The organism is Streptomyces parvulus (assembly GCF_014648855.1).
GTDB lineage: Bacteria > Actinomycetota > Actinomycetes > Streptomycetales > Streptomycetaceae > Streptomyces > Streptomyces parvulus.
This window is the reverse complement of the sequence record NZ_BMRX01000019.1, coordinates 1-109,342: the sequence shown is the minus strand read 5'-3', so window position 1 is coordinate 109,342 and position 109,342 is coordinate 1. Positions and strand designations below refer to the sequence as shown.

At 73.8% G+C, this 109,342-nt stretch carries 109 protein-coding genes; 52 read left to right on the top strand and 57 right to left on the bottom strand.

Translation table 11 applies throughout. The features are described from left to right. Window positions 1-66: 66 nt before the first annotated feature. Window positions 67-681 carry a LysE/ArgO family amino acid transporter gene (locus tag IE108_RS30955; RefSeq protein ID WP_064726268.1) on the bottom strand — a complete coding sequence of 205 codons (615 nt, stop codon included), beginning with the start codon at window positions 679-681 and terminating at the stop codon, window positions 67-69. Between the two features lie 69 nt (window positions 682-750). Here IE108_RS30955 and IE108_RS30950 point away from each other — a divergent pair, with 69 nt between their 5' ends. The 3 genes from IE108_RS30950 (at window position 751) to IE108_RS30940 (ending at window position 2,390) form a co-directional block, all read left to right on the top strand. Further along, window positions 751-1,656 (top strand): LysR family transcriptional regulator ArgP, encoded by a 906-nt coding sequence (locus IE108_RS30950; RefSeq protein WP_064731615.1) that lies wholly within the window; start codon window positions 751-753, stop codon window positions 1,654-1,656. 129 nt (window positions 1,657-1,785) lie between these two features. Then, entirely contained in the window at window positions 1,786-2,040 is a 255-nt protein-coding gene (locus tag IE108_RS30945; protein ID WP_064726269.1) for a WhiB family transcriptional regulator, read from the top strand. Continuing rightward, complete coding sequence (locus tag IE108_RS30940) at window positions 2,037-2,390, top strand: DUF488 domain-containing protein (RefSeq protein ID WP_064726270.1); 354 nt, start codon at window positions 2,037-2,039, stop codon at window positions 2,388-2,390. The genes IE108_RS30945 and IE108_RS30940 overlap by 4 nt, the downstream gene beginning before the upstream one ends. A 39-nt stretch (window positions 2,391-2,429) precedes the next feature. On the opposite strand, the gene IE108_RS30935 is transcribed toward IE108_RS30940, so the two are convergent. Together IE108_RS30935 and IE108_RS30930 are read right to left on the bottom strand one after the other, a co-directional pair. Further along, complete coding sequence (locus IE108_RS30935) at window positions 2,430-4,103, bottom strand: FAD-binding dehydrogenase (RefSeq protein ID WP_064726271.1); 1,674 nt, start codon at window positions 4,101-4,103, stop codon at window positions 2,430-2,432. Between the two features lie 34 nt (window positions 4,104-4,137). Beyond that, on the bottom strand, window positions 4,138-4,761 hold the full coding sequence (locus IE108_RS30930) for a TetR/AcrR family transcriptional regulator (RefSeq protein WP_064726272.1): 624 nt from the start codon (window positions 4,759-4,761) through the stop codon (window positions 4,138-4,140). Window positions 4,762-4,871: 110 nt separating this feature from the next. Here IE108_RS30930 and IE108_RS30925 point away from each other — a divergent pair, with 110 nt between their 5' ends. The 3 genes from IE108_RS30925 to IE108_RS30915 all read left to right on the top strand — a co-directional run bounded on the left by IE108_RS30925 (window position 4,872) and on the right by IE108_RS30915 (window position 7,565). Next, entirely contained in the window at window positions 4,872-5,501 is a 630-nt protein-coding gene (locus IE108_RS30925; protein ID WP_064726273.1) for an alpha-ketoglutarate-dependent dioxygenase AlkB, read from the top strand. Between the two features lie 75 nt (window positions 5,502-5,576). Beyond that, on the top strand, window positions 5,577-6,323 hold the full coding sequence (locus IE108_RS30920) for an MBL fold metallo-hydrolase (RefSeq protein WP_064726274.1): 747 nt from the start codon (window positions 5,577-5,579) through the stop codon (window positions 6,321-6,323). Window positions 6,324-6,332: 9 nt separating this feature from the next. Next, window positions 6,333-7,565 carry a DUF4032 domain-containing protein gene (locus tag IE108_RS30915; protein WP_064726275.1) on the top strand — a complete coding sequence of 411 codons (1,233 nt, stop codon included), beginning with the start codon at window positions 6,333-6,335 and terminating at the stop codon, window positions 7,563-7,565. A gap of 30 nt (window positions 7,566-7,595) precedes the next feature. Here IE108_RS30915 and IE108_RS30910 read toward each other — a convergent pair whose 3' ends face one another. Further along, entirely contained in the window at window positions 7,596-8,462 is an 867-nt protein-coding gene (locus IE108_RS30910) for a universal stress protein (protein WP_064726276.1), read from the bottom strand. Window positions 8,463-8,522: 60 nt separating this feature from the next. Between IE108_RS30910 and IE108_RS30905 the strand changes: the two genes are divergently transcribed. The 11 genes from IE108_RS30905 (at window position 8,523) to IE108_RS30855 (ending at window position 22,222) form a co-directional block, all read left to right on the top strand. Beyond that, window positions 8,523-8,891, top strand: coding sequence for a VOC family protein (locus IE108_RS30905; protein WP_064726277.1), 369 nt, complete (start codon window positions 8,523-8,525; stop codon window positions 8,889-8,891). A 94-nt stretch (window positions 8,892-8,985) separates the two neighbouring features. Continuing rightward, window positions 8,986-10,662, top strand: coding sequence for an NAD(P)/FAD-dependent oxidoreductase (locus tag IE108_RS30900; protein WP_064726278.1), 1,677 nt, complete (start codon window positions 8,986-8,988; stop codon window positions 10,660-10,662). Then, on the top strand, window positions 10,659-12,149 hold the full coding sequence (locus tag IE108_RS30895) for an ATP-binding protein (protein ID WP_064726279.1): 1,491 nt from the start codon (window positions 10,659-10,661) through the stop codon (window positions 12,147-12,149). The genes IE108_RS30900 and IE108_RS30895 overlap by 4 nt, the downstream gene beginning before the upstream one ends. Beyond that, window positions 12,146-12,499: a UBP-type zinc finger domain-containing protein gene (locus IE108_RS30890; RefSeq protein ID WP_064726280.1), complete on the top strand. Its 354-nt coding sequence runs from the start codon at window positions 12,146-12,148 to the stop codon at window positions 12,497-12,499. Before IE108_RS30895 ends, IE108_RS30890 begins: the two co-directional genes overlap by 4 nt. A gap of 52 nt (window positions 12,500-12,551) precedes the next feature. Further along, window positions 12,552-15,527, top strand: a complete 2,976-nt coding sequence (locus IE108_RS30885) for a helix-turn-helix transcriptional regulator (protein WP_064726281.1) — start codon at window positions 12,552-12,554, stop codon at window positions 15,525-15,527. Between the two features lie 120 nt (window positions 15,528-15,647). After that, window positions 15,648-16,949, top strand: coding sequence for a CAP domain-containing protein (locus IE108_RS30880; protein WP_064726282.1), 1,302 nt, complete (start codon window positions 15,648-15,650; stop codon window positions 16,947-16,949). Between the two features lie 64 nt (window positions 16,950-17,013). Then, window positions 17,014-17,691: an AIM24 family protein gene (locus IE108_RS30875; protein ID WP_064726283.1), complete on the top strand. Its 678-nt coding sequence runs from the start codon at window positions 17,014-17,016 to the stop codon at window positions 17,689-17,691. A 120-nt stretch (window positions 17,692-17,811) separates the two neighbouring features. After that, entirely contained in the window at window positions 17,812-18,771 is a 960-nt protein-coding gene (locus tag IE108_RS30870) for a threonine/serine dehydratase family protein (protein WP_064726284.1), read from the top strand. A gap of 295 nt (window positions 18,772-19,066) precedes the next feature. Continuing rightward, the gene (locus tag IE108_RS30865; protein ID WP_064726285.1) at window positions 19,067-20,662 is read left to right on the top strand and encodes a serine/threonine protein kinase; all 1,596 of its coding nucleotides are present in this window, start codon (window positions 19,067-19,069) and stop codon (window positions 20,660-20,662) included. A gap of 58 nt (window positions 20,663-20,720) precedes the next feature. Further along, window positions 20,721-21,698, top strand: a complete 978-nt coding sequence (locus IE108_RS30860) for an LLM class F420-dependent oxidoreductase (RefSeq protein WP_064726286.1) — start codon at window positions 20,721-20,723, stop codon at window positions 21,696-21,698. A 98-nt stretch (window positions 21,699-21,796) separates the two neighbouring features. Continuing rightward, window positions 21,797-22,222 carry an SsgA family sporulation/cell division regulator gene (locus tag IE108_RS30855; RefSeq protein WP_064726287.1) on the top strand — a complete coding sequence of 142 codons (426 nt, stop codon included), beginning with the start codon at window positions 21,797-21,799 and terminating at the stop codon, window positions 22,220-22,222. Window positions 22,223-22,229: 7 nt separating this feature from the next. Here IE108_RS30855 and IE108_RS30850 read toward each other — a convergent pair whose 3' ends face one another. Next, window positions 22,230-22,733: a DUF6328 family protein gene (locus tag IE108_RS30850; RefSeq protein WP_064726288.1), complete on the bottom strand. Its 504-nt coding sequence runs from the start codon at window positions 22,731-22,733 to the stop codon at window positions 22,230-22,232. A 162-nt stretch (window positions 22,734-22,895) separates the two neighbouring features. Here IE108_RS30850 and IE108_RS30845 point away from each other — a divergent pair, with 162 nt between their 5' ends. Next, on the top strand, window positions 22,896-23,237 hold the full coding sequence (locus tag IE108_RS30845) for a hypothetical protein (protein WP_064726289.1): 342 nt from the start codon (window positions 22,896-22,898) through the stop codon (window positions 23,235-23,237). A 16-nt stretch (window positions 23,238-23,253) separates the two neighbouring features. Here IE108_RS30845 and IE108_RS30840 read toward each other — a convergent pair whose 3' ends face one another. The 5 genes from IE108_RS30840 to IE108_RS30820 form a co-directional block, all read right to left on the bottom strand. Then, the gene (locus IE108_RS30840) at window positions 23,254-24,237 is read right to left on the bottom strand and encodes an aldo/keto reductase (RefSeq protein ID WP_064726290.1); all 984 of its coding nucleotides are present in this window, start codon (window positions 24,235-24,237) and stop codon (window positions 23,254-23,256) included. Window positions 24,238-24,241: 4 nt separating this feature from the next. Further along, window positions 24,242-25,471, bottom strand: a complete 1,230-nt coding sequence (locus IE108_RS30835; protein ID WP_064726291.1) for an FAD-dependent monooxygenase — start codon at window positions 25,469-25,471, stop codon at window positions 24,242-24,244. A 93-nt stretch (window positions 25,472-25,564) separates the two neighbouring features. Beyond that, window positions 25,565-26,272 carry a ribonuclease H family protein gene (locus tag IE108_RS30830; RefSeq protein WP_064726292.1) on the bottom strand — a complete coding sequence of 236 codons (708 nt, stop codon included), beginning with the start codon at window positions 26,270-26,272 and terminating at the stop codon, window positions 25,565-25,567. Between the two features lie 30 nt (window positions 26,273-26,302). Further along, complete coding sequence (locus tag IE108_RS30825) at window positions 26,303-27,100, bottom strand: VOC family protein (RefSeq protein WP_064726293.1); 798 nt, start codon at window positions 27,098-27,100, stop codon at window positions 26,303-26,305. A 102-nt stretch (window positions 27,101-27,202) separates the two neighbouring features. Further along, window positions 27,203-27,685, bottom strand: a complete 483-nt coding sequence (locus IE108_RS30820) for a VOC family protein (RefSeq protein ID WP_064726294.1) — start codon at window positions 27,683-27,685, stop codon at window positions 27,203-27,205. Window positions 27,686-27,901: 216 nt separating this feature from the next. On the opposite strand from IE108_RS30820, the gene IE108_RS30815 reads away from it, so the two are divergent. Both IE108_RS30815 and IE108_RS30810 read left to right on the top strand, forming a co-directional pair. Further along, a complete protein-coding gene (locus IE108_RS30815; RefSeq protein WP_064726295.1) occupies window positions 27,902-28,555 on the top strand; it encodes an ATP-dependent Clp protease proteolytic subunit in 654 nt (217 codons plus the stop codon). Between the two features lies 1 nt (window position 28,556). Beyond that, complete coding sequence (locus tag IE108_RS30810) at window positions 28,557-29,159, top strand: ClpP family protease (RefSeq protein WP_064726296.1); 603 nt, start codon at window positions 28,557-28,559, stop codon at window positions 29,157-29,159. 46 nt (window positions 29,160-29,205) lie between these two features. Here the strand turns inward: IE108_RS30810 and IE108_RS30805 are convergent, their stop codons facing one another. After that, window positions 29,206-29,634: a helix-turn-helix domain-containing protein gene (locus tag IE108_RS30805; RefSeq protein ID WP_064726297.1), complete on the bottom strand. Its 429-nt coding sequence runs from the start codon at window positions 29,632-29,634 to the stop codon at window positions 29,206-29,208. A 246-nt stretch (window positions 29,635-29,880) separates the two neighbouring features. On the opposite strand from IE108_RS30805, the gene IE108_RS30800 reads away from it, so the two are divergent. Then, on the top strand, window positions 29,881-30,768 hold the full coding sequence (locus IE108_RS30800) for an RNA polymerase sigma factor SigF (protein ID WP_064726298.1): 888 nt from the start codon (window positions 29,881-29,883) through the stop codon (window positions 30,766-30,768). A 57-nt stretch (window positions 30,769-30,825) separates the two neighbouring features. Here the strand turns inward: IE108_RS30800 and IE108_RS30795 are convergent, their stop codons facing one another. Continuing rightward, complete coding sequence (locus IE108_RS30795) at window positions 30,826-31,281, bottom strand: ATP-binding protein (RefSeq protein WP_064726299.1); 456 nt, start codon at window positions 31,279-31,281, stop codon at window positions 30,826-30,828. A 144-nt stretch (window positions 31,282-31,425) separates the two neighbouring features. Between IE108_RS30795 and IE108_RS30790 the strand changes: the two genes are divergently transcribed. From IE108_RS30790 to IE108_RS30780, 3 genes are all read left to right on the top strand, one after another. Next, window positions 31,426-32,010: a PRC-barrel domain-containing protein gene (locus IE108_RS30790; RefSeq protein WP_064726300.1), complete on the top strand. Its 585-nt coding sequence runs from the start codon at window positions 31,426-31,428 to the stop codon at window positions 32,008-32,010. Next, window positions 32,007-32,426, top strand: a complete 420-nt coding sequence (locus tag IE108_RS30785) for a PRC-barrel domain-containing protein (RefSeq protein WP_064731616.1) — start codon at window positions 32,007-32,009, stop codon at window positions 32,424-32,426. Before IE108_RS30790 ends, IE108_RS30785 begins: the two co-directional genes overlap by 4 nt. 108 nt (window positions 32,427-32,534) lie before the next feature. Then, window positions 32,535-33,836 (top strand): streptophobe family protein, encoded by a 1,302-nt coding sequence (locus tag IE108_RS30780; protein ID WP_229852537.1) that lies wholly within the window; start codon window positions 32,535-32,537, stop codon window positions 33,834-33,836. Here the strand turns inward: IE108_RS30780 and IE108_RS30775 are convergent. Then, window positions 33,833-34,243: a hypothetical protein gene (locus tag IE108_RS30775; RefSeq protein ID WP_064726301.1), complete on the bottom strand. Its 411-nt coding sequence runs from the start codon at window positions 34,241-34,243 to the stop codon at window positions 33,833-33,835. The genes IE108_RS30780 and IE108_RS30775 overlap by 4 nt on opposite strands. A gap of 374 nt (window positions 34,244-34,617) precedes the next feature. On the opposite strand from IE108_RS30775, the gene IE108_RS30770 reads away from it, so the two are divergent. After that, complete coding sequence (locus IE108_RS30770) at window positions 34,618-35,004, top strand: nuclear transport factor 2 family protein (protein WP_064726302.1); 387 nt, start codon at window positions 34,618-34,620, stop codon at window positions 35,002-35,004. A gap of 86 nt (window positions 35,005-35,090) precedes the next feature. On the opposite strand, the gene mgrA is transcribed toward IE108_RS30770, so the two are convergent. Beyond that, on the bottom strand, window positions 35,091-36,083 hold the full coding sequence (gene mgrA / locus IE108_RS30765; RefSeq protein ID WP_064726303.1) for an L-glyceraldehyde 3-phosphate reductase: 993 nt from the start codon (window positions 36,081-36,083) through the stop codon (window positions 35,091-35,093). Between the two features lie 138 nt (window positions 36,084-36,221). Here mgrA and IE108_RS30760 point away from each other — a divergent pair, with 138 nt between their 5' ends. Beyond that, window positions 36,222-37,106 (top strand): LysR family transcriptional regulator, encoded by an 885-nt coding sequence (locus IE108_RS30760; protein WP_064726304.1) that lies wholly within the window; start codon window positions 36,222-36,224, stop codon window positions 37,104-37,106. A gap of 25 nt (window positions 37,107-37,131) precedes the next feature. Beyond that, window positions 37,132-37,647, top strand: coding sequence for a mycothiol transferase (locus tag IE108_RS30755; protein WP_064726305.1), 516 nt, complete (start codon window positions 37,132-37,134; stop codon window positions 37,645-37,647). Here IE108_RS30755 and IE108_RS30750 read toward each other — a convergent pair. From IE108_RS30750 to IE108_RS30740, 3 genes are all read right to left on the bottom strand, one after another. Further along, the gene (locus IE108_RS30750; protein WP_064726306.1) at window positions 37,629-38,708 is read right to left on the bottom strand and encodes an adenosine deaminase; all 1,080 of its coding nucleotides are present in this window, start codon (window positions 38,706-38,708) and stop codon (window positions 37,629-37,631) included. The two genes, IE108_RS30755 and IE108_RS30750, sit on opposite strands and share 19 nt — an antisense overlap. 43 nt (window positions 38,709-38,751) lie before the next feature. Further along, the gene (locus IE108_RS30745) at window positions 38,752-39,144 is read right to left on the bottom strand and encodes a VOC family protein (RefSeq protein WP_064726307.1); all 393 of its coding nucleotides are present in this window, start codon (window positions 39,142-39,144) and stop codon (window positions 38,752-38,754) included. 115 nt (window positions 39,145-39,259) lie between these two features. Beyond that, the gene (locus IE108_RS30740) at window positions 39,260-40,150 is read right to left on the bottom strand and encodes a glycoside hydrolase family 19 protein (protein WP_064726308.1); all 891 of its coding nucleotides are present in this window, start codon (window positions 40,148-40,150) and stop codon (window positions 39,260-39,262) included. Window positions 40,151-40,407: 257 nt separating this feature from the next. Here IE108_RS30740 and IE108_RS30735 point away from each other — a divergent pair, with 257 nt between their 5' ends. Further along, entirely contained in the window at window positions 40,408-41,463 is a 1,056-nt protein-coding gene (locus tag IE108_RS30735) for an acyl-CoA dehydrogenase family protein (protein ID WP_064726309.1), read from the top strand. On the opposite strand, the gene IE108_RS30730 is transcribed toward IE108_RS30735, so the two are convergent. Both IE108_RS30730 and ssuE read right to left on the bottom strand, forming a co-directional pair. Continuing rightward, a complete protein-coding gene (locus tag IE108_RS30730; RefSeq protein ID WP_064726310.1) occupies window positions 41,460-42,608 on the bottom strand; it encodes an LLM class flavin-dependent oxidoreductase in 1,149 nt (382 codons plus the stop codon). The two genes, IE108_RS30735 and IE108_RS30730, sit on opposite strands and share 4 nt — an antisense overlap. A 153-nt stretch (window positions 42,609-42,761) precedes the next feature. After that, window positions 42,762-43,340, bottom strand: coding sequence for an NADPH-dependent FMN reductase (ssuE, locus tag IE108_RS30725; RefSeq protein ID WP_064726311.1), 579 nt, complete (start codon window positions 43,338-43,340; stop codon window positions 42,762-42,764). A gap of 506 nt (window positions 43,341-43,846) precedes the next feature. Here ssuE and IE108_RS30720 point away from each other — a divergent pair. Both IE108_RS30720 and IE108_RS30715 read left to right on the top strand, forming a co-directional pair. Further along, a complete protein-coding gene (locus tag IE108_RS30720; RefSeq protein WP_064726312.1) occupies window positions 43,847-44,287 on the top strand; it encodes an SPW repeat protein in 441 nt (146 codons plus the stop codon). 169 nt (window positions 44,288-44,456) lie between these two features. Continuing rightward, complete coding sequence (locus IE108_RS30715; RefSeq protein ID WP_064731618.1) at window positions 44,457-44,726, top strand: GlsB/YeaQ/YmgE family stress response membrane protein; 270 nt, start codon at window positions 44,457-44,459, stop codon at window positions 44,724-44,726. An 11-nt stretch (window positions 44,727-44,737) separates the two neighbouring features. On the opposite strand, the gene IE108_RS30710 is transcribed toward IE108_RS30715, so the two are convergent. Beyond that, the gene (locus tag IE108_RS30710; protein WP_064726313.1) at window positions 44,738-45,697 is read right to left on the bottom strand and encodes an SDR family oxidoreductase; all 960 of its coding nucleotides are present in this window, start codon (window positions 45,695-45,697) and stop codon (window positions 44,738-44,740) included. 142 nt (window positions 45,698-45,839) lie between these two features. Here IE108_RS30710 and IE108_RS30705 point away from each other — a divergent pair, with 142 nt between their 5' ends. After that, a complete protein-coding gene (locus tag IE108_RS30705) occupies window positions 45,840-46,325 on the top strand; it encodes a nucleoside deaminase (protein WP_064726314.1) in 486 nt (161 codons plus the stop codon). A gap of 100 nt (window positions 46,326-46,425) precedes the next feature. Here the strand turns inward: IE108_RS30705 and IE108_RS30700 are convergent, their stop codons facing one another. Beyond that, window positions 46,426-47,133, bottom strand: a complete 708-nt coding sequence (locus IE108_RS30700) for a chaplin (protein WP_107420055.1) — start codon at window positions 47,131-47,133, stop codon at window positions 46,426-46,428. Window positions 47,134-47,383: 250 nt separating this feature from the next. Between IE108_RS30700 and IE108_RS30695 the strand changes: the two genes are divergently transcribed. The 4 genes from IE108_RS30695 to IE108_RS30680 all read left to right on the top strand — a co-directional run bounded on the left by IE108_RS30695 (window position 47,384) and on the right by IE108_RS30680 (window position 52,918). Further along, window positions 47,384-48,994 (top strand): alpha/beta hydrolase, encoded by a 1,611-nt coding sequence (locus IE108_RS30695; protein WP_064726316.1) that lies wholly within the window; start codon window positions 47,384-47,386, stop codon window positions 48,992-48,994. Between the two features lie 79 nt (window positions 48,995-49,073). Then, window positions 49,074-50,168 (top strand): baeRF3 domain-containing protein, encoded by a 1,095-nt coding sequence (locus IE108_RS30690; RefSeq protein WP_064726317.1) that lies wholly within the window; start codon window positions 49,074-49,076, stop codon window positions 50,166-50,168. Between the two features lie 121 nt (window positions 50,169-50,289). After that, a complete protein-coding gene (locus IE108_RS30685) occupies window positions 50,290-51,318 on the top strand; it encodes a Gfo/Idh/MocA family protein (RefSeq protein WP_064731619.1) in 1,029 nt (342 codons plus the stop codon). Window positions 51,319-51,589: 271 nt separating this feature from the next. Beyond that, entirely contained in the window at window positions 51,590-52,918 is a 1,329-nt protein-coding gene (locus IE108_RS30680) for a SpoIIE family protein phosphatase (protein WP_064726318.1), read from the top strand. 15 nt (window positions 52,919-52,933) lie between these two features. On the opposite strand, the gene IE108_RS30675 is transcribed toward IE108_RS30680, so the two are convergent. Then, window positions 52,934-54,445 carry a DNA-binding protein NsdB gene (locus IE108_RS30675; RefSeq protein WP_064726319.1) on the bottom strand — a complete coding sequence of 504 codons (1,512 nt, stop codon included), beginning with the start codon at window positions 54,443-54,445 and terminating at the stop codon, window positions 52,934-52,936. 289 nt (window positions 54,446-54,734) lie between these two features. On the opposite strand from IE108_RS30675, the gene IE108_RS30670 reads away from it, so the two are divergent. Continuing rightward, window positions 54,735-55,880: an aminoglycoside phosphotransferase family protein gene (locus IE108_RS30670; RefSeq protein WP_064726320.1), complete on the top strand. Its 1,146-nt coding sequence runs from the start codon at window positions 54,735-54,737 to the stop codon at window positions 55,878-55,880. A gap of 262 nt (window positions 55,881-56,142) precedes the next feature. After that, on the top strand, window positions 56,143-58,077 hold the full coding sequence (locus IE108_RS30665) for an N-acetylmuramoyl-L-alanine amidase (RefSeq protein ID WP_229852535.1): 1,935 nt from the start codon (window positions 56,143-56,145) through the stop codon (window positions 58,075-58,077). Window positions 58,078-58,086: 9 nt separating this feature from the next. Here the strand turns inward: IE108_RS30665 and IE108_RS30660 are convergent, their stop codons facing one another. From IE108_RS30660 to IE108_RS30640, 5 genes are all read right to left on the bottom strand, one after another. After that, a complete protein-coding gene (locus IE108_RS30660) occupies window positions 58,087-58,584 on the bottom strand; it encodes a hypothetical protein (protein ID WP_064726322.1) in 498 nt (165 codons plus the stop codon). Between the two features lie 47 nt (window positions 58,585-58,631). After that, window positions 58,632-59,234 (bottom strand): CGNR zinc finger domain-containing protein, encoded by a 603-nt coding sequence (locus tag IE108_RS30655; protein ID WP_064726323.1) that lies wholly within the window; start codon window positions 59,232-59,234, stop codon window positions 58,632-58,634. A gap of 68 nt (window positions 59,235-59,302) precedes the next feature. Further along, window positions 59,303-60,205: a universal stress protein gene (locus IE108_RS30650; protein ID WP_064726324.1), complete on the bottom strand. Its 903-nt coding sequence runs from the start codon at window positions 60,203-60,205 to the stop codon at window positions 59,303-59,305. Window positions 60,206-60,293: 88 nt separating this feature from the next. Further along, a complete protein-coding gene (locus IE108_RS30645) occupies window positions 60,294-60,536 on the bottom strand; it encodes a DUF397 domain-containing protein (RefSeq protein WP_064726325.1) in 243 nt (80 codons plus the stop codon). Between the two features lie 115 nt (window positions 60,537-60,651). After that, window positions 60,652-62,151 carry an acyl-CoA synthetase gene (locus tag IE108_RS30640; protein WP_064726326.1) on the bottom strand — a complete coding sequence of 500 codons (1,500 nt, stop codon included), beginning with the start codon at window positions 62,149-62,151 and terminating at the stop codon, window positions 60,652-60,654. Between the two features lie 163 nt (window positions 62,152-62,314). Between IE108_RS30640 and IE108_RS30635 the strand changes: the two genes are divergently transcribed. Then, complete coding sequence (locus tag IE108_RS30635; RefSeq protein WP_064726327.1) at window positions 62,315-64,090, top strand: serine hydrolase domain-containing protein; 1,776 nt, start codon at window positions 62,315-62,317, stop codon at window positions 64,088-64,090. 58 nt (window positions 64,091-64,148) lie between these two features. On the opposite strand, the gene IE108_RS30630 is transcribed toward IE108_RS30635, so the two are convergent. Beyond that, window positions 64,149-65,723: a phytoene desaturase family protein gene (locus tag IE108_RS30630; RefSeq protein WP_107420057.1), complete on the bottom strand. Its 1,575-nt coding sequence runs from the start codon at window positions 65,721-65,723 to the stop codon at window positions 64,149-64,151. Between the two features lie 43 nt (window positions 65,724-65,766). Next, entirely contained in the window at window positions 65,767-66,795 is a 1,029-nt protein-coding gene (locus IE108_RS30625) for an Lrp/AsnC family transcriptional regulator (RefSeq protein ID WP_064726329.1), read from the bottom strand. A 156-nt stretch (window positions 66,796-66,951) separates the two neighbouring features. Between IE108_RS30625 and IE108_RS30620 the strand changes: the two genes are divergently transcribed. Both IE108_RS30620 and IE108_RS30615 read left to right on the top strand, forming a co-directional pair. Further along, a complete protein-coding gene (locus IE108_RS30620; protein WP_064726330.1) occupies window positions 66,952-68,391 on the top strand; it encodes an MFS transporter in 1,440 nt (479 codons plus the stop codon). A 34-nt stretch (window positions 68,392-68,425) separates the two neighbouring features. Further along, a complete protein-coding gene (locus IE108_RS30615; protein WP_064726331.1) occupies window positions 68,426-69,601 on the top strand; it encodes an amidohydrolase in 1,176 nt (391 codons plus the stop codon). Window positions 69,602-69,658: 57 nt separating this feature from the next. On the opposite strand, the gene IE108_RS30610 is transcribed toward IE108_RS30615, so the two are convergent. After that, window positions 69,659-70,519 (bottom strand): oxygenase MpaB family protein, encoded by an 861-nt coding sequence (locus IE108_RS30610; protein WP_189397802.1) that lies wholly within the window; start codon window positions 70,517-70,519, stop codon window positions 69,659-69,661. A 55-nt stretch (window positions 70,520-70,574) separates the two neighbouring features. Next, window positions 70,575-70,952, bottom strand: a complete 378-nt coding sequence (locus IE108_RS30605; RefSeq protein ID WP_064726333.1) for a four-helix bundle copper-binding protein — start codon at window positions 70,950-70,952, stop codon at window positions 70,575-70,577. A gap of 123 nt (window positions 70,953-71,075) precedes the next feature. Here IE108_RS30605 and IE108_RS30600 point away from each other — a divergent pair, with 123 nt between their 5' ends. Further along, on the top strand, window positions 71,076-71,435 hold the full coding sequence (locus tag IE108_RS30600) for a DUF6479 family protein (protein ID WP_064726334.1): 360 nt from the start codon (window positions 71,076-71,078) through the stop codon (window positions 71,433-71,435). Window positions 71,436-71,437: 2 nt separating this feature from the next. On the opposite strand, the gene IE108_RS30595 is transcribed toward IE108_RS30600, so the two are convergent. From IE108_RS30595 to IE108_RS30585, 3 genes are read right to left on the bottom strand one after another with little or no spacing between them, the layout of a single operon-like run. Further along, entirely contained in the window at window positions 71,438-72,187 is a 750-nt protein-coding gene (locus tag IE108_RS30595; RefSeq protein WP_064726335.1) for a hypothetical protein, read from the bottom strand. Next, a complete protein-coding gene (locus IE108_RS30590; RefSeq protein ID WP_064726336.1) occupies window positions 72,184-73,695 on the bottom strand; it encodes an ATP-binding protein in 1,512 nt (503 codons plus the stop codon). Before IE108_RS30590 ends, IE108_RS30595 begins: the two co-directional genes overlap by 4 nt. A gap of 4 nt (window positions 73,696-73,699) precedes the next feature. Beyond that, window positions 73,700-74,389: a response regulator gene (locus IE108_RS30585; RefSeq protein WP_064726337.1), complete on the bottom strand. Its 690-nt coding sequence runs from the start codon at window positions 74,387-74,389 to the stop codon at window positions 73,700-73,702. A 113-nt stretch (window positions 74,390-74,502) separates the two neighbouring features. Between IE108_RS30585 and IE108_RS30580 the strand changes: the two genes are divergently transcribed. Then, complete coding sequence (locus tag IE108_RS30580) at window positions 74,503-75,417, top strand: DUF3152 domain-containing protein (protein ID WP_079163801.1); 915 nt, start codon at window positions 74,503-74,505, stop codon at window positions 75,415-75,417. A gap of 24 nt (window positions 75,418-75,441) precedes the next feature. Here IE108_RS30580 and IE108_RS30575 read toward each other — a convergent pair whose 3' ends face one another. The 6 genes from IE108_RS30575 to IE108_RS30550 all read right to left on the bottom strand — a co-directional run bounded on the left by IE108_RS30575 (window position 75,442) and on the right by IE108_RS30550 (window position 80,716). Next, entirely contained in the window at window positions 75,442-75,651 is a 210-nt protein-coding gene (locus IE108_RS30575) for a hypothetical protein (RefSeq protein ID WP_064726338.1), read from the bottom strand. A gap of 63 nt (window positions 75,652-75,714) precedes the next feature. Continuing rightward, the gene (locus tag IE108_RS30570; protein WP_064726339.1) at window positions 75,715-76,728 is read right to left on the bottom strand and encodes a TerC family protein; all 1,014 of its coding nucleotides are present in this window, start codon (window positions 76,726-76,728) and stop codon (window positions 75,715-75,717) included. A gap of 28 nt (window positions 76,729-76,756) precedes the next feature. Then, window positions 76,757-77,803 (bottom strand): SPFH domain-containing protein, encoded by a 1,047-nt coding sequence (locus tag IE108_RS30565; protein ID WP_064726340.1) that lies wholly within the window; start codon window positions 77,801-77,803, stop codon window positions 76,757-76,759. 2 nt (window positions 77,804-77,805) lie between these two features. After that, window positions 77,806-78,237 (bottom strand): NfeD family protein, encoded by a 432-nt coding sequence (locus IE108_RS30560; protein WP_064726341.1) that lies wholly within the window; start codon window positions 78,235-78,237, stop codon window positions 77,806-77,808. A gap of 132 nt (window positions 78,238-78,369) precedes the next feature. Next, window positions 78,370-79,506: a winged helix DNA-binding domain-containing protein gene (locus IE108_RS30555; RefSeq protein ID WP_064726342.1), complete on the bottom strand. Its 1,137-nt coding sequence runs from the start codon at window positions 79,504-79,506 to the stop codon at window positions 78,370-78,372. Between the two features lie 70 nt (window positions 79,507-79,576). Beyond that, window positions 79,577-80,716 (bottom strand): FAD-dependent oxidoreductase, encoded by a 1,140-nt coding sequence (locus IE108_RS30550; RefSeq protein ID WP_064726343.1) that lies wholly within the window; start codon window positions 80,714-80,716, stop codon window positions 79,577-79,579. A gap of 165 nt (window positions 80,717-80,881) precedes the next feature. On the opposite strand from IE108_RS30550, the gene IE108_RS30545 reads away from it, so the two are divergent. Continuing rightward, window positions 80,882-81,610 (top strand): TetR/AcrR family transcriptional regulator, encoded by a 729-nt coding sequence (locus tag IE108_RS30545; protein ID WP_064726344.1) that lies wholly within the window; start codon window positions 80,882-80,884, stop codon window positions 81,608-81,610. After that, entirely contained in the window at window positions 81,607-82,461 is an 855-nt protein-coding gene (locus IE108_RS30540) for an alpha/beta fold hydrolase (protein ID WP_064726345.1), read from the top strand. Before IE108_RS30545 ends, IE108_RS30540 begins: the two co-directional genes overlap by 4 nt. On the opposite strand, the gene IE108_RS30535 is transcribed toward IE108_RS30540, so the two are convergent. From IE108_RS30535 to IE108_RS30525, 3 genes are all read right to left on the bottom strand, one after another. Next, complete coding sequence (locus IE108_RS30535) at window positions 82,458-83,036, bottom strand: dihydrofolate reductase family protein (protein ID WP_064726346.1); 579 nt, start codon at window positions 83,034-83,036, stop codon at window positions 82,458-82,460. The two genes, IE108_RS30540 and IE108_RS30535, sit on opposite strands and share 4 nt — an antisense overlap. 95 nt (window positions 83,037-83,131) lie before the next feature. Further along, window positions 83,132-83,563, bottom strand: a complete 432-nt coding sequence (locus tag IE108_RS30530) for a cupin domain-containing protein (protein ID WP_064726347.1) — start codon at window positions 83,561-83,563, stop codon at window positions 83,132-83,134. Beyond that, on the bottom strand, window positions 83,560-85,047 hold the full coding sequence (locus IE108_RS30525) for an MFS transporter (protein ID WP_079163402.1): 1,488 nt from the start codon (window positions 85,045-85,047) through the stop codon (window positions 83,560-83,562). Before IE108_RS30525 ends, IE108_RS30530 begins: the two co-directional genes overlap by 4 nt. Window positions 85,048-85,115: 68 nt before the next feature. On the opposite strand from IE108_RS30525, the gene IE108_RS30520 reads away from it, so the two are divergent. Then, window positions 85,116-85,784, top strand: coding sequence for a TetR/AcrR family transcriptional regulator (locus IE108_RS30520; protein ID WP_064726348.1), 669 nt, complete (start codon window positions 85,116-85,118; stop codon window positions 85,782-85,784). 211 nt (window positions 85,785-85,995) lie between these two features. Then, a complete protein-coding gene (locus IE108_RS30515) occupies window positions 85,996-86,496 on the top strand; it encodes a GNAT family N-acetyltransferase (protein ID WP_064726349.1) in 501 nt (166 codons plus the stop codon). A gap of 63 nt (window positions 86,497-86,559) precedes the next feature. On the opposite strand, the gene IE108_RS30510 is transcribed toward IE108_RS30515, so the two are convergent. Further along, window positions 86,560-87,489, bottom strand: coding sequence for a Vgb family protein (locus IE108_RS30510; RefSeq protein WP_064726350.1), 930 nt, complete (start codon window positions 87,487-87,489; stop codon window positions 86,560-86,562). Window positions 87,490-87,695: 206 nt separating this feature from the next. Between IE108_RS30510 and IE108_RS30505 the strand changes: the two genes are divergently transcribed. Both IE108_RS30505 and IE108_RS30500 read left to right on the top strand, forming a co-directional pair. Continuing rightward, the gene (locus IE108_RS30505; protein ID WP_064726351.1) at window positions 87,696-88,913 is read left to right on the top strand and encodes a phospholipase D-like domain-containing protein; all 1,218 of its coding nucleotides are present in this window, start codon (window positions 87,696-87,698) and stop codon (window positions 88,911-88,913) included. 92 nt (window positions 88,914-89,005) lie between these two features. Continuing rightward, the gene (locus IE108_RS30500; protein WP_064726352.1) at window positions 89,006-90,172 is read left to right on the top strand and encodes a PP2C family protein-serine/threonine phosphatase; all 1,167 of its coding nucleotides are present in this window, start codon (window positions 89,006-89,008) and stop codon (window positions 90,170-90,172) included. Between the two features lie 38 nt (window positions 90,173-90,210). On the opposite strand, the gene IE108_RS30495 is transcribed toward IE108_RS30500, so the two are convergent. From IE108_RS30495 to IE108_RS30485, 3 genes are read right to left on the bottom strand one after another with little or no spacing between them, the layout of a single operon-like run. After that, entirely contained in the window at window positions 90,211-90,609 is a 399-nt protein-coding gene (locus IE108_RS30495) for an STAS domain-containing protein (RefSeq protein ID WP_189397801.1), read from the bottom strand. Window positions 90,610-90,613: 4 nt separating this feature from the next. Continuing rightward, window positions 90,614-91,741 carry a cobalamin B12-binding domain-containing protein gene (locus IE108_RS30490; RefSeq protein ID WP_189397800.1) on the bottom strand — a complete coding sequence of 376 codons (1,128 nt, stop codon included), beginning with the start codon at window positions 91,739-91,741 and terminating at the stop codon, window positions 90,614-90,616. Further along, window positions 91,738-93,351: a PP2C family protein-serine/threonine phosphatase gene (locus IE108_RS30485; protein WP_079163405.1), complete on the bottom strand. Its 1,614-nt coding sequence runs from the start codon at window positions 93,349-93,351 to the stop codon at window positions 91,738-91,740. Before IE108_RS30485 ends, IE108_RS30490 begins: the two co-directional genes overlap by 4 nt. 172 nt (window positions 93,352-93,523) lie before the next feature. On the opposite strand from IE108_RS30485, the gene IE108_RS30480 reads away from it, so the two are divergent. Both IE108_RS30480 and IE108_RS30475 read left to right on the top strand, forming a co-directional pair. After that, the gene (locus IE108_RS30480; RefSeq protein WP_064726353.1) at window positions 93,524-93,898 is read left to right on the top strand and encodes an STAS domain-containing protein; all 375 of its coding nucleotides are present in this window, start codon (window positions 93,524-93,526) and stop codon (window positions 93,896-93,898) included. Between the two features lie 70 nt (window positions 93,899-93,968). After that, entirely contained in the window at window positions 93,969-94,358 is a 390-nt protein-coding gene (locus IE108_RS30475) for an ATP-binding protein (RefSeq protein ID WP_064726354.1), read from the top strand. Between the two features lie 110 nt (window positions 94,359-94,468). Here the strand turns inward: IE108_RS30475 and IE108_RS30470 are convergent, their stop codons facing one another. The 4 genes from IE108_RS30470 to IE108_RS30455 all read right to left on the bottom strand — a co-directional run bounded on the left by IE108_RS30470 (window position 94,469) and on the right by IE108_RS30455 (window position 99,223). Continuing rightward, window positions 94,469-95,026, bottom strand: a complete 558-nt coding sequence (locus tag IE108_RS30470; RefSeq protein ID WP_064726355.1) for a dihydrofolate reductase family protein — start codon at window positions 95,024-95,026, stop codon at window positions 94,469-94,471. A 97-nt stretch (window positions 95,027-95,123) separates the two neighbouring features. After that, window positions 95,124-97,394 (bottom strand): excinuclease ABC subunit UvrA, encoded by a 2,271-nt coding sequence (locus tag IE108_RS30465; protein WP_064726356.1) that lies wholly within the window; start codon window positions 97,392-97,394, stop codon window positions 95,124-95,126. An 88-nt stretch (window positions 97,395-97,482) separates the two neighbouring features. Beyond that, on the bottom strand, window positions 97,483-98,250 hold the full coding sequence (locus IE108_RS30460) for an ABC transporter permease (protein WP_064726357.1): 768 nt from the start codon (window positions 98,248-98,250) through the stop codon (window positions 97,483-97,485). Next, a complete protein-coding gene (locus tag IE108_RS30455) occupies window positions 98,240-99,223 on the bottom strand; it encodes an ATP-binding cassette domain-containing protein (protein ID WP_064726358.1) in 984 nt (327 codons plus the stop codon). The genes IE108_RS30460 and IE108_RS30455 overlap by 11 nt, the downstream gene beginning before the upstream one ends. A gap of 491 nt (window positions 99,224-99,714) precedes the next feature. Between IE108_RS30455 and IE108_RS30450 the strand changes: the two genes are divergently transcribed. Next, a complete protein-coding gene (locus IE108_RS30450) occupies window positions 99,715-100,557 on the top strand; it encodes a TetR/AcrR family transcriptional regulator (RefSeq protein WP_064726359.1) in 843 nt (280 codons plus the stop codon). Between the two features lie 224 nt (window positions 100,558-100,781). Then, window positions 100,782-101,429: an LmbU family transcriptional regulator gene (locus tag IE108_RS30445; protein ID WP_269465970.1), complete on the top strand. Its 648-nt coding sequence runs from the start codon at window positions 100,782-100,784 to the stop codon at window positions 101,427-101,429. 138 nt (window positions 101,430-101,567) lie between these two features. Here the strand turns inward: IE108_RS30445 and acmL are convergent, their stop codons facing one another. The 6 genes from acmL to IE108_RS30415 form a co-directional block, all read right to left on the bottom strand. After that, window positions 101,568-102,608 (bottom strand): 3-hydroxy-D-kynurenine methyltransferase AcmL, encoded by a 1,041-nt coding sequence (gene acmL, locus IE108_RS30440; protein ID WP_064726360.1) that lies wholly within the window; start codon window positions 102,606-102,608, stop codon window positions 101,568-101,570. A gap of 55 nt (window positions 102,609-102,663) precedes the next feature. Then, window positions 102,664-103,926, bottom strand: a complete 1,263-nt coding sequence (locus tag IE108_RS30435; RefSeq protein WP_064726361.1) for a kynureninase — start codon at window positions 103,924-103,926, stop codon at window positions 102,664-102,666. A 71-nt stretch (window positions 103,927-103,997) separates the two neighbouring features. Continuing rightward, entirely contained in the window at window positions 103,998-104,840 is an 843-nt protein-coding gene (locus IE108_RS30430) for a tryptophan 2,3-dioxygenase (RefSeq protein ID WP_079163406.1), read from the bottom strand. After that, window positions 104,837-105,730: an alpha/beta hydrolase gene (locus IE108_RS30425; RefSeq protein ID WP_064726362.1), complete on the bottom strand. Its 894-nt coding sequence runs from the start codon at window positions 105,728-105,730 to the stop codon at window positions 104,837-104,839. Before IE108_RS30425 ends, IE108_RS30430 begins: the two co-directional genes overlap by 4 nt. A 4-nt stretch (window positions 105,731-105,734) precedes the next feature. After that, the gene (locus tag IE108_RS30420) at window positions 105,735-106,367 is read right to left on the bottom strand and encodes a DUF6875 domain-containing protein (RefSeq protein ID WP_064726363.1); all 633 of its coding nucleotides are present in this window, start codon (window positions 106,365-106,367) and stop codon (window positions 105,735-105,737) included. A gap of 71 nt (window positions 106,368-106,438) precedes the next feature. Continuing rightward, window positions 106,439-109,342, bottom strand: a 2,904-nt coding sequence (locus tag IE108_RS30415) for a thioesterase domain-containing protein (RefSeq protein WP_189397798.1), incomplete at its 5' end; no start/stop codon positions are given.

The following is a 109,342-nucleotide window of genomic DNA, read 5'->3' as shown; positions in this document are numbered from 1 at the left end:
TTCCTACATGCTCGATACATCTTTCGGCTGCGGGGATCAGTGTCGCAGCTCCGTTCGAGCGGGCGGTCACGCGCCGGCGACGAGGCTCACCCCGAGAGCGATCATGGTGGCGGCGACCAGTCCGTCGAGCACCCGCCAGGCCGCGGGCCGGGCCAGGAATCGGCCCAGGTGGCGGGCGCCGAAGCCCAGCACGGCGAACCAGACCAGGCTGGCCGCCGCGGCGCCCAGGCCGAAGGTCCAGCGCAGCGGCCCCCGGTCCGCGGCGACCGAACCGAGCAGGAACACGGTGTCCAGGTAGACGTGCGGGTTGAGCCAGGTCAGCGCCAGGCAGGTGAGCACGGCCCGGCGGCGTGAGCCCGCGCCGTCGCCCTCCGCCCGCAGCGCGCCCTCGGGGCGGAAGACGCGCCGGGCGGCCAGGGCGCCGTAGCAGAGCAGGAAGGCGCCGCCGATCCAGCCGACCACGGTCAGCGCGTCCGGCCAGGCCACCACCACGGCGCCGACCCCGCCGACGCCCAGGGCGATGAGCAGGGCGTCGGAGAGGGCGCAGATGCCGACCACGGCGAGGACGGCGTCGCGGCGGATGCCCTGGCGCAGGACGAAGGCGTTCTGCGCGCCGATGGCGACGATGAGCGAGAGCCCGGTGCCGAAACCGGCGGCCGCGGCGGTGAGGGCGTTGGTCATGCTCCCGACGCTAAGCGGACGATCACCGCAGGTACAGCTAAAGATTCTTACGTATCCTTAGCGCTCGTGATGACGGAGGACGCGGCGGACCTGCCGCTGGACCAGGTGCGCACCCTGCTGGCCGTGGTGGACGAGGGCACCTTCGACGCGGCGGCCGCCGCGCTGCACGTGACGCCGTCGGCGGTCAGCCAGCGGGTGAAGGCCCTGGAGCAGCGCACGGGCCGGGTGCTGCTGCTGCGCACCAAACCGGTGCGCCCCACGGAGTCCGGCGCGGTTCTGGTGCGCCTCGCCCGCCAGGTGGCCCGGCTGCAGCGGGACGCGCACGCCGAGCTGGGCCTGAGCGGGGCGGCCGGCGAGCCCACCCGGATCTCGGTCGCCGTCAACGCCGACTCGCTCGCGACCTGGTTCCTCGGCGCGCTCACGGAGCTGCCCGCAGGGCCCGGGCTCTGTTTCGAGCTGCGCCGCGAGGACGAGGCCCACACGGCCGCGCTGCTGCGGGAGGGCGTGGTGATGGCCGCGGTGACGTCCTCGCCGGAGCCGGTGCCGGGCTGCGCGGTCCGGTTCCTGGGGCGGATGCGCTATCAGCCGTGCGCCGCCCCCGACTTCGCCGCACGGCATCTGGCCGGGCCGCTGCGGGAGGCGCTGGGCGCGGCTCCCGTCGTGGTCTTCGACCGGCGGGACGACTTCCAGGACGCGTTCGCGCGGCGGCTCGGGCGCGGCGGTGCGAGCACCGCGCGGCACTACGTGCCCACCTCGGAGGGGTTCGTGGAGGCCGTCGCCGCGGGCCTCGGCTGGGGCATGGTGCCGGAGCCGCAGGCGCGGCCGCTGCTGCGCGCGGGGCGACTTGTCGACTTCGCGCCGGACCTGTCGGTGGACGTTCCGCTCCACTGGCAGCAGTGGAAACTCGACTCTCCCGCGCTGGCCACGGTGGCCGAAGCTGTCCTGGCCGCGGCCCGGCGGGAGCTGTCGCGCTAGGCATCCGGCGCCGGTCGTTCGCAGTCGGCCGGTTTCGGCCCGCCGTCGACCGGTCACCCGCATCGGAGCAACTTTTGCACGAAGGCCAACGCACGAAGGCGCGAACGCAACCGATCGCAGGTGACTTTGATGGACGACTGGCGAGAACACGCCGCGTGCCGCACGGAGGACCCCGACCTGTTCTTCCCGATCGGCACCACCGGCCCGGCCGCTCTGCAGACCGAGCAGGCGAAGGCGGTCTGCCGGGGCTGCCCGGTCCAGGAGCAGTGTCTGCGATGGGCGCTCGACACCGGGCAGTCCATCGGCGTGTGGGGCGGGACCAGTGAGCTGGAACGCCGTGCGCTCAAGCGGCGCGAGGCGGTGCGCAGAAGGTCGAGCGCGTGAGCGTACGGGTACGCCGCGTCTACGAGCCTCCCGAGGCCGGCGACGGTGTCCGGGTCCTGGTGGACCGGCTCTGGCCGCGCGGCCTGTCGAAGGACGCGGCGCGGGTCGACGAGTGGCCCAAGGGGCTCACCCCGTCGACCGGACTGCGCCGCTGGTACCACGCGGGTGAGGGCTCCTTCGCGGAGTTCACCGAGCGCTACGAGGCGGAGCTGGCCGCCCCCGAGGAGACGGAACTCCTCGACCACGTGCGGGAGCTGGCGGCCGCCGGGGACGTGACGCTGCTGACGGCGTCGAAGTCGCCCGGGGAGAGCCACGCCGCGGTGCTGCAGCGCCTTCTCGGCGGAAGCTGAGGAGGCGCTGCGGCGCGTGCGGGGCGCCTCAGCGCCTCCTCAGGCGGTCCGCCGGGCGGCGTCGCGGCCCGCGGCGCGGCCGGAGAAGAGGCAGCCGCCCAGGAAGGTGCCCTCCAGGGCGTTGTACCCGTGCACCCCTCCCCCGCCGAACCCCGCCACCTCGCCGGCCCCGTACAGGCCCTCGACGGGGGTGCCGTCGGCGGCCAGGGCGCGTGAGTCGAGGTCGGTCTGGATGCCGCCCAGGGTCTTGCGGGTGAGGATGTGCAGCTTGACGCCGATCAGCGGACCCGCGGCGGGGTCGAGGATCCGGTGCGGCGCGGCGACCCGGCCGAGGCGGTCCCCGATGTAGCGGCGGGCGTTGCGGATGCCCTGGACCTGGGCGTCCTTGGCGTACGGGTTGGCCAGCTGGAGGTCGCGGGCCTCGATCTGCCGCCGGATCAGGGCCGCGTCCAGGAGCGGCTTCTCGGTGAGCCCGTTCATCCGCTCGACCAGCTGCTCCAGGTTGGGCGCGGTCACGAAGTCGGCGCCCTTGCGCAGGAAGGCGTCCACCGGGGCCGGGGCGCCCTTGCCGAGGACGCGTTCGCGCAAGAAGCCGGCCCGGTCCTTGGCGGTGATGTCGGGATTCTGCTCGGAGCCGGAGAGGGCGAACTCCTTCTCGATGATCTTCTGGGTGAGGATGAACCAGGAGTGGTCGTGCTCGGCGAGGCCGTCCGCGGTGCGCAGGTGCCGGAGGGTGCCGAGGGTGTCGTAGCCCGGCAGGCACGGCTCGGGCAGCCGGCGGCCCAGGGCGTCGAACCACAGGGACGAGGGGCCGGGCAGGATGCGGATGCCGTGGCCGGGCCAGATCGGGTCCCAGTTGCGCAGGCCCTCGGTGTAGTGCCACATCCGGTCGCGGTTGACGAGGCGGGCGCCCGCGTCGGCGCTGATGCCGAGCATCCGGCCGTCGACGTAGGCGGGGACGCCGGTGACCATCTCGGCGGGCGGCGTGCCGAGCCGGTCGGGCCAGTGGCTGCGGACGATGTCGTGGTCGCCGCCGATGCCGCCGGAGGTGACGATCACGGCCTGGGCGGTGAGTTCGAACTCGCCGGCCGCCTCGCGGCTGGAGGCGACTCCGCGGGGCGAGTCGTCCTCGGCGAGGACCGTGCCGCGCACGCCGCGCGCGGTGCCGTCCTCGACGATCAGGTGGTCGACGCGGTGGCGGTGGTGGAAGGTGAGCAGTCCGTCCCGCGCGGCCTGTTGTGCGTACCGCACGAAGGGCTCGACCACGCCCGTGCCGGTGCCCCAGGCGATGTGGAAGCGGGGCACCGAGTTGCCGTGCCCGCCGGCCCTCAGGTCGCCGCGCTCGGCCCAGCCGACGGTGGGCAGGAAGCTGATCCCGTGCCCGGCGAGCCAGGACCGCTTCTCCCCCGCCGCCCACTCCACGTAGGCCCGGGCCCAGCGCACCGCCCAGGAGTCCTCGTCCTCGGTCCGGTCGAACCCGGCGCTGCCCTGCCAGTCGTTCCAGGCCAGGTCGAGGGAGTCCTTGACGCCGAGGCGGCGCTGCTCGGGCGTGTCGACGAGGAAGAGGCCCCCGAAGGACCAGAAGGCCTGGCCGCCGAGGTTGGCCGCGTTCTCCTGGTCGAGCAGGGCGACCCTCCGGCCCCGGCTGGTCAGCTCGTGGGCCGCGACCAGGCCCGCGAGGCCCGCTCCGACGACAATGACGTCGGCATCCATGGCGATCGTCCCTTCCTTGTCCGTGGTGGCTCTGTCATGGGCGCGCGCCGCCGTCGGTCAGCAGCGCGGTGAGGAGCTGTCCCAGCCAGGCCCGGGCGTGCTCGACGTCCCGGTCCAGGAGGAGCTGGGTGGTGACGCCGTCGTACGCGGCGACCACGGCGTGCGCGGCGCCCTCGGTGTCGCCCAGCACGGCGGGCAGGGCGGTGTGTCCGCGGGCCCGGGCGAGCCGGTCGGCGATCGCCCGCCTGAGGCGCGCCCGGTGTTCCAGCAGGACCCCGGCGACCTCGGGGTCGCGGGCGGCGTGCACCAGGAAGTCCGTCTTGACCAGCAGCCAGTCCCCGTCCAGCAGCAGCACCTCGGTGACCCGTGCCACGGCGGCCGGCACGTCCAGGCCGGGGCCGTCGGAGGCGAGCGCGGTGGACACCTGCTCGGCGATCAGCTCGGCGCGCTGCCGGTAGAGGGCGAAGAACAGCTCGTCCAGGCTGTCGAAGTTCGAGTAGAAGGCGCCCCGGCTGTATCCGGCCGCCTCGCAGACCTCCTCGATCGACACCCGGCCGAACCCCTTGGCGGCGAACACCGCGAACGCCGCGTCCAGGAGGTTGGCGCGGGTACGCACGCGACGCCTGGTCACCCGCCCGGTGGTCGCCTTCACCGCCATGCCCGGCTCCCTCGCTCCGTTGGATGCGCGAATGTATCGGATACATCAGCGTATCGAAAGTGCCCTGACATCTTTAGAACGCATTTTCGATTGAGGAGTACGCTGGTCCCATGACCACGCACCTCCAGGGCTCGCTCTTCGACCAGGCCGACGAGGTCCGGCTCGGCCCGCTCGGCGGGCTGCGCCGCACCCACCTGGGCTCGGGAGCCTGGATCGACCTGCTGCCGGGCTGGCTGCACGGCGCCGACGCGCTGTTCGAGCGGCTGGCCGCCGACGTCCCGTGGCGTGCGGAGCGGCGCGCCATGTACGAGCGGGTGGTCGACGTCCCCCGGCTGCTCGCCTTCTACGGCGCCGGGGACCCGCTGCCGGACCCGCTGCTGGCCGAGGCGCGCGACGCCCTGTCCGCGCACTACGCCGACGAGCTGGGCGAGCCGTTCACGACGGCCGGGCTGTGCCACTACCGCGACGGCCGGGACAGCGTCGCCTGGCACGGCGACCGGATCGGGCGCGGCGCGCGCCGGGACACGATGGTCGCCATCCTCTCGGTCGGCGCCCCCCGCGACCTGCTGCTGCGCCCGGCCGGCGGAGGCGGGGAGACCGTGCGCCGGCCGCTCGGCCACGGCGACCTGATCGTGATGGGCGGCTCCTGCCAGCGCACCTGGGAGCACTGCGTCCCGAAGAGCACCCGTGCCGCCGGGCCGCGGATCAGCGTCCAGTTCCGGCCGCACGGCGTGCGCTGAGGGGCGGGCCGCCCTCCGCGCACCGGATCTGCTTGGCTGGGGCCGGCACGGCGGAAACGGAACGCGGGAGACCTCATGGGCGCGGACGTACGGCAAGTGGCGGACGGCACCTACCTGGTGCACGGCTCGCACACCAACTGGGTGATCCTCGCCGACGGCGACGCGGTGACGCTCGTCGACACCGGCTACCCCGGCGACCGGCGACAGCTCCTCGACTCCCTCGCCGCCGTCGGGAGTTCACCGGAGGCCGTCGCCGCCGTACTGATCACCCACGCGCACAACGACCACCTGGGCTCCGCCGAGTACCTGCGCGCCGCCCACGGCACCCCGGTCCTGCTGCACGAGGCCGAAGTGCCGCACGCGCGCCGGGACTTCCTCCAGCAGGTGTCGGTGGGCACGATCCTGCGCAACGCCTGGCGGCCGGGCGTGCTGCCCTGGACGGTGCACGTGCTGCGCTCCGGCGGCACCGAGCAGCACCCGGTGGCCGCGCCCGCGCCCTTCCCGGCGCCGGGCGCCCTCGACCTGCCCGGGCGCCCGGTGCCGGTGCACACGCCGGGGCACACCGACGGGCACTGCGTCTTCCACCTGCCCGGCGCCGGGGTGGTGATCTCGGGGGACGCGCTGGTGAGCGGACACGCGATCTCCCGGATCGACGGACCGCAGCTATTGCCCGACCTGTTCCACCACGACCGCGCCCGCGCGGTCGACTCGCTCGACGTCATCGCCGGGCTGGACGGCGACCTGCTGCTGCCCGGGCACGGCCCCCTGCACCGCGGGCCGGTGAAGGACGCCGCGGAACGGGCCCGGGAACGGGCGTTCTAGAGTCGGGGCATGGCCTTGCAGATCAGCGCCACCAATCCGGAGCACCCCGCGCTCCTGCTCGAACTGCCCTGGCAGCTGCCGCTGGAGCAGTGGCCCGAGGAGTATCTCGTGCCCCTGCCGCGCGGCATCTCCCGGCACGTCGTGCGCTACGCGCGCGCCGGCGAGGAGGTCATCGCCGTCAAGGAGCTGGCCGAGCGGCCCGCGCTGCGCGAGTACCAGCTGCTGCGCGACCTGGACCGGCTCGCCATCCCCGCGGTGGACGCGCTGGCCGTGGTAACCGGCCGCACCGGCACGGCCGGCGAGGAGCTGGAGCCGGTGCTCGTCACCCGGCACCTCGGCGGCTCCCTGCCGTACCGGTCGATGTTCGAGACGACCCTGCGGCCGGCGACCATGCACCGGCTGATGGACGCCCTGGCCGTGCTCCTGGTGCGCCTGCACCTGGCGGGCTTCGCCTGGGGCGACTGCTCGCTGTCCAACACCCTCTTCCGGCGCGACGCGGGCGCCTACGCCGCCTACCTGGTCGACGCCGAGACCGGCGACCTGCACCCGCGGCTCAGCCCCGGGCAGCGCGACTACGACCTGGAGCTGGCGCGGGTCAACATCAGCGGCGAACTCCTGGACCTGGAGGCCTCGGGGGCGCTGCACCCCTCCGTGGACCCCATCGACTTCGGCACCGAGATCTGCGCCCGCTACCGGACGCTGTGGGAGGAGCTGACCCGCACCTCCGTGTATCCGGCGGGCAAGTACCACTACATCGAACGCCGCATCCGGCGCCTGAACGACCTCGGCTTCGACGTGGCCGAGATGCAGATAGAGCACGCCTCCACCGGCGACACGGTCACCTTCGTGCCCAAGGTCGTCGACGCCGGCCACCACCAGCGCCAGCTGCTGCGGCTGACCGGTCTGGACGCCGAGGAGAACCAGGCCAGGCGCCTGCTGAACGACCTGGAGAGCTGGATGGCCACCCAGGAGGACTACGCCCCGGGCGACCCCCTAGGCGCCCGGCCGGAGGTCCTCGCGCACCGCTGGGTGCGCGAGGTGTTCCGGCCCACCGTGCGGGCCGTGCCGCCGGAGCTGCGGGGCTCGATGGACCCGGCGGAGATCTACCACGAGCTGCTGGAGCACCGCTGGTACCTGTCCGAGCGGGCCCAGCACGAGATCGGCCTGGACACGGTCGTCGAGGACTACATCCTCAACATCCTGCCCAGGGCCCGCGAGACCCTCCAGCCCACGTCGGACTGACACCCCGGGCCGTGCGGCCCGCGCGCCGGCTCACGTGTGCGGGACCACCGCCACCGGGCAGTCCGCGTGGTGCAGCACGCCGTGCGCCACCGACCCGATCCGGCCGCCCACGGCGCCGCGGCGGGCGCGGCGGCCGACCACCATCAACCGGGCGTTCGCGGACACCGACAGGAGCACCTGGCCCGCGCTGCCCATCTCCACGTGCTCGACCACCGGGACGTCCGGGAAGCGCTCGCGCCAGGGACCGAGGGCCTCGCCGAGCGCCTTGCGCTCGTACTGCTCCAGACCGCCGGCCTCGTCGGCGAGCGCCATCGAGCCGGGGCTGTAGGTGAACACGGTCGGCAGGGTCCAGGCCCGTACGGCGCGCACGGTGGCGCCGCGCGCGGCGGCCGCCTCGAAGGCGTACCCGATCACGTCGGCGCTGTCCTCGGGCTCGCCCTGCTGGCCCACGACGACCTCGCCGCCGGTCCCGCCCGCCGTCTTCTCACCGGCCCGCACGAGGACGACCGGCCGGGTGGCCTCGGCGATCACCTGCCGGCCGACGGAGCCCAGCAGGAACCCGACGATCGCGCCGTGCCCGCGCGAGCCCAGCACCAGGGTCGTGGAGTCGGCCGCGGCGGCGAGCAGCACGGCGACGGGGTCGTCGGCCTCGCGGACCTCCGTGGACACGGTCAGCTCCGGGTGCCGTCCGGTGACGGTGCGCACCGGTTCGGCGACCGCGTCCCGCACCCAGCGCTCCTGCGCGTCCCGGTCCCCCTCGCCGCCCGTGTCGCGCGGCTGCCAGGCGTGCACGACGTGCAGCGGCGCTCCGGTGCGGACCGCCTCCCCCGCGGCCCAGTCCAGTGCCGCCAGGCTCTCCTGCGAGCCGTCCACGCCGGCCGTGATCGGGCGCGTCATACGGGTCCCTCCCTGTGTCGCGGTGACGTCCATGGGGCCAGTCTTCCCTACGCTGTCCGCATGCCATTGGAGTGGGAGCAGGTAGTGGTCGACGCGGCCGACCCCGCGGCCCTGGGGCGCTGGTGGGCGCGGGCGCTGGACTGGGTGGTGGTGGACGGCTCCGCCGAGGAGTACGAGATCCGTCCGGAGCCGGACCGGCTGCCCGGGCTGCTCTTCGTCCGGGTGCCGGAGGGAAAGGCCGGGAAGAACCGGCTGCACCTGGACTTCCGGCCCGTGGACCGGGCGGCCGAGGTCGCCCGGCTGCTGGAGCAGGGGGCGCGCCGCGCCGACGTGGGCCAGGGCACCGACGTGCCGTGGGTGGTCCTGGCCGACCCCGAGGGCAACGAGTTCTGCGTGCTGGGCCCCCGGGGCGGGCCTCCCGCTGCCTGAGCGAGGTCCGGCGATCGAACATACGATGGGCTTCAGGCCGGTGCGGTGACGGGGACGCCGGGCCGTGAACCCGGCCGCTCGACGTGGGGGACGCATGGCACAGGACGACGGGGCGACGCGGACCGTCATCATGACCGTGGACGACGACCCGGGGGTCTCCCGGGCCGTCGCCCGTGACCTGCGGCGGCGCTACGGCGCGACGTACCGCATCGTGCGCGCGGAGTCCGGCGAGTCGGCACTCGACGCGCTGCGCGAGCTGAAACTGCGCGGCGACCTGGTGGCGGTGCTCCTGGCCGACTACCGGATGCCGCAGATGAACGGCATCGAGTTCCTGGAACGGGCGATGGACGTGTATCCGGGTGCCCGGCGGGTGCTGCTGACGGCCTACGCGGACACCGGCGCGGCGATCGACGCCATCAACGTGGTCGACCTGGACCACTACCTGCTCAAGCCCTGGGACCCGCCCGAGGAGAAGCTCTATCCGGTCGTCGACGACCTGCTCCAGGCGTGGCGCGCCGGCGACCACCGGCCGGTGCCCAGCACCAAGGTCGTCGGGCACCGCTGGTCGGCGCGGTCCTCGGAGGTCCGCGAGTTCCTGGCCCGCAACCAGGTGCCGTACCGCTGGTACTCCTCCGACACGCCGGAGGGGCAGCGGCTGCTGTCGGCCGCGGGGCAGGACGGGCAGCGGCTGCCGGTGGTGGTCACACCGGACGGGACACCGCTGGTGGAGCCGGAGGCGCCCGACCTCGCGGCGCACGTGGGCCTGGCGACGACGCCGACCTCGGACTTCTACGACCTGGTGGTGATCGGCGGCGGCCCGGCCGGGCTCGGCGCCGCCGTGTACGGCGCCTCCGAGGGGCTGCGCACGGTGCTGGTGGAGAGGTCGGCGACCGGCGGCCAGGCCGGGCAGAGCTCACGCATCGAGAACTACCTGGGCTTCCCCGACGGCGTCTCGGGCGGACAGCTCACCGAGCGGGCGAGGCGGCAGGCGGCGAAGTTCGGCGCCGAGATCCTCACCGCGCGGGAGGTGACCGGGCTGGAGGCCAACGGCGCGGCGCGGGTCGTCCGCTTCTCCGACGGCTCCGCGGTCGCCGCGCACAGCGTGATCCTGGCGACCGGCGTGTCCTACCGGCAGCTCGCCGCGCCGGGCGCGGACGACCTGACCGGCTGCGGGGTGTTCTACGGTTCGGCGCTGACCGAGGCCGCCTCCTGCCAGGGCCACGACGTGTACATCGTCGGCGGCGCCAACTCGGCGGGCCAGGCGGCGATGTACCTCGCGCGGGGCGCCAAGTCGGTGACGCTGCTGGTGCGCGGCGCCTCCCTGGCGGCGTCGATGTCGCACTACCTGGTCCAGCAGATCGAGGAGACGCCCAACATCCACGTCCGCTGCCACACCGTGGTCGAGAGCGCCCACGGCGACGGCAGGCTGGAGCGGCTGACGCTGCGCGACGCGGGGGCCGGCGACACCGAACAGGTCGACGCGCAGTGGCTGTTCGTGTTCATCGGCGCGGCTCCGCTGACCGGCTGGCTGGACGGCACGGTGCTGCGGGACGAGCGCGGGTTCATCCTCGCCGGTCCCGATCTCACCGTGGACGGGCGGGCGCCGGCCGAGTGGGACCTGGACCGTCCGCCCTACCACCTGGAGACCAGCGTCCCGGGCGTGTTCGTGGCGGGCGACGCCCGCGCCGAGTCCGCGAAACGGGTCGCGTCCGCCGTCGGAGAGGGAGCCATGGCCGTGATGCTCGTCCACCGCTACCTGGAGCAGTCGTGAGCGGGCGGCCGGCGCCGTGCGCCCCCGAGGAGATCGGGAAGCTGTTCCTGTTCGAGAAGCTGTCCCCCGAGCAGCTGGGCCGGCTGTGCGCGGAGGGACGCGTCGAGGTCTTCGAGCCCGGCCCGGTGTACACCGAGGGCGAGGACGCGACCTGCTTCTACGTGATGCTCGAGGGCACCGTCGTCCTCTCCCGCCGGGTCGGCGTCGACGACGTGGAGACCAACCGCACCTCGCAGCGCGGCGTGTACGCGGGCGCGATGCAGGCGTACGTGGGTGACCGGCTGCCGCAGGTCTACAACAACTCCATGCGGGTCACCGAGCCGACGCGGTTCTTCGTGCTGCCCGCCGAGACGTTCGCGGCCGTCATGCGGGAGTGGTTCCCGATGGCGGTGCATCTGCTGGAGGGGCTCTTCTTCGGCTCCAAGAGCACCCAGCGCGCGGTCGGGCAGCGCGAGCGGCTGCTGGCGCTGGGCTCGCTGTCGGCGGGTCTCACGCACGAGCTGAACAACCCGGCGGCGGCCGCGGTGCGGGCGACGGCGACGCTGCGGGAGCGGGTGGCGAAGATGCGGCACAAGCTGGCCGTGATCGCCGAGGGCCCGTTCTCCCGCGACGCGCTGGCCGGGCTCATCGAGATCCAGGAGCGGACCGCCGAGCAGGTCGCGAAGGCACCCGCCCTCAGCCCGCTGGAGGCCTCCGACCGGGAGGACGCCCTCACCGACTGGCTGGAGGACCGCGGCATCGACCACGGCTGGCAGCTCGCACCGACCTTCGTGCAGGCCGGGCTGGACACCGACTGGCTGGAGCAGGTCGCGGCCGCCGTCGACGAGGAGATCCTGCCGGGAGCGGTCGGCTGGCTGAACTACACGGTCGAGACCGAGCTGTTGATGAACGAGATCGCGGACTCCACGGCCCGCGTCTCCCACCTCGTCGATGCCGCCAAGCAGTACGCGCAGCTGGACCGGGCGCCGTACCGCACCGTCGACGTCCACGAACTCCTCGACAGCACCCTGCTGATGCTGTCGGGCAAGATCGGCCCGCGGATCGAGGTCGTCAAGGAGTACGACCGCACGGTGCCGAAGGTCCCGGCGTACCCGGCGGAGCTGAACCAGGTGTGGACCAACCTGATCGACAACGCGGTCGCCGCGGTGAACGCCGCGGGCGGCGACGGCACCCTGACGGTGCGCACCGCGCTCCACGACGACCGGCTGCTCGTGGAGTTCCGCGACACCGGCACCGGGATCGACCCGGAGATCCGCGAGCGCATCTTCGACCCGTTCTTCACCACCAAGCCGGTGGGCGAGGGAACCGGGCTGGGCCTGGACATCTCCTGGCGGATCGTGGTCAACAAGCACCACGGCACCCTCCAGGTGGAGTCCGAGCCGGGCGACACCCGGTTCCAGGTGCTCCTGCCGCTCACCGCCGACGAACCCGAACCCACCGACGAACCCGATCCCGCCGAGCAGACGGCACGAGAGGAGACGCCATGACCGGCGACACCGGAATCGACCCGACCGCCCCGCCGAGCGGCAGCGGCTGCGCCGAGTGCGACGCGGCCGGCGGCTGGTGGTTCCACCTGCGGCGTTGCGCGACCTGCGGCCACGTCGGCTGCTGCGACAGCTCTCCGGGGCAGCACGCCACCGGGCACTACACCTCCACCGGGCACCCGCTGGTGCAGAGCTTCGAGCCCGGCGAGGAGTGGTACTGGGACTACGCGGCCAACGAGCTGTACGAGTCCGGTCCGGCCCTCGCGCCGCCGACCGGCCACCCCGCGGACCAGCCCGCACCCGGCCCGGCCGGCCGGGTCCCCGCCGACTGGGCCGGCGCGCTGAGGCGCTGACCGCCGAAAGGCACCGCGCGAGCGGGAGGCGCTGTCGGACCCGCGTGTCAGGATGGGCGGCGTGCCGCAGACCTCACTCACCAGCCCTCTCGTCGGCCGCGAGGACGAACTCGCGCGTCTCACCGGCGTCCTGGAGCGCGCCCGCGCCGGGGAGGCCCGCGCGGTGCTCGTCGCCGGGGACGCCGGGGTCGGCAAGACCCGGACGCTGGACGAGGTCGCGGCCCGAGCCGCCGGGGCCGGGACCACGGTGCTCACCGGGCACTGCGTGGACCTGGGCGACGTGGGTCTGCCCTATCTGCCGTTCACCGAGATCCTCGGCGCGCTGGCGGCCGACGAGCGGTTCGCCGGGGTGCTGGCCGCCCACCCGGTGGCCGACCGGCTGCTCGGCGGCGGCCCCGAGGACGGGGGCGGGGCGGACCGGTCGCGGCTGCGGCTGTTCGAGGGCGTGGCCGCGCTGCTCACCGAACTCGCGGAGGTCGCGCCCCTGCTGCTGGTCCTGGAGGACCTGCACTGGGCCGACCAGTCCTCCCGCGACCTGCTGAGGTTCCTGCTCAGCCGGGGCGTGCTGCAGCGTCCCGCCGGCGGCGCCCGGGGCCACCGGCTCGCGGTGCTCGCCTCCTACCGGGCGGACGACCTGCACCGCCGCCATCCGCTGCGCCCGCTGCTGGCCGAGCTGGTGCGGCTGCCCGCCGTGGAGCGGCTGGAGCTGCGTCCCCTGCCGGACGCCGACGTCGCCCAGCTGGTCCGTGCGCTGCGGGACCGGCCGCTGCCGGACACCACCGTGCACCGGATCGTCGAACGGGCCGAGGGCAACGCGTTCTACGCGGAGGAACTGGTGGCGGCCACGGACGCGCCCGCGGGAGGCGTGCCCAGCGGCCTGGCCGACGTGCTGCTCATCCGCTTCGAGCAGTTGTCCGAGACCGCGCAGCAGGTGCTGCGGACCGCCGCCGTCGCCGGGCGGCGGGTGGGGCACGGCCTGCTGCGGGACGCCGTCGGGCTGCCCGAGGAGGAGCTGGAGGCGGCGCTGCGCGAGGCCGTGGAGCGGCAGTTGCTCGTCTCCGCCGACGGCGGCACCTACTCGTTCAGGCACGCCCTCGCCCGGGAGGCGGTCTACGCCGACCTGCTCCCCGGCGAACGGGCCCGGCTGCACGGCGGGTTCGCCCGGCTGCTCGCGGGCCCCGGCCGCAGGTCGGACAGCGCCGCCGAACGCGCCCACCACTACCGCGAGAGCCACGACCTGCCGGAGGCGCTGGCCGCCTCGCTGGAGGCCGCGGACCACGCCCAGCGCGTCGGCGCGCCCGCCGAGGAACTGCGGCACGTGGAGACCGCCCTGGACCTGTGGTCGGCGGTGGACCCGGCCGCGCGTCCCGCCGGGCCCGACGCCGTGACGCTGACGCTGCGCGCCTCGGCGGCCGCCGTGCACGCCGGGGAGCTGCACCGGGCGGTGTCCCTGACCCGCTCGGCGCTGGCGGGACTCGGCCAGGACGCCGACCTGGAGCTGGCCGCCCGGGTGCGCTACACACTCGCCGGGAACCTGCTCAGTGTCGACAACCAGTCCGCGGCGTACGCGCACAGCAGCGAGGCGCTCGGCCTGATCCCCGCCGATCCGCCGTCGGCGACCTGGCTGTGGGCCGCGGCCACGCATGTGACGGCGGCCCGCCAGGTCGGGGAGAACGGCTCGGCGCGGGAGGTGGGGCGCCGGGCCCTCGCGGTGGCGGAGGAGCTGGGCGTCACCGACGCCCGCGCCGACCTTCTGATCTCCCTCACCAGCCTGGAGGGCGCCAACCGCGCGACCCCGCAGGGCCGCGAGCGGCTCTTCGAGGCGCGGGAGCTGGCGCGGCGGGCGGGCAACGCGCCGGTGGAGCTGCGCGCCCTGTTCAACCTGGCCATCGGCAGCTTCGAGTCCGGCGACCCGGAGGAGTGCCTGACCTGGGCGTCGGAAGGCCTGGACCGGGCCCGCCGCGCCGGGCTGCTGTCCTCGCCGTATCCGCGGGAGATGCGGTACCTGCGGCTCCTGGTGCGGTACACGCTGGGACAGTGGGACGAGTGCGTGCGGGAGTCCGAGGAGGACGGCGGACCGCTGCCCGCCTCGGGCGGCCACGCCCTCGGTCCCGGGCTGTACGTGGCCCTGGCACGCGGCGACGAGGCGGCCGCCGACCGGGCGCGGGCGCTGCTGGAGGGGCCGTTCGACTGGATGGCCAGGCTGGTCGGGGGCATCGTGCTGACCGACGCCGCCGCCCTGCGCGGGGACGCGGAGGGCGCGGTGCGGTCGATGCGGTCCACCGTCGAGGCGCTCACCGACGACGTGGGCACGCCTCCCCTGGCCACCGTCAGGCTCGCCGCGCTCGCCCTGTCGGCGGTCGCGGACACTGTGGTGGAGCTGCGCAGGGCCGGCGACGAGACCTGCGCCGCCCGGTGGGCCGGGACCGCGGCGACGCTGGTGGAGCAGGCCCGGTCGTCGGCCGGGTACGGGGAGGACGGGACGGCGCCCCAGGGCCCCGAGGGCCAGGCCTGGCTGGCCCGGGCGGAGGCGGAGTGGGGACGCACGACGGGTTCCGGGCCGGATCCGGGAGCCTGGGAGAAGGCGGTGGCGGCCTTCACCTTCGGCGACGTCTACGAACGGGCGCGGTGCCGGCTGCGGTGGGCGGAGGCCCTGCTGGCGGCCGACCGCCGCGCGGAGGCGGCCGCCGAGGCGGAGGCGGTGCGCCGGGACGCCGACCGGCTCGGCGCCCGGTTGCTGCGCGAGCGCCTGGACGACCTCGTGCGGCGCGGCCGTCTCACCGACCCTGCGCCCGGCGGCGGGGAGGGGGCCGCGCTGCTCACCGCCCGGGAGCGGGACGTGCTGCGGCTGCTCGCCCTGGGGCACAGCAACCGCCGTATCGGGGAGGAGTTGTTCATCAGCGCCAAGACCGCGAGCGTCCACGTCTCCAACATCCTCGGCAAGCTGCACGCGGCCAGCCGCACCGAGGCCGTCGCCGTCGCGTACCGGCAGGGACTGGTCGCCGCGGAGCCGGCCCCGTCGGACTGAGACACGGGCGCGGACGACGGGAACCAGGGCCGCCCGGCGCACGTTGACCCGGCACCGAAACCCGTACGCGAGGCCCCACCCGCACACCCGGAGCGCGAACACACGACACAGGGCGGCACGATGAGCGAGTTGGTCCCCGGGGGCAACGTCCCCCTGCCCGGCGGCCCCGTGACGGTTCGGGTGCCCGGCGCCTTCGACGTGTCGGCGCTCGTCACGGACGACGGAGGAAAGGTCGGCGGGGACGGGGACTTCGTCTTCTACAACCAGCCGCGGGCCCCCGGCGCCCGGCTCGCCGACGGCACGCTCACCGTCGATCCCGCCCGGCTGCGGCCCGGCGCGACCCGGGTGACGGTGGTGGTCAGCCCGTCCGACCCCGAAACCGCGCTCGGCGCGCTCCCCGCCCCCGTCCTGCACGTCACCGACGCCGCCGGCCGCACCCTGGCCCGGTTCACCCCCGCGCGCCCCGGCTCCGAGACGGTGCTGCTGCTGGCGGAGCTGTACCGGCGCGGGGCGGGCTGGAAGCTGCGCGCCCTCGGCCAGGGGTACGCCGACGGACTCGCCGGGCTGGCCCGGGACTTCGGGGTGGACGTGCTCGACGACGCCGCCCCGCCCACCGCGCCGGGCCCGCCGACCGTGCCCGACGCGGACGCGGACGGCTTCCTCGGCCTGGTCAACGCCGCCCGGACGGCGGCCGGTTCACCCCCCATCACGGCGGACGCCCGGTTGCACGCCGCGGCCGGGGCGCACGCCGCCGCCATGGCCGCCGCGGGCACGCTGAGCATCGAGACCCGGGACGGCGTCTCGGTCCACCAGCGCGCCGTCTCGGCCGGGTTCGCCTACCTCACCGTCGGCGAGCACCTGGTCTCCGGACCGCGCACGCCCGCCGAGTTCGTCGCGTACTGCCAGGGCACCGAGCGCACCCGGCGCACCCTGCACGACACGGCCTTCACGCACGCCGGCTGGGGTCATGCCACCGGCGGCCGCGCGGGCGAGACGTACTGGACGGTGCTGTGGGCCGTGCCGCTCACCCCGAAGGGCCTGGACCGCGTCACGGCCGAGGTCGTCCGCCTGACCAACCGGGAGCGGGCCGGAGCGGGGCTGCGTCAGCTGGCCGCCGACACCGCCCTGACCCGGGCCGCGCAGGCGCACAGCGCGGACATGGTGGCCCGGGACTTCTACGCGCACACCGATCCGGACGGCGGAAAGCCCTGGGACCGGGCCGCCGCCGCGGGGGCCGCCCGGCGCACGGTCGGCGAGAACATAGCCTGCGGCCAGCGCTCCGCGGCCGACGTGGTCGAGGGCTGGATGAACAGCCCGGGGCACCGCGCCAACATCCTCAAGGCCGAGTTCACGCACATCGGCGTCGGTCTGGCCGGCGGCGGACGGGCCGGCACCTACTGGACGCAGCTCTTCGGCGGCTGACCGCCGGAAGGCGGACCCGCGCCCGATCTTGGCGGAACGGCACTCTCCGGGCCAGGATGCCGGTATGAAGGGTGACCTCTTTTCCAGTGAGCACATGGTGCTGCCCGCGAGCGCGCCGGGCATGACCGTCGAGAACTCCAAGTGCATCCGCTACGCGGTGAACGGCGAGATGCTGGCCCGGCAGGGCGCGATGATCGCCTACCGCGGCGGTCTCCAGTTCGAACGCAAGGGCCAGGGCGTGGGCGGCATGCTCAAGCGTGCCGTCACCGGCGAGGGGCTGCCGCTGATGGCGGTGCGCGGACAGGGTGAGGCCTGGTTCGCGCACGAGGCGCAGAACTGCTTCATCGTGGAGGTCGAGCCCGGCGACGAGTTCACCGTGAACGGCCGCAACGTCCTGTGCTTCGACGCCTCGCTGTCGTACCGCATCTCCACCGTGAAGGGCTCCGGCATCGCGGGCGGCGGGCTGTTCAACAGCGTCTTCACCGGGCACGGCAGGCTGGGGCTGGTCTGCGAGGGCAGCCCGCTGGTCATCCCGGTCTCCCCGCAGGAGCCGGTCTACGTCGACACGGACGCGATCGTCGGCTGGTCGGCGGGGCTGCAGACCTCCCTGCACCGTTCGCAGTCCATGGGCTCGATGCTGCGCGGCGGTTCCGGCGAGGCCGTGCAACTGCTGCTCCAGGGCGAGGGCTTCGTCGTGGTCCGGCCGAGCGAGGCGACGCCCCAGAAGGCGCAGCAGCACTGAGGCGGCCCGCTCGGACGGGCGGCGCCGTCGTGCCCGTGGCAAGCGGTTGACCTCGGACGCGTCGCGCGAAAGGGTGCGACGAGGAGTGGATCACCACCCCGCGCCGGAAGGATGACTGCCTTGATCGGGATCAACGAGATCGAAGCCGCGGCCGAGCGGATCGCCGGACACGTCGTACGCACTCCGACCGTGCCCAGTCCCGGGCTGTCCGCACTGCTCGGGGTCCCGGTCACCGCGAAGCTGGAGCTGCTCCAGCGCACCGGCTCGTTCAAGGCGCGCGGCGCGACGGCGAAGCTGCTGTCGCTGACCGAGGCCGAGCGCGCCGCGGGCGTCGTCGCGGTCAGCGGCGGCAACCACGGCATCGCCGTCGCGGTGATGGCGGCCGCGCTGGACGTGAAGGCGACGGTGGTGATGCCGCGCACGGCACCGGCCCGTTCCGTCGAGATCGCCGAGGAGGCGGGCGCGCTGGTGCGGCTCACCGACGGCATGGACAGCGCCTTCGCGCTCGTGACGCGGCTGCGGGAGGAGGGGCTGACCCTGGTGCACCCCTTCGACGACCCGGTGGTGATCGCGGGGCAGGGCACGGTGGGGCTGGAGTTCGACCGGGACGCCGGGGAGCTGACCGACGTGCTGGTGAGCATCGGGGGCGGCGGGCTGATCGCGGGTGTGGCCGCGGCGCTGCGGGCGCGGCGGCCGGACCTGCGGGTGTGGGGTGTGGAGACCGAGGGGGCCGAGGCGATGTCCCGCGCGCTGGCGGCGGGCGGGCCGGTGCCGGTGAGCCTGTCGTCGGTGGTCACCACGCTGAGCGCGCCGGCGGTCTCGCAGGTGACGTACGAGCATGTGTCGGCGCTGGTCACCGAGGTGCTCGTGGTGCCGGACCGGGAGGCCGTCGAGGGGTCGCTGGCGCTCGCCGAGCACGCGAAGGTGTGGACCGAGCCCGCCGCCGGCTGTCTGCTGCCGGCCGCCCGCCGGGTGCTGGAGCGGGTGGGTGACGGCGCCCGGCTCGGTCTGGTGGTCTGCGGCGGGAATTCGACGACCGCCGACATGGCCGCCTGGGCGGACCGCTTCGGCCTGCGCTGACACCGCCTTTCCGGGACCGCACTCCGAATTACCGGCGGTTACCCCGAGGTGGGGCCGGAATTGCGGCGGGGTGCGGTCCGCAGCGGAATTGCGCACCGCACCCCCGCGCGACGACCACCCAGTTCAGGGCTGGTACGGACCACGCGGCCGCATTTCCCGCCTTCTCGCTCGCGCAGACGTTCGGCGCCTTTTGAAGAAGGGTCAGAAAAGGCGTCGGATCGCGCATTCGTTGAACGCGTCCGGGCCGGTTCACCGTATCCCTGTTCAAGCTGAGAGCCAGCGGTGCGAACGAGGGATGGCCATGGGCTGGGCGCAGGTCTCCACACACGAGTTGGTCGCCGGACGGTACCGCCTGCTGGAGGTCGTCCAGCGGGAGGTGAACCGCGTCTGCTGGTCCGGGGAGGACACCGGGACCGGCCGTCCGTGCCTGGTCACGCGGACCGCGCTCCCGCAGGACGAGACGGGGGGCTCGGGCCCGCGGATCACGGGGCGGGTGTTGCGCACCTGCGAGAGCATGGAGTCGCTGTGCCCCGGGCGGATCGCGCCGGTGGTCGACGCGGTCGTCGCGGACGGCGCCCTGTGGACGGTGACCGAATGGGTCGGCGGAGTGCCGCTCGGCGATCTCCTGGAGCGGCAGGGCACGTTCAACTACGTGCGCGCGGCCCGCGTCGGCCTGGAGCTGCTGACCGTGCTGGACGCGGCGCACGGCGAGGGGATCACCCACGGCGAGCTGAGCCCCGGCCAGGTGCTGATGCGCGAGGACGGCTCGGTCGTCGTCACCGGCTTCGGGCTGGCCGGCGCCACCCTCGCCCCGCGGCTCACCGCTCCCTCGTACGCCTCGCCCGAGCAGGCCCGCGACGAGCGGATCGGCCCCGCCGCCGACCTGTGGACGCTGGGCGCCGTCCTCTACACGATGGTCGAGGGACGGCCGCCCTTCCGTGACCGGGGCCGGCCGGAGGCGACGCTGAGGGGCGTGGACCGGCTGCCGCTGCGCACCCCGGTGCGCACCGGCCCGCTCACCCAGGCCGTGCTGGGGCTGCTGCGCAAGGACTCCCGCGAGAGGCTGACCCGGCCGGTGGTCCGCGAGGCGCTCACCCGGGTGCTCACGGAGGACCCGGACACGGCGGTGCACGAGCTCCCGCGCCCCCGGCTGCGCGGGATGTACGCCGCCGCGCGGGACGCGGGCCGCGGACGGGGCGGGCGCCGCACGGTCGCCGGGACCGCCCTCGCGCTCGCCACGGTCACGGTGGCCGTCGTCGCCGTCACCCACGGACTGCCCGGCACGGACGACGGCTCCGCCACCGACGCGGGGCCGCGCCCGTCCGCCCCCACCGCTCCCACGGCCCCCTCCCCCGGGGAACCGGCGCCTTCCGCGCCCCCGACGAGCGCGAGTCCGTCGCCGTCGCGACCGGACGGGGACGCCCTGCCTGCCGGGTTCCGCCGCTACACGGCGCCGGAGGGCTTCTCCGTGGCGCTGCCGGGGAACTGGCGGCGCCTGGACACCTCGCGGGTGCCGGACGGCGCCTACCGCGTCGTCTTCGGCGCGTCCGGCGACCCGCGCACCCTCGCGGTCACCTACAGCGAGCGGGCGGGCGCGGACCCGGTGGCGGTGTGGCGCGACGACGTCGAGCCGGAGCTGGAGCGCTCGGGGGGCTACCGGCGGATCGGCGAGATCCGGGCGACGACGTACCGGGGCCGGGAGGCCGCCGACATGCAGTGGGTGGCCCACGACGACGGCGACCGGGTGCGCACCTTCGGCCGCGGCTTCCTGCTCGGCGGGGGACGCAGCTTCTCACTGCGCTGGACGACCCCGGCCGCCGACTGGGACGACGGCGGGAACGAGCGGACTCTCGCGGCCTTCCTCCAGAGCTTCCGGGAGACGGCGGCCTGACCGCTTCCCTCCCGTTTCCGCCGGTTTCCCGTCGGCCGGGGCGGGGGACCCGGCGGCCATGGCACGTATCGGATACACGATGATGACCGAGCAGGCCGGCCCGCGTGAACTCGTCGGCCACGTAGTGCGGGCGGAGGAGGCCGGGTTCGACTTCTCGGTGACCTCGGACCACTACTTCCCGTGGCTGCGCTCGCAGGGCCACTCCCCGTACGCGTGGAGCGTGCTCGGCGCCGCGGCGCAGGCGACCTCCCGCATCCCGCTGATGACGTACGTGACGTGCCCGACCTTCCGGTACCACCCGGCCGTGGTGGCGCAGAAGGCGGCGACGATGCAGCTGCTGTCGGAGGGCCGGTTCCGGCTGGGACTCGGCTCGGGCGAGAACCTCAACGAGCACGTGGTGGGCGGCGGCTGGCCCTCGGTGGACGTCCGGCACGAGATGCTCCGGGAGGCCCTGGAGATCATCCGCGCGCTGTTCGAGGGCGGCCACGTGAACCACCGCGGCACCCACTTCGACGTGGAGTCGGCGCGGCTGTGGGACCTGCCCGAGAGCGCTCCGCCGATCGGTGTCGCCGTCTCCGGCGAACGCTCCTGCCGGCTGGCGGGCGAGTTCGCCGACCTGGTGATCGCCACCGAGCCGAAGGCGGACCTGCTGGACGCCTTCGACCGGCACGGCGGCACGGGCAAGCCGCGCGTGGGGCAGCTGCCGGTCTGCTACGACCCCGACAAGAACGCGGCGATCGCCCGGGCCCACGACCAGTTCCGCTGGTTCGGCAGCGGCTGGAAGGTCAACTCGGAGCTGCCCCATCCGGACTCCTTCGACGCGGCCACCCAGTTCGTCACCCGTGACGACGTCGCCGCGTCGATCCCCTGCGGCGACGATCCGGACGCCTTCGTGGCCGCCGTGCGACCGTACGTGGAGGCCGGGTTCACCGAGGTCGCCCTGGTGCAGATCGGCGGCGACACCCAGCACGCCTTCCTGGACTGGTCGGAGAAGACGCTGCTGCCCGCGCTGCGCGAGGCGCTGGGGAGCGACTGAGCGGCGGGGACACCCGGACGAATCACCCGGGTGTCCGGGCATCTTGCCGGTGGGCGGGGTACTAGAGGGCTCTACGTCCGTCCCGCTGGAGGCCACTCGTGAACACCGCCGTGCACAGGACCCTGGTCGTCCAGCTCCGGACGGGCGACACCGACCGCTTCCCCGTCCTCGCCCACTTCGGCTACGACGCGGACGATCCCTTCGCCATCACCGTGGTGTTCAGCCACGACGGCCGGGTCCTCGCCCGCTGGACGCTGGACCGGCAGATGGTCGGCGAGGGGCTCACCCGGCCGGTCGGCGTCGGCGATGTGCGCCTGCGGCCCCAGTCGCGGGGTGTGTGGGACGAGCTCCGCGTGGAACTGCTCGGTGACGACCGCCCCGACGGGGGCCGCCACCGGGCCGTGGTGTTCGTCTGGGCCGCGGCCGTCCAGGCGTTCCTGCGCGAGACCTACGCCGTGGTGCGGCCGGGCCGGGAGGGGGTGTGCGTGGACGACTTCCTCGCGGAGCTGACCGCCGAGGGCTGACCCGGCCTCAGCGGGCTGAATGGCGGCGCCGGGTCCACATCGGGATCCCGAACCAGCACACCAGGTACCAGAGGACCACGCCGGTCACGACGTAGGGCACGACGCCGTTGTGGGTGGCGACGCGCAGGATCAGCAGGAGTGAGCAGGCCATGGTGGCGAGCAGCAGCACCAGGCCGAGCACGGTCAGCCGCGACGCCCACCGGACCGCCTGGGGCTTGACCTGCCGCCCCGAGACGAGGCGGTGCAGGGAGACCGGACCGATCAGGGCGCCGGTGGTCACGGCGCCGAGGACCACCGTCACCAGGTAGATCCGCTGGTCGGTGGTCGACAGTTCCTCGTACTTGGACTGGAACACGACGGTGAGCAGGAAGCCGAACAGGATCTGCACGCCCATCTGCGCGACGCGGACCTCCTGGATGAGCTCCGTCCACATCCGGTCGGCGCGCTCCTCCTCGGTCTCGTCGCGGCCTCTGCGCCTGTTCCCGTTCTCCGCCGTCCCCGAGTCAGTCACGGTTCCTCCCGACAGCCGTCGACCATCTGTTCCTCATGGGCATGTCTGTTCCCGCGATCGCCGCGCTCAGGCGCCGGACCGGGAGGAGGACGCCCGGTTTGAGGGAACGGGTGACGGTTACACGGGCCGGACCCACCGGCACGCAGGGAGGAAGTGCGAAGGATGTCCGACACTCAGCTCACCGTGACGCTCAGCGGCGGCGGCCTCGACGACGCGCGGGCGGTCGTGCGCGCGCTGGAGGACGTCTTCGGCGCACCTGACGGGCGCCCGGCCGACGAGGGGGCGACGGTGCGCACCGCGACCTTCGACTCCCCGCCCGCACCCGCTCCGGGATCGGGCCGGTCCGGCGCGTCCCTGTCCGCCCCGGTGACGGTCACCGTCCAGGGCACGCCGCAGGCGGTCGAGGCGGCGAGCACCACGCTGTCGCGGGCGTTCAGCACCCGCGACGAGGGCGCGGCCTCCGGCGACCAGGAACGCGAACGGCAGCTGCTCCTGGTCCCGTGAGGCCGCGGCCCGCCGTCTACCAGCGGCCCTCGACCTGGTCCTTGATCCGGCGGTCGTAGAGATCGCGGACCGCGGCGAGGGTCTGCCCGGACAGCTCCGGCAGCCGGGCGGCGTCGGTGTTGGCGCGTGCCTGCTGGGGCGACCTGGCCCCGGGGATCACCGTGGTCACGCCGGGCTGCTGGACGATCCAGCGCAGCGCCAGCTGGGCCGGGGTGTATCCCTCCGGAGCGAGGGCGGCGAACTCGGCGGCGGCCTCCACACCGGTGGCGAAGTCGACGCCGGCGAAGGTCTCGCCCTGGTCGAAGGCCTCGCCGTGCCGGTTGAAGTTCCGGTGGTCGTTGGCGGCGAAGACGGTGTCGCGGGTGTACTTGCCGGACAGCAGGCCCGAGGCGAGGGGCACCCGCGCGATGATGCCGACGCCGGCCTCGCGGGCGGCGGGCAGGACCTCGTACAGGGGTTTCATCCGGAACGGGTTGAGGATGATCTGCACGCTCGCCACGCCGGGCCGCGCGATCGCGGTGAGCGCCTCGGCGCAGGTCTCCACGCTGACGCCGTACGCGGCGACGCGCTCCTCCTCGACCAGGGTGTCCAGGGCGTCGAAGACCTCGTCGCTGGAGTAGACGGGCGTGGGCGGGCAGTGCAGCTGGACCAGGTCCACGACGTCGACGCCGAGGTTGCGGCGCGACCGGTCGTTCCACTCGCGGAAGTTGTCGAGGACGTAGTTCTGCGGGATCTGCTCGACCCGGCGGCCCATCTTGGTGGCGACCAGCACGTGCAGATCGGGCCGGCCGCGCAGGAACGTGGCGATGGTCTCCTCGCTGCGGCCGTCGCCGTAGACGTCGGCGGTGTCGAAGAAGGTGACCCCCGACTCGGCCGCCGCCTCCAGGACCGTGAGGGCTTCCTTGTCGTCGACGTCCCCCCAGTCGGCGCCCAGTTGCCAGGTGCCGAGGCCGATGACCGACGCGTGCTGATCCGACCTGTCGAAAGTGCGCTCGTCCATGGCGTCAGTCTGTCATCCGCCGGGCGCCCGCGGCTCTGCGGGCCTGCGCGGTCCGCGCCAGCCGAGGCCCCAGCCAGCGCTTGAACCGGCGCAGCGTCTCCAGGCGCCCCGCAGCCCGGTCGAGCCGGTAGTAGAGGCCGGGCGGGACGTACGGCAGCAGGGGCGAGTGGCGCTGTCCGAGCAGGGCGAACATCCGCTCCGGGGCGAGCCGGATGTAGCGGGGCAGGTTCTCGTACCACTGGGCGCTGTGGCGGGCGGCACTCTGCACCGGCAGCAGGGCGGCCCGGCGTTCGCGCTCGTAGTGGGCGAGGGCGTCGGGGAGCCGGGCGTGGTCGCCGAGGGCGCCGGCGAGGCACATGGCGTCCTCCAGGGCGAGCGTGGTGCCGGCGCCGATGGAGTAGTGGGTGGTGTGGGCGGCGTCGCCGAGCAGGACGAGGTTGCCCCGGGACCAGGTGCGGTTGGTGAGGGTGCGGAAGGCGGGCCAGGTGGCGCCGGCCCGGCCGCCGGAGCGTGCGGTGAGCGGATGTCCGTCCAGGACGTCGGCGAAGAGCTTCTCCAGCAGGACCAGCGCCTCGCCCTCGTCGGCCCGGTCCAGGCCCAGCCCGGTCCAGGTCTCGGGCCCGCACTCGACGACGCAGGTGCTGCCGCCGGGACCGAACCCGTATCCGTACGCCCAGATCCAGCCGTGGTCGGTCTCGGTGAAGGCGAAGGTGAAGGCGTCGAAGACCTTGCTGGTGCCGAGCCAGACGTAGCGGTTGCGGCCGGTGGTGGTCTCGGTGCCGAAGTGTGCGGCGTGCCGGGTGCGCAGTGCGCTGCCGACGCCGTCGGCGGCGACGACGAGGTCTGCGTCGGGCGGGTTCTCCCCGGTGATCCCGTGGTCGAACTCCAGGCGCACGCCGAGCGAGCGGGCCCGGGCGGCGAGGATCTCCAGGAGCCGGTGGCGGCCGATGCCGAAGCCCTCGTCGCCCTGGTGCCGGGTGGTGAGGCCGCCGACGTGGGCGACACCGTCCCGCCAGCGCACGGAGTGCTCCTCGACGGCGCGGGCCGATACCGGGTCGTGTTCCCGGAGCCGGTCGAGCAGGCCGCGCCAGTAGGTGACGCCCCAGCCGTAGGTGGAGCCCTCGGGGTCACGCTCGTAGACGGTGATGTCGTGGGACGGGTCCCGCAGTTTCAGCAGGATGGACAGGTACAGTCCGGCGGGCCCGCCGCCGACGCAGGCGACCTTCACACACACCCCTGGTAGGCACTCGTCGCGGTCATGGGGACACGCAGAGTAGCAAGCCGGGGGCGGCCGGGGCGGAGCCACGCGGCCGGGGCCGGGGCCGGTTCAGCCGGCGGCCGCCGTACGGCACTCCGGGTGGCCCCAGCCCTGGTCGTTCTTGGCGATGGACTCCCCCGCCGCGTAGCCGCGTCCGCACAGGCAGCGGCCCGGGAACTTCGCCTTGATGGTGCGGGCCGCTCCCCCGCTCCGGCCGCCGCCGCGGGTGGCGCCCGCCTTCTTGCGCGGCGCCCGGGCGGCCGCGGGGGCGTCGGGTGCGGGCGGGGGCTCCGGGGAGCCGAGGTCGCTGCCCGCGGGCTCCTGGACGACGGCGGCCCGGCTGGCGGCGCGGTCGGCGAAGTCGTTGAGCCGGTCGCCGTCGACCTGGTGGGCGGGTACGTAGCGGAAGTCGACCGAGCGTCCGGTGAGCAGCTCGTCGATGCGGACGACCAGTTCCCGGTTGGCGACCGGCTTGCCCGCGGACGTCTTCCAGCCGTTGCGCTTCCAGCCGGGCAGCCAGGTGGTGACGGCCTTCATGGCGTACTGCGAGTCCATGCGGACCTCGAGCGGCACACCGGGGTCGGTCGACGCCAGCAGCCTTTCCAGCGCCGTGAGTTCGGCGATGTTGTTGGTGGCCCTGCCGAGCGGGCCGGCCTCCCAGCGGACCGGGGTCTCGGAGGCGTCGGCCACCACCCAGGCCCAGCCGGCCGGACCCGGGTTTCCCTTCGACGCCCCGTCGCACGCGGCCACCACTCGTTCACCCATGCGCTCGATCATGCCATGGCCGGCGGGGTGCCCGGACCGGGCTCAGGGGACGTCGGTGACCTTCGGCATCTCCCCCTCGGTCCGGGTGATGTCGATCACCGAGAAGGCCGCGCCCTGCGGGTCGCTCAGAGCCGCGAACCTGCCGAACGGGGTGTCCATCGGCCCGAAGCGCAGGATGCCGCCGAGCGCGGTCGCGCGGGACACGGCCTCGTCGCAGTCGGGGACGGTGAAGTACACGTTGACGTACGGCGGGACCTCGGGCGGGAAGTCGTCCCCCATCGCCATGCGGCCCAGTACGGTCTGCTCGCCGAGGTCGAAGAGGCGGAAGTCCATCCCCTCGTCCTCCATCTGCTTCGCCCGGTACGGGAAGACCTGGGGGAAGAAGGCGTCCGACTTCGCCGGTTCGCGGGTGAAGACCTCGGCCCAGCAGTACGCGCCGGGTTCGGCCATCGCCTCGAAGCCCTCGTGCGTGCCGCCCTGCCAGACGCCGAAGACGACGCCGCTCGGGTCGCGGGCCAGGCACATGGTGCCGAAGTCGCCGACCCGCATCGGCTCCATCACCACCTCGCCGCCGGCCGCCCGGATGCGGGCCGCGGCGGCCGCGGCGTCGGCGGACGCGAGGTAGAGGCACCACTGGGCGGGGCCCTCCTGGCCGGGCATGGGCGGCACGACGGCCGCCACCGCCTTGCCGTTCGCGTAGCACTGGGTGTAGTCGCCGTACTCCGACGACGACTCGCCGAAGGTCCAGCCGAGGACGTCGCCGTAGAAGCGCTTGGCTGCCTCGACGTCGCCGAACATCGCGTCGGCCCAGCAGGGGGCCCCTTCAGGTTGCACGGCCATGGTGCCGCCTCCCGTGCGCGTACTGACCGGTCCGGACGGCAGGGGCCGTCCGCTTCCTCACGCTAGTCATCCGCGGTGCGCCGCGCGCGCCGGAGCGGGGCCTCACTGCCCGGCGTACGCCTGCTCCAGGGCGGCGATGTCGAGCTTGCGCATCGACATCATGGCCTTGTTGGCGCGCGCGACCTTCGCGGGGTCGGGGTCGCGGAACATCTCCTCCAGCCGGATCGGGACGACCTGCCAGGACACGCCGAACCGGTCCTTCAGCCAGCCGCAGGGGCCCTCCTCGCCGCCGCCCTCGGTCAGCCGCTTCCAGTAGTGGTCGACCTCGTCCTGGCTCTCGCAGGAGATCTGGAAGGAGACCGCCTCGTTGAACCGGAACTGCGGGCCGCCGTTGAGCGCGACGAACTTCTGGCCGTTGGCGGTGAACTCGACGGTGAGCACGGTGCCCGCCGGCTGGTACGACCCCTCCGGGTAGTGGGTGACGGGGCCGATGCGGGAGTTCTTGAAGAGGGAGACGTAGAAGTGGGCGGCCTCCTCGGCCGTGCCGTCGAACCAGAGACACGTGGTGAATCCGTCGGTGCTCATGACTGCCTCCTGGGGGCGTCGAAGTGCGTCACCACTGTCGACCGGAGAGGGCCGGGAAACTCATCGGTCCCGGAGCGCTCTGCCCGTGGCGAATCTGCGGCAGGCAGAGAACGCGCCGCGCGGGCCCGCGGCGGGCCGAGAGTGGAGGGGCACGGCACCGCGGGCCGGGCGCCGAACGACTTCCCGAGATCGTCCACGACTCCACGAGGAGCACCGATGTCCCCACTCATCACCGGTCCACGGCCGGCCGCAGCACCCCGCGCGGAGGAGGGCGACACGCCCGTCACCCGCTTCGACGAGCAGCTGGCCGCGCAGCTGCTCGACCAGCGGATCGTGCTGCTGGGCACACAGGTCGACGAGGTCTCCGCGAACCGGGTCTGCGCTCAGCTGCTGATCCTGTCCGCGCAGGACCCGCGCGCGGACATCAGCCTCTTCATCAACAGCCCGGGCGGCTCCGTGCACGCGGGGCTCGCCGTCTACGACACGATGCGGCTGATCCCCAACGACGTCTCGACGCTCGCCATGGGCTTCGCCGCCAGCATGGGGCAGTTCCTGCTGAGCGTCGGCACGGCGGGCAAGCGCTACGCGCTGCCGAACGCGCGCGTCATGATGCACCAGCCCTCCGCGGGCATCGGCGGCACCACCGCCGACATCGAGATCCAGGCCGACAACCTGGAGTTCACCAAGCGGACCATCGAGCGGATCACCGCCGAGCACACCGGGCAGAGCCCGGAGACCATCTCCCGGGACGGCGACCGCGACCGCTGGTTCACCGCCGAGGAGGCCAGGGAGTACGGCATCGTCGACCGGGTCGTCGAGTCCCTCGCGGACGTGCGCCCGGCCGCCGGTGTGCGACGGATGGGGCTGTGACATGGGGAGCTACACGATTCCGAACGTCGTCGAGCGCACCCCGCAGGGCGAGCGGTCCTACGACGTCTTCAGCCGGCTGCTGTCGGAGCGGATCATCTTCCTGGGCACCGAGATCGACGACGGCGTGGCCAACGTCGTGATCGCGCAGCTGCTGCACCTGGAGTCGGCGGCCCCGGAGACCGAGATCGCCGTCTACATCAACTCGCCCGGGGGTTCCTTCACCTCGCTGATGGCGATCTACGACACGATGACGTTCGTGCAGGCCCCGATCTCCACGTTCTGCGTCGGGCAGGCGGCGTCCACGGCCGCGGTGCTGCTGGCGGGCGGGGACTCCGGGCGGCGGTTCGTGCTGGAGCACGCGCGGGTCCTGCTGGGGCAGCCGGCCAGCGGCGGCCGGCAGGGGACGGTGTCCGACCTGGCGCTCCAGGCCAAGGAGATGGTCCGCATCCGCTCCCAGGTCGAGGAGGTGCTGGCCCGGCACACCCGACACGACGTCGCCACCCTGCGCGCCGACATGGACCGCGACAAGGTGTTCACCGCCGAGGAGGCGGTCGCGTACGGCCTGGCGGACGAGGTGCTCGCCCGGCGGCTGGCCCGGGTGTGAGCCTCCGGGCCGGCGCCGCGCGGGGCGCCGGCCCGGACAGCGCTGCTCAGGCGGCCAGGCACATCCCGTCGAACCGCGCGCCGGGGGTGCTTCGGCCGGGGCCGGCGCCGGTGTGCCGCGAGGTGAGGCGGACCAGTTCCCCGTGGGCCCGGGCCAGCAGGTCGCCCAGGGAGAGGCCGAGGGCGCCCGCGGCGGCGGCGAGCACCTCGGACGACGCCTCCTTGCGACCGCGCTCCACCTCCGACAGGTACGGCATGGAGATCCGGGCCGCGTCCGACACGTCCTTCAGGGTGCGCTCCTGCGCCAGGCGTTCGCCCCGCAGGACGTCGCCGACGAGATCGCGCCAGAGGGGCTCGCGGACGGTGGGCGGCCGGCGCTCCGGGGGCACCGGCGCGGCGGCGGGACGGGCTCCCGGGCGCGTGGCCTGCGGGCGCAGCGGAATGACGCGGGCTTCGTTCGGCACGTGGCTGGTCACCTCCTCAGCCTAGGAGGCCGGCGCCGGCACGGAAGGGGCCGGCGTTCCGCCCTGAGGGGAATCCGCGGGTGACGGAAGCCGGCGGCGGGACTAGCGTGGGAGACCGAGGAGCACACCGCGAGGCAGCGGCGGCACCCGTTTTCCGCCAGGCGTGAGAACGGGGGGCATGTGCTGCCGAAACGCGGGTACCCGCAAGCGGGAGAGGTCTAGGGAGACGTCTGCACCGTGACTTTCGTGGGAGAGGTAATGGAGACCGCCGTGGTCCGGCCGCAAGCGCAGGTTGTCGGGAAGACCGCCGGGGGCGGGACGGGTGACGGAGTCCTGCCGGGGTTCGTGGACGCGCGCGCCGTGGCGCCGCGCGACGCGCGGCAGCTGTCCCGCCAGTTCTTCCAGCGTCTGACGGAGCTGGAAGAGGGCACGCACGAATACCAGTACGCGCGCAACACCCTGATCGAGATGAACATGTCGCTCGTGCGGTTCGCCGCCGGCCGCTTCCGCGGCCGCGGGGACGACATGGAGGACATCGTCCAGACCGGCATGATCGGCCTCATCAAGGCCATCGACCGGTTCGAGCTGTCGCGCGAGGTCGAGTTCACCTCCTTCGCCCTGCCGTACATCGTCGGCGAGATCAAGCGCTTCTTCCGGGACACCACGTGGGCGGTGCACGTGCCGCGCCGGCTCCAGGAGCTGCGCGTGGAGCTGGCGAAGGCGCGCGAGGAGCTGTCCTCCCGCCTGGACCGCGAGCCCTCCGTCACCGAACTGGCCACGCTCATGAACATCGCCGAGAGCGAGGTCGTCGAGGCCCAGATCGCCTCCAACGGCTACAACTCGTCCTCGCTGGACGCGGCCCTGACCGGCGACGGTCCGGAGGGCGGCGAGTCGGTGCTGGCCGACTTCATCGGTGTGGAGGAGGACGGTCTGCGGCTCGTCGAGGACTTCCACTCGCTGGCGCCGCTGATGGCCGAGCTGAGCGACCGCGACCGCCGGATCATCCACATGCGGTTCGTCGAGGAGGCCACCCAGGCCGAGATCGGCGCGGAGCTGGGCTGCTCGCAGATGCACGTGTCGCGGCTGATCAAGCGGATCATCACCCGGCTGCGCGAGGGCATGCTGGGAGAGCTGGGCTGCGCCTGACCCCGCGACCGCCGTCGTCCTTCGTGGTGCTCCCCACTCGGGTGGGGGGCACCACGCTCACGTTTCGGTGAGCGGCACCACGGCGCGGACCCGCTTGCCGACCGGGACGGGTTCGACGACGACGCTCTGCGCGAGGGCGTGCACGATCTCCAGACCGTGGTGCCCCACCCGCTCGGGGTCCTTGGGGAACCGCTCGGGCACCGCGCCGCTGCTGTCGTAGACCGTCACCGCCACCGAGGCGCCCGTGCCCTCGAGTTCCAGGATGTACGGGCCCTTGCTGTGGCGGTCGGCGTTGGTGACGAGTTCGCTCACCACCAGCAGTACGCCGCCGTCGGAGCGGGGGCCTATGGCGGCGCACCACTCGGTCCTCAGCTGGTCGAGGAAGTGCGCGGCGAACCCACGCGCCTGCGCTATGCATCCCGGCTCACCGGAGTAGTGTGCCGCCCGCCTCAGCGGTTCGACGGGGACATCGAAACCAGTTTGTATCACTACCCCGTCCAGGTGCTCGGTCATGCGTGTCTCTCTCGAAAGCCGGACTGGCCGGACGCTGCTGCACCCGTCCTCGTACCCCGGACCGCGCGGCGCAGTCCCCGTCTTCTCACAGTGCGGGCATCGTCACAGTGCCGCGGGGAACCCGAGAGGACGGGAAGGGGTGCGATGAACGAGCTGATGGCCGCGCGAAGCATCACCACCCGGCCGGTGGTGACCCTCGGCGGCGACGCCGTCGCCCATGTCAAGGACACCGTATGCGACGCCGCCGCGGCCCGGGTCACCGGTTTCACCCTGACCGGCCGGGGACTGCTGTCGGGCCCCCTGAAGGACGGCCTGCCCTGGGCGGCCGTGCACGCGCTGGGGCACGACGCGGTGATGATCCGCGATCCGCTGGCCCTGGTGAACGCCGCGGCGATGACGGCGCGGCAGCAGCCCCTGCGGGCCCGGCTGCTGGGCGCGCGGGTGCTGACGGAGGCCGGGTCCGAGGTCGGCACGGTGCTCGACGTGGTCGTCGAGGGCGGCACCGGCGGGCGGGTGCTCGGTTTCCGGGTCGCGGCGAGCCGGCGGTTCGTGCCGGGGCAGACGCGTCACCGGCGGCGGGTGTACGTGCCGCGCGGCGGGACGCTCACGGTCAGCGGCCGGGACCTCGTGCTGCCCGAGGACGCCGTCCGGCACGTCGCCGACGACCTGCCGGGCTTCGGCTCCCTGGTGGGCGGGGTGCCGGGGCAGTGGCGGGGTTCGCTGCCGTGATGCTCTTCACCGAGGTCCGCGGGCTGCCGGTGGTCCCGTCGGCCGCCGGTGCCGGGCCGCTCGGCACGGTGGCGTCGCTGGACGTCGACGTCGCCGGCCGCGGTGTGCGCCACGTCCGGCTGCGCGGCGGGCGGCTGCGCCGGGAGACCGCGCTGGCCTGGGAGGCGGTGGAGGCGATCGGGCCGAGCACCGTACGAGTGCGATCCACCGCCCGTCCCGGGCCCGCGCCCGCCGGGCACGACCTGCTGGGCCACCGGGTCCTGACCGAGGGGGGCACCTCGCACGGCACGGTGCTGGACGTCGCCTTCGACCCGGTGACCGGACGCCTCCTCGCCGTCTTCACCACCCGGGGCGAGGTGACTCCCGGCCGTCTCATGGGGCTCGGCGACCACGCCCTGGTCGTCCGTACGGCCTGACGGCGCCCGGCCGACCACGCCCTGGTCGTCCGTACGGCCTGACGGCGCCCGGCGCGCGGACGGCCCAGTCGGCGGGCGGGCCCGGCGGGGCCTGCTTAGCGTGGCAGCGTGAGTGCGCGAAACCCCTCCGGACGGCCCGGGCGGCCCGTATCCCCCGGCCGGGCGGCCGCCCGGCACGGCTGGGTGCAGGCCCTGGGCACGGTGCTGGCCGCGCTGGCCGCCATGGGCGTGGTGGCCGCGCTCGGGCTGTGGGCGGCCGGAGCGGCGGACCTGCCCGACAACGCCTTCCCGCGGGTCGTCGTGGCGACGGTCGTCACCGCCGTCGGCGGCGCCCTGGAACTGGCCGGTGACGCCGGGGACTTCGCGGACACCGACGCGGGTCTGACCGTGATGCCGCTCTCCGTCACCCTGGCGGGTGCGCTGGTGATGGCGGGCGGCTTCCTGCGGCCGCTGCGCCACCGTGCCGTCGCCGGGGCCGCCGAGCTGGCCGGCTGGGCGGGCCGGATCGCGTTTCTGTGGCTGCTCGCCCTGCTGGGGCTGGCCTTCGCCGCCCGGCAGACCTTCGAGGTGTCCCTCGGCGAGGGCGTGCTCGGCGACCTCGGCGACCTGTTCGGCGTCACCCCGACCGTGGGCTTCACCGCGGACGTGCCGCTGACCGTCCTGTTCGGGCTGCTGTGGCTGGCGGGCGTCCTCGTGCTCGCGCTGCTGGTCTCCCGCGCGGCGCCCCTGCCCGCGGGGTTGCTGCGCCTCCAGTCGTCGGTGCGGCCGGCGGCGTACGCGATGGTCGCGCTGCTGCTCGCCTACGTCGTCGTGGGCATCGTCGTCGCACTGGTCGTCGCCGGGACGCGCGGGCATCCGGCGGACACCTTCGCGGTACTGCTGCTCGGCCTGCCGAACCTGGCGTGGCCGGCGCTCACGATCGGCCTGGGCGCGACCTGGAACGGGCGGGTCGAGGGACCGTTCGGGCTGCCGATGCCGCGGGTCGTGGACGAGGTGCTGCGCACGGACGACGTCTCGACCGTCAACCTCGGCACGCTCACGGAACAGGACGGGCGGATGTGGTGGCTGCTGGTCGCCGCGGCGGTCCTGGTCGTGGCGGCCGGCTTCGTCATGGCCGCGCGCGCACCGGCCGGGACACCCCTGTGGCGGCACGCGGCGCATCATGCCGTGGCGCTGGCCCTGACCGTGCTGATGATCGGCCTCGTCGGCCGCGTCCACGCCCACTACGGGCTGTCCGTGCTCGGCATCGGCGACCTCGGCGGCGGACTGGCGGGGCGGCTCTTCCTGCGCCCGCGGCTGTGGGCCGCGGTGGGCCTCGCCCTGCTGTGGGGGCTGGTCGCGGGCGCCCTCGGCGGCCTGCTCGCCCGGTGGGCGGCCCGGCGGACGGGGCGGGGCCGCGCGGACGCCTAGTACCCCGCGACGACGAGGGGCGTCGAGGCGCGCTGCATGCGGAGGGCGTCCACGGACTCGGCCATCAGCTCGTACTCGGTGGTGTCGTCGCTGGTCGCGATCCGCACCAGCCGCCCCGCGGCGAGTTCCTCGGCGACCAGTTCCTGCTGGAGGTCGTCGGCGCACCAGGTGCGCAGGACGCGCGGCACGTCGGGCGCGTCGTCGGCGACGGGGGTCAGGGCGGCGCGCGGTAAGTGGGGGTTGTCGGGCTGCGGGTCCAGCCGCTCGGCCATCCAGGAGGCGCGGTCTCGCAGCCACCACAGGGCCAGCGCGAGCGTGGGGGCGCGGTAGGTCCCGAGCGGTACTCCGATGCGCCGGCCGTCGCATACGCCGTAGGCGGTGACGTGGCACAGGAACTCGTCGTGCACTGCTACCCTCCCCCGTCACCCACCGTCTGCCGGTCGGGCAGGACGTCCGTGCGGCTCGTGTGCTGTGCGTGAGGGACCTGTCGCATGGTGTGAGAGGCCCTAGTGGTGAGTATGTTCACCGATGAACCACTGTCACCATGAATTTCCGGCCAGTCTCCTGGCATATTCATGGCCGTTGTTGGCCGAAAGCCGACGCATGCCGCCGTCACCGCCGACTCGGGACGGCCGGACGCGCGGCCCCCGCGCGGGACGGCGTCATGACCTCCGGGGTAATCGACCGCGCGCCGGGGCGCGGGCATGGTTGCGGTACCGGGTCGCCGAGACCGGGATCCGGTCCCGACCAGCGCACACGACCTCGATGGAGGCTGACCGCCATGCCCGCATCCGCAAACGCCCGTCGCCACGAAGACGCCGTCGCCCGCTACTTCGAGGCCTGGAACGCCGCGCCGAAGGCACGGGCCGAAGCGGTCGCGGCGGCCTGGACCAATGACGGCGGCTACACCGACCCGCTGGCCGACGTCCGCGGCCACGAGCAGATCGCCGCCGTGATCGGGGCGGCGCACGAGCAGTTCCCCGGCTTCTCCTTCCGCCTCTCCGGCACCGTGGACGGGCACCACGACACGGCGCGCTTCTCGTGGGAGCTGGTGAGCGACACCGACGGCTCGGCGCCGGTGGCCGGGTCCGACGTGGTCACGCTGGACGGCGAGGGGAGGATCAGCGCGGTGCTCGGCTTCCTGGACCGGGTGCCCGCGGGGGCGTGAGGGCGCGCCGGCCCGGGAACGGAGCGGGTCCCGGAGGGCGGCGGTCCGCTCCGCCCTCCGGGACCCGGGTGTGCGCCGGTCGCGCCCTACTGGTTGACGATCTCGTCGATGCGCGCCAGTTCGTCGGCGCCGAAGTCGAGGTTCGCGACGGCCGAGACGCTGTCCTCCAGCTGCCGCGGGCTGCTCGCGCCGACCAGGGCCGACGTCACGCGGCCGCCGCGCAGCACCCACGCCAGCGCCATCTGGGCCAGCGACTGCCCGCGGGACTTCGCGATCCCGTCCAGGGCGCGCAGCCGGCCGACCAGCTCCTCGGTGACCGCGTCGGACTTGAGGAACGGGCTGTCGCTCGCGGCCCGCGAGTCCTCGGGGATGCCGTCGAGGTAGCGGCCGGTGAGCAGGCCCTGCTCCAGCGGGGAGTAGGCGATGGAGCCGACCCGCAGCTCGTCGAGGGCGTCCAGCAGGCCGCCGCTCTCGGGGCGGCGGTCGAGCATCGAGTAGCGCGGCTGGTGGATCAGCAGCGGGGTGCCCAGCTCACCGAGGATGCGGGCGGCTTCGCGGGTCTGCTCGGCGGAGTAGTTCGAGACACCCACGTAGAGCGCCTTGCCCTGCTGCACCGCGGAGTGCAGCGCGCCCATCGTCTCCTCCAGGGGAGTCTCGGGGTCGGGCCGGTGCGAGTAGAAGATGTCGACGTACTCCAGGCCCATGCGGCCCAGGCTCTGGTCGAGGGAGGACAGGACCGACTTGCGCGAGCCCCACTCGCCGTACGGGCCGGGCCACATCAGGTAGCCGGCCTTGGTGGAGACGACCAGCTCGTCGCGGTACCGGGCGAAGTCGGTCCGCAGGGCCTCGCCCAGCGCGGACTCGGCGGAGCCGGGCGGCGGGCCGTAGTTGTTGGCGAGGTCGAAGTGGGTGACGCCGAGGTCGAAGGCGCGGCGCAGGATCGCCCGCTGGGTCTCGGCGGGGCGGTCCGGGCCGAAGTTGTGCCACAGGCCGAGCGAGAGCGCGGGGAGTTTCAGGCCGCTGCGTCCGGTGCGCCGGTAGGGCAGGTCCGCGTAGCGGTCGGGGTGTGCGGTGTACAACGCGACTCCAGAGGGGGTTGGGCACCCGGGTACGGGCTGGGGCGGATCCGGCTGGAACCGTCCTCCACTCTGGCCTGACCTGCGTGCAGTGGTCCAACAGAAGAATCCGATGGGATTGCGCGGTTACGCTTCTCAATCATGGAACTGCGTCATCTTCAGCACTTCGTTGCGGTCGCCGAGGACCAGCACTTCACCCGCGCGGCGGAGCGGCTGCTGGTGTCCCAGTCCGGTCTGTCGGCGTCGATCCGGGCGCTGGAGCGCGAGCTGCGGGCGCCGCTGTTCGTACGGACCACCCGCCGGGTGACGCTGACGGAGGCCGGGCGGGCGCTGCTGGGCGAGGCGGAGCGGATCCTGGCCCAGGTGCGGTCGGCGCACGAGGCGGTGGCCGCCGTGCAGGGCGTCCTGCGGGGCACGCTGTCGCTGGGCGCCGAGCAGTGCATCGCCGGGGTGCCGGTCGCGAAGCTGCTGGCCGCGTTCCGGCGGCTCCACCCGGACGTGGAGATCCGGCTGCGGCAGGCGGGCTCCGGCGAGCTGGCCGAGGAGGTGGCGGCCGGGCGGCTCGACCTGGCCTTCGCCTACCGCACCGAGGGCGACACCGAGCACCTGCGCTCGGTCCCCCTGTCCGGCGAGCCGATGACGGTCCTGTGCCACCCCGGCCACCGGCGGGCGGCGGAGGGCGCGGTGCTCACCCCAGGGGATCTGGCCGACGAGGTCTTCGTCGACTTCCACCCCGACTGGGGCCCGCGCCGCGTCACCGACGCCGTCTTCGCGGCGGCGGGCGTACGGCGCACCGTGCCGCTGGAGGTGAACGACGTGCACGGTCTGCTCGACCTGATCGACGAGAACCTCGGCATCGCGGTCGTGCCGCGGCACTTCCGGCACAAGCGGGCCTCGCTCACCTCGCTGCCGCTCAAGGACTCCGACGACTCGCAGTACGAGACCGTCGCGCTGCTGCCGCCCGCCGAGGCGACCAGTCCGGCGGCCCGGGCGCTGATGGAGCTGCTGGAAACGGGGAGCGGCTGAGGGCGGACTGCGCGATGGTGGTCGTATGCACGCAAAGGACATCCTCATCGAGGCTTACGGCCGCATCCGGGAAGAAGTCCACGCCGCCGTCGCCGGGCTCGACGCCGAGGGGCTGAACGCCCGCTCCGCCGACGACGCCAACTCCGTCTCCTGGCTGCTGTGGCACCTCACCCGCGTCCAGGACGACCACGTGGCCGACGCCTTCGGGCTCGACCAGGTGTGGCGGGCCGGCGGCTGGGCGGAGCGCTTCGGCCTCGGCCTGCCCGCCGACGACACCGGGTTCGGCCACGGTCCCGGCGAGGTCGCCAAGGTGCGCGTCGACTCGGCGGACCTGCTCACCGGCTACTACGACGCGGTGCACGAGCAGACGCTGGGCGCCCTGCGCTCGCTGGCCGCGAAGGACCTGGAGCGCGTCGTGGACGACAGCTGGGATCCGCCGGTCACCCTCGGCGCGCGCCTGGTCAGCGTCCTGTCCGACGATCTCCAGCACGCCGGACAGGCCGCCTATGTGCGCGGACTGGTTCAGAGCGCCGCGGCGTAACCCGGCAGGACGACGTCCTCGATCAGCGCCTTGCGCTCGTCGAACGGGAGGAACGCGCTCTTCACCGCGTTCACCGTGACCGTGCGCAGGTCCTCGACGGTCCAGCCCGCCTCCTCGGCCAGCAGGGACATCTCGCGGGTCATCGTGGTGCCGGAGACGAGGCGGTTGTCGGTGTTGAGGGTGACGCGGAAGCCGAGGTCCTTCAGCGCGGTGATGGGGTGCTCGGCGATGGAGGTGGCGGCGCCGGTCTGGAGGTTGGAGGTCGGGCACATCTCCAGGGCGATCCGGCGGTCGCGGACCCAGGCGGCGAGGCGGCCCAGCTTGCCGGCGGCCAGGTCGGGGATGTCGTCGGTGATGCGCACGCCGTGGCCGATGCGCTGGGCGCCGCACACCTGGAGCGCCTGGTGGATGCTCGGCAGCCCGTGCGCCTCGCCGGCGTGGATGGTGAAGGGCACGTTCTCCCGGCGCAGGTGCTCGAAGGCGTCGAGGTGGTCGGCGGGCGGGAAGCCGTCCTCGGCGCCGGCGATGTCGAAGCCGACGACACCGGCGTCCCGGAAGGCCACCGCGAGGTCGGCGGTGGCACGGGTGCGGTCGAACATGCGCATGCCGCACAGCAGGGTGCCGACCCGGACCGGGGTGCCCGCGGCGGCGGCCTTGGCCATGCCCGCGGCGAGCCCCTCCTGGACGGTCTCGACGACCTCGGCGAGGGTCAGGCCGCCGTTCGTCATCAGTTCGGGGGCGTAGCGGACCTCGCCGTAGACGACGCCGTCGGCGGCCAGGTCGAGGACGTACTCCTCGGCGGTGCGCAGCAGGCCCTCGCGGTTCTGCATCACGGCGAGGGTGTGCTCGAAGGTGGCGATGTAGCGCACCAGGTCACCGGAGTTGGCGGCCTCGTAGTACCAGGCGGCCAGTTCGCCGGGGTCGGTGGTGGGCAGGGTGTGACCGACCGACTCCGCCAGTTCCACGACGGTCGCGGGGCGCAGGCCGCCGTCGAGGTGGTCGTGGAGCACGGCCTTGGGGAGGCGGCGGAGGGTGGCGGTGTCTATGCGCGTAGATGACATGTGCGGCGGTTCCTCGGCGGGGTCTGAGCGGAAGTTCGGAGATTCAGGCGGCGGGCTGGAGCAGGTCCCAGCGGTTGCCGTAGAGGTCCTGGAAGACGGCGACCGAGCCGTAGGGCTCGTGCCGGGGTTCCTCCAGGAAGGTCACGCCCGCGGCGGTCATGCGGGCGTGGTCCCGGGCGAAGTCGTCGGTGTGCAGGAAGAAGCCCACCCGGCCGCCGGTCTGGTCGCCGATCCGGGAGCGCTGGCCCTCGTCCTTGGCGCGGGCCAGCAGCAGCGCCGTGCCCTGCCCGGAGCTGCCGGGTTCGACGACCACCCAGCGGGAGCCGTCGGGCCGGGGCGCGTCCTCGGCCAGGCGGAAGCCGAGGGCGTCGGTGTAGAAGCGGATCGCCTCGTCGTAGTCGTCGACGACGAGGGTGACCAGGGCGATGCGTGTCATCGGGACCCTTCCGGACGGACGGTTGACCGGAGAGGTTATACGTAAAACTCCCGGACGCCAAGTCGGCCGCGTCCCACCGGAGCGGGACGCGGCCGAGGAGCCGGGCCGGGGCGGGTCAGCAGTAGAGGTTGCCGCCCGGGGAGACGCCGAGGATCTGGCTGAACTGCTGGTACTTGGTGACGCGGCTCTGGACCTGCGCCGGGTTCCGGCCGTCGCACTCCAGGGAGCCGTTGATGGAGCGGATCGTCTGGCCGAAGCCGGCGCCGTTGACCATGGCGTTGTGCGGGGTCATGCTGCCCGGACCGGACTGGGTGTTCCAGTACCACAGGGCGGTCTTCCAGGCGACGGCGGCGTCGTTCTGCACCAGCCAGGGGTTGCCCAGCAGGTCGATGCCGAGCGCGTCGCCGGCCGCCTTGTAGTTGAAGTTCCAGCTGAGCTGGATCGGCCCGCGTCCGTAGTAGGCCGCCTGGCCGGCCGGGCAGCCGTAGGGCTGGCCCCAGTCGCAGTAGTGCGGGTAGTTGGCGGTGTTCTGCTCGACGACGTGCACGAGTCCGCCGGTCTCGTGGCTGACGTTGGCGAGGAAGGCCGCGGCCTCCTGCTTCTTGGTCGCGTCGCCGCCGGTGGTGGCGAAGCCGGGGTAGGCGCTGAGCGCGGCGGTGAGGCCGCTGTAGGTGTAGAACGAGTTCCGGCCCGGGAACATCTGGTTGAACTGGGCCTCGCTCACCACGAAGTTGCCGACCGGGGTGCCCGGGCCGCCGCTGCAGGCGTACGGCTCCCAGTACCAGGTGCTGATCACCGGGTCGTAGCCCGGGTTGGCGTGCTCGGCGATGTAGGCCTTGCCGTCGGTGTAGCGGACGATGTCGCCGGCGTTGTAGTTCTTGCCCGCCGTCCAGGCCGGATAGCTCGAACACGCGGCGGCGGACGCCTCGGTGGCCGGCAGGAGCGCCGGCACGGCACCCGCGAGGGCGAGCACGGTCACCAGGGCGGAGATACGGCGCCTAGACACAGGACTGCCTCCTTCGAGGAACACGGCCGCTCCCGCACAAGGCGGGCCGGAGCGACGCCTTGTGCGCACGCGCCGGACGAGCCGGTCACGGCGTCGGGGGCGGCCGTAGTGGGGGGTGTGACGCACACTCAACCGCGTTGGTCTGTACCAGTCAAGGGTGTAGACCAGTCGCCCTCGGGGTGATTTCCGGCCTGGCGTCAACTCGCCGCACCGTGCCCGCTCGCCGCCCTCGCGGACCCGGTCGGGACAATCGCCGCATGACCACCTCGACCCACCCGCTCGTCACCGAAGCGCACCGGCTCGCCGCCGAGCTGCTCGCCCCGTCCGCCCCGCGCGTCGACCAGGACGTCGTGCCCGCAGCCCACATCGAGGAGATCCGGCGCTCCGGGATCCTCGGGGTGAGCGCGCCGAGGGAGTCCGGCGGGGCCGGCGCGCCGGACGGGGTCGCCCGCGAGGTCGCCGAGATCCTGGCCGGGGCGTGCTGCTCCACCTGGTTCGTGCAGACGCAGCACCACACGCCGGTGCGGATGCTGGCGCGGGCGGCGCCCGGACTCGCCGTCCGCGAACGCCTGTTGCGTCCGCTCGCCACCGGCGAACTGCTCGCGGGCATCGCCTACGCGCACGTCCGCGCCCACCCCCGGGTCCCGGTGCGGGCCACCGCCGACCGGGGCGGGGTGTGCTTCGACGGCACCGTGCCCTGGTACACGGGCTGGGGCCTGAACGACGTGATGCTGCTCGCGGGTGTGACGGACTCCGACGAGGTGGTGTTCGCCTTCGCCGACGCCCGGGAGCAGCCGGGGCTGCGGGCGTCGGCGCCGATGCGACTGGTGGCGCTGACCGCGGCCCGGACGGTGTCGCTGACGCTGGACGGCCTGCGGGTGCCGGAGGAGGCGGTCGTACTGCGCACCGCGCGCGAGGAGTTCGCGCGCGTCGACCTGCCCCGCAGCACCAACACCACCCCCGCCGTCTTCGGCCTCGCGTACGCCGCGCTGGACCTGCTGGGTGCCACGCCCGCCGAGCTTGAGGCGGCCGACGGCCTGCGCGCGCGGCTGGACGAGGTCCGCCGCCGGGCGTACCGGCTCGCCGACCACGCCGTGCCGCACGAGCACCTGGAGGAGCGGCTGGCACTGCGGGCGCGGGCGTACGAGCTGCTGCGCGCGGCCACGACCGCGGCGGTGGTGGCCGGGGGCGGCCGCGCGACGAGCGTGGACAGCCCCGCCCAACGGCTGGCGCGGGAGGCGGTGTTCCTGCTGATCCAGGGTCAGACGGCACCGGTGCGCGAGGCCCACCTGGCCGCGCTGGCCGCCGTCTAGACGGCGACGGGCAGCACCGGCACGCCGGCTTCGGCCCCGGCGCGTGCGGGGTGGCGCCACAGGCCCCGGGCGGCGAGGCGCGGCAGGACGCCCTCGCCGAACCAGTACGCCTCCTCCAGGTGCGGATAGCCGGAGAGGACGAACTCGTCGATGCCGAGGGCGTGGTACTCGGCGATCCGGTCGGCGATCTCGTCGTGGTCGCCGACCAGGGCGGTGCCCGCGCCGCCGCGCACCAGGCCGATCCCGGCCCACAGGTTGGGGTGGATCTCCAGGTCGTCGCGGGAGCCGCCGTGCAGGGCGAGCATGCGCCGCTGCCCCTCGGACTCGCTGCGGGCGAGGTTCGCCTGCGCCTCGCGGACGGTCGCCGGATCGAAGCCGTCGAGCAGCCGGTGCGCCTCGGCCCAGGCGTCCGCCGCGGTGTCCCGCGCGATGACGTGCAGGCGGATGCCGAAGCGCAGGGTGCGGCCCGCGCGCGCCGCCGCCTCCCGCAGCCGGGCGATCTTCTCGGCCACCTGCGCGGGCGGCTCGCCCCAGGTGAGGTACACGTCGGCGTGCCGGGCGGCAACCTCGACGGCGGCGGGCGAGGAGCCGCCGAAGTACACCTCGGGCACGGGATCGGGCACCCGCGTGAGCCGCGCCTGCTCCACCCGCAGGTGCTCGCCGTCCAGGTCGACCGTGCCGCCCCGCCACAACTCCCTTACGACGTGCAGGAATTCGCCGGTACGGCGGTAGCGGGCGTCCTTGTCCAGGAAGTCGCCGTACGCCCGCTGCTCGCGGCTCTCACCGCCGGTGACGACGTTGAGCAGGAGCCGTCCGCCGGTCTGCCGCTGGAAGGTGGACGCCATCTGCGCGGCGAGCGTGGGTGAGACGAAGCCGGGGCGGAAGGCGACCAGGAACTTCAGGCGTTCGGTGGCCTGGGAGACCATCGCGGTGGTGAGCCAGGCGTCCTCGCACCAGGCGCCGGTGGGCGTGAGCGCGCCGGTGAAGCCCAGGTCCTCGGCGGCGCGGGCGATCTGGCCGAGGTAGGCCACCGTCGGCGGGCGGCGGCGCCCGGTGCCGGTGTCCGGGGCGCCGTGTCCGCCGCCCACGACGTCGCGGCTGTCGCCGCTGGTGGGCAGGAACCAGTGGAAGGTGAGGGACGACACGGGGATCTCCGTTCGGGGACGTTCGGCCGCGGCGGGATGGCGCGCCGGGCGGGGCAGGCGGCGGGACGGGCCGCGTGGGGCCAGGAGGGCCGGGCGCGGGCCGCGTGGGGCGAGGGGGAGGCGGAGGGCGGGCCGCGTGCGGCGGGTGCGGTGTCAGCCGGCGGCGGCCAGCACCGTCGGGGCCGGCGCGGGTGCGGGCACCGGGGCGCCGAGGGCCGCCGAGAACTGGTCGACGACCTGGGCCAGGGCCTCCGCCGGTCCGGGGGCGACCGTGACCGAGCCGTCCTCGTGCGCCGTGATGTCGCGGTCCAGCGTGAACCAGCCCTGCACCACGTGCGCGGCGCCCATGGAGTTCAGCACCGGGCGGAGCGCGTAGTCGATGGCCAGGACGTGGGCGGTGGAGCCGCCGGTGGCCAGCGGCAGCACCGTCTTGCCGGTGAGGGCGTACTGGGGAAGCAGGTCGAGGAGCGCCTTCAGCACGCCGGAGTAAGACGCCTTGTAGACGGGCGTGCCGACGACGACCCCGTCGGCGCGGGCGAACAGCGCGGCCGCCTCGGTGATGGCGGGATGCCGGAGGTCGGCGCCCAGCAGCGCCTCGGCGGGGACGGTGCGCACGTCGAGCGGGATCACGTCGTGGCCCTGCGCGGACAGCCGTTCGTCGAGGTGGCGCAGCAGCCGGTTGGTGCGGGAGGAGGCGGAGGGACTGCCGGAGACGGACAGGACGGTGGCCATGGGCCCTCTTCTCTGGAGGCGGGAGGCGCGCCGACGGGGCGGGGCGCGGGGGAACTCCCGGCCCGCTCCACGGGGGAGCCGCTGGGCCGGGGTGCGGGAAGCACCGGTCGCGGCGGCGGCCTGGGCGGCCACCGGGGTGCGGGCGGTGCGGGAAGTCGCTCGCGGACCGGTGCCGGGCCGGTGCGGCGGGAGCGGGAAGGGGCGGCGGATCGGAGGGATCAGGCCGCGGCGCGACAGGAGGCGCTGAAGACGCGTGCGAGGTCGACGTGGCGTCGCCGCGTGAGGTCCGGTCGCGTGGTCATGGCGTCGATCGTGGCAGTCGCCGTCGAGCGGGGTCAAGGAGATCGGGGCCCGCCCCCGGCCCGCGCACGCGGATTTCACACGGGTGTGACAGAGGGACCTCCCCGACTACACATAAGGGAAAAATAAGAGCAGAATACTCTTATGCGGCGCTACCGCACACCGCGTTCGAAGCGGTTGGCCCTGCAAGTCGAAGGAGACGACTCATGGCCCACGTCTCACACTCCCGAAGTGACATCACCAGCCACCCCGACGCCCCGGAGATGCAGGAGCGCTATGCGCGCATGCTCGGCGGTCGCGACGTGGCACTCGTGGACGGGCCGGTGTTCCTGCTCGGCCTCTACTGTGCCGTGTCCCCGTGGATCCTCCACTTCACCACCAGCCAGCCCGCCCTCGTCGCCCACAACCTGATCGTGGGCATCGCGATCGGCCTGCTGGCCCTCGGGTTCACGCGCGCGCCGGAGCGCATGTACGGCCTCAGCTGGGCTATGTGCGCGATGGGTGTCTGGATGATCATCTCGCCGTGGATCGTCGGCTCGAGTCCGGACGCCGGCGTCATCTGGAACAACATCATCATCGGCGCGCTCGCCCTGGTCCTGGGCATGGTCTGCGCCGGTACGGCGGCACGGAGCGCCCCGAAGAGGTAGGCACGACGGAAGGGAGCCGTACGGGCCGGTCCGCTCACCAGTGGACCGGCCCGCCCGCGTCTCGACCCCCTCGGCCGGGGGTGCGACGCGGGCTCGCGCCCCTGGGGACTGCGGCTGTCCGGAGCGGGCAGAAGCCCTACTGCGGGGGACTTGACGAGATGGGGTGGAGATGGAGATCGACGGCATCATCAGTGCCATCGTCATCGGTATCGTGATCGGCGTCCTGGGCCGCCTCGTGGTCCCGGGGCGTCAGCGCATCGGCGTCCTGTGGACGATCGTCGTCGGCATTCTCGCCGCGTTGATCGGTTCGGCGGTCGCCTCGGCGTTCGACGTGGCGGACACCGACGGCCCGGACTGGATCGAGTGGCTCATCCAGATCGGCCTGGCCGCGGTCGGCGTGGCCGCGCTGGATCGCGCCAAGTCGCGTCCGGGCCGCTGAGGCCGCGGCCGTCACCCCCGGGCGAGCCACTGCTCGTACCAGGTGACGGTCGCGTCCAGGGTCTCCGCCAGCGGGGTCGGCGACACCCCGAAGAACCGCTCGAAGGCGCCGGAGTCCACGATCTGCGGCTCCGTGTGCTGGTAGAACATCTCCTCGTACTCGGCCATGAACCGCTCGTCGAACGGGCCGAAGGGGCGGGGCCGGGTGAGCAGGACGACCTTCAGCGGCCGCCCCACCCGCTTCTCGATCATCGCGTGGATCTCCCGGGTGCTGACGGCCGGTGCGGTGGGCAGGTGCCAGACCCGACCGTCGCCCTCCGGGCGCTCGCCGAGCGTCGCGAGGCCGGCCGCCACGTCCTGGATGCCGGTGTAGCTGTGCGGCAGGTCGATGTCGCCGAAGCCCACGACCTCGCCGCCGGTCAGCGCACCGGGGAAGACCGTGGCGCCGAGCGAGGAGTTGAGCACGCCGGGACCGACGAAGTCGGCGCTGCGGCCGAGGACCACGCGGACCCGGCCGGCGCGGTGCGCCGCGAGGTACCTCTCGTCCAGTTCCGCGCGCATCCGGCCCTTGCGACTGGTCGCCTGCCAGGGGCTGTCCTCGGTCATCACCGCTCCCCCGGTCTCGCCGTACGGGTAGAGGGTGTCGAGCACGACGAGGCGGGCGCCCGTCTCCTCGACCGCCGCGAGGACGGCCTCCTGGACGCGGGGCATCACCTCGACCTGGAGGTGGTAGGCGACGTTGACGCAGTGGTACACCACCGACGCCCCGGCCACGGCGGCCCGCGCGCCGTCGGCGGTGCTCACGTCGGCGGCGAACCGCTCGACCCCCTCGACGGCGGGCCCCTCCCCCCGCCGGTCCACGAGACGGACGGAATGCCCCCTGCGCACCAGCTCACGGGCGAGGGCGGTACCGGCGGGACCGGATCCGAGGACGGCGTGCGGGGCGTGCGGCTGCGGGGTGACGGCGGTCATGGCGCTCCTCTTCCCATACGAAGCTACTGCTAGTCGCTTTCGTTAGAGACTCTAACTCCAGGGAATGGCGATAGCAAGAGGACCGGGGCCGGCGGCCTTAGGCTGGTGCGCGTATCCCCCGCCACGAGGAGGGCCGCACGCCATGGTCGTCAAGGACGTCGAACTGCCGCACCTGCGGCGTTGCCTGGAGCTGGCGGCGGAGGCTCTGGAGGCCGGCGACGAGCCGTTCGGGTCGGTGCTGGCCGGCGCCGACGGCACCGTGCTGGCCGAGGACCGCAACCGGGTGTCCGGCGGCGACCGCACCCGGCATCCGGAGTTCGAGCTGGCGCGCTGGTCCGCCGCCCATCTCACCCCCGCCGAGCGGGCCGCGGCCACGGTCTACACGTCGGGCGAGCACTGCCCCATGTGCGCGGCCGCGCACGCCTGGGTGGGCCTGGGCCGGATCGTGTACGTCGCCTCGTCCGAGCAACTGGGCGGCTGGCTGGCCGAGCTGGGCGCCGCCGCCATGCCGGTGCGGCCGCTGGCCGTGCGGGAGGTGGCGCCGGGCGTGACGGTGGAGGGGCCGGTGCCGGAGCTCACCGAGGAGATCCACGCCTTGCACCGGCGGTTCCACGAGGGGCGCGGCTGAGCACGCCGGGTTCGTGATCGAGGGCGGCTGAGCACGCCGGGCTCGTGATCGCCGGGGCACCCGTCCGCGCGTACGGGCGCCCCGGCCGAAGAGGCTCGGGTCAGCCTTCGGCGCCCGGACGGAAGCGCCGGTAGAGCACGGCACCGCCGAGGACGAGCGCGGCGCCGCCCGCGAGGACGGGCAGGGCCTGGTCCGACCCCGTGTGGGCGAGGGACGACCCGGTGCGGGGCGGGGCGGCGTGCGGGGCCGGCTTCGGCTCCGGGTCGGCGCGCTCCTCCTCGGGTGCGGACGGCTCGGGCTGGGCGGGGCGCGCCGGCGGCGGCTCGGGGTCGTCGCCGGGCGTGTTCACGGACTCGTTGCCGGTGGCCGGGTTGCCGATGCCGACCAGGTTGACGCTGTTGCCGCTGACGTTCACCGGGAGGTGCACCGGCAGCTGGACGCCGTTGCCGGAGAGCACGCCCGGCGAATCCTTTCCGCTCCCCTCGGCACGGGCGCCGCCGGCGGCGGAACCCTTGCCCCCGTGCGACCCGCCCGCCTTCCCGGAGGCGCCGCTCCCCCCGGCGTTGGCGCAGCTGTTGCCCGCGGCGGGGTTGAGGAGCCCCACCACGTCCACCGTGTTGCCGCAGACGTTGACCGGGACGTCCACCGGGAGCTGGATCGTGTTGCCGGAGATCAGACCCGGCGAACCGGCCGAGGAGCCGTCGGCGTCGGCGCCGTCGGACGCGAACGCCGCGTACCCCGGCAGCGCCACCGCCAGCGCGCCGGAGGCGGCGACGGCGAGCACACCGTTTCGGGTGACCCTTCTCATGCGGTTCCCTGCCTTCCAGACATGGTCGCGGGCACTCGCCCGCACCGGTTAAAACGCGGGCGCACCATCCGAGTTATGGCTAATCGGTCTTTCACCCCATCGAGTGGACGGTTCATCGAACAAGCGGCGCGGTACCGCCGAGGGCCCCGAGGGCCGGCTCCCGCGCCCGGAGGCGCCGCGTGCGAGGCCCGCTTATGGTGAGCGGGTGGCGCCGACCACGGGTCCGCGACTGGGCGCCCGGGAGGCATCGATGCAGGCCAAGCTGTCGACTCGGCCCTCGGTCAGGCGGTGCGCGGTCAGCGGCGCACTCGGCCTGTCCCTGCTGGGCGCGGGGCTGCCCACCGCGGTCGCGCGGGAGAGCGGCCCCGATCTGTCCCGGTTCTACGACCAGAAGGTCACCTGGTCGGCGTGCGAGGGCATGGAGATGCCGAAGGACCTCCAGTGCGGCAAGGTCACCGTCCCCCTCGACTACGCCCGCCCCGGGGGGCAGACCCTCGACCTGGCGCTGGCCCGGTACCGGGCGACGGGCGAGTCGCGCGGCTCGGTGCTGCTCAACTTCGGCGGCCCCGGCGGCTCGGGGGTCAGCGAACTGGCCGCCGGGGGCAAGGACTTCATGCACCTCACCAACGGCTACGACGTGGTCTCCTTCGACCCCCGGGGCATAGGCCGGTCCTCCCCGGTGACCTGCGGCCCGGCGACGATGAAGATCATCGAGGCGACGGGCGGGGAGAAGCCGGTGACCGATCCCGAGGACGTGCTCGGGCGGCTGCGGGAGGCGGCGGCCGAGTGCGCCGAGTTCTCGGGGCCCGTGCTGCACCACATGGGCACGGTCGACGCCGCCCGCGACATGGACGTGATGCGCAGCGCCCTCGGCGACAGGCGCCTCAACTACCTGGGCTTCTCCTACGGCACCCGGCTGGGCGCGGTCTACGCCGCCCGATTCCCGGACAAGGTCGGCCGGGTGGTTCTGGACGGCGTGGACACGCTGACCGAACCGCTGGCCGAGCAGGGGCTGGCGGGTGCGCGGGGCCAGCAGACCGCGCTGGAGAACTTCCTCGACTGGTGCGTGGAGGACATCGCCTGCCCGTTCGGCCAGGACGCCCGGGCCGCCCGCGAGCAGGTCGGGCGGATCGTCGCCTCGCTCGACTCCGACCCGGTGGCGTCGGCCTTCGGCGAGCCCTTCTCGGGCCAGGACATGGTCGGCGCCATGGGCCAGGCGCTGTACAGCAGGGACCTGTGGCCCTCCCTGGAGCGGGCGGTGGCCCAGCTGCTGGAGGACGGCGACACCAGGGGCCTGGAGGGCTTCTCCTCCGGGGGCGTCACCTTCCCGGTCCGCTCGCATCCGGACGCGACGGGCCGCGGCCCCGCGGGCGCGGGGCTCACGGACGAGGAGGACATCCCCCTGGACAACCTCCCAGCCGCCCTGATGGCGGTGAACTGCGCCGACGACCCCGACCGCCCGGCCGCGGCCGAGGTGGCCGGATCACTGGACCGGCTGCGCGCGCGGTACGAGGAGGTCTCGCCGGTCTTCGGCCGCTACCGCCTCACCCAGGTCCTCATGTGCCACGGGCGCCCGGCGGGCACCGACTACATCCGCGAGGACGTGAAGAACGTGGACACCGCCAGGATGCTGCTCGTCGGCACCCGCGGCGACCCGGCGACGCCGTACCGCTGGACCACCGAGACCGCGAAGCGGCTGGGGCCCTCGGCCGTGGTCCTCGACAACCGGGGCGAGGGGCACACCGGGTACGCGTCCTCGGAGTGCGTGCACCGCAAGGTCGACGACTTCCTGCTCTACGGCTCCCTGCCGCCCGACGGCAGCTCCTGCGGGCCGGAGGACCCCTCGGGCGAGGCGGGCTGAGGGGTCCGGCGCACCGGCCGTCCAGAACGCCCGATGTGATCGATATGCCCTATCCGTTCAACGGTCCTATCGTGCTGACATGGAGCACGATCTGAGTCCCGCCACCCTCGCCGAGCTGCGGCGCCCGCGCCCGTATCCGGCCGTGTCCGTGCTGACCCCGACCCACCGCCGCGAACCGGACAACGCCCAGGACCGCGTCCGGTTGCGCAACGTGGTCGCCGCGGCCAAGAAACAGCTGGAGGACGACCCCGCGGTCACCCGGGAGCGCCGCGCCGAGGTGTGCCGGGAGCTGGACCGGGCCCTCGCCGAGGTCGACCTGACCCACGCCGAGGACGGCTTGGCGATCTTCGCCGCCCCCGGTGAGCACCAGGTCTGGACGCTCGCCCGTTCGGTGCCCGAGCGCGTGGTCCTCTCCGACACCTTCCTGACCCGCAACCTCGTCGCCGCGCAGGCCGCCGAGCGGCCGTTCTGGGTGCTGTCGGTGGCCGCCGACCGCGTCAAGCTCTGGAGCGGCGGCGTGGACCGCGTCGTCGAGGAGCACCTCGGCGGCTTCCCCCTCGACCGGCCCGCCGAGGACTTCGACCCCGAGCGCCAGGAGCGGATCGGCGACGCGCCGAGCACCTTCCGCGACGAGGGCACCCGCCGGTTCCTGCGCGACGCCGACACCGCGATGGCCGGCATCCTGCGCACCCGTCCCCGGCCGCTGTACGTCACCGGTCCCGAGCCGGCGCTGTCCCTGTTCACCGAGGCGGGCACGCTCGCCGCCGGCGCGGTGCTGGTCCCGCACGGCGGCCTGGCGCACGGGACACCCGAGGCCGTGTGGCAGGCGGTGCGGCAGGTGCTCGACGACGAGGCGAGGGGGTCCGTGGAGGCGGTGGCCAGGGAGCTGGACGCGGCCCGCGGGCGCAAGGACTTCGCGGCCGGGGTCGACGAGCTGTGGGAGAGCGCCCACACCGGCCGGGTCCGGCTGCTGGCCGTCGAGGAGAACTTCAAGGTGACGATGCGCGACGACGGCGAGCACCTGCTGCCGGCGCTCGACGGCGACCTCGACGCCCGCGAGGACATCGTGGACGAGATCGTCGAGCAGTGCCTGGAGACCGGCGCCGACGTCCGCTTCGTACCGGACGGCGCGCTCGGCGACGTGGAGGGCATCGCGGGGGTGCTGCGCTACTGACGCCGGACGCGGCGCCGCGCGGCCGTCCCCTGTCGGGGAGCGCGGCGACCGTGAAACCCTGGCCGCCGGACACGTGCCCGCCGTCCGCGGGCGCGCGGCGGACGGGAAGGAGCCGGCGGGCGTGAGCGAACTTCTGGGTGTGGCGGTCCTGGGCGCGGGACACATGGGCGCCGACCACATACGGCGCATCAACGCAGTGGTGAGCGGCGCCAGGGTCGCCGCGGTCGCGGACCCCGACGTGGAGCGGGCGAAGGACGCCGTCGGCGGAATCGGCGGGCTCGACGGGGTCACCGTGCACGCGGAGGCCGAGGCCGCGCTCGACGCGCCGGGCGTCGGCGCCGTCCTGGTCGCCTCGCCCGGGGAGGCGCACGAACAGGCGCTGCTGGCCGCGTTCGAGCGGGGGCTGCCGGTGCTGTGCGAGAAGCCGATGGTGCCGGACGCCGCGGGCGCCCTGCGCGTGGTGGAGGCGGAGGCGCGGCTCGGCAGGCGGCTGGCGCAGATCGGTTTCATGCGCCGGTACGACGCCGAGTACCGGCGGCTGAAGTCGCTGCTGGACGGCGGCCGGCTGGGCCGCCCCCTGATGCTGCACTGCGTGCACCGCAACGTCTCCTCGCCACCGCACTTCACCTCGGCGATGCTGGTCAACAGCTCCGTCTCGCACGAGATCGACGCCGCCCGCTGGCTGCTCGGACAGGAGCTGAGCGCGGTGACCGTGCTCCGGCCGCGGCCGTCCTCGGGGGCGCCCGAGGGGCTGCTCGATCCGCAGCTGGTGCTGTTCGAGACCGAGGGCGGCGCGGTCGTGGACGTGGAGGTCTTCGTCAACTGCGGCTTCGGCTACGAGGTGCGCTGCGAGGCCGTCTGCGAGTCGGGCAGCGCCCGGATCGGCGAGGCGCACGGCATGCTGGTGACGGCGGCGGGCGGTGCCCGCGAGGAGGTGCCGCAGGACTACCTCGTACGCTTCGCCGACGCCTACGACCGCCAGGTCCAGGCCTGGGTGGACGCCACCCGCGCCGGACGCGTCACCGGCCCCGGCACCTGGGACGGCTACGCCGCCGCCGCGGCCGCCGAGGCGGGGGTGCGGGCGCTGGAGACGGGCGTGCGCACGCCGGTCGTCCTGGCGCCGCGGCCGGCCCTCGGCGACCTGGCATAGAACACGCGTCCGCCGAACGCCTGGACGACGACGGCTCCGGAGTTCGACCCCCCTCAAGCCCCGTAGCGCCTCTACGACTTGACCATCCGGGCACGTAGGCCCCCCACGTACCGAAGTCGCTCCGCCAAGACGCTGGCATATGCCGGAAGCACCACCGTATCGTGTGTTGCCGAATCCCTTACGGCCGGTCGCGGGCTGTGCAACAGTCGTAACGGTCCTTCCGCCGGCCCCGGTTCATCCTGGTCGTACCGTCTGCACATCGGAGTGCGTCATGTCACCCCATCTCTCCGCGGACCACCCCGCCGCCCCGCCGCCGGGACGCGGCTCCGTCGAGTCCCTCATATCGCAGGCGCGGCGGCTGCGGGGCGACGTGGACGCGGTGCGGCGGGGCAGCCAGGGCGGGACCGCGGACCCCCGGGGACGCTGGCAGCGCGCGCTGTACGACCTCGCGCTGCACCAGCTCACGGACCTCGACGCGCACTTGGCGCAACTGCGGGACGGCCCGGCACCCGAGCCACGCGCCGGTTCACTGCTGAGCCGGGTCGGCAGCGCGGAGTGGAACCTGCTGACGGACGAGGCCGACTGGTCCGGGGAGCTGTTCCAGATCCTCGGCCGCGACCCCGGCTCGACCCCGCTCAGCCTCGACGAACTCCCCTCCCTGGTGGTGACCGAGGACCGGCCGAAGCTGACCGCGATGGTCACGGACTGCCTGATCGACGCCCGGCCCATCGACGGGGAGTTCCGGGTGGTGCGCTCCGACGGCACCGTGCGCTCCGTGCACATGATGGGCGAGCCCGTGCTCGACGCCGACGGCAGCACCGCCTCCATGTGGGCGGTGCTGCGGGACGTCAGCGAACTGCGCCGCAGCCAAAGGGTGGTGAGCGAGACCCGTGACTCGCTCCGTCACCGTCCGGGGCCCGCGGACGCCGGGCCCCGGGCCGCGGTCGAACCGCGGGAGGCCGCGTCCGCGCCCTGGCACGGCCTCCTGCGGTTCCCGCACCAGGGACGGCCGGGTCTCGACCTGGCCGCCGGGTACCTGCCCTCGTCGGACCGCGCGCCCCGGCACCGTGCCTGGTACGACGCGTGCCCGCTCACCGGCGACGACACCCTGCTCGCCGCCGGCGACCTCCCCGGCGCGGAGACCGACGAGGCGCAGGGCCCGGTGATGCTGATCGGAGCCCTGCGGGGCCTGGCCACGGCGGGGACCCGGCCGGCGCAACTCCCCGGCCGACTGGACGGGTTGCTGGAGGGCACCGCCCTCGGCGCCGCCGGCTCCGCCGTCTACTGCGGCTACACGCCCCGCACCCGCACCCTGGTCTGGGCCGGAGCCGGAAGCGCGGTCCCGCCGCTGCTGTTCCGAGCGGGCACGGGCCGGGCGCTGACCGGCAGCGGCGAGGAGACGCTCGTACCGGGCGACTTGGTGCTCCTGCACACCGGTGCGGCGCGACCCGGGACCGTGGCACGCCTCCTCTCGCTGGCACCCCGGCTGACCGGCGCGTACCGCGCGCAAGACGGCGTACGGATCGCCCTGGAGGAAGGGCCGGCCGGGACCGCGTCGCCGGACGACGCCGGTGTGCTGGTGGCCCGGGTGACCTCCTGAGCGACGCGTCGCCCCCTACGCCGGCGCGACGTTGCCGCCGCCCTTCCCCTTTCCCCTGGCCGACTTGCCCTTGGGCAGCGCCAGTTCGATCTCCTCGCGCAGTTCCTCGATCTTCGGGTAGCCGGAGTACTCGGCGGTGAGCCGGTACATCTGCCGCAACCGGTCCCAGGTCCGCTGGGAGGAGTTGGACCCCATCGACACCAGGGCCAGACGCGCGTACCGGTCCGCCTGTTCGGGGTCGTCGGCGATGAAGCAGGCGCTGGCCATGGAGAGGTAGTCGAAGATCTTCGACCGCTGGCGGCCGTCGATCCTGAGGGCCAGCGCCTTCTCGGCGTAGTGCTGCGCGTGCGCGGCGGCGTCCGGCTCGAAGTCGGCGAGCGTCCGGTAGGCGAGGGCCTGCATGCCGTACAGATCCTCCTCCTTGAACGTCTGCATCCAGTCCGGGGGCGGCACATCGGCCTTGTCGGAGACGAACAGGTCCTCGGCCCGCCCGAGGGTGCGCCGCATGGCCTGGCCCTTGCCCATGGAGGCCTGTGCCCAGGCCTCGATGGTGCAGAGCATGGCCTGGGTGCGCGGCAGCACCTCGTCGCCGGAGCCGGACTTGGCCAGCTTCATCAGGTCGAGCGCGTCGTCGGGCCGGCCCAGGTGCACCATCTGGCGGGCCGCCCGGGAGAGCGCCTCCCCGGCCCGGGGCCGGTCGCCGCCCTCGCGCGCGGCGTGCGCGGCGATGACGAAGTACTTCTGGGCCGTGGGTTCGAGGCCGACGTCGTGCGACATCCAGCCCGCGAGGACGGCGAGGTTGGCGGCGACGCCCCACAGGCGCCGCTGGAGATGGGGTGGGTGGTGGTAGGAGAGCATGCCGCCCACCTCGTTGAGCTGGCCCACGACCGCCTTGCGCTGGAGCCCGCCGCCCCGGGCGGCGTCCCAGGCGCGGAACACCTCGACCGAGCGCTCCAGTTCCTCCACTTCCTGCGACCCGATGGGTGCGGCCTCGTAGCGGTCGAACCCGGCGGGGTCGGCGTGCGGAGGTGTGCGGAGGTCGGGGGCGTCGGCCGCGAGGGCCGGGTCGGTGTGGAGCCAGTCGTGCATGGCGCTGCTGAGTGCGGAGCCCGCGGCGAGCGCGGCGCCCGCGCCCACCAAGCCGCGTCGGTTGAGCATGAGGTCCATTCCCGTGAATTCGGTGAGGACCGCCGCAGTCCGCTCGGGCGCCCACGGCACTCCGTCGGGATGTTCCTCGCTCCCGCCGCCCTGCCGTTTCCCCGCGCGCCCGTGCCGGACCAGACCGAGGTCCTCGATGGTCACGACACGGCCGAGTCGCTCGGTGAACAGAACCGCCAGCACGCGCGGCACCGGATCGCGCGGGATCTCTCCCACGTCGATCCACCGCCGCACCCGCGAGGTGTCGGTCGCCAGCTGGGGGTGGCCCATGGCCGCCGCCTGCCGGTTCACCAGCCTCGCGAGCTCCCCCTTGGACCAGCCGGCCAGGCCGAACAGGTCCGAAAGACGGGTGTTGGGTTCTCCGCTCACGTCAAGCCCCCAGGTTCTCGGCTGAGTTGACAGTAGCCCGGTGCGGGTTGCCGGGCGACTATTCGCCACCGTTCGCCAGGGTGCGCCAGATGGTGTGCCACGGGCGGCCGGGTGTCAGGTAGGAATGCGCCACCCCGACCCGGCCGCCGTGGAGTCACTCCCCAGGGTGGCCCCCGGCCGGCCGGGCGGGCGGCGCGACGACGCACGGAAGACGCGCTCCTCCGACACCCCGGACGGGCGCCGGTCTTCAGGCAGGCACAGCAGGCACACGAAGGGATCTGTCTCGCCCATGTACGCAGCATCGTCCTCCGTGTCCGCCCCGCAGCGCTCGCTGCACCCCCGCCCGGCGGCGGGCGGCGGCCCCTATCTCGCCCCCGCGCGTCCGGCGGCCCCGGTGCTCGGGGCGGGCAGGGTGCGGCGCGGCGCGGGGCCCGGCACGCAGCCGCTCAGCGGAAGAATCGACCTGTCCGGCCCCCAGGGGGCCCAACTGCGCACGGCGATCGCCGCCGTGCACCGCATCTGCCCGGAGTTCTCCCCCGTGCAGGTCCTGCGCCGCAGCGGGCGCTCCGTGCTCCTGGTCGGTACGACCGGGCGCAGCACGGCGGTCGCGAAGTGCTTACTGGACCACTCGCCGGCGTGGTCGGAGCGGATCCGGCACGAGATAGGGGCATACCGCTCGTTCGTCCGGCAGCGCCCTCCGGTGCGGGTGCCGAGGCTGATCGCGGCGGATCCGGACAACGGCACGCTGGTCATCGAGCGGATGCCGGGACGGGTGGCCGCGTTGCAGCGCCACCCCTTGGAGGCCCCGCCGCGCGCGGACATCCGGGCGGCGCTCGGCGCGATCTGCCGGCTGAACGCCTGGCGGCCCCCGGCCGGGGCGTTCGACGCCCCGCTGGACTACGCGGCCCGGATCTCGCGCTACCACGAGCTGGGGCTGCTCACCGACCGCGACCTGGGTGACCTGCAGAAGCTGCTGCACGGCATCGCCCACGCGAGCGGCCGCCAGGGCATGGGGCAGTTCTGCCACGGTGACGCGCTGCTCTCCAACATCCTGATGTCACCGGCCGGCCCGGTGCTGGTGGACTGGGAGCACGCCGGCTGGTACCTGCCCGGCTACGACCTGGCGACGCTGTGGGCGGTCCTCGGTGACGCCCCGGTGGCCCGTCGTCAGATCAGCCAGATCGCCCAGTCGACGGGCACGGCGGCGCGCGACGCCTTCCTGGTGAATCTGATGCTGGTCCTGACCAGGGAGATCCGCACCTACGAGACGGCTGTGCAGCGGTCCATGCACGACGCGGCCCCGGCACCGTCGGCCGCGCCGGCCCACCCCGGCGCCACACCGACCGGCGAGGAGCAGCGGCTGCTGCTGCGCCGTCTGCACGACGACTGCCAGATGGCCCGCCGGGCGGTGCGGGCGGCGGTCGGCACGCGCTGACGCGGGAAGGACGGTCCGCGGTGTGTCCTTCGGGGCGCACCGCGGATTTTTCGCGTCCGGGTGAGTGCAGGGGCCATTGGTGTACGCCAGTGACGCCGCGCAGGCCGGTGCCCCCGCCGCCGCGAAACTCGCCGAAGCCCGGCTGACGTGGGAAATCGGGGCTACGACGGCATGATTGACGGATCATCGGACGGCCGGGTAACACTGACCCACGCCCGGCCCCGCACGTCCCCCACACGTCCGACCGTCACAGGAGGCCGCTTTGCGAAGGTCCCCCCTGGTGCCCGCCCTGGCCGGCGCCGCACTGCTGCTGCCACTGCTCGGCGCGGCACCGTCCGCCGCCGGCCCCACCGACGCACCGCCCGCCACGGACCGCCTCCAGCGGGCGTTCGCCACCGCGGCCGCCGAGTACCGGGTGCCGCAGAGCGTGCTGCTCGGCGTCTCCTACCTCCAGTCCCGCTGGGACGCGCACGGCGGAGCCCCGAGCGTGACCGGCGGCTACGGCCCGCTGCACCTGACCGACGCCCGCACGGCCCTGGCCGGAGCCTCGCACCACGACGAGGGCACCGAGGACCCGCGCGGCGACGACGCCCGGGCCCCGCTGCACCCGAAGGCGAGGGCCGCGCGCGCCGCCGCCCTGCCGGACCGGCTGACGACGCTGCCCCGGGCGGCCGAGCTGACCGGCCTGAGCGCCGAGGCCCTGCGCACCGACCCGGCCGCGAACGTGTCCGGCGGTGCCGCGCTGCTGGCCGCCGCCCAGCGGGAACTCGGCGAGCCGCTGAGCGCCGACCCGACGGACTGGTACGGGGCGGTGGCGCGCTTCTCGGGCGCGGAGGACTCGGCGACCGCGGCGGCGTACGCGAACGACGTCTACGAGGTGATCCGCGCGGGCGAGCGGCGGACGACGGACGCCGGGCAGCGCGTCACCCTGGCCGCCCGTCCGGACGTGGCCCCCGACACCGGGCAGCTGGCCGGCGCGGGGCTGCGCACCGCCTCCGCCGCCGGCACCGAGTGCCCGAAGTCGGTGTCCTGCGAGTGGATCCCGGCGCCGTACGAGGAGTTCGGGGACGGTGACTACGGCAACCACGACCTGGCGGACCGGCCGGCCTCGCAGCGCGTGCGGTACATCGTCGTGCACGACACCGAGGGCGCCTGGGACGGCGTGCTCAACATGGTCCAGGACCCCACCTACGTCTCCTGGAACTACACGCTCCGCTCCACCGACGGGCACATCGCCCAGCACGTGAAGGGGAAGGACGTGGCCTGGCACGCGGGCAACTGGTACGTCAACGCCAAGTCGGTCGGCCTGGAGCACGAGGGCTTCCTGGCCGAGCCGGACGCCTGGTACACGGAGGCCATGTACCGCTCGTCGGCGCGGCTGGTGAAGTACCTGGCGAAGAAGTACGACATCCCGCTGGACCGGCAGCACATCCTGGGGCACGACACCGTCCCCGGCACCACCACCGCGACGATCCCGGGCATGCACACCGACCCGGGACCGTACTGGGACTGGGCGCACTACTTCCGGCTGCTCGGCCGGCCGTTCGAGCCGACCGCCGGCCGGAAGTCGGGGCTGGTGACGATCCGCCCCGCCTACGCCGCCAACCGCCCTGAGTACACCGGCTGCGAGAAGGCGGGCGAGACCTGCGCGACGCACGGCTCCAGCGCGGTGCGGCTGTACTCGGACCACGACGTGAACGCGCCCCTGATCAAGGACGTCGGCCTCGGCTCGGCCCCGACGAACGGGGTGAACGACCTGTCGTCGCGGGTCTCCACGGGCCAGCAGTTCGCGGTGGCCGACCGGTGGGGCGACTGGACGGCCATCTGGTACCTGGGCCAGAAGGCGTGGTTCCACGACCCGGCGAAGAGCCCGGCTGCCGTTCCCGCGTCGGGCCGGGTGATCACCCCGAGGAAGGGGCTGGCCGGCGTCCCCGTCTACGGACGGGCGTACCCGGAGAAGGCCGCCTACCCGGCGGACGTGCCGGCCCAGGCCGTGTCGCCGCTGCCGTACACCCTGGGCGCGGGGCAGAAGTACGTGGTCGGTGAGAAGGTACCCGGCGAGTACTACTACGCGGTCGGGTTCGACACGGCGTCCCACCGGGTGGTGCGGGGCGAGGACCAGTACTACGAGATCCAGTACGGCCACCGGGTCGGGTACGTGCGCGTCGCCGACGTGACGCTCTCGACCGTGCGGTAGCCGCCCGGGTCAGCCCTGCTGGAACAGCTCCGCCGGGAGCGGCTTCAACAGGGCGTACAGGTCGTCTGTGATCGGGCGGTCCCAGGCGGCGATGGTCACCAGGACGCCGTCGCTGCGGTCGAACTGCACGCAGGAGATCCGGCCCTCGGAGAGCTTGAGGCGGCGCACGATGAGCAGGTTGTCGCCCTGCATCACCGGGACGTCCTCGGCGCCGACGACGGTGACCTCCTCGTCGTTCTCCAGCGCCAGCAGCAGTTGCGCGACCTCGAAGGGGATCTCGCCCTCGGGGACCTCGCGGGCCGGGGAGCCCTCCGGCAGGTTGCCGATGATCATCGCGGGGCCGCGGCCGCCGAACAGGTCGTAGCGCAGGAAGACGCCCTGGCAGCTGCCGTCGGGCGCGGGCAGCAGCCCGGCACCCAGGTTGCCGGGCCAGTCGCCCGGGTCCATGGCCAGGACGTCGAAGTCGGGCCCGGCGGGCGTGGCGCTGCGGCGGCGGAGGAACGACATGCCGCCATGGTACGTGGCCGGACCCGGCGGACGGGCGTGCGGTCCGGCTAGAGCAGGGGCCCGGCGGCCGGCCCCCGGCGCCGCTGGTGGCGCGCCACCCGGGCCCGGTTGCCGCAGGACGGCTTGCACCATTCCTGTCGGGGGTGGTCCTTGAGGAAGTACCGCACGCAGCGCGGTGCGTGGCAGGCCCGCAGCCGCTCCCGGTCGGGGCCCGCGAGGAAGCCGATGACGGCCCGGGCGAGTGCGGCGGTGAGGTCGGGCCGCCGGGTGCCGGACGCGGGGGCGGTGCGCACGACGGGGGCGCCCGCGTCGGACCAGTGCAGGACGGGGACGGTGGGGGTGCGTGCGGCGGCCTCGTTGAGGCGGCGCAGGGCTTCGGGTACGGGCAGCAGCCGGGCGGCGTCGGCGGGGCTCGGCTCGCCGGGCCGCACGGCGCGGGCGAAGAGGGCGCGGGCGGCGGCCCGCACCTCGCGGACGGCGGCGAGGTCGGCGCCGTCCGCGTCCGGTACGAGGCCGGGGCGGGCCCGTACCCAGGCGGCGAGGCCGGCGGGGTCGGCGAGGTCGTCGGCGACCCCGCCGTGCCCGTCGTGCCGGACGGTCAGGACGAGGTCGAGCGCGATCCGGGCGTCGCCGCCGGGTGAGTCCTGCATGCGCCGATGATAGGCACGGCGGGGCCGCGGAGTTCCGGCGGTCGCGGGGCGCGGACGGCTCGGGCCGCTCAGCCCGCCGGTGGCGAGGGTGGGACCACCGCGACGGGGGACGCCGCGTGCAGCAGCACGGCGTGGGTGACCGAGCCCATCATCCGGGCGGGGACCAGCAGGCGGCGGCGGTGGCGGCCGACGACGACCAGGTCGGCGCCGGCGGAGGCCGCGACCAGGTTTCCGGCGGCGTCGCCCGGCACGGCGTGGGTCTCGGCCCGGACCTCGGGGTGGCGTCCCCGGTGGGGGGCGAGGAAGCCGTCGGCGAGGACGCGGGTCTCGCTCTCGATGGAGACCTCGTCGATGACCATCGGCATCATCTGACCCGCCGCGGCCCAGGTCTGCACCGGCCACGGATAGGAGGCGACCGCCTGGAGCCGGGCACCGCGCAGCGCGGCCTCGGCGAAGGCGAAGGCGAGGGTGGCGTCGTCGGGACTGTCCACGTGCAGTCCGACGACCACCCGGGGTCCCTCCTCGGCCGGTGCCTCCCCGTGGACCTCGCGGCCGGGGCGAGGGACCACGACGACGGGGCACCCGGCGTCGCGGGCGGCGGCCACGCCGTTGGAGCCGAGCAGCAGGCCCGCGAAGCCGCCTCGGCCCCGGGAGCCGAGCACCAGCAGCTGGGAGTCGGCGCCCAGCTCGGGCAGCGCGGCACCGGGCACGCCCTCCATCCCGACGTACTCCGTGGCCACGGCGTAGGCGCGCCCCTGGAGGTGGGCGCGGGCCTGCTCCAGCACGGGGTCCTCGCCGGTGTCCGGCTCGCCCGCGACCAGGACATCGGTCTGGGCCCAGGTGGCGTACTGGCGCACGTGCACCACCCGCAGGGGTGCCCCGCGCCGGTGTGCGGCGTCGAGGGCCCAGTCCAGGGCGCGCAGGCTGTCGTCGGAACCGTCGACGGCCGCGATGACCGGCAGGATGCTCATGGGCGGCCTCACCTCCGGAGTACGGCCTTCCCCCCGCCGTCGGACGGGACACCCCGGTTCGGCCGGTCGGCGCACTGCGCCCGGCGGGTCAGGTGAGGTCGAACTCCCCCTCGCGCGCCCCCGACACGAACGCGCCCCATTCCGCCGGGGTGAAGATCAGGGACGGGCTTTCCGGGCTGTCGCTGTTGCGCATGGCGACGAAGCCCTCGACAAAGGCGATCTGGACATCCCCCAGGCCCCGGCTGCTCGACTGCCACTGCGCCTCGCTGAGGTCCAGCTCCGGCTTGTCCCAGCCCATGATCGGGCGCTGGTGGGTGGTGCTCTCGGCCACGTCCGTGCTCCTCCCGGTTACGTCGTTCGCGGTCAGCCTAGCGACCGGGTCCGAGCGCCGACAGGCCACGTGAGGGGTGCCTTTCACCAGCCCGCCCGCCCGTGGAGCCGCGGCGTCAGGAACCGGCGAGGCGGTCGCGGAGTTCGCGTTTGAGGATCTTGCCGCTGGCGTTGCGCGGCAGGGCGTCCACGAAGCGCACCGCCTTGGGGGCCTTGAACGCGGTGAGCCGGTCCCGGGCGTGGGCGATCAGCGCGTCCTCGGTGACCTCGCCGCGCGGGACGACGACGGCGGTGACGGCCTCGATCCAGCGTTCGTCGGGGAGGCCGATCACCGCGACCTCGGCGACGCCGTCGTGGGTGTAGAGGGCGTCCTCGACCTGACGGGAGGCGACCAGGACGCCGCCGGAGTTGATCACGTCCTTCACGCGGTCGACGATCGTGTAGTAGCCGTCCGCGTCCCGTACGGCGAGGTCGCCGGAGTGGAACCAGCCGCCGCGGAAGGCGGCTTCGGTCTCCTCGGGCTTGTCCCAGTAGCCCTCGCACAGCTGCGGCGAGCGGTAGACGACCTCACCGGGGGTGCCGTCGGGTACGTCGGCGCCGTCCTCGTCGACCACGCGCGCGTCGACGAAGAGGACGGGCCGCCCGCAGGAGTCCATCCGGCCCTCGTGCTCGTCGGGGCCGAGGACGGTGGCGAGGGGGCCGATCTCGCTCTGGCCGAAGCAGTTGTAGAAGGCCAGCGCGGGCAGACGCTCGCGCAGCCGCTCCAGGACGGGCACCGGCATGATCGACGCCCCGTAGTAGGCCTTGCGCAGGCCGGCCAGGTCGCGGGTGGCGAAGTCGGCGCGGTTCGCGAGGCCGATCCACACGGTGGGCGGCGCGAAGAGGCTGTCCACGCGCCCGGCTTCGATCAGGTCGAAGAGCCGGTCGCCGTCCGGGGCGTCCAGGATGATGTTCGTGGCGCCGACGGCGAGGTAGGGCAGCAGGAAGACGTGGGTCTGCGCGGAGTGGTAGAGCGGCAGCGCGTGCGCGGGGCGGTCGCCGGCCCGCAGGTCGAGGGCGGTGATGGCGCTGAGGTACTCGTGCACCAGGGCCCGGTGGGTCATCATCGCGCCCTTGGGCAGGGCGGTGGTCCCGGAGGTGTAGAGGAGCTGCACCAGGGCGTCGCCCGCCGGTTCTGGGCCGTCGTGCTCGGGGGCCGCGGCCAGCCGGGCGAGCAGGGAGTCGTCCGCGTCGCGCAGCGCGAGGACGCGGTGGGTGGCGGGCAGCCGGCCGGCGAGGCCGGGGTCGGCGAGGACCAGGGAGCTGCCGGACTGGCCGACGAGGTACGCGAGGTCGTCGCCGGTGAGGTTCTGGTTGACCGGGACGTGCACGAGGCCGGCCCGGGAGCAGGCCAGGAAGGCGATCAGGTAGGCGTCGGAGTTGTGTCCGTAGGCGGCGACCCGGTCGCCGGGGGCGAGTCCCTCGGCCAGCAGGACGCTCGCCGCGCGGGAGACCGCGCTGTCGAGTTCCCCGTAGGTCCAGGTGCGGTCGCGGTACTCGACCGCCACGCGCGCCGGGGTGCGTCGGGCGCTGCGCCGCAGCACCCCGTCGACGGTGCTGCCGTGTCCGGGCGTCATGACATGATCCTCGGCCGCCCGCCGGGGCGGGTCAAGCCGCGTGCGTCCCCTGCCCCGGGGCCCGTACGACCCATTGACACGAACCCGTCACTGACAGGAAAGTTTCACTCCGCACGGCGATCCGGGAAAGATACTTTCAGCTTCGGTGGCGGGAGACTCTTCGATGGCCGGACAGGCGACAGGCGGGTTCACACGGCGTCAACTGGGCGCCGGCGCCCTGGCCCTGGGCGGTGCCCTGGCCATCGCGCCGTTCGCGGCGGGACCGGCCGAGGCCGTCTCGGACCGGGGCCGCGGGCCCACCCTCCGGCGCGGCTCCGCCGAGCGTGCGGGGCTGCTCCCCGGTCATCTGCGCCGGCTCGTCAGCGACGCGGAGGCCTTTCTCGGACCCTCGCCCCAGCATCCCTGGTACGCGGGCGCCGTGCTGCTGGCCGGCCGGGGCGGCACGGTCGCGCTGCACGAGCCGATCGGCATGGCGGTGCGCTACCGGGCGTACGACGAGGCCACGGACACCGGTGTCGAGTTCCCGCCGGCGGAGCAGATCCCCATGGCCGCCGACACCGTCTTCGACCTCGCGTCCGTCTCCAAGCTGTTCACCTCGATCCTCGCCGTGCAGCAGCTGGAGCGGGGCGCGCTGGAGCTGGAGGCGCCGGTCGCCTCGTACCTGCCGGAGTTCGGGCGGGCCGGCAAGCAGGACGTGACGGTCCGCCAGCTGCTCACGCACACCTCCGGGTTCCGGTCGTGGATCCCGTTGTACGGCGCGCCCACCCACGAGGAGAGGGTGCGGCTCGTCTTCGACGAGGCACCCGTCAGCCCGCCCGGCACGGCGTACCTGTACTCGGACCTGAACATGATCTCGCTCCAGCTGGTGCTGGAGAGGATCACGGGCCGCGCCCTCGACGTGCTGCTGCGCGACGAGGTCACCGGCCCGCTCGGCCTGCGGAGCACCCGCTACAACCCGCCCGCGTCCTGGCGGCCGCGCATCGCCGCCACCGAGGACGCCCGGCGGCCCTGGTCCGGCCTCGACCGCGGTCTGGTGTGGGGCGAGGTGCACGACGAGAACGCCTTCGCCTTCGGCGGCGTCGCCGGTCACGCCGGGGTGTTCTCCTGCGCGTGGGACCTCGCGGTGCTGGGCCGGACCCTGCTCAACGGCGGTTCGTACGGGCGGGCGCGCGTCCTGCGGCCCGAGTCGGTGGAGCTGATGTTCACCGACTTCAACACGGACTTCCCGGGCGACGCGCACGGCCTGGGCTTCGAGCTGTACCAGCACTGGTACATGGGCGCCATGGCGACGCCGCGCACGGCCGGGCACACCGGCTTCACGGGCACGTCCCTGGTGCTCGACCCCACCACGGACTCGTTCCTGGTGGTGCTCGGCAACTCCGTTCACCCGGTGCGCGGTTGGCGCTCGGGGTCGGCTCCCCGGGTGGCGGCCGGCACCGATCTGGCGCGGGCGGTGGCGGTCCGGCCCGAGCAGGGGCGCACCGCGTGGTTCTCGGGGACGGCGAGCGCCGCCACGGCCACGCTCACGCTGCCCGCGCTGGACACGTCGGCCGGGCGGGCGCGGCTGCGCTGCGCCCTGTGGTGGGACACCGAACCCGGCGCCGACGCGCTGGTCCTGGAGGCGTCGACGGACGGCGGCGCCGGCTGGCTGCCCGTCCCGTTCACGACCGCGCGGCGTGGAGAGGGACCCGTGGCGCACGAGGACGGCTCGGCCACCGGCTGGTCGGGCCGCGTCTGGCACCGGCTCACGGCCGACCTCCCGGCCGCGCGCTCGCTCACGCTGCGCTGGCGGTACACGACCGACCGGCTGTACGTGGGCCGCGGGGCGTACGTCGACGGGCTGCGGGCGGAGGCGGGGAGCCGCGTCCTGTTCCACGACGCCCGCCCGGCCGACGCCGCGCGCGTGGCGCCGGTGGGGTGGACGGCTTCGGCCGACTAGCGCGGCGACGGGGCGGATCGGCGGGCGGGGCGCAGATCGCCTCCCACGGGGGCGTCCGTCAGCGGGTCGTCTCCAGTACCGCCATCGCCGCGTTGTGCCCCGGCACGCCGCTCACCCCTCCCCCGCGCACCGCGCCCGCCCCGCAGAGCAGGACGTTGGCCTGCGCGGTCTCCACGCCCCAGCGGCCGGTGCCGTCCTGGGTGTGGGGCCAGGACAGCTCGCGGTGGAAGATGTTGCCGCCGGGCAGGCGCAGGTCGCGCTCCAGGTCGAGCGGCGTCCGGGCCTCGATGCAGGGCCTTCCGTCGGCGTCGGCCGCCAGGCAGTCGGCGATCGGCTCGGCGAGATGGGCGTCGAGCTGGGCGAGGGTCGACTTCAGGAGGTCTTCGCGCACGGCGTCGTTGTCCCCGGCGAAGAGCCGGGCGGGGGTGTGCAGGCCGAAGAGGGTGAGGGTGTGCATGCCGCGGGCGGCGAGGCCGGGCCCGAGGATGGTGGGGTCGGTCAGGGAGTGGCAGTAGATCTCGGAGGGCGGGGCGGCGGGCAGGGACCCGGCGGTGGCCTGGGCGTGGGCGGCGGCCAGTTGCTCGTATCCCTCGGCGATGTGGAAGGTGCCGGCGAAGGCCTCGCGGGGATCGGCGTCGGGGTCGCGCAGCGCGGGGAGCCGGTCGAGCAGCATGTTGACCTTGAGCTGGGCGCCCTCGGCGGGCGGCGGCGCGGGCGTGCCGGTCAGGGCGGCCAGTTCTCGCGGGGAGGCGTTCACCAGGACGTGCCGTGCGGCGGTGACGTGCTCGCCGTCGGCGGACCGGTGGGTGACCTCGGCCGAGCGTCCGTCGGTGTCGATCCGCACCGCCTCGTGGCCGGTGGCCAGTTCGGCGCCGGCGGCGCGGGCCGCGTCCGCGAGGGCGTCGGTGAGGGCGCCCATGCCGCCGACCGGCACGTCCCAGGCGCCGGTGCCGCCGCCGATCACGTGGTACAGGAAGCACCGGTTCTGGGCCAGCGAGGGGTCGTGGGCGTCGGCGAAGGTGCCGATCAGGGCGTCGGTGAGGGCCACGCCGCGGACCGTGTCGTCGGCGAAGTGCTCCTCGATCGCGACGCCCACCGGTTCCTCGAACAGGGCACGCCAGGCGGCCTCGTCGTCGATCCGGCGGCGCAGCCCGTCGCGGGTGGGCAGGGGTTCGGTGAGGGTCGGGAAGACCCGTTCGGCGACGTGTCCGGTCATGGCGTAGAACCGCTGCCAGGCGGCGTACTCCCGTTCCGAGCCGGTGAGCCGGGCGAACGACTCCCGGGTGCGCCGCTCGCCGCCGCCCACGAGGAGCCCGGTGGGGCGCCCGGCGCGCTCGACGGGCGTGTACGAGGAGACCGTGCGCCCGCGCACCTGGAACTCCAGCCCCAGGTCCCGCAGGATCTTCCGCGGCAGCAGGCTGACCAGGTACGAGTACCGGGACAGCCGGGCGTCGACGCCGGCGAACGGGCGGGTGGAGACGGCCGCGCCGCCGGTGTGGTCCAGCCGTTCCAGTACCAGCACGGAGCGGCCCGCGCGGGCCAGGTAGGCGGCGGCGACCAGGCCGTTGTGGCCGCCGCCGACGATCACGGCGTCGTAGGTGCGGGAGGCGGGGGGTGTGCTGGGCGGGGTCATGGCTCTTGGTAACACGGGGTGGTCCGGGGCGGCCAGGGGTGGCTCACGCGCCGGGCCGGGGGAAGAGCCTGCCGGTGGCCGGGGCGCCCGGGGTTCCCACGGGGCGGCCGGCGCGTCGGTAGGTGCGCATCAGCAGGGCGGTGCGCACCTCCCGCAGGCCGGGGAGGGCGGCGAACGCGCGGGCGTGGAAGTCGTGCATCTCGGCCGCGGAGGCGTGGCTGGCGTAGCCGAGCACGTTGGCGCGCCCGGTGGTGACGACCAGGTGCCGGACGGAGGGTTCGCCCGCCAGCAGCCGCAGCGCGTCGTCCAGGGCGCCGTGGCGCACCTCCAGCTGGAAGCGGGTCTCCACGGGGTAGCCGAGGACGGCCGGTTCGGCGAACAGGCGCAGGTGGAAGACGTGCGAGGACATCAGGCGGCCCAGCCGGCGGCGCACCGTCGACTCGCCCAGGCTGAGCCGTCCGGCCAGCGTGCTCATCGGCATCCGCGCGTCCTCGCCCAGCAGGTGCACCAGCTCCCGGTCCACGGCGTCGACGGCGATGGGCGGCGGTGGCCGCAGGCCCTCGACGGCCAGGCGGCGCAGCGGTGAGGGCTCGGGGTCGTAGGGCGCCCAGTCGACGGCGGTGAGCAGCAGGCGCAGTACGACGGCGGAGTGGATGTCGAGGACGCCGGGCATCCGGCCGACGGTGCGGTCGATCAGGTCGATGAGTTCGGCCTCGTCCGCGACGGCCATCTCGGCCAGTACCTGGAGGTCGCCGGTGGCCACTTCGACGGAGCGGGCCTGAGGGCGGGCCGCGACGGCGCGGGCGACCTCCTCCAGGCGGCCCGGTGCGCAGCGCACGGCCAGTTCCACGACCATGCCGTCGCCCAGGTACTCGTTGGTCAGCGAGGCGGTGAAGCGGACCTCGCCGGTGTCGAGCAGGCGGCCCAGCCGGCGGGCGACGGTCCGTTCGTGCAGGCCGACGACGGCGCCGACCTCGGCGAAGGAGGCGCGGGGGCGTCGCGCGAGGTAGCGCAGGATGCCGAGGTCGGCGCCGTCGGGGGCCACCTCCGGACGGGTCTCTCTTTCCGCCACGCGCGACTCCCCTCCTGCCCGATTCCGCCCTCTGAGACGCCCTGGTGCCCGATTCACGCTTTCTGGCCGGCGTCTGTTGCTCGGTTCCGATGGTGGCGCGCAGATTACCGGACAGCATCCGCACGCCGGTTTCCGGCCATCCGCAGAGGTACGCCCATGACTCAGGCAGCCGCCGCCAAGGCGTCGTCCGGCTCCGCTCCCCCGGTCCGCACCGTCCCGGCCGCGGCCATCGTCGTCTCGATCGTGCTGGTGGAACTGTCGAGCGGCATCACCCAGGGCTTCCTGGCCCCGGTGCTGCGCAGCCTCACCGACGTCCTGCACGTCACCGCCGCCGGTCTGAACTGGCTCAGCATCGCCAACCTGATGGCGAGCGTGGCCTTCACTCCGCTGCTCTCCCGCCTCGGCGACCTGCACGGGCACCGCAGGGTGCTGCGCTGGAACCTGGCCGTGGTGCTGCTCGGCTCGCTGGTCGTGGGGACGGCCGGATCGTTCCGCACGCTGCTGATCGGGCAGATCCTCCAGGGGGCGTTCGCCGGGTTCTTCCCGCTGCTGGTGGGCATCCTGCGCAACCGCACCTCGGAGGCCGAGAGCCGCCGCAGCATCGGGGTGATGGTGGCGGCGCTCGTGTCCGGCATCTGTCTCGGCAGCGTGGCCAGCGGCCTGGTCGCGCACTACGTCGACACGCCCACCGCGGCCCTGTGGGTGCCGGCCGCGGCCGTGAGCGTCGCGCTGCTGGTGACCTGGCCGCTGCTGCCGGAGACCACCGAGCGTCCGGGCGGGCGGCTCGACGTGCGCGGCGGCGTCCTGCTGTGCGCGGGGCTGGTCGCGGTCATGCTCGGTCTGGGGCAGGGCGGCCTGCCGGGCTGGGAGTGGACCTCGCCGCGCACCCTGGCCTGCCTGGTGGGCGGCGCCGCGGTGACCGCGGTGTGGGTGTGGGTGGAGCTGCGCTCGCCGGAACCGATGATCGACGTACGGCTGTTCCGCCGCCGCAACGTCGCGGTGGTGGCGCTGGTGACGACGACCTTCTCCTTCTGCATGCTGGGCCTCCAGATCGCGAGCGCCGTCTTCCTCGGCACCCCGGGCGAGGTGGCCGGGTACGGCATGGGGCTCTCCCCCTTGGAGATCGCCTTCGCCACGATCCCGGGCATGGCGTCCCTCGCACTGGCCGCCGTGGCGGCTCCCCGGCTGGCCGCGCGGGTCGGCGACCGCGCCACGCTGGTCGTCGGCTCCCTGCTGATGGCCGCGGGCTACGCGCTCGCGCTCGCCCTCCACACCTCGCTCACGCCCTACCTGCTCTCGACCGTGGTGGCCGGGGTCGGCACCGGGCTGCTCCAGCAGTCGACCCGGACGCTCGCCGTCGAGTCCGTGCCGCCCGAGCAGACGGCGGTCGGCTCCGGCATCAACGAACTGCTCATCAACGTGGGCGGCTCGCTGGGCGCGGCCTGCGTCCTCGCGGTGACCGCCGCCCACACGGCGGCCGGCTCGGCGCTGCCCGCGTACGGCGCCTACGCCACCACCTGGTCCGTGTGCACGGGCGTCTCCCTGCTGGGCGCCCTCGCCGCGCTGCTGTACCGGCGCTCCGACCGGCCCGCCTGACGCCTCTCCCCCCTCACCCTCGCGAAGGAGCCCCATGACCCGGCAGGACCCCCGTGAACGCGCCCGAGCCGTCGTCACCAAGTGCCAGGACGACGTCCTCGCGCTCAGCCACAGCCTGCACGCCGAACCCGAACTCGCCTACGAGGAACACCGGTCGGCGCGGAAGATCGCCGACCTGGTGGAGGCCGCCGGCCTGGACGTCACGCGCGGCGCATACGGTCTCGACACGGCCTTCGAGGCGACGGCCGGCGACGGTGGACTCGTCGTGGCGATCACCGCCGAGTACGACGCGCTGCCCGGCATCGGCCACGCCTGCGGGCACAACGTCAACGGCTCCGCCGCGGTGACCGCCGCGCTCGCCCTGGCCCCCCTCGCCGACGAACTCGGCCTCACCGTGAAGCTCCTCGGCACCCCCGCCGAGGAATACGGCGGCGGCAAGGTCGACCTGCTCCGCGCGGGCGCCTTCGACGACGTGGCGGCGGCGATGATGGTCCACGCGGCGCCGTCGGACGGGGTCGGCATGACCTCGCTGGCCATCGGGAGCTGGCGGGTGCGCTACACCGGCCGCACCTCGCACGCGGCGGCGATGCCGCACAAGGGCGTCAACGCGGCCGACGCGATGATGATCGCCCAGGTCGCGATCGGCGCGTACCGGCAGCAGATGATCCCGGGCGGCGTGGTGCACGGCGTCGTGACGCACGGCGGCGAGGCCCCGAACGTGATCCCGGGCCTGGTGACCGCGGACTACGACTGCCGCGCCGAGTCCGCCGGGGACCTCGCCGCGCTCCAGGCCCGGATCCGCGCCTGCTTCGAGGCGGGCGCCCTGGCCACCGGGGCGGAGCTGGCGCTGGAGGCGGTGGGCAACGACTACGCGGATCTGCGGCAGGACCTGGAGATGTGCGGGGTGTACCGGGACTGCCTGCGGGACCTGGGAAGGCGGGCGGACGCACCCGACGGCATGCGCGGCGGCTCCACCGACATGGGCAACGTCTCCCATCTGGTGCCGACCATCCACCCGGGCATCGGGTACGACTGCGGCGACACGATCATGCACAACCCCGAGTTCACCCGGTACGGGACCAGCGCCGGGGCGGACCGTGCGGTGCTGGACGGCGGGCTGGCCATGGCGTGGACGGCGCTCGCCCTGGCCTCCGACGAGGGGCACCGCGCCCGGCTGCTGGCGCGGCTGGCCGAACGCCGGGCCGCCTGAGGTCCGGTTCGCGCGGGGCCCCGAGGCCGCCCGCGCGCCCGGCCGGTCCGGTGCGGTTCAGCGTCCGAGCCGGTGCGGGCCGGGGCGCGTGGCCGGGCCGAGCCGGGCCATCGCGCCCAGGATGTGTCTGGGCGGCAGTTGCCAGCGCAGCCGGGCGGGAATCCCGCGCAGCGCGGCGCCCCTCAGGCGCAGCCGCCGGGTGACCGTGTCGGGCGGGGGCGCCGGTCTGCCGTACAGCTCGTGCGCGTAGGGCGGCAGGGAGTCGTACGCGAGGTGCGCGACCCTGCGCCACAGCAGCGCGCGGGCGAGGACCAGCGGGGCGGGGACGGGCGGGTCGCGCAGGAAGTCGTCGACCTCGTGTGCCTCGGGGCCGGCGTCCAGTTCGGGCCGGGTGCGCGCGAAGTAGGCGGCCAGGGCGGTCCGGTCCGCGGGCACGGTGGCGGGGTCGAGGCCCACGAGGCGGGCGCTGTGCCGGTGCTCGGCGAGGTAGCGGTCGGCGTGGGCGTCGGTGAGGGGGTAGCCGGAGCGGCGCAGGACGTGCAGGTAGGAGCCGATCTCGGCGCAGTGCACCCACATCAGAAGGGCGGGTTCGTCGACGCCGTACCGCTCCCCCGTGTCCGGGTCGGTCGCGCCGAGCAGGCGGTGGATCTTCCGGACCCGGGCGCCGGCCCGCTCGGCGTCCTCGGTGGTGCCGTACGTGGTGGTGCCGACGAATCCCGCGGTGCGCATCAGGCGCCCCCAGGCGTCGCGCCGGAAGTCGCTGTTCTGCGTGACGCCCCGCACGGCGCGGGGGTGGAGGGCCTGGAGGTAGAGGGCGCGGATGCCGGCGATCCACATCATCGGGTCGCCGTGCGCCTGCCAGGTCACCGAGTCCGGGCCGAACAGCCCCGGGTCGGCGTTCGAACGCGTCGCCGCCATGCCGCGAGGCTAACGCGCCGCGCGGCCGGATCCCAGAGCCGGCCACGCCGGGGCGTCAGCGCAGGGTGTCCAGGAACTCCCCGCAGGCCCGGGCGCAGTCCCGGCACGCCCGGGCGCTCTCCTCGGCGCCCGGGTGCGCGTCGAAGACGTGCGCGCTCTCCAGGCACACCTGCCGGCACCACTCCAGCTGGACGCGGATGGCGTCCTCGTCCACCTGGTTCTGCTCGGACAGCACCCGGCAGGTCGCGTCGCACACCTCGGCGCACATGATGCCCCTGCGCCGCACGAGTTCCTGGTTCTCGGTTCCGTCCGGGTCCACGAGGCTCGCCCGCAGCGCGCAGGCCCTGGCGCACTCGGTGCACGCCTGTGCGCAGGCGAAGCGGTCTTCCAGGAAGCGGAAGAGTTCCTGCTGGGAAGTCGTCGTCGAGGTCACACCGAGCGGGTTGCCGCTGCGGCGGCGGGCAAACCGGCGGGGCCGCCCCTGCCTGGTCCGGGCACGGGGCGCGGCGGGATTTCCGGGCGGGTTGGCGGACCGGACCGGGGGTACCCGCGCGCCATGAGCAACACATGGATGGACCTGGCCGCGGGCCCGGGCGGGCTCGGTGTGGGACTGATCGTGGCCGCCGTGGTGGTCGCGGCCCTGCTGATCGGGGCGTTCGCCTTCGGCAGCCGTCTGAAGCGGCGCGAGTCGCCGCCGCCGCTGCCCGAGGAGCAGCCGCATCTGCCCGCGGACGGCCCCGTGGGCGAGGTGCGGGAGCGGCGCGAGCCCGACGAGATGCCCAAGAGCGACGAGCGGACGCTGCCGCACGACCTGGGCCACCAGGGCAGCCGCACCGCGGCCGGTCAGGACCGGCCCCGCTGGGACGAGGGCGGCAGCGGTGCCTTCGGCAGCGGCGGGCCGGGCGGACGGCGCTAGGGTCAGCCACCAACGACGAAACCGGTGCCCCCGGATTGTCCGGGGGCACCGGTTTCGTCGTTGGTGGGGGCTGCGGTGTCGCCGTTCGTGGGCGCACCCGTGTCGCTCTCCCCGGGAGCGGCGGTGTCTCTGTCGCCGGGAACCGCGCTCCCGCCTCCAGTCGTCCCACCTCCGGTCGTCCCGCCCGCGGGGGGCTCCGCGCCCGTGGGGCAGTCGTCGCTGGAGCGGCCCGCGAGCCTGCCGCCGGGCTGTTCCACGGTCACCTGCGCGCTCCGCAGCGCCGGGTCCTGCCGCAGCCGGGCCGCGGCGACCGTGCAGGCCAGCTGGTCGACGGCCGTGTCACTGAGGCTCCTGGTGCCGCGTGGCAGGAGCACGGTGACCGACGCCCCGTCGACGCGGACGGTGGGCGCCGCGGTGGCGGACGGCAGCTCGGTGGTCAGTCCGCCCGCCCGCTCCCGCTCGTCGGGCCCGTCGAGCAGTACGAGGACGACGCCGCCGGGGTCGGTGGCGGCGGGCAGCACGCGGGTCACCGGCGCGAGGGCGCCGTCGGCGACGAAGAAGAGACGCACCTTGGCGAGGGGCACGGCCGAGGTCTCGGAGGGGCTGGGGACGGCGCCCGGTTCCAGGACCCCGCTCGCGGGCTCGCCGGCCTGCACCACCCCGGTCTCGGGGATGCCGCAGCCGGCCAGCGGGAGCAGCGCCGCGAGCAGGAAGGGGAGGGCGTGCCGAGTGGCCCGGGACGGGGGCTTCATGTGCGGTCCTCCCGCGTCGCGTGCGTGGCCCCGTCCCGAGCGCCGTCGCGCGGGAGGGGCAGGACGACCGTGAAGACGGCGCCGCCGTCCGGGTCGTTGGCCGCCCGGAGGGTGCCGCCGTGCAGGCGTACGTTCTCGGCGGTGATGGCGAGGCCGAGGCCGCTGCCCTCGCTGCGGGTGCGGGCGGCGTCCGACTTGTAGAAGCGGTCGAAGACGTGCGGCAGCACGCTCTCCGGAATCCCCTCGCCGCGGTCGCGGACCGTGAGGACCGCCTGTCCCCCGGTGCCGGTGTCCTCCCCCGCGGCCAGGTCGAGACGGACGGGGGGCGCGCCGTGCCGCAGGGCGTTGCCGACGAGGTTGGCGACGACGACGTCGAGGCGGCGCGGGTCGACGCGGCCGCGCAGCTCTCCGGGGCCGGGCAGGCGGGCCGTCACGGAGTCACGCCAGCCGCGGGAGGCGAGGGTGCGCCGTACGGACTCCGCCAGGTCGATCTCGTCCAGGTGCAGGGCGGCGGCTCCGGCGTCGAACCGGGAGATCTCCATCAGGTCGTCCACCAGGGCGGCCAGCTTGGTGGTCTCCTCGCTGATCAGGCGCACCGCCATGGCCGTGTCCCCGTCGAGTCCGGCCGCGTCCTCGTCCAGGACGTCCGTCACCGCGGACATGGCGGCGAGCGGCGTCCGCAGTTCGTGCGAGACGTCCGCGGCGAACCGGCGGGCGCCGGCCTCCATGCGCCGCAATTCCGCCACCGAGCCCTCCAGGGCGGCGGCCGTCTCGTTGAAGGTGTGGGAGAGGTCGGCCAGTTCGTCGGAGCCCTGCACCGCGAGCCGGGTGTCCAGACGGCCCTCGGCGATGCTGCGGGTGGCCCGGCGCAGTGCCCGCACGGGCCGCAGCACACCGCGCGCGGCCAGCAGCGCCACCAGCACGGCCAGGACCAGCGCGGGCACGGTGGCCCGTTCGATGGCGGTGACCAGGGCGTCGACGTAGCCCTGTTCCTCCTGCTGGGGCACGGTCAGGTAGACCTCCAGACCGGAGGCGCCGCCCGAGGAGCCGTACGGGCCGGTGAAGGTGACCGGCATGCCGACGACGAGCGCGGGCCGGCCGTCGTGCGACACGCGCTGGAACACCGTCGCTCGGCGGGAGCGCACCGACTCGCGCATCTCCGGGGACAGTTCGCCGAACGCGTCGCCGGGTCGCGACGTGGCGCGGGCGTCCCGGTAGGCGGTGAGCACCCGCCAGGTCTGGGACCGGCCGCCGCGTGCCACATCGGCGGCGAACGCCTGGAGGTCGTCCGCGTCGGGCGGGAAGCGGTAGTTGGGGACCAGGGTGTCGACGCGGTGCCGGAAGTCCTCGATCACGGTGTCCTGGCTCTGCCGCAGGACGCCGTTGCGCGCCTCGCGGAAGGTCAGCGCCCCGGTGGTCACGGTGGCGACGACGGCGACGAGGGTGAAGGCCACCACCAGCCGCACCCGCAGCCCGTTCAGGGCGCGCAGCGCCCGGGGAGGTCTCACGGTCTCACCGGGTCCCGAACCGGTAGCCGAAGCCGCGGACGGTGTGCACGTGGCGCGGGCTGCCCGCGGGCTCGCCGATCTTGGCCCGCAGCCGCTTGACGCAGGCGTCCACGAGCCGGGCGTCCCCGTGGTAGCTGTGCTCCCACACGGCCTCCAGGAGCTGCTGACGGCTGAACACCTGGCCCGCCGACGCGGACAGCGTGAGCAGCAGCCGCAGTTCGGAGGGGCCGAGGGCGACGGGCCGCCCCTGGTGGGTGACGGTCAGTCCGGCCCGGTCGATGGCCAGGTCGCCGTAGTGCTCGGTGCGCGGTGTACCCGGGTCGGCGGGCGGTCCGCCGGCCCGGCGCAGCACCGCGCGGATGCGGGCGTCCAGGACGCGGGCGCGGACGGGCTTGACCACGTAGTCGTCGGCTCCGGCCTCCAGGCCGACGACGATGTCGGTGTCGTCGCCGCGGGCCGTGGCCATGATGATCGGCACCTGGTCGTGGGCGCGGGCGCGGCGGCACACCTCCAGGCCGGACATGCCGGGCAGCATCAGGTCGAGTACGACGGCCTCGGGCCGGAAGGACCGCAGCAGTTCCAGGCCCTCCTCACCGGTCGCGGCGGCGCGGACCTCGTGTCCCTGCCGGCGCAGGGCGAGGAGCAGGCCGTCGCGGACGGCGCGGTCGTCTTCGATGATCAGGACCCGGGGCATGGGTCTCAGTATGCGTATGGACGGACCGGAGCCCCCGCGCGGGTGAGGGCTGTTACACAGCGGTCCAACAGCGGTCCCCGGGGGATCACACCGCCGCGCCACGCTTTGTGATCATGAACGAGCGCAGATCGAGACCCTCGCCGTCCGCCGGAACGGACCGCCGGCGCCGCCGTGTTGCCCGCGGTGGTGGCGCCCGCCGCCGACGGGGGGCCCGGTGGCGCCCCCTGTCGGCGGGGCTGGCGGCCGGCGCGGTGCTGGTGCTCGTCGGCGGCCTGGCCCTGCGGGAGGGCGGCGACCCCGCCGGCCGGGCCGCGGAGGCCGCCGGCTCCTCTGCGTCCCCCACCCCGTCCGCGTCGCCGTCGCCGCCCTCCGCGGCGCCGTCCGCGCGGCCCGCACCGCGCGAAACCGCCGGGACGCAGGGCGCGGAAGCGAGGACGAAGGGCGCCGGCCACGGATCGATTCCCTCGTCCGGCCCGGGCACGTTCACGACGGCGGGCGGCGGCGGTGATCGGGTCGGCGGGAGCGGGCGGACGCTGACATACGTGGTGCAGGTCGAGGACGGCATCGGGATCCCCGCCGGGGAGGTCGCCGCCGAGGTGGAGCGGATCCTCGCCGACGAGCGGGGCTGGACGGCGGACGGGAACGTGGGGTTCCGGCGGGTGGCGGGCGGCGCGTCCGACTTCCGGGTGCGGCTCGCCACGGCGGGCACGGTGGACGCGGTGTGCGGCCGGTACGGGCTGGACACCGGCGGCGAGGTCAACTGCAACGTGGGACAGGACGTGATGGTCAACCTCAAGAGGTGGCTGCTGGCCACGGAGTACTACGCGGACGACGTGACGTCGTACCGGGCGCTGATCGTCAACCACGAGGTGGGGCACTTCCTGGGCCACGGCCACGAGGGATGTCCCGGGGCGGGGCGTCCGGCACCGGTGATGATGCAGCAGATCAAGGGGCTGCACGGCTGCCGCACCAACGTCTGGCCGTACGACGCCGAGGGCAGGCCGGTCACGGGGCCCGCCGTCGGCTGAGCACCGGGCACGGACCGCCGGGGCTCAGCGTTCCCGGCCGGACGCGGGCGTGCCGCAGTCGGGGTTCCGGCAGGTGCCGGGGCCCCAGACCGGGACGTAGATCCCGAGGGTCTTGTGCCGGGTGATCTCCGCCGGAACGGTGTGGCCGCAGGTGGGGCAGATGTCCTCGCGCTGCGAGTCGGACTGCCGTGGTGCGGTGTGCGTCGGCTTCGTCTGCCGCGTGTGACTGCTCATGGCTCTCACGTCCACGCCGAGAAGGAGGTTTGGGGTGTTTCAAGGCTTGAGAGGACTTTACCCCTATTTTACGTTCTTATGTTCGGGTGCGCTGAGGGCTTCGCCGCCGGAACCGCCGGAACCGCCGCCTCCCCCGTCCTCCGGGTCCGGTGGCCGCCGGAGGCTGAGGATCACGGAGGCCGCGAGGACCACGACGATGACCGCCAGGCTCACCGGCGAGGGGATCTCCGGCACCGAGGGGCTGACGATCTTGTGGGTGGCCTGGAGGATGAGCTTGACGCCGATGAACCCGAGGATGATCGCCAGACCCTTGCTCAGGTAGTGGAAGCGGTCGAGCAGCCCGGAGAGCATGAAGTACAGCGCCCGCAGGCCGAGGATGGCGAAGGCGTTGCTGGTGTAGACGATGAAGGTGTCGTCGCTGACCGCGAGCACGGCCGGCACGCTGTCCACGGCGAAGATCAGGTCCGCCGCCTCGATCGCGGCGACGACGGCGAGCAGCGGCGTGGCCACGTGCTTGCCGGCCTCCTTCACGAAGAACTTGGGGCCGGCGTAGGTGTCCCGGACCGGGACGACCTTCCGCAGCAGCCGGACGGCGAGGCTGCGGCCCGGGTCGAAGCTCTCCTCCTCGCCCTTGAGGATCTTGTAGACGCTGTAGAAGAGGATGGCCGCGAAGGCGAAGAGCACGGCGGTGAAGCGGTTGACCACGGCCACTCCGGCGGCCAGGAAGATGCCGCGGAACACGAGGGCGCCGATGACGCCGAAGAAGAGCACGCGGTGCTGGTAGGCCCGGGGCACCTTGAAGTAGGCGAAGATCAGCGCGAAGACGAAGAGGTTGTCGACGGACAGGCTCTTCTCCAGCAGCCACGCGGTGGTGTACTCCGTGCCCGCGGTCGGGCCGAGGACGAGGAAGACGACGCCGCCGAAGACGAGCGCCAGGCCCACCCACAGGCCGCTCCACGCGGCCGCCTCCTTGAATCCGATGACGTGTGCGCCGCGGTGCGCGAGGAGGTCGACGGTGAGCGAGACGACGACGGTGGCGGCGAAGGCGATCCAGAGCCAGAAGGGCACATCGAACATGGGGGCCTCGCAGGGACGGGCGGGGTTCTCATCGGTCCTCGGGCACGGGGGTGGGACGCAGCGGCTCGGAGGTCACCCGGTCGGCCCGGGCGGCGTCGGCGAGGGCCTCGGCGGCGGCCTCCGCGGCCTGCGCGGTGTCGCTGGCGGCCTGGTCGGCCCCGTCGTCCCGCCGGTTGTCGCGGGTCGCGGGTGACTGGGGCAGCGATTCGGTGAAGGCGCGGGAGACGCCCTGGAGCGCGGAGGTGACCTCGCCGGGGATCACCCAGAAGGTACTGCCCTCACCCTGGGCGAGTTGCGGCAGCACCTGGAGGTACTGATAGGCGAGCAGCTTGGGGTCGGGGTCGTTGCGGTGCACGGCCTGGAAGACCTCGTCGATGGCCCGCGACTGGCCCTCGGCCTTGAGGATCTCGGCGGTGCGGTTGCCCTCCGCGCGCAGCACGGCGGCCTGCTTGTCGCCCTCGGCGGTGAGGATCTGCGACTGGCGCTGGCCCTCGGCGCCGAGGATCGCGGCCCGCTTGTCGCGCTCGGCGCGCATCTGCTTCTGCATCGCGTCCTTGATGGACTGCGGCGGGTCGATGGCCTTGATCTCCACCCGGTTCACGCGCAGCCCCCACTTGCCGGTGGCCTCGTCCAGGACGCCGCGGAGCTGGCTGTTGATGGTGTCGCGGGAGGTGAGGGTCTTCTCCAGGTCCATGGAGCCCACGACATTGCGCAGGGTGGTGACGGTGAGCTGCTCGACCGCCTGGAGGAAATTCGCTATCTCGTAGAAGGCAGCGCGCGGATCGGTCACCTGGAAATACAGCACGGTGTCGATCTCGACGACGAGATTGTCCTCGGTGATGACCGGCTGCGGTTTGAAGGAGACGACCTGTTCCCGGAGATCGATCACCGGATAGACGCGGTCGATGTAGGGGATGACCAGGTTCAGTCCGGGTTTCAGCGTGCGGTGGTAGCGGCCGAGTCGTTCGACATTGCGGGCGCGGGCCTGGGGGACGATGCGAACCGCCCGCACGACGGTGAATACCGCGAGCAGCGCGACGATCACACCGGCGATGAGAAACGCCGAGACTTCCATGGTCACTCCCGGGGGTGGACGAATGCGGTACTGCCGCTGATCTCCAGGACGTCGACGGTCGCTCCCCGCGGAATGACCAGCGTCTCGTCGTAGGAACGGGCGCTCCACTCCTCCCCGCCGATGCGCACCCGGCCCTCCCGTCCCGTGACCTCGGAGACGACGTAGGCGGCCCTGCCGACCAGCGCCTCCACTCCGAATCTGGCGGTCTGCGGCTGCAGGAGGTGGCGCACGGCGACCGGCCGGACGAAAAGGAGCGAGACCGCCGAGACGACGGTGAACAGAAGGAACTGGAAAGGCGCTGAAAGGCCGGCCGCCGCCGATGCCGCCGTGATCAGAGCGGCGACACCCAGCATTCCGAGCGCGGCGGTGAGGGTGAAGATCTCCGCCACGATCAGGACCGCCGAAACGATCAACCAGATCAACCACGGATCCATGGCGACCCCTCCCGGGCAATGGGAAAAGAGCGCTCTGCCGATCAAGCAATGACCGAGTAATGATCAAGGCACCACAACGGCGCCTTTGATTTAACTTTACCTGCTTCCCGTGATTGCCCGGCGGGCCCGTGATCAGCCCTTCACGGTCAGGTTCTCGACGCCCGGGAGACCCTTGTCCCACCAGTGCCCATAACGCCGGTAGACCGCCGGATCGCGGTCGGCGAGCAGCGCCGCCAGCCTTTCCGCCTCCTCGGTCACGGCGCGCCGGGCGGACGGTCCGAGCGGCTGGAAGGCGGTCAGTTCCACGCCGCCCTCGACGGTGCGCCACACCCCGGCGACCCGGCCGTCGACGAGCAGGCAGGGCAGCACGTCGCCGTTGCGGCGGACGACCGCCGGCCGGTACTCGGCGGGCAGGAACCGGCCCGGCACCACGTGGGCCAGCAGGGTGCTGTCCCACATCGGCAGCAGACGGGGCGGGGCCTCGGTGTCCTCGGCCGGGACGGTGGCGTCGGCGAGGTCGAACAGGGCGGCGCGTCCCCGGCCCGCGACCGGCACCACCCGGTCGCCGAGTTCCCGCAGCGCGTCGTCGACGGCGCCGCGCGTCAGGAGCGTGAAGCGGGCGAAGTCCTGGGCCGTGGCGGGGCCGAAGGCGCGGAGGTAGGAGAGCAGCAGCCCGCGCACTCCGGCCGCCGCCTCCGGACGGCTCCCGGCGTCCGGCGGGGCGGCGAGGTAGGCGTTGCGGGCGGTGAACGACCAGGGGCCGCCGGTCGGCCCGTGGTGCACCGGGGCGTACGTGCGCAGCGCCCACCACACGCGGTGGGCGTGCTCGCCGAACCGGGCGGTGAGCTCCTTCTCCATCTCGGCGCCGGTGCGCGGCCGGTCGAGGATCGCGGGGAGTTCCGCCAGGACGGCGTCGGCGTCGGCGGGGGTCAGTCGCGTCGAGGTGTAGCGGCGGTCGTAGAGCCGCGAGGCGCGCAGGGTGCTCAGCATGGCGGCGTGGAACGCGGCGTAGTCCTCGGCGTGCACGGCGTGCAGGGTGATCCGCATCAGGCTCGCCTTGACGACCCGGCGCTCCGCGAACGCGGCGTCGAGGTCCTCGGGCGCGAAGTCCCGCACGCGGTTCCACAGCGCCAGGTACGGCGACGCCGGTGACTGCGCCTGGAGTGCGCAGACCCGGCGGACCGCCTCGGCCACGTCCAGGCGCTCGCGTTCGAGCAGGAGCTGCCGTTGGAGGGTGGCGAGGGCGAGGCGTCGCGGGGTGAGGGTCACGCACGGATTATGCCGCCCGGCCCGTCGGCGGGGAGTCCTTCTCCTCCCCCGGCGCACATCCGGCGGAGCCTCAGACAGCGGTGGCCTCGCCGCCGGTGAACATGCCGATCAGACCGTGGGGCGCGTCGGTGCCGAACATCAGCTCCTGGAGCCGTGCGGCGTCGTCCGCCTCGGCCGCGGCGCGGGCGAACATGTCCCGTTCGTACGCGGTGAGGGCCGCCTCGACGTCACCGGGGTGCGCGGCGAGGGCGCCCGCGAGTTCGGCACCGTCGTACATGGCCAGGTTGGCGCCCTCGCCGGACGGCGGCATCAGGTGGGCCGCGTCGCCCAGCAGGGTCACTCCCGGCACCCGCTCCCAGCGGTGGGCCGGGGGCAGGGTGTGGATCGGACGCAGGACCGGTGCGCCGTCGGCGTCGGTGACCAGCGCGGTCAGTTCCGGCGCCCAGCCCTCGAACTCGCCCGCGATCCGCGCGGCGCCCGCCGGGCCGGCGAGATCGACGCCCTCGAACCACTCCGGCGGCCTGCGCAGGGCGGCGTAGGCGTGCAGGATGCCGCCCGCCTCGCGGTGGGCCTGGATGCCCTTGCCGGGCGCGAGGGCGTACATGGCGCCGCCCCCGACCGCCTTCGCGGTGTCCGGGTGCCGTTCGTCCGCGTCGTGCAGCCAGGTCTCGACGAAGGACAGGCCGGTGTACTCGGGGGTCGCCCCGGAGAGCAGCGGCCGGACCCGGGACCAGGCGCCGTCCGCGCCGACCAGCAGGTCGGTGACGACGTTGTCGCCGTCGGCGAACGCGACCTCGTGGCGGCCGCTGCCGAGGGCGTGGACGCCGGTGACCTTGCGCCCCCACCTGACGGTGCCGGCGGGGAGCGAGTCGAGGAGCAGGCGGCGCAGTTCGCCGCGCATCACCTCGGGGCGGCCGCCGGTGCCGTCGTCGGACTCCTCGAAGAGGACGGTGCCGTCGGGTGCGAGCGCCCGGGCCGCCTGGCGGCCCTCCAGGACGAGGCCGTGGAACTCCTCGGTCAGGCCGGCCGCGTCCAGTGCGGGCCGGCCGTTGTCCTCGTGGATGTCGAGCATCCCGCCCTGCGCGCGGGCCGAGGCGGAGGCCTCCGCCTCGTAGACGGTGGCGGGGATGCCGTGGACGTGCAGGACGCGGGCGAGTGTGAGGCCGCCGAGTCCGGCGCCGACGATCGTGACGTGCGTGTTCGTGGTCATGGGGTTCCTCCCTGGTCGCGGGATCCGGGCCGGGACCTGGTCCCGGCCCGCCGGGCGGGGCCCGGCACGGCGCTCCTGGAACGGCGTTCCAGCAACTCCAGGGTGGAACGCCGTTCCATCCCCTGTCAAGCTGGAACGGTGTTCCAGCGGGGCTAGGATGGAGGCATGGCAACCAGGTCGCGGCGCCCGGATCGGCGCCAGGAACCCCTCTCCCGGGAGCGCATCGTCGAGGCCGCCGTGGAGCTCCTCGACTCGGTGGGCGAGAGCGGTCTCACCTTCCGCGCGCTCGCCGACCGACTCGCGACCGGTCCCGGGGCGATCTACTGGCACATCGCGGGGAAGGCGGAGCTGCTCACCGCCGCCACCGACGCGGTCGTCGCCGCCGCGGTCCGGCCGGCCGAGCCCGGCGGGGCGCCGGGGGACGGTGTCCGCACCGTCGCGCTCGGCCTGTTCGACGCGGTCGAGGAGCATCCGTGGCTGGCCGCGCAGCTGGCGGCGCAGCTCTCCCGCAGCCCCTGGGGCACCGTGGCGCCGCGGATCTTCGAGAGCATCGGCCGGGAGGTCCGCGCCCTGGGCGTGCCCGAGGCCGGATGGTTCACGGCGACGTCCGCCCTGATGCACTACATCCTCGGCGCCGCCGGCCAGAACGCCGCGAACACGGCGAGCGCCGCGGCCCCCGGGGCCGGCATGGACCGGGCGGAGTTCCTGGACGCCGTATCGACGGCCTGGGAGGGGCTGGACCCCGACGCCTACCCCTTCACCCGGGCCGTCGCGGAGCAGGTGCGCGGGCACGACGACCGGGAGCAGTTCCTCGACGGGATCGCCCTCGTCCTCGCGGGTATCGCCGCGCTCCACCCGCCGGTGGCCCAGCAGGCGGTTACCGTGGTGCGATGAACACCGTCAAGGTCAACGGAGTGTCCCTGGGCGTCGAGTCGTTCGGGCCCGAGGACGCGCCGCTCGTGCTGCTCGCGGGCGGGACGACCATGCTGTCCTGGCCCGACGCGCTCTGCGAGCGCCTGGCCGCCGGCGGGCGGCGCGTGGTGCGCTACGACCTGCGCGACAGCGGCGAGTCCACGACCGAGGACCCGGAGGCGCCCGCCTACACGCTGCGCGACCTCGCCCGCGACGCGGCGGCGCTCGCGCACGCGCTCACGGACGCTCCCGCGCACCTCGCGGGAATCGGCGTCGGCGGGATGGTCGCCCAGGTGGCCGCCCTGGACCACCCGGAGGTCTTCTCCGCGCTCACTCTGGCCGGCACCCGCGCGGTCGCCCCCGGACCGGTCGACGACGACCTCCCCGACCACGACCCGGCGACGATGGGCCGGCTGTTCGCGCATCCCATGCCCGACTGGACCGACCGGGCGGCGGTGGCGGACTTCGCCGCCGCCGGTGCGGAGATCCTCGGCGACGACCCCGACACCGCCCGCGCGACCGCCGGCCGCGTGTGGGACCGCACGCCCGGCACCGCGCCGCCCGTGCAGCTCGCCAACCAGCTCGGCATGGTCTTCTCGGCGCTCGACTGCGCGCCCCGCTGGCGCGAGCGCCTGCCGGAGATCGCGCTCCCCACCCTCGTCGTCCACGGCCGCCGCGACCCGTTCTTCCCCGTCGGGAACGCCGAGGCCGTCGCCCGCGAGATCCCCGGCGCCCGGCTGCTCGTCCTGGAGGACGCCTCGACCGCGATCCCCGGCGCGGCGGCCGGGGAGGTCGCGGGGGCGATGCTCGCTCTCGGGCCGGGCCGTTCCTAGTCGCCCGTGCCGGGCGGCCCGTCGAGAACCCGGGGCACGTAGTCCAGCAGCTGGATGCCGCCGTCGAACGTGCGGTGTTCGACCATGTCCAGGGCCAGGTCGGGGTAGCCGTCGAAGATGCGGTCCCGTCCCGTGGCGCCGGTGACGACCGGGAAGACGACCACGCGGAAGCGGTCGACCACGCCGCCCGCGATGAGGGAACGGCACAGGCTGACGCTCCCGAGGGTGCGCAGCGGGCTTTCGTCCCGCCGCTTCATCTCCCGCACGGCCGCGACGGGCTCCTCCCGGTTCACCTCCGAGTGCGACCAGGACAGCGGCTCCTCCAGGGTCGAGGAGAACACCACCTTCGGGGACGCGGCCAGCAGCGCCATGCCCGGGTCGTCGGGCATCTGCTCGGCGAAGCCCGACATGAGCCGGTACGTCTTGGCACCCATGAGGGTCGTGTACGCGTTCCGCGAGTCCTCCTCCAGCCAGGCGAGGTACTCCGGTCCCTCCATGCCCCAGAAGCCGGGCCACCCTTCCGCGGCACCGTAGCCGTCGAGCGAGACGATGAAGTCCACCATGAGGCTTGACATGGGCTCTTCCTCCTTGCCGAGCGTGTACGTAGAGGGAAGACCCGCGGCGGGGCGAGAAGTCATCGGCGCCGACACCGCGAACGTGCGCCGCGCGTTCAGCGCAGCGTCGCGCCCTCGTCCGGGGCCGTGCGCCTCTCCAGCCGGGTGCCGGCCCGCAGGGTGATGGACATCAGGTCGCTGGGGGCGTCCAGTTCGAGGCGGTGTCTGCGCCCACGGGGGACGATCACGGCGGTACCCGGCCGCAGCAGGACGGTGTCCTCCGGTCCGCCCGGCCGGACGGACCCGAGGTGGAGGCGGACACCACCGGTCAGGCAGCACACCGCCTCGTCCGCCTCCGGGTGGGTCTCCCAGTGGTCGGCGTGCACGTCGGCGTCGCTCTCCGCGTGGAATGCCGCGACCTGCCAGGCGTCGGACGCGCCGTCCGCCATCCGTCGTTCACCGGCCCGGACGACGCCGCCGGGACCGACGTGCAGGGCCGAGGCGAACAGGTCGACGAGGCCGAGGGGCGAGGGGGGCGTCGTGGTCATGAGGGGGTTCCTTCCAGTTCGTCGTCGGTCCGGTGCTCGTCCGGGTCCTTCGCGGTGCCGCCCGTCTCCTTAGGCGCGGGTGGCCGGCCGGTATCTCCGGCGCGGCGGCCCGGCAGGACGCCGACGGCCACGACGGCCGCCAGCACGAAGAGGGCCGCGGCGACGGCGAGGCCGAGGGCGTAGCCGGCGTTGAGCGCCGCCGGTCCGGTCGCCGTGCCGGTGCGGTGCTGGGCGAGGGTGGCGAGGACGGCCAGGCCGACGCAGCCGCCGAGCTGGCGGGAGCTGTTCATGAGTCCGGAGGCCATGCCTGCCTCGTGCGGTGCGACGCCCGTGGTCGCGGCGGCGACGGTCGGGGCGATGACCAGGCCCACGCCGAGGCCGGTGACGAGGCAGGGGCCGAGCACGTCGGTGACGAAGCCGCCGTCGGGACTGATGAAGGCGAACCAGGCCAGGCCGGCGGCGGCCAGCAGGGCGCCGGGCACCAGGGCGGTCCGAGGGGTGTGCGCCGAAGTGATCCTGGTCGCCGCGAGGGTGCCCGCGACCAGGCTCACGGAGAAGGGCAGGAACGCGGCACCGGTGGCCGCGGCGCCCATGCCCAGGACCTGCTGCATGTACAGGGAGACGTAGTAGAACGCCGCGAACTGCCCGGCCGTGGAGAAGAAGACCAGCACGTTGGCACCGGCGACCCAGCGGCCGCGCAGCAGACCGAGGCGGAGCAGCGGCGCCGCCGTCCGGCGTTCGGCGGCGACGAAGCCGGCCAGGAGGGCCGCCCCGGCCGCGAGCATCGCCCAGGTGCCGGCGGCTCCCCAGCCCGCGGACTCGGTGCGGACGACGCCGAGCACCAGCAGCCCCACGCCGCCGGTCGCGAGGACGGCGCCGAGCACGTCGAGCCGGTCGCGCCGGGCCGGCCGCCGGTCGACGGGGACACCGGCGGGGACCAGCGCGAGCGCGAGCGCCACGATCGGCAGGTTGACCAGCATGACCCAGCGCCAGCCGGCGTACTCGGTGAGCAAGCCGCCCGCCAGCACGCCCAGCGCGCCGCCCGCGGCGTTCACCCCGCTCCACACCCCGAGCGCACGCACCCGCCGCGGGCCCTCGGTGAACGTGGTGGTCAGCATCGCCAGGGCGGCGGGAGCGGCCGCGGCAGCGCCCAGCCCTTGACCGGCGCGCGCGGCGATCAACTGCCAGGGCTCCTGGGCGAGTCCGCCCGCCAGGGAGCAGAGCCCGAAGACCGTCAGGCCCAGTACGAACAGCCGGCGCCGGCCGAACAGGTCGGCGGCACGGCCGCCCAGCAGCAGGCATCCGCCGAGCGTCAGCGCGTAGGCGTGCACCACCCAGGACAGCCCCAGGGGCGAGAACCCCAGGGCGGTGCGCAGGGCGGGCAGCGCGACGTTGACCACCGACAGGTCCAGGGCGATCGCGAACTGGGCCACGGCGACCGCCGCAAGGATCACCCCGGGACGCCCTCGCGAGTTTCTATACATGTAAGAAAAGTACCCCGGACGTCCGTCCCTGTCGACCGCCGGATACCGGGCCGGGGGATGATGAGGGCATGCCGCAACCGCCCGCTCCGCGCAAAACCCCAGGCCGTCCCCCTCGCATCTCCCGGGAGGAGGTCGTCGGCACGGCCCGCCGGATCGTGGACAGCGAGGGCGTGGCCCGGTTGACCATGCGCCGGCTGGCCGCCGAGATCGGCAGTACGCCGATGGCGCTGTACCACCACGTCCGCAACAAGGAAGAGCTGCTCGTCCTGCTCCTGGACGACTACGCGGCGCGGACGCTGCACCGGCCCGGGCTGCCCGCCGAGCCCCGCGAGCGGGTCGTCGTCTGCGCCGCCGCGATCCACGAGGCGCTCGCCGCCTGCCCCTGGATCGTGGAGGTGCTGACCGCCGACGACCTGCTGTCCACGTCCGCGCTGTGGTTCGTCGAGCAGATCGTCGACGGCCTGGTCGCCTGCGGTCTGCCGCCCGAGCGGGCCGTACACGGGTACCGGGCGATCTGGTACTACACGGCCGGCGAGATCGTGGTCCGGACGACCGCCGGCCGCAGGCGCGCGGACGACGGCCGGCCGACGTACCGGGAGCAGGTCTTCGACGGCCTCGACGGGGACGAGCTTCCCCGCCTGGCCCAGGTCGCCGGCCGCTGGCAGGAGCTGACCGCCGAGGACACGTACCTGCACGGACTGCGGGCGCTGGTGGACGGTCTGCTGACGCCCCGTTGAACCCCTCCCGCCGGCGGCTGCCCGAGCCGCCGCGAATTCCGTTGCCCACGGCACGCGGCCCCGCTACCGTCACACGGTCGCGCACGACACGTACTCCCCGGATGAGGAGGTTGATGAATATGGCCGCCGTCGGCCCTCATCGGCATGCCCTCATCCGGCCCGCGCCACGGCAGAGCGCGGTCCGGTCGCTCACGACCACCAGGAGAGACACGTGTCCTCTTCAGCTCCCTCCGCCCACGCGGAACTGATCACCCCACGCCTGGTCCTGCGCCCCTGGACCGGGTCCGAGACGGCGGCGGTCCTCGGCGGCACCCGCCGGCCCCGCTGGGCGGACGACTTCCCCGCCGAGGGCGACCGCGTGATCGCGGGCCTCCTCGGCGAACGCCCCGAATGGTTCGGCGCCTACGGCCACCGCCTGGTCGTCGAACGCGACGGCGGCACACTGGTGGGCTCCATCGGCCTGTTCTGGCCCCCGGCCGACGGCGCCCTGGAGATCGGCTACGGCATCGTGGCCTCCCGCCGCGGCCGGGGCTACGCCACCGAGGCGACGGCGGCGCTGGCGTCCTTCGCGCTCTCGGCGCCGGGCGTCCGCACCGTCACCGCCGGCGTCGAACTGTCCAACCCGGCCTCGGTCCGGGTCCTGGAGAAGGCCGGGTTCCACCGGTACCTCGTCGAGGGGAACACGGCCCGCTACGGCCGCCCGGCGAGCTGATCCCGCGGGGCCCCGGAACCGCCGGTTCCGGGGCCCCGCCGCGAGGATCCCGAGCCGCTGGTCTCAGCCCACCGTCAGACGCGCGACCGCCCCGTTCTCCAGGGCGGTCCAGATCGCGCCGTCCGGGCCCTGGGCGATGCCGTGGGGTTCCGAGGACGGGGTGGGGAGCGGGTGTTCCTCGATGCGGCCGTCGGGGGTGATGCGGCCGACCCGGTTGGCGCCCCACTCGGTGAACCAGCAGGCCCCGTCGGTGGCGGCGGTGATGGCGTGGGGGCGCGACTCCGGGTCGGGCAGGGCGAACTCGTCGAGCGTGCCGTCCGGCGTGATCCGCCCGATCCGGCCGGCGCCGATCTCGACGAACCACAGGGCGCCGTCCGCCCCGGCCGTGATGCCGACGGGCGCCGCGCCCGGCGTCGGCAGCGGATGGACGACGACGGAGCCGTCGAGGCCGACGGAGCCGATCGCGTTCGCCTGGTTCATGGTGAACCACAGCCGGCCGTCCGGACCTGGTGCGATGCCCGACGGGAAGGCGCCCGGCGCGGGGAGCGGGAACTCGGATATCCGGCCGTCGACCGAGATCCGGCCGACGCGGTCGGCGCCCGCCTCCGTGAACCACAGCGCGTCGTCCGGCCCCGCCGTGATCCCGAACGGGCCGGCGTCCGGCGTGGGCAGGGCGTACGAGGTGACGTCCCCGGCGGTCGTGATGCGGCCGACGCGGTGGCCGCGGAACTCCGTGAACCACAGTGCGCCGTCGGGCCCGGCCGTGATGGTCGACGGTCCGCCGCAGGCCTGCTCCAGCGGGTAGGAACCGACCGCGCCGTCGGGGGCCACGCGGCCGATGCGCCCGTGGTGCACCAGCGTGAACCACAGGGCGCCGTCGGGTCCGGCGGCGATCCCGTAAGGGCCCGCCTCCGGGCCGGAGACGGTGAACTCCTCGATCGAGACGCTCGGGCGGGACACGACGGGCGGCTTCCCTTCACGGGTCGGCGGCATGGGTCCGTTCGCGGATGCTAGCCGTGCCGGGGTTCGCGGCGCCTGCGAATATCGCGGTCACCCGATCCCCACCCTCACCTCACGGGGCGGCGGGCATGCACGGCGTCGGACTGGGCAGACGCAGAGCCGTCGGCGTCGGCCGGCGGCTCAGGGGCGGGTTCACCGGGAACTGTCGCTTCCCCTTGCGCGCTTCGGAAGGAACAGGAATGAGCAGTATCCAGGAGGTTTCGTCGGCCACCCCCGAATCGGGGGACGACGGGACGCGGACGGAAGAACGAGCACAGCGCATACGGCGCCGCCTGGAGCGCCTGATCGGCATCGCGGCCACCGAGGGCAACGCCCTGCTCCCCCTCCGCAACGGGGACGAGATCTTCCCGGCGATGCTCGACGCCATCCGCTCGGCCGAGCACACCGTGGACATGATGACGTTCGTCTACTGGAAAGGCGACATCGCCCGCGAGTTCGCGCACGCCCTGGCGGAGCGCGCCCGGGCCGGCGTCCGCGTGCGGCTGCTGCTGGACGGCTTCGGCAGCCGTCTCATCGACAGCGACCTGCTCGCCGAGATGGACCGGGTCGGCGTCCAGGTCGCCTGGTTCCGCAAGCCCGCGCACCTGTCGCCGCTCAAGCAGAACCACCGCTGCCACCGCAAGGTCCTGGTCGTCGACGAGCAGGTGGCGTTCACCGGCGGCGTGGGCATCGCCGAGGAGTGGTGCGGCGACGCCCGCAACCCGGGCGAGTGGCGGGACACCCACGTCCAGCTGCGCGGCCCGGCCGTGGACGGCATCGCGGCGGCCTTCGCCCAGAACTGGGCCGAGTGCCACGAGGAGCTCTTCGACGACCGCGACCGCTTCGCCGAGCACAGCCCCCACGGCGACGCGGTGGTGCAGGTGGTGCGCGGCTCGGCCAGCTTCGGCTGGCAGGACATGCAGACCCTGATCCGGGTCATGATCGAGTCCGCCGAGGAGCGCTTCCGGCTGACCACCGCCTACTTCTCGCCGGACGCCTACTTCATCGAACTCCTGTGCGCCGCCGCACGGCGCGGGGTGGAGGTGGAGATCATGCTGCCCGGACCGCACACCGACAAGCGGGTCTGCCAGCTCGCGGGTCAGCACTACTACGAGGACCTGCTCGCCTGCGGGGTGAAGATCTACGAGTACCAGCCGACGATGATGCACGCCAAGGTCATCACCGTGGACCGCACCGCGGCCCTGGTGGGTTCGACGAACTTCAACCGGCGCTCCCTCGACCACGACGAAGAGGTCATGCTGGCCGTCCTGGACGCCGGTTTCACCGCGACCCTGGACGAGCACTTCGAGGCCGACAAGAAGGCCGCCGAGCCCATCCGCAAGCGCGCCTGGAAGCGGCGGTCCGTGCTCCAGCGGGCGCGCGAGGCGGCCGTCCAGCCCATCCGCCGCTTCCTGTGAGGGCCGCCCCGGACGGCCGGCCACCGAGGGCCGACACGTCGGTAAAATATGACAGACCCGCCGGAAGCGGTACGCACGGGAAGCGAAGACACGTGGACAGACTCACCTCGGTGGAGCGCGCGCTGCGAGCGGCCACTCCGAACGCACTCCTCGACGTCGTGACCGTGGCGCTCATGGAGCAGTACGGCGCCTCCCGCGTCGAGCTGCGCATGGCCGACTACGGCATGCGCTCGCTCCAGGCGGTCGAGACGGTGCCGTTCACCACCGAGCCGGTCCTGATCCACGACAGCCCGCAGGGCCGGGCGTTCGGGTCACAGGAGCCCTTCGTCGTCGACGACCCCGACGGACACGCGGTCACCGTCCACCTCCCCGTCACGATCCGCGGCGACCGGCTGGGCGTCCTGTCCGTGACCTTGCCGGAGGACCGCCACGCGGACGCGCTGATCCCGGAGATGCAGCACCTGTGCGACGTCCTCGGCCACGAGATCCTCGTCGCCGAGCGCGACACGGACCTGTACGTCCTCGCCCGGCGCGCCGCGCGCCTGACCCTCGCGGCCGAGATGCAGTGGCAGTTGCTGCCCGGACGGGCCTGCACGCGCCCCGAGTTCTCCCTCGGCGGCCACCTGGAGCCCGCCTACGCGATCTTCGGGGACAACTTCGACTGGTCCGCGTCCGCCGACCACCTGACGCTGACCGTCACCAACGGCATGGGCGCGGGCATCGAGGCCGCCCTGCTCACCAACCTCGCCGTCAACGCCATGCGCAACGCCCGGCGCGCCGGACTGGGCCTGGCCGACCAGGCGGCCCTCGCCGACCAGGCGGTGTACGCGCAGTACCGCGGTGCCGCGTACGTCTCCGTCGTACTGCTCCGCTTCGATCTGGCGACGGGGGACGTCGAGGCCGTGGACGCCGGTTCGCCGCGCATGTGGCGGATGCGGGAGGGGGAGGTCGACGCCCTGCCCCTGGAGGAGCAGTTGCCCCTCGGGATGTTCGAGGACACCACGTACACCTCCGAGCACTTCCGGGTGCTGCCCGGCGACCGCCTGCTGATCGGGAGCGACGGGGTCTACGAATCGGTCTCCCCGGAGGCGGAGAAGTACGGGGAACGGGCGCTGGCCCGCTCGCTGACCGCCGCCCGGCTGCTGCCGCCGCAGCAGGTCCCCGGGGCCGTGCTGCGCGAGCTGGCGACGTACCGGGGCAGCACGCCGCTGGACGACGACGCGCTGGTCGTCTGCCTCGACTGGTACGGGCGGGACTGACGCACCGGCCGCACGCCGGAGGGGTGGGTCCGCCGCGGTCAGGCGCCCGAGCCGGGTGACTCCGAGGCGGTCTGCGCCGTCTCCGCCGACGGCAGGGCCGGTGCGGGGGACGTCAGGTGCTCCAGGGTGCCGGTGACGGTGAGCAGCCGTTCCAGCGCGGGCCCGGTGTTCTCCAGCCGGAACCCGATCTCCCTGCGCGCGGCCAGGCGGTGGACCTGCAGCAGGACGGACAGGCCCGTGGAGTCGATGTCCTCCAGCCCCCGGCAGTCCAGTAGCAGGGCCCGGGCGTCCCCCCGCTCGCTCAGCGCGCGGCGCACGGCGTCGAGGATCCCGTCCCCGGTGTCGTAGTCGAGGTCGCCCCGCAGGGCGAGGGACACGACGTGCGGGCGGGGGTCGGGCTGGACCACGACGAGGGGGGCGTCGGGATAGGCGGTCACGATGTCATTCCAGCGTCTCGGGGTCAGGGGCGGGGCCGAGCGCGGCGCGCCCGGCGTCGAGGGTGCGGCGGGTGCGCGGGAAGTCCCGCAGCTGTTCCTCCAGGAGGTCCAGGGCCGGCAGCAGGGAGAGGGCCGGCACACCGCGGGCGGCGAGGATCTCCCCGGTCCAGGAGAGGAATCCGGCGAAGAGGTCGCAGTCGTCGACGTAGAGGGCGGCGGCCAGGAAGTCGACGATGTGGGCGATGTCCTCGGCGGTGCGTTCGCGCTGGGCGTCGTCGTAGCCGGCCATGGCGGGGAACCGCTGCTCCAGTCGCTGGAACGTCTCCCGCACGAGGCTGCGGGCGGTCCGGCCGACCATCGTGTACTCCTGGTCGGCCAGGTGCGGCAGGTCGTCGGTCGCCTGGTGCGGCGGGCGCGGAGCGGGCAGCGGCCCGGCGGCGAGCCGGTCGGCGGCCGCGCGGGCCTCGGGCGCCCAGGCGTCCGCCCCCAGCAGCGACGCGTAGCGGCCGTCGGCGGCGAAGCCGAGGCCGCCGACCATCACCGGCACCCCGACGGCCTGCACCGCGGTGATCGCGGCGTGGGCCGCGGGCAGCCGGGTGGACAGCGCGGCGGACAGGCACACCGCGTCCGCCCCGGTCCGGTGGACGTGGCTGATCAGGTGGGCGGTGGGCACCTGCGCGCCGAGGTAGCCGACCTGCCACCCGCGCAGGCGCAGGGTCTCCGCCAGCAGCCGGGCGGGCAGCGCGTGCCACTCCTTGTCCACGCAGGCGACCGTGACCTTCCCGAGGACGGTGTCGGGGCGGCGGACGGGCAGTGCGCCGATGACGCGGTCGTTGATGGCGGTGGCGGCGTGTTCCTCGGCGACGGTCATCCGGTTGGCGGCCCACTCGACGCCGACCCGGTGCTGGGCGGCGCCGATGACCTCCAGCAGGACCGTCTCCGGGGGCAGACCGGCGTCCAGGGCGCCCGTGACCACGTCCTGCGCCCAGTACTCGTCCGCCGCCCGGACGGCGCTCCAGAGCTTGTCCGCCCAGTCGGAAGCGCGCTCGTCAGCCGTGGACGACACGAGGCGGGCCCCTACGCGGTGGCGGGCGGGCTCGCCGTCGCGTTCGGGGGCCGGGGTGGCCGTCACGCGGTGTACCTGCCGGCGGTCGTGCCGTCCACGGCGCTCAGATGCGCGCCCTTGGGAGCGGTGATGGCGAGGACGGCGATGTCGTCGTGGCGCCCGTCGCCGACCCACTCGGCGACCAGCATCTGGATCCGCTCGACGACGGCTTCGGCCGGCATGCCGGCGCACTCGCCCAGGACGCGCCGCAGGCGCTGCTCACCGAATATGGCGTCGCCGAGCGGCCCGCCCTTCGCCTCGGTGACCCCGTCGGTGTAGAGCAGGCAGGTCTCCCCCGGCGCGAGCCTTATGTCGGCGGTGCGGGAGGTGATCCGGGGCAGGACGCCGATCAGGGAGCCGCCGGTGTCGGCGGCCTCGACGCCGCCGTCGCCGCGCACGATCAGCGGGGCCGGGTGACCGGCGGCGGTCAGCCGCAGCAGGACGTCGCGGTCCTCGCGGCGGACGGACGCCATGACCATGGTCACGAAGCGGGTGTGCCGGCTGTTGAGCAGGGAGTTGTTCAGCAGCCGCAGCATCCTGGCGTGGTCGTCGCCCATGGGCAGGAGTGCCTGGAGCGTGTTGCGGATCTTGCCCGTGAGGACCGCCGCCTCCAGACCCTTGCCGCACACGTCGCCGAGGACGGCGAGGGAATCGGCGCATTCCTCACCGGGCGGGTGGACGTCGTAGAAGTCGCCGCCGATCCGGTCGGTGTCGACACTGGGCCGGTAGCCGCCGGCGAACTCCACGCCCTGCACCTGCCGCAGGGCGGGCGGCAGGAGGTCGCGCATGAGCGTCTCGGTGATCGTGTTCTGCTCGGCGTACAGGCGCGCGGCGGACATCGCCGCACCGGCGCGGGCGGCGAACAGGCCGGAGAACGCCTCCTCCGATTCGGTGAAGGCGGTGCGCGGCGCCCGGCGCAGCAGCACGAGGGCGCCGGCCGGCACGCCGTGGCCGGGCAGCGGGGTGATCGCCAGCGAACCGACCTCGCCGAACCCCTCGGGGACCAGCCAGTCGGGCGCGGAGGCGGGTTCTATCCAGCGCGAGGGCACCGGCGGGAAGCCCTGCAGCGCCTCCGCGAGCCCCGGGACGGTGGGCACGGCGCCGACGGGAACGGTGCTGTGCTGGAGAGTGCCCTGAGGGTCGCAGACGACCATCGGAGGCCGCTTGGCCCCGGTCGGCGCGATGACCACGGCGGCGTCGGCGAGCCGGCCGGCGGCCAGGCGGGCGGTGACCTCCATGCACCGGGACAGGTTCAGCGAGGCCAGTAAGGCGCTGGAGGCCTCGGCGAGGAACCGCGTCCGCTCGCGCTCCAGTTCCAGTTCCTGCACCGCCGAGCGGTGGGCGGTCTCCTCGACCAGCCACCACGCCGTGTCTCCGCCGGGGAGCACCGAGGGGCGCGCGGAGAAGAATCCCTCCCCCACCTCACCGTCGGCTCGTGTCTCGCCGGCCGTGCGGTGCGCGTCGGCGAGCCAGGCGGGCGACGTCAGGGTCTCGGCGACCCGGGCCTCCGGCAGGAGCCCCGCGGCGGCCTCGTTGAGTTCCACTACATGACCGCCCTGATCGACGACCACCACCGGACAGGGGGCCGAGGTCACGCTCACCACGCTGGTGCGGGAGCCGTCGGGGGAAGTAGTCATGAATGAAGGACCCTTTCGTCGGGCCCTCACCTCGTTCCGGATCAGGTAGGGGACAATTGCCAACTGACAACAATCCCTCAACGAGGGCACACATGCAAGCTTGCCCCCGACCCTCACCGCGTACCCCGCCCCGGACTCCCCGAACGAGTCGGCGACCTGCAAGAATCCTGCCATGGGAGTCGAAGCTGAGGTGACCGTGACCACGGTCGACGAGGTGCGCATCGTGCAGGCCGTCGGGGAGTTCGACCCGGACGGCGACGAGAGCCTGGCCGAAGGCCTGGTCCCCCGGGCGGGCGGCGGCCCCCGGGGGACCGTCCTGGACGTGGCCAAGGTGACCTTCGCCGATTCCTCCTTCCTCCACACGCTGCTCGCCGCCAAGGCCGAGCACGAGCGGGCCGGTGTTCCCCTCGTGCTCGCCCAGGTCCCGCCGGTCGTGCAGCGGCTTCTCGCCCTCACCGACGTCACCGGCGCCTTCGACCTCACCTCCGACGTCCCGGCCGCGGTGGCCCTCGTCAGAGCCCGCCACGACGAGGCCGGGCGGCGGTGAGCGGGATACGCCGCGAAGGGTCGGGCAGGCGCGGGGTGAGCGGAGCGGACGAAGGGGGTGAAGGAGGCACGTGACGACTGCAGAGACGGAGGCGGACCGCTTGGAACCGCCGGTCAACGCCGCCACCGCCCGCGACCGCGTGCGGGGACTGCTGCAGACGCGGACTCCCGTCCCGTCCCCCAGGGCCACCGACGACATCCTGCTGGTGGTCACCGAGCTGGTCACCAACGCCAAACGGCACGGCGGCGGCCTCACCGCCTTCGAGGCCCGGCTCGCCGAGGACTCGATCACCATCAGCGTGAGCGACGCGTCGACCGTCGTCCCGCACACCGACCCGCGCGGCGGGTCCGTCGCTCCGGGCGGGTTCGGCTGGCCGCTGGTCCAGCTTCTGAGCCGCGAGGTGTCGGTGCACACCACCGCGGCCGGCAAGACGATCCGGGCGGTCCTGGGCACCGCCTGATCGGCGCGGCGGAGACGCCGCCCCAAGAGCATCGCGCCCGAAGCCCTGGCCGCCCACCGCCGCACGGAGCCACGGCGGCGCGGCCGGGGTCGTCGGTGTCGGCGCAGGGGTCAGCGGGTCCGGTAGTGGGCGTGGATCAGTCCGCTGTCGAAGGCCCGCTGCTCGACCAGGTCGAGGTCGAGGCGCACACCGTCGGGGAAGAACCGCTTCCCGCCGCCGACCACGCTGGTGGTGATGAACAGGTGGTACTCGTCCACCAGGCCGGCCGCGATCGCCTGGGCCGCGAGGTTCGGGCCGTCGACGGTGAGGTCGGCGGCGGACTCGGCCTTCAGCCTGCGGACCGCCTCCGGGTCGAAGGTCCGCTCGATCCTGGTCTTCGCGCTGGACACCGACTGGAGCGTCGTGGAGTACACGACCTTCTCCGCGGCCTGCCAGTCGCGGGCGTACTGGAGGATGTGCGGCGGCTGGGCGGGCTCGGTGTGCGCGGTCTCCCAGTAGACCATCGTCTCGTACATCCGCCGTCCGTAGAGATAGGTGCCGACGGGGCGGAAGAGGTCGTTGATGAAGGTGTGCACCTGCGGGTCCTCGGCCCCGGTGCCGAGGCCGCCCTCGGCCGCCTCGGCGTAGCCGTCCAGCGAGGTGAGCATCGAGTAGATGAGCTTGGCCATGACTCTCCTTCGGTACGGACGCGCCGGTCTGCCCGGGCGTCCGACGACCCTGACCGCGACGGGGCCGGAAACTCATCGGTCGGGCCGGTCCCCGGGGTCAGACGCGGGCCGGGTGCGCGAGGTCCCGGCGAAGGTGCGCCGCGGTGTGGGAGTCGGTGGTCTTCAGAAGATCGGCCGGGCTTCCTTCGAACAGGATCCGTCCGCCGCCGCTGCCCCCTTCGGGACCGAGATCGATGATCCAGTCGGCGCTCCTGACGACGTCGAGGTTGTGCTCGATGACGATGACGGTGTTGCCCTGGTCGACGAGGCGCTCGACGATGCCGAGGAGGCGGTGGACATCGGACATGTGCAGACCCGTGGTGGGTTCGTCCATGACGTAGACGCTTCCGACGCGGTGCAGGTCGGCCGCGAGCTTGAGGCGCTGGCACTCGCCGCCGGAGAGGGTGCTGAGCGGCTGCCCGAGGCGGAGGTAGTCCAGGCCGACCTCGTTCAGGGCGTGCAGGACGGGGCGGAGCCTGGGCTCCGTGAAGAAGTCCGCCGCCTCGGCCGTCGTCATCTCCAGGACGTCGCTGATGGAGCTGCCCCGCAGGCGGTGGCCGAGGACGTCCGCGGAGAAGCGGCGGCCCCGGCAGACCTCGCACACCGACTTCAGCGTGTCCATGAACGCGAGGTCGGTGTAGAGGACGCCGAGCCCCTGGCAGTTGGGGCACGCGCCCTTGGAGTTGGCGCTGAACAGGGAGGCGCTGACCTTGGCGGCGCCGGCGAACAGTTTGCGGATCGGGTCCATCAGGCCGGTGTAGGTGGCGATGGTGGAGCGTCGGCCGGTGGTGACCGCCGACTGGTCGATGACGATCGCGTCGGGGTACCGGCCGAGGAACTCGTCGTTGACCAGGGTGCTCTTGCCCGAGCCGGCCACACCGGTGACGACCGTCAGGACGCCGGCCGGGAAGGCGACCGTCACGTTCTGGAGGTTGTGGCTCGTCGCGTCGGTCACGGCGAACGTCCCGGTGGCGCGGCGGGGTCCGGTCTTGAGCGGCAGGCGGTGCCGGAGGAGGCGCCCGGTGAGGGTGTCGGCACGGGTGAGTGCGTCGAAGCTGCCCTCGAAGACCACTTCGCCGCCGAGCGTCCCGGCCTTCGGGCCCATGTCGACCACGTGGTCCGCGATGGCCATGACGTCGGGGTCGTGCTCGACCACGAGCACCGTGTTGCCCTTGTCCCGCAGGGCGACGAGGAGTTCCTTGAGCCGGTGCACGTCGCGGGGGTGCAGGCCGACGCTCGGCTCGTCGAACACGTACAGCATCTCGGTGAGGTTGCTGGACAGGTGGCGGACCATCTTGATCCGCTGGGACTCGCCGCCCGAGAGCGTGCGGGTCTCCCGGTCCAGGCTCAGGTAGCCGAGGCCGATGTCGACCAGGTGCCGCAGCCGCGTGGTCAGGTCGTCCAGGACCGGCTTCACCCGCGGCAGGTCCAGCTCCGCCAGGAGCTGTGCGAGGTGCCGGACCTCCAACGCGGTGAGGTCCGCGATGTGGTGGCCGCCGATCCGGGTGGCCAGCGCGGCGGGCGCGAGGCGGGTGCGGTCGCAGTCGGGGCAGGGGGCGGTGCGGGCGAACCGCTGGAACACCCGGCGGCCCCGCTCGGACATGTCCTCCTTCTTGACGTAGAGCCTGGTGAACTTGTCGACGAGGCCCTCGTAGCGGACGTTGAGCGTGTTGCCCTGCCAGAGGAGGCGGATCCTGTCCGGCAGTTCGCCGTGCAGCAGCAGTCGCCAGTCCCGTTCGGAGAAGTCGCCCAGCGGCTTGTCGTTGTCGAACAGGCCGGACTCCACGTAGCTGAGCCAGTACCAGCTGTCGGTGGAGAAGTCCGGGTGCAGCAGCGCGCCCTGGTTGAGGGACCTGGTGCGGTCGAGGAACGCGTCGAGATCGAGGCGGACGGTCGTGCCGAGGCCCTCGCAGGCGGGGCACATGCCCTGGGGGTCGTTGAAGGAGAACGCGCTCGCCGGCAGGCCCGCGGGTTCGCCGGCCCGGGAGAAGAGGAGCCGCAGCAGGGGGTTGACGTCGGTGACCGTACCGACGGTGGAGCGGGGGTTGCCGCCCAGGCGTTTCTGGTCGATGACGACGGCCGCCGAGAGGTTCTCGACGGCGTCCACGTCCGGCCGCCCGTGGCCGGGCAGGAAGGTCCGGACGAAGGCGCTGAAGGTCTCGTTGAGCTGCCGCTGGGCCTCGGCCGCGAGGGTGTCGAACACCAGGGACGACTTGCCCGAGCCGGAGACGCCGGTGAAGACGGTCAGCCGCTGCCTCGGGATCTTGAGCGAGACGTTCTTGAGGTTGTTCTCCCTGGCACCGGTCACCTCGATGGCGTCGGACCTCACGTGTGCTCCTTGCTCGTGCGGGTGGGCTCCCCCTCCGGGGGAGGTAAGGGGGAGCCCGGTCTCGGGTGGGCCTGCGGGCGGTGCGCCGTCAGGCGTTCTCCTTGCGGAAGGTCCGCGTGCCCCACATCAGGGCGAGGACGGCCATGACCAGCAGCACCAGGGAGCCGGTCAGCAGCGCCGTGGCACTCATGTCCCCCCGGAACGCGGCGCGTTCGGCGTCGACCACGTGGGTCAGGGGATTGATCCGGGCCAGGTTGTACAGCCAGCCGGGCGCCAGTTGCTCGGAGACCGGCAGCAGCACCCCGGACAGCAGCAGGAGCGGCAGGAGCACGGCGTTCATCAGCGCGGGGAACGCGGCCTCGCTCTTGAGGACCATCGCCAGCGCATACGAGCCCGAGGACAGCGTGATGGCCAGGACCGCGGCGATGGCCAGGCTGAGCAGCAGCCCGCCCGGTGAGGCGTCGAGGTCGAAGACGAGCAGCGTCACCAGCACGATCAGCACGGACTGGGCGGTGGCCTGCACCGCCTGGGCCAGGACCTTGCCGAACAGCAGCGCGGCCCTGCTCGCGGGTGTGCCGCGGAAGCGGTCGACGACGCCGACCCGGTACTCGGTGAGCAGTCCCACCCCGGCGAAGGAGCCGCTGAACAGTGCCGTCTGGACGATGAGGGCCGGGGTGAGGACCTCCCAGGCGCCACCGGGCGGGAATCCGGGGGTGTGGTCGACCACGGACACCATGAGGGGTCCGAAGAGGAACAGGTACAGGAGCGGCTGCATGATCCCGATGAGCAGCCAGGTCGGGCTGCGCAGCGCGAGCTTCATGTCCCGCACGAAGATCAGCTGGGTGTCACGCAGCATGGGCGGCCTCCCTGGCCTCGGGCGCGGGGTCGCCGTCGCGCAGGGAGCGTCCGGTCAGGCTGAGGAACACGTCGTCGAGGGTGGGGCGGTTGACCTTGACCGAGGCCATGGTGATCCCCCGTCCGTCGAGGGTGCGCAGCAGTTCCGGCAGGGCCGCGTCGCCGCGGGGCACCCGGAAGCGCACGGTGTCGCCGTCGACGCTCACCTCGGTGGCGCCGGTCAGCCGCCCGGCGATGCCGGCGGCCTCCGTCACCTGGTCGGCCACCTCGATGGTGATCGCGTCGCCGGCCACCCCGGCCTTGAGTGCGTCGGGGGTGCCCTCGGCGACGATCGCGCCGTGGTCGGTGACGAGGATCCGGTCGCACAGCGCGTCCGCCTCGTCGAGGTAGTGCGTGGTGAGGAAGACGGTCGTGCCCTGCTCGGAGCGCAGCCGGCGGACGTGGTCCCACAGGTTGGCGCGGCTCTGCGGATCGAGGCCGGTGGTGGGCTCGTCGAGGAAGACGAGCGTGGGTTCGTGGACCAGCCCGAGAGCGATGTCGAGCCGGCGGCGCTGCCCCCCGGAGAGCGTCTTGACGGGGCGCTGGTCCAGGCCCGCGAGGTCGAGCCGCTCGGCGAGGAGGGCTCCGCGCCGTCGGGCCTCGGTGCGGGACAGGCCGTAGAGCCGGGCCTGGAGTTCGATCTCCTCGCCGACCCTGGACTCGGGCCAGGTGGCGCCGCCCTGGTGGACGCAGCCGATCCTGCGCCGGACGCCCTGGGGGTCCGTCAGCAGGTCGCAGCCGGCCACGGTCCCGGTTCCGCCGGTGGGGCGCAGCAGGGTCGTGAGCATCCGTAAGGTCGTGGTCTTGCCCGCTCCGTTGGGGCCGAGGAACCCGACCACCTCGCCGGGCGCGACGTCGAAGTCGATGCCCTTGACCGCTTCGACACTCTGGCCGCGCACGGTGAAGCGGCGGGCGAGTCCTCGTACGGTGATCATCAGTTGCTCCTCTCGTCCCGGCGGTCGTCCGCCCGGCTCGCGGCGCCCGGCCGGGATGGCGGCCGCGCCGTGCGGCTCGTCACGACCGGCCATCGGCCGCCGCCTGGTGATCGGCGGAGGGTGAGGCCGCGCGTCCGGGGCCGCTCGCCCTCCGGAATGGCCGGATCGTCCCGGCACCGGCCCGTCGCGCCGTCCTACGCTCCGGCAGGGCGGGGCGCACCCTGGCGGGGCGGGGAAGACGTAGCGGGAGCGGCCGACTTGGGGTCGGACCGGCGAGTTCGTCGGGACGGTCGGCCTCGAACGCCATGCGGGCCATCGGCGACGTGGTGCGCGTGATGTCGGTGACCTGGACGGACGAGACGGGGGGCTCTGCCATCGAAAACCTTCCGCGAACATGCGGGCATACCGGGGCGGGCATCCACCCGGCTGGTATCCTTACAGCGTAAAGAGATGCGTCGGTGAGGTTACTTTACGCAGGAAGGAGTCGCAAGGTGGTTGTTTTCGCCGGACAGGGTGATGCCCGCCGGTCCATGTCCCTGCTCTGGCGATCGGCCGAATCGGAGGGACCCGCGTCCAAACCCGGCCCGAAACCCAGACTCGACGTGGACATGATTATCGCCACGGGTGTCGCGGTGGCGGACGAACAGGGAATGGCGGCCCTGTCCATGCGGGCGGTGGGGACCCGTCTGGGGCGGACCGCCATGGCCCTCTACACGTACGTGCCGAGCAAGAGCGAACTGGTCGACCTCATGCACGACCGGGTGCTGGCCGAGCTGCCCACTGAGTACGACACGAGTGCGGGATGGCGCCCGGCGATCACCGCCTGGGCAGACGACGCCTGGGCGTTCTATCTGCGCCACCCCTGGGTGCTGCAGGTCTCGCAGGCCCGTCCCGTCCTCGGGCCGAACGAGTACGCGCGACTGGAGACGGTGGTGCGGATCCTGGGCGGAGTCGGCCTGGAGCCCCTGCACCTCAGGCGGGTCATCGCCGCGTTGTTCCAGTTCGTGAGGGGTATGGCCCTGGTCGCGACGGAACACCGGCAGGCGGCGCCGGAGACCGGCGTGCCCGACGAGGAGTGGTGGGCGCAGCGGTCCGCGCTGATGACGGAGTTCGCGCCGGACTTCGCCGAACGGTTCCCCGCCCTGGCGGCCCTGGAGTCGACCGCGAGTCTCGCGGCCATGACCGAGGCGGAGGCGGGTGGCGCCGCGTCACACATGGAGCAGGAGGGAAGGGAGGCGTTCCGGGTGGGTCTCGACCTGATCCTGGACGGCGTCGAGGCGGCCGTGCGGACGGATTCCGACGGCACGCTCCACGCCTCGGCCGGCACCCCCTGAGCGGTCCGTGCGGTCCGGGCGGGCCTGCACGATCAGGCATGCACCATGCTCCCGAAGCGATCGGCATCGAACCCGATTGCCTCCCAATCGGCCACCTCCGGCCGGAAATGTTCATTGACGGTATCTCGAACGGTGACTACCGTTTTTTCAGCTTGCGCCCTTGATGGCCGAGGGCTCGACGAATGGTGCGAGATGCATCACGCCCCGATTTCAGGAGAAAGCCGGTGCAGCACATCGCCAAGTACGACCGGAGTGACCGTCAATTACCATTCGGCCGCAGAGCGGCCGAGGCGGCCCGCCCGCGCAGGCCGGGCGAGCAGGAACGAATTTTCACCACCCGGGTCGGCCTCAAGATACCGTCCAGCCTCACGTACGACCGCTGGGAGAAGGCCGGCCAGCACATCTTCCAGATCGCCGACTCCTCCGCCTGGTGCCTGGGCGACTGGCTCGTCTACGGCCAGGACCGCTACGCGGACCGCTACCAGACCGGAGTGCAGGCCGCGGGACTCGACTACCAGACGCTGCGCAACTACGCGTGGGTCGCACGCCACTTCGAGCTCTGGCGGCGGCGCGAGACGCTGAGCTTCGGCCACCATGCCGAGGTCGCCTCGCTGCCGCCGGCGGAGGCCGACACCTGGCTCGACCGTGCGGAGCAGCACAGCTGGTCGCGGAACCAGCTCCGACTGCGGCTGCGGGAGAGCCGCAGAGGAGACCGGCCCGCCGTGCCCGCACGGGCCAGCCAGCTCCGGATCAGCGCCCCTGGTGACCGTGTCCAGCGCTGGCGGGAGGCCGCGTCGAGAGGAGACCGGGACTTCGAGGAGTGGGTCCTGCTCACGCTGGACCGCGCCACCGCGCACGAGCTCGGTCCCTGACGTCCACGACCGACTGACGGCACGACTGCCACCCCCCAGGGCTGAGGGCTCCACGGTGCGGACCGTGGAGCCCTCAGTGCTGCCGCCCGCACCGTGGGCGCGGCCGGCGGGCACGAGGGCCGGCCGCTCGCCGGGGCCTCACTTGACCGCGCTGATCACACCGTGCGGCGTCCACTGGCCGCCGGGCAGCCGCTCGGGCTTCACGAACCCGGCCGCGGCGAACCACTCCTCGTACTGGCCCCACCGGTGGATCGTGCTGGCGGCGGCCGGGAGTGTCGCGAAGTACACGTTGTCCAGGGCCGCGTACAGCGGGCCGTCCCCGCTGTCGTCGGACATGGCGTTGAACACCAGCACGCGCCCGCCGTCCGGCAGCGCCGCGTGTGCCTTGCGCAGCAGCCGTATGTTCTCCGGCGGCGACCAGATCACGAGCTGGTTGGCGAAGAGCACGCAGTCGTGGCCCGTGGGGTAGGTGTCGGCGAAGATGTCCGCGGCTCGCACGGAGATCCGGTCGGACAGGCCGTGCTCGGCGATCTTCTCGCGGGCGATCTCCACCGTGCCGGGGAGGTCCAGGACGGTGAACTCCACACCGGGGTTGGCCCGCGCGAGGGCGATGGCGTTGACGCCGTCGCCGCCGCCCACGTCGAGCACCCGCCGCACCCCGGTGAGGTCGGCCTTCTCGACCAGCACGGGGTTGGACAGCCGGGACCAGGACCGCATGCAGCGGTAGAACAGCTGCTCAAGGCCGGGGTCCGCGGACAGCCGGTGGTAGAGGTCCTCCCCCGTGCCCTTGATCCGCCGCAGGCCGACGTTGGTGTTCTCGCGCAGGGACGCGATGAAGTCCACCTCGGCGGGCCGGACGATCCGCTCCTCGTACTCGACGAGATCCTCGATGATCTCCCAGGTGCCCTCCGCGAAGAAGACGTTCAGCACGTCGGCGTTCTCGTAGCCGTCGTCCCGGCGCACGGTCAGGCCGAGGGCGGTGGTGCCGAGCAGGAGGATCTGCACCGGGCGCTCCTCCAGGCCGAGTTCGCGGCCGATCTCCGGCCCGGTCAGGCCCGGCCGCCGGCTCAGGAGGGTGAACAGGCCCAGGTCGCTGCCCGCGCGGAGCATCTGGAAGGCGGAGGAGCCGAACAGGATCTGTACCAGACCGTCGGTGGTGAGCGGGGATGCGTGAGCCATGGGCACTCCGAATCGACTGAGGTGGAGAGGGTGATGTGCGGTGCGGGGGGGGAGGTCAGGTCACCCGGGCTAGGCCGGCGGGCCGGGAGGTGTGGCCGCCCTCGGCCACGACGTCGCGGATCCGGGCCAGCGCGTCCCAGACGTCGGTGAACCGGGTGACCAGTGGGGACAGACCGATACGCAGCCGGTCCGGGACCCGGTAGTCGCAGACGACCTTCGCGTCCGCGGCCAGCGCCTGGCAGATCCGCCAGGCGTCGGGGTGGTACAGGGACAGGTGGGAGCCGCGCCGCCGCGGCGGACGGGGCGAGGCGGGACGGAAGCCCAGCGGAGTCAGCCAGGCGTCCGCCAGTTCGTCGGCCAGCCGGCCCAGCCGCAGTCCCTTGTCCCGGATCCGTGCCAGGCCGGCCTCCTCGACCACGGCGAGGGCGGGATCGATCGCCGCCAGCGACACCAGCGGCGGGGTGCTCACCAGGAACCGCTCGATGCCGGGCACCGGGTCGTAGTCGGGCCCCATCTCGAACTGCCCGCGCTGCCCGTACCAGCCCCACACCGGCTGCCGCAGCCGGGACTGCAGGTCGCGCCGCACGTAGAGGAAGGCGGGTGAACCCGGCCCGCCGTTCAGGTACTTGTAGGTGCAGCCGACGGCGAGTTCCGCACCGGTGCCGGCGAGGTCGACGGGGACGGCTCCGGCAGCGTGCGACAGGTCCCACACCACCCGCGCGCCGACCGCGTGGGCCAGGTCGTTCACCCGTGCCATGTCCAGCAGCGCCCCGCTCCGGTAGGACACCAGGGACAGCACCACCAGCGCGACGTCACCGTTCAGTTCCGAGCGCAGCGTGTCGGGTTCGAGGCCGCCGTCGAGGTCGGACGGCAGCCGCACCAGCCGCAGCCCGCGCTGCTCGGCCAGGCCCTGGACGATGTACCGGTTGGTGGGGAAGTCCTCGGCGTCCATCAGGACGGTGCCGCGCCCCGGTGCCGCGTCCAGTGCGGCGGCGGCCAGCTTGTAGAGGTTGACCGACGTGGAGTCGGAGATCACCACCTCGCCGGGTCCGGCGCCGAGCACGTGCTCGGCGAGGCGGTCCCCGAGCCGCGCGCCCCAGTCGATCCAGCCCTGCCACGACCGCACCAGTCCCCCGCCCCAGCCCTCCTCCACCACCTCCCGCAGCACCTGCGGCGTGGCCGCGGGCAGCGGGCCCAGCGAGTTGCCGTCCAGGTAGATCAGCTCGGGGTCGGCGATGACGAAGCGCTCGCGGAACGCGGCGAGCGGATCGGTCTCGTCCAGTTCCTCGGCCACCCTGCGCGGGGTCGCGCTCACCATCGGCCCTCCTTCTGTCTCGTGTCGTCCGTGTCCGCGGGTCCGCCGCCCGCGGGGAGGCCGCGGGCGTCCGGTCAGAGCGTGGAGCGCACCGACCACAGTTCCGGGAAGAAGCGGTGCTCACTGATCCGGGCGAGCCAGGCCACGCCCTCCGTGCCACCGGTTCCGGGCTTGTCGCCCAGCATCCGCTGCACGGTGACCAGATGGGTGTAGCGCCAGCGCGCGAAGTGGTCGGCGGTGTCCGTCAGCGCCTCGGCGAGCAGATGCAGGTCGCGATGGCGGCCGGGGTCCCGGTAGACCGACCGCCAGGCCTCCTCGACCTCCGCACCGGCGCGGTAGGGCCGGGTGACGTCCCGGTGCGCCGAGTCGTCCGGCGCGAGCAGGCCGCGGCGGGTCAGGAGCGCGAGCGCGGCGTCGTACAGGCTCGGCTCGTGCAGCTGGCCGACCACCGCGTCGTGCCCCGCCGTGTTCCGGTGCGGCGCGGCCATCGCGGCGTTCTTGTTGCCGAGCAGGAACTCCAGGCGCCGGTAGCCGGCCGACTGGAAGCCGGAGGCCGACCCCAGGACGTCCCGGAACTCGGCGAACTCCACGGGGGACAGCACGGAGAACGTCTCCCACGAGACCAGCAGCACCTGCTGCACCCGCGCGGCGCGGCGCAGCGTCCACAGCGCGTCGTCGAGCAGGTCGTGCGCCAACTGGTCGCGTGCCGCGGTGAATTCGGTGTGGAGCAGCTTGAACAGCAGCTCCTTGACCTGGCTCATGATGATGAAGCCCGGCTCGGTACGGGCCGAGCTGAGTGGATGCTGCAACGCCAGCAGCTCGTCCATGCGCGCGTAGTGGGCGTACGGGGTGGTGTCCGACGGGGTGGCGGCGGACAGCGGGCACGCGGGGCCTCGGGTGGTCTGTTCGGTGGTCATGCCGTCGTTCCTTCCAGTCCCATCTGCGCGAGGACCGCGTCGCCCAGCCCGGTGCCGGGCACGCCCAGGTCGTAGGGGAGGTCGAAGTGGTCGCGCCGATCGGCGACGATCTCCGTCACGGCTGCCCGGGGGCGCAGCGCCGTCACCATCCGGTCGTGCTGGCGGACGTACTCCTCGGTCTCGTTGCCGCCGCGGGCGATCACCGCCGCGGGCAGCCGGGCCGGCAGCCGGAGGATCGGGCTGTTCCGGCGCGCTGCGGTCTCGTCCAGCCGCAGCGCGTCGTTGACGTAGGAGAGGCGGACCGGCTCCAAGTCGTACATGCCGCTGAGGAGCACCGCCCCGGCGATGCGGCCGGAGACGTCGGGGCCGGCCGACGGATCGGGCAGCAGGGCCATGGCGGCCAGGTGCGCACCGGCCGAGGTGCCGCACAGGTGGAGGCGGTCCGGGGCGAAGCCGAGCCCGTCCGCGTGCCGCAGCAGCCAGTCCACGGCCCGGCGGACCATGCCGGCCATGGCGTCCGGGCCGGTGTCCGGCGCCAGCCCGTACCCGATCACCGCGACGGCAGCGCCGGCTGCCAGCAACGGCGGTACCGGGAAGGCCGATTCGGCGCGGCCGAGTGCCTGCCAGTTCCCGCCGTGCACGAACACCAGCAGGGGCGCCCGGCCGGCCGCGGGCCCGGGGAAGTAGTCGAGTCTCTCCGCCGGGTGCGGGCCGTAGGCGAGGGCGGTCCGCACCGGGTGGGTCCGGCGGGCGGCCTCGCTCAGCCGCCGGTATTCGCGCAGGTATGCGTCCAGGCTTGCCACGCGGGAACTCGGCGAGTACTGCCGGTCCAGCGTGGCCCGGTCCATGCCCCGGTACACGGCGGCTCCGGCGGGCGGTGCGTCGCGCATGCGCTCAGCTCCCCGGGGCGTGGGCGGCGCGGGCCCGCTCGTACACCTCGGTCAGCACCGGGTCGATGCCGTGCGACCCGCTGCGGTAGCGGGCTCCGAAACGGCTCGCGTACTCCTCGAACCACTCCCGCCGGTCGGCGAGGAACAGCACGTCGTGGATGGCCATCGACCGCACCGCCATCATCGGCACCGGTGCGTGGCTCACCTCGAACACCGGGTTGCGCGCGGCCTTCTCCTCGCACTTCTCGTGGAACTGGGCGATCATCAGCCCCCGCCGCACGCTCTCCGGTTTCAGTGCGGTGTGCGCCGCGTCCAGCAGGTGCAGGTGCTCGGCCGGCAGGTCCGGCAGGACGAGCAGCAGCGAGCGCAGGTTCGGGTTGCCGGACTTCCAGTCGACCTCGCTGAACTCGTCGAGGCCGCAGCGGACGATCTCGTCGATCAGGGTCTGGCTCGGGGTGGGGCCGACCAGTCGGACGCGGATCTCCAGGGCGTCGGCGCGCTGGGCGGGTTCGACGAACGGGCACACCGGGCCGGTGCGTCCGAGTTCGGCGTGCGGCCGGCGGATGTACTCGCTCAGCCATTCGTCCACGGCGGCCAGGGCCTTGGCCACCTCGACGGGGAGTACGTCGGTCAGCATCAGTGTCAGTCCTCGGGTGTCGGTCCTCGCGGACAGCGGAGGGCGGGCTCCTGGTAGGCGGCCCGCGAAGGTCACTCGTCGCCGGTGAGCTCATGGAGCTTGGCCGAGAGGACGCGGCCGATCTCGGCCAGCGTGTCCGGGCGGGTCAGCATCGACCCGTGGTCGCCGGGCACCGTGTGGGCCTCGACGGAGCCGCGCACGTACGGCCGCCAGGCCTCTGCGGTCACCGGCGGGTCCTGCTCCTCCGAGCAGGCGAACAGCAGCAGGTCTCCGTCGATGGGGCCGGGCCGGTAGTCGACGGTCAGGTGGGTGTTGTTCGCCGAGATCTCGGTGATGGTCGTGAGCCGGTCCTCTTCCAGGTTGGCCAGCACACTGCCCTGGCGGCGCAGGATCTCCCGCGCCTTGGCGAAGGTCATCCCCTCGTCGTCGTGGTGGCTGCCGTCGTCGACGAGGCCCACGTGGAACAGGAGCATCACCCGGTCGTCCGGGGCGGGCACGTCGGCGTGGGTGAGGCCCTGCCAGTCGGGGATCACGTCGAGCACCGCGACCAGCGCCACCGGTTCGCCGCGCCGCTGGAACTCCGCCGCCAGCGCGTGCGCGCACAGCCCGCCGAAGGACCAGCCGGCCAGGTGGTACGGCCCGTGGGGCTGCACCCGCTGGATCTGGTCGGCGTAGTCCACCGCCATCTCCTCGATGCTGGCGGGCCGGGGTTCGGGCCGGGCCAGACTGCGCGCCTGGATGCCGTACAGCGGGTACTCCGGTCCCAGGTGCTTGATGAGCGCGCTGTACGACCAGCTGATGCCGCCGCCCGGGTGGACGCAGAACAGCGGCGGCCGGCTGCCCGCGGTGCGCAGCGGCAGCATCACCTCGTACGAGCCGTCCGCGTCGTCGACGTCGAGCCGGGCCGCGATGCCCGCCGGTGTCGGCGCTTCGAAGAGGCTCCGCACGCCCAGCTCGACGCCGAAGGCGGCGCGCAGCCGGGCCATCAGCCGGGTGGCCAGCAGCGAGTGCCCGCCCAGGTCGAAGAAGTCCTCGCTCACACCGACCACCGGCCGGCCGAGGACCTCCGCGAACAGCTCGCACACCACCTGCTCCTGCGGGGTGGCCGGCGCCCGCCCGATGTCGGCGCGCTCCGGTTCGAGCGCCGGCAGCGCGGCCCGGTCGAGCTTGCCGTTGGAGGTGAGCGGCAGCCGGTCGAGCGGGACGACGGCGGCGGGGCGCATGTACTCGGGCAGCCGGCGGCGCAGGTGCTCGCGCACGGTCATGAGCAGGGCGCCGGTGCTGCGGCCGGTGGCCGGACTGGTGGTCCAGGAGGAGAGCGGCGTGCCCGGACCGGCCGCGCCCGTGGAGGCGTAGGTTCCGACGGGGACGCCCTCGCCGAGCAGTTCGCGCTTGACGTAGGTGAGGTCGAGGGCGGCCGGGTCGTGCCCGTTCCAGCTGACCGCCGTCCAGTAGCCGTACTTCTCGCCCAGGCGGTGCAGGTCCTCCGGGTCGGCGCCGGCCGTGTGCCGGACGTCCGCCGCCGTCCCGGACTCGGACGCGCGCTGTGCGGCGAGGTCGGCCGCGATGCGCGCGTGGGGTACCCCGGTGACGCGGAGCCGGTCGGGCCGGGCGCTGCCCAGGTGATCGGCGAGGGCACCCGGGTCACGGGTCCAGGGCCGGGTGGGGGCGTCGTCGAGGGGGTGGGTGGTGATGCCGGTCTTGTAGAGGGTGGCGTCGTAGCGGTAGCGGGTGAGTTCGTTGTGGGCGGTGCCGCGTTTGAGCTGGACGTCGGTGCCCGCCAGGTCGGGGACGTGGTGGGCGAGGGCGGTGAAGTACTCGGGGTCGACGAGGAGTTCCTTCTCCAGGACCAGGCTCTGCTCCACGGCGCGGCGGATCGCGGCCGTGTCGTCCGGGTCCTCGGCACGTGCCGTCTGCACGCCCGAGGCGAAGGTCCGCAGCAGCCGCGGGTTGCGCAGGTCGCCCAGGAACAGGGCGCCACCGGGTGCGAGCAGGCGGAAGGCCTGTTCGACGACCTGTGTCAGGTAGCCGGCGTTCGGGAAGTACTGCGCGACCGAGTTGAGCACGATCGTGTCGAAGTGGCCTTCCGGTAGCTCGCCGTGCTCGTGGGCGGCCTGTACGCGGAGCCTGACCCGCGGGGCCAGTTCGGGGTCGGCGTCGACCCGACGCCGCAGCTCGTCCACGACGACCTGGGAGAAGTCGGTGCCCCAGTACTCCTCGCACTCGGGCGCCAGTCCGGACAGCAGCAGGCCGGTGCCGACACCGATCTCCAGCACGCGGCCGGGCTGGAGCGCCCTGATCCGTTCGAGCGTGGCCGTACGCCACTCCCGCATCTCGGGCAGCGGGATCGGCTCGCCGTCGTAGCTGCTGTTCCAGCCGGAGAAGTCATCGCCGAGCGTGGAGTCGGGCGCCGCGTAGAGCGAGTCGTAGAGGTCTCGCCACTCGCCGATCTGGTCCCGTTCCTCCTCGTCCACCGTCGGTCCGCCGGAGTCGGGGACGATGTAGGCGATCAGACGGGTGCTGCCGGGCCGGTCGTGGTGGGCGACCACGGCGGCCTGGCCGATCGCCGGGTGCTCGGTCAGAACATGCTCGATCTCCCCCGGCTCGATCCGGAAACCCCGGACCTTCACCTGCTGGTCCACACGCCCCACGTACTCCAGATCACCCTCGGCATTCGCCCGCACCAGGTCACCCGTGCGGTACATGCGAGCACCCGGCACGGGAGCAAACGGGTCCGCCACGAACCGCTCCGCGGTCATGCCGGGCCGGTGCAGATAACCGCGCGCCAGACCCGACCCCGCGATATACAACTCACCCGTCACCTGCGGCGCCACCGGCCGCAGCCACGCATCCAGCACATACACACGCGTGTTGGCCATCGGCCGGCCGATCGGCACCGTCACGCCCCCGCCAAAGGGGCGCGGCACCCGATGATGCGTGGCGAACGTCGTGGTCTCCGTCGGCCCGTACCCGTC

What these genes read in the sequence shown, in the direction of transcription:
- IE108_RS30955 (WP_064726268.1), bottom strand. Translation starts at nt 681, where the DNA reads ATGACCAACGCCCTCACCGCCGCGGCCGCCGGTTTCGGCACCGGGCTC.
- IE108_RS30950 (WP_064731615.1), top strand. Translation starts at nt 751, where the DNA reads ATGACGGAGGACGCGGCGGACCTGCCGCTGGACCAGGTGCGCACCCTG.
- IE108_RS30945 (WP_064726269.1), top strand. Translation starts at nt 1,786, where the DNA reads ATGGACGACTGGCGAGAACACGCCGCGTGCCGCACGGAGGACCCCGAC.
- IE108_RS30935 (WP_064726271.1), bottom strand. Translation starts at nt 4,103, where the DNA reads ATGGATGCCGACGTCATTGTCGTCGGAGCGGGCCTCGCGGGCCTGGTC.
- IE108_RS30930 (WP_064726272.1), bottom strand. Translation starts at nt 4,761, where the DNA reads ATGGCGGTGAAGGCGACCACCGGGCGGGTGACCAGGCGTCGCGTGCGT.
- IE108_RS30925 (WP_064726273.1), top strand. Translation starts at nt 4,872, where the DNA reads ATGACCACGCACCTCCAGGGCTCGCTCTTCGACCAGGCCGACGAGGTC.
- IE108_RS30920 (WP_064726274.1), top strand. Translation starts at nt 5,577, where the DNA reads ATGGGCGCGGACGTACGGCAAGTGGCGGACGGCACCTACCTGGTGCAC.
- IE108_RS30915 (WP_064726275.1), top strand. Translation starts at nt 6,333, where the DNA reads ATGGCCTTGCAGATCAGCGCCACCAATCCGGAGCACCCCGCGCTCCTG.
- IE108_RS30910 (WP_064726276.1), bottom strand. Translation starts at nt 8,462, where the DNA reads ATGACGCGCCCGATCACGGCCGGCGTGGACGGCTCGCAGGAGAGCCTG.
- IE108_RS30905 (WP_064726277.1), top strand. Translation starts at nt 8,523, where the DNA reads ATGCCATTGGAGTGGGAGCAGGTAGTGGTCGACGCGGCCGACCCCGCG.
- IE108_RS30900 (WP_064726278.1), top strand. Translation starts at nt 8,986, where the DNA reads ATGGCACAGGACGACGGGGCGACGCGGACCGTCATCATGACCGTGGAC.
- IE108_RS30890 (WP_064726280.1), top strand. Translation starts at nt 12,146, where the DNA reads ATGACCGGCGACACCGGAATCGACCCGACCGCCCCGCCGAGCGGCAGC.
- IE108_RS30885 (WP_064726281.1), top strand. Translation starts at nt 12,552, where the DNA reads ATGGGCGGCGTGCCGCAGACCTCACTCACCAGCCCTCTCGTCGGCCGC.
- IE108_RS30880 (WP_064726282.1), top strand. Translation starts at nt 15,648, where the DNA reads ATGAGCGAGTTGGTCCCCGGGGGCAACGTCCCCCTGCCCGGCGGCCCC.
- IE108_RS30875 (WP_064726283.1), top strand. Translation starts at nt 17,014, where the DNA reads ATGAAGGGTGACCTCTTTTCCAGTGAGCACATGGTGCTGCCCGCGAGC.
- IE108_RS30865 (WP_064726285.1), top strand. Translation starts at nt 19,067, where the DNA reads ATGGCCATGGGCTGGGCGCAGGTCTCCACACACGAGTTGGTCGCCGGA.
- IE108_RS30860 (WP_064726286.1), top strand. Translation starts at nt 20,721, where the DNA reads ATGGCACGTATCGGATACACGATGATGACCGAGCAGGCCGGCCCGCGT.
- IE108_RS30845 (WP_064726289.1), top strand. Translation starts at nt 22,896, where the DNA reads ATGTCCGACACTCAGCTCACCGTGACGCTCAGCGGCGGCGGCCTCGAC.
- IE108_RS30840 (WP_064726290.1), bottom strand. Translation starts at nt 24,237, where the DNA reads ATGGACGAGCGCACTTTCGACAGGTCGGATCAGCACGCGTCGGTCATC.
- IE108_RS30830 (WP_064726292.1), bottom strand. Translation starts at nt 26,272, where the DNA reads ATGATCGAGCGCATGGGTGAACGAGTGGTGGCCGCGTGCGACGGGGCG.
- IE108_RS30825 (WP_064726293.1), bottom strand. Translation starts at nt 27,100, where the DNA reads ATGGCCGTGCAACCTGAAGGGGCCCCCTGCTGGGCCGACGCGATGTTC.
- IE108_RS30820 (WP_064726294.1), bottom strand. Translation starts at nt 27,685, where the DNA reads ATGAGCACCGACGGATTCACCACGTGTCTCTGGTTCGACGGCACGGCC.
- IE108_RS30815 (WP_064726295.1), top strand. Translation starts at nt 27,902, where the DNA reads ATGTCCCCACTCATCACCGGTCCACGGCCGGCCGCAGCACCCCGCGCG.
- IE108_RS30810 (WP_064726296.1), top strand. Translation starts at nt 28,557, where the DNA reads ATGGGGAGCTACACGATTCCGAACGTCGTCGAGCGCACCCCGCAGGGC.
- IE108_RS30800 (WP_064726298.1), top strand. Translation starts at nt 29,881, where the DNA reads ATGGAGACCGCCGTGGTCCGGCCGCAAGCGCAGGTTGTCGGGAAGACC.
- IE108_RS30795 (WP_064726299.1), bottom strand. Translation starts at nt 31,281, where the DNA reads ATGACCGAGCACCTGGACGGGGTAGTGATACAAACTGGTTTCGATGTC.
- IE108_RS30790 (WP_064726300.1), top strand. Translation starts at nt 31,426, where the DNA reads ATGAACGAGCTGATGGCCGCGCGAAGCATCACCACCCGGCCGGTGGTG.
- IE108_RS30770 (WP_064726302.1), top strand. Translation starts at nt 34,618, where the DNA reads ATGCCCGCATCCGCAAACGCCCGTCGCCACGAAGACGCCGTCGCCCGC.
- IE108_RS30760 (WP_064726304.1), top strand. Translation starts at nt 36,222, where the DNA reads ATGGAACTGCGTCATCTTCAGCACTTCGTTGCGGTCGCCGAGGACCAG.
- IE108_RS30755 (WP_064726305.1), top strand. Translation starts at nt 37,132, where the DNA reads ATGCACGCAAAGGACATCCTCATCGAGGCTTACGGCCGCATCCGGGAA.
- IE108_RS30750 (WP_064726306.1), bottom strand. Translation starts at nt 38,708, where the DNA reads ATGTCATCTACGCGCATAGACACCGCCACCCTCCGCCGCCTCCCCAAG.
- IE108_RS30745 (WP_064726307.1), bottom strand. Translation starts at nt 39,144, where the DNA reads ATGACACGCATCGCCCTGGTCACCCTCGTCGTCGACGACTACGACGAG.
- IE108_RS30735 (WP_064726309.1), top strand. Translation starts at nt 40,408, where the DNA reads ATGACCACCTCGACCCACCCGCTCGTCACCGAAGCGCACCGGCTCGCC.
- ssuE (WP_064726311.1), bottom strand. Translation starts at nt 43,340, where the DNA reads ATGGCCACCGTCCTGTCCGTCTCCGGCAGTCCCTCCGCCTCCTCCCGC.
- IE108_RS30720 (WP_064726312.1), top strand. Translation starts at nt 43,847, where the DNA reads ATGGCCCACGTCTCACACTCCCGAAGTGACATCACCAGCCACCCCGAC.
- IE108_RS30715 (WP_064731618.1), top strand. Translation starts at nt 44,457, where the DNA reads ATGGAGATCGACGGCATCATCAGTGCCATCGTCATCGGTATCGTGATC.
- IE108_RS30710 (WP_064726313.1), bottom strand. Translation starts at nt 45,697, where the DNA reads ATGACCGCCGTCACCCCGCAGCCGCACGCCCCGCACGCCGTCCTCGGA.
- IE108_RS30705 (WP_064726314.1), top strand. Translation starts at nt 45,840, where the DNA reads ATGGTCGTCAAGGACGTCGAACTGCCGCACCTGCGGCGTTGCCTGGAG.
- IE108_RS30700 (WP_107420055.1), bottom strand. Translation starts at nt 47,133, where the DNA reads ATGAGAAGGGTCACCCGAAACGGTGTGCTCGCCGTCGCCGCCTCCGGC.
- IE108_RS30695 (WP_064726316.1), top strand. Translation starts at nt 47,384, where the DNA reads ATGCAGGCCAAGCTGTCGACTCGGCCCTCGGTCAGGCGGTGCGCGGTC.
- IE108_RS30690 (WP_064726317.1), top strand. Translation starts at nt 49,074, where the DNA reads ATGGAGCACGATCTGAGTCCCGCCACCCTCGCCGAGCTGCGGCGCCCG.
- IE108_RS30680 (WP_064726318.1), top strand. Translation starts at nt 51,590, where the DNA reads ATGTCACCCCATCTCTCCGCGGACCACCCCGCCGCCCCGCCGCCGGGA.
- IE108_RS30670 (WP_064726320.1), top strand. Translation starts at nt 54,735, where the DNA reads ATGTACGCAGCATCGTCCTCCGTGTCCGCCCCGCAGCGCTCGCTGCAC.
- IE108_RS30660 (WP_064726322.1), bottom strand. Translation starts at nt 58,584, where the DNA reads ATGTCGTTCCTCCGCCGCCGCAGCGCCACGCCCGCCGGGCCCGACTTC.
- IE108_RS30655 (WP_064726323.1), bottom strand. Translation starts at nt 59,234, where the DNA reads ATGCAGGACTCACCCGGCGGCGACGCCCGGATCGCGCTCGACCTCGTC.
- IE108_RS30650 (WP_064726324.1), bottom strand. Translation starts at nt 60,205, where the DNA reads ATGAGCATCCTGCCGGTCATCGCGGCCGTCGACGGTTCCGACGACAGC.
- IE108_RS30640 (WP_064726326.1), bottom strand. Translation starts at nt 62,151, where the DNA reads ATGACGCCCGGACACGGCAGCACCGTCGACGGGGTGCTGCGGCGCAGC.
- IE108_RS30635 (WP_064726327.1), top strand. Translation starts at nt 62,315, where the DNA reads ATGGCCGGACAGGCGACAGGCGGGTTCACACGGCGTCAACTGGGCGCC.
- IE108_RS30630 (WP_107420057.1), bottom strand. Translation starts at nt 65,723, where the DNA reads ATGACCCCGCCCAGCACACCCCCCGCCTCCCGCACCTACGACGCCGTG.
- IE108_RS30620 (WP_064726330.1), top strand. Translation starts at nt 66,952, where the DNA reads ATGACTCAGGCAGCCGCCGCCAAGGCGTCGTCCGGCTCCGCTCCCCCG.
- IE108_RS30615 (WP_064726331.1), top strand. Translation starts at nt 68,426, where the DNA reads ATGACCCGGCAGGACCCCCGTGAACGCGCCCGAGCCGTCGTCACCAAG.
- IE108_RS30610 (WP_189397802.1), bottom strand. Translation starts at nt 70,519, where the DNA reads ATGGCGGCGACGCGTTCGAACGCCGACCCGGGGCTGTTCGGCCCGGAC.
- IE108_RS30600 (WP_064726334.1), top strand. Translation starts at nt 71,076, where the DNA reads ATGAGCAACACATGGATGGACCTGGCCGCGGGCCCGGGCGGGCTCGGT.
- IE108_RS30595 (WP_064726335.1), bottom strand. Translation starts at nt 72,187, where the DNA reads ATGAAGCCCCCGTCCCGGGCCACTCGGCACGCCCTCCCCTTCCTGCTC.
- IE108_RS30585 (WP_064726337.1), bottom strand. Translation starts at nt 74,389, where the DNA reads ATGCCCCGGGTCCTGATCATCGAAGACGACCGCGCCGTCCGCGACGGC.
- IE108_RS30580 (WP_079163801.1), top strand. Translation starts at nt 74,503, where the DNA reads ATGAACGAGCGCAGATCGAGACCCTCGCCGTCCGCCGGAACGGACCGC.
- IE108_RS30575 (WP_064726338.1), bottom strand. Translation starts at nt 75,651, where the DNA reads ATGAGCAGTCACACGCGGCAGACGAAGCCGACGCACACCGCACCACGG.
- IE108_RS30570 (WP_064726339.1), bottom strand. Translation starts at nt 76,728, where the DNA reads ATGTTCGATGTGCCCTTCTGGCTCTGGATCGCCTTCGCCGCCACCGTC.
- IE108_RS30565 (WP_064726340.1), bottom strand. Translation starts at nt 77,803, where the DNA reads ATGGAAGTCTCGGCGTTTCTCATCGCCGGTGTGATCGTCGCGCTGCTC.
- IE108_RS30560 (WP_064726341.1), bottom strand. Translation starts at nt 78,237, where the DNA reads ATGGATCCGTGGTTGATCTGGTTGATCGTTTCGGCGGTCCTGATCGTG.
- IE108_RS30550 (WP_064726343.1), bottom strand. Translation starts at nt 80,716, where the DNA reads ATGACCACGAACACGCACGTCACGATCGTCGGCGCCGGACTCGGCGGC.
- IE108_RS30545 (WP_064726344.1), top strand. Translation starts at nt 80,882, where the DNA reads ATGGCAACCAGGTCGCGGCGCCCGGATCGGCGCCAGGAACCCCTCTCC.
- IE108_RS30540 (WP_064726345.1), top strand. Translation starts at nt 81,607, where the DNA reads ATGAACACCGTCAAGGTCAACGGAGTGTCCCTGGGCGTCGAGTCGTTC.
- IE108_RS30535 (WP_064726346.1), bottom strand. Translation starts at nt 83,036, where the DNA reads ATGTCAAGCCTCATGGTGGACTTCATCGTCTCGCTCGACGGCTACGGT.
- IE108_RS30530 (WP_064726347.1), bottom strand. Translation starts at nt 83,563, where the DNA reads ATGACCACGACGCCCCCCTCGCCCCTCGGCCTCGTCGACCTGTTCGCC.
- IE108_RS30525 (WP_079163402.1), bottom strand. Translation starts at nt 85,047, where the DNA reads ATGTATAGAAACTCGCGAGGGCGTCCCGGGGTGATCCTTGCGGCGGTC.
- IE108_RS30520 (WP_064726348.1), top strand. Translation starts at nt 85,116, where the DNA reads ATGCCGCAACCGCCCGCTCCGCGCAAAACCCCAGGCCGTCCCCCTCGC.
- IE108_RS30510 (WP_064726350.1), bottom strand. Translation starts at nt 87,489, where the DNA reads ATGCCGCCGACCCGTGAAGGGAAGCCGCCCGTCGTGTCCCGCCCGAGC.
- IE108_RS30505 (WP_064726351.1), top strand. Translation starts at nt 87,696, where the DNA reads ATGAGCAGTATCCAGGAGGTTTCGTCGGCCACCCCCGAATCGGGGGAC.
- IE108_RS30485 (WP_079163405.1), bottom strand. Translation starts at nt 93,351, where the DNA reads ATGACTACTTCCCCCGACGGCTCCCGCACCAGCGTGGTGAGCGTGACC.
- IE108_RS30480 (WP_064726353.1), top strand. Translation starts at nt 93,524, where the DNA reads ATGGGAGTCGAAGCTGAGGTGACCGTGACCACGGTCGACGAGGTGCGC.
- IE108_RS30470 (WP_064726355.1), bottom strand. Translation starts at nt 95,026, where the DNA reads ATGGCCAAGCTCATCTACTCGATGCTCACCTCGCTGGACGGCTACGCC.
- IE108_RS30460 (WP_064726357.1), bottom strand. Translation starts at nt 98,250, where the DNA reads ATGCTGCGTGACACCCAGCTGATCTTCGTGCGGGACATGAAGCTCGCG.
- IE108_RS30455 (WP_064726358.1), bottom strand. Translation starts at nt 99,223, where the DNA reads ATGATCACCGTACGAGGACTCGCCCGCCGCTTCACCGTGCGCGGCCAG.
- acmL (WP_064726360.1), bottom strand. Translation starts at nt 102,608, where the DNA reads ATGGCTCACGCATCCCCGCTCACCACCGACGGTCTGGTACAGATCCTG.
- IE108_RS30435 (WP_064726361.1), bottom strand. Translation starts at nt 103,926, where the DNA reads ATGGTGAGCGCGACCCCGCGCAGGGTGGCCGAGGAACTGGACGAGACC.
- IE108_RS30430 (WP_079163406.1), bottom strand. Translation starts at nt 104,840, where the DNA reads ATGACCACCGAACAGACCACCCGAGGCCCCGCGTGCCCGCTGTCCGCC.
- IE108_RS30425 (WP_064726362.1), bottom strand. Translation starts at nt 105,730, where the DNA reads ATGCGCGACGCACCGCCCGCCGGAGCCGCCGTGTACCGGGGCATGGAC.
- IE108_RS30420 (WP_064726363.1), bottom strand. Translation starts at nt 106,367, where the DNA reads ATGCTGACCGACGTACTCCCCGTCGAGGTGGCCAAGGCCCTGGCCGCC.